Source organism: Nonomuraea sp. NPDC002799 (assembly GCF_053592075.1).
The window spans coordinates 53950-150829 of sequence record NZ_JBSFVA010000023.1; the positions used below are offsets into that span (position 1 = coordinate 53950).

Below are 96880 nucleotides of genomic sequence, written 5' to 3' on the forward strand. Positions count from 1 at the left end.
TGACGTCGCGACGCTCGGCCCTCAGGCCGCCGTCCGGGGCGACGTCCTGCACGTCACCTCGTCGTCCGCCCTGCGTTACTTCCTGCAGAAGAGCCGCATCGACCTGGTCCTCGACGTGCCGGAGGACACGGGCGTCTTCATCAAGGTGTTCGGCGCCGACATCGTCGTCAACGGCGGCACCGGGCCGCTGGAGGTGCGCGGCGTCGCCGGCGCGATCGAAGGCACGACGCACTCCACGGACGTGAAGGTGAGCTTCGTCGTCGGCGGCAACGACCTCGTCCAGGCGGCGGTGGGCGACCCCTCCTGAGTCAGCGGGCGGGGATCCCGCTGACTCGACTTCGTACGGGGCGTGGTCTACACCGGGCAGGGCACGCTGGCGCCGGTGCGGATCGAATAGAGCACCGCCTGCCGGAAGGCGGCCGGGACCACGGCGCGGCCCGCGCAGAGCACGTAGTCGCCGCTCAGCGCGTGCAGGACCACCTGGCAGCCGGGCAGCGGGCTGTTGTCGAACGAGCCGGTGCGCAGGCCGGGGATCCTGCCGATGAAGGCGTCGCAGGCCGGATAGGTGACGGAGTTGGTCGGCCGGGAGAAGGCGGTGTCGGAGTAGAGCGTGAGCCGGGCCACCGGGGGCGCGGCGGACGCCGCGCCGGCCGGAACGGCGATCACGGCGAGAGCGGCGGCGAATGCGGCGGTGGCCGCGCAGGCGCGGCGCGAAGGACGTGACATGCTGCTCCTCCAGAACGCGTGGCCTCATCATGAGCCTCCGGCCTGCGCCTGTAAAGCCGTCCCGGCCTGGGGACGGAAGCGGCGGGCAAGCGCTCACACCGTCTTGTCGCAGATGCCGTCCAGCCGGGCCGGACCGGCGCCGAAGGCGTCGGCGCACAGCTGGGCGAACCACCCCACTCCCGGCAGCAGGAGGAACCAGCCGAGGACCGCCCAGCCCAGGTGCAGGTGCTGGGCCAGGTGGGCGAAGGCCGCCACTCCCTGGGCCCGCAGCCCGTCGGCCCGCTCGTAGGTCATCCGGCGCAGACCGGCGGGATGGTTCTCGGCGGGCCTGATCCGCAGCGACACCGGGCGGCGCCGGCCCGCCCACCGGCCGAGGCGAGCACACCGCCCGCAGGTCGCGGCCACGTAGACGTCGGCGTACGGCATCCCGGGGTAGGGACGGGCGCGGGGCAGCCAGGGGCGTACGTGCGCGCGGTAGGTCGTCCAGCCGGCGCCGTACCGGGTGCGCAACTGGGTCCCCTCGTGCCAGGAGGCCAGCCCCGCGCCGTAGGCGGCGCAGACGACCGCGGCGGCGGCGAAGCGGACGTCGAGGACGGCGAGGACCAGGTAGGCGCCGCCCATCGCGGACTGCATGGGATTACGCAGATAGGCGTACGGCCCGCTCGTGACGAGGCGTTTCGGCGGGTCGTAGGGGACCGGCGTGCCCCGCCCCGAGACGGCGAACTCGCGGACGGCGGCGAGCCCGGCCACCAGCGGCACGGCGAGCACCTGGGCCAGCAGCCCGAGCACCCAGGCGGGCTGCCGCCACACGCCGGTCAGCACGATCGGGACGCCGAGCATGAGCCCGCCCGCGAGGACCACCTGCATCGCCACCCGCCACGGCAGCCGGCGGTCGGCGGCCGTCCACCGGGCGAGGAGCAGACCGGGCAGCAGGCCGGCCCCGATCGCGGCGGCCTCGCCGTACAACCATCCCGCTCCGAGCGTCACCACCGGCTCGGCCAGCGGCATCAGCGCCAGGTCCAGCCAGGCGAGCACGGCGGCGATCAGCGTGAGCGGCCGGGTCCGCGCGAGGCAGGCGGGCAGCGCGCCCCAGAGCAGCGCCCAGCCCAGCAGGAGGTCGGCGGGCACGCCGGCCACGAGGGCGCCCCGCGCGCCGAACGTCCACCATCCCGCCCGCACCGCGACGACGTTCACCACCGCGAGGGCGAGCAGGTTCCACGCCACGGCGACGATCATCGCGGCGATGTCCCGCTGCCCGGGGCGCCGGGCCGTGGCCGCGATCCAGACGGCGGCCGTCGGCACGAAGAGCGTGACGCCCCGGATCAGCGCCGGGTCGGTCATGAGACGAACGTCCCGGCCAGGTAACCGGCCGCCTCGGCGATCGCGTAGCGCTGCAGCGGGCCGAAGTACCAGCCGGGGTCGAAGGTGCGTCGGTAGGCGATGGTGACGGTCAGGCGGTCCGCACGCCAGTCGAAGCTCGCCTGGCGCAGGTCCATCCAGCGGGCGACGGTGGTGTCCTCGACCACGGCGAACACGACGTGCCCCGGGGCGCGCTCGCTCACCCGCAGGGTCATGGACCGGGCTTCCAGCGGGGCGCCGATCCCCAGGGAGCGGCGGGGGGTGAAGGTGATCGTACGGGTGTCGCCGACGGCCAGACCGGTGCCTGTGGACCGGAGCGGGCGGGGGAAGCCGAGGCGCAGGAAGGGCGACTCGACGGGCCCGAACCGCGGCTCCGCGGCCAGCGCCCGTTCGACGGCCACGCCCGCCGCGGGCACGGTGACGCTGACCTCGCCGGCCCGCGGCATCGAGGCCACGGTGCCCTCCAGCGTGGCGGCCAGGATGAGCGGCACGACGAGCAGGCTCAGCCGCCCGTTGCCCCGGCGGCGCCGCACCTCGTCGATCAGCACCGCGACCATCGCGCCGACCAGGTAGAACAGTGGCGCGGCCATCACCAGGCAGACGACCCCTTCTTGGAGCAGCGGCCCGGCGAGGGCCAGGGCGACGGTGACGGAGGCCATGACCATGCCGACGGTGCTGCGCGGCCGCGCGGTCAGGGCGACGGTGACGGCGATCACGGCCGGTATGCCGACGTAGAACAAAGCCGTCTGCTCCAGGTGGCCCGCGTGCAGGACCTGGTAGAGCAGCATCGCCGCGAACAGGGCGGCCAGCACGGCGGCCAGTAGCCGTCTCGCCCGCTGCTGCGGTTTTCGTTCGGGCTCCACGGCGCTCCTTAATCAGTCAGTTTAATCAACTGATTAAACTGTATGATGCAGGCATCGCCAGCTGTCAAGAGGGGGTGGGTGTGGCCGGAAAGCAGCAGCCAGGGGCGGAGACCCGGGACCGCCTGATCGAGGCCGCTGCCGAGACGGTGCGCGCCCATGGATACGCGGGCACGAGCGCGCGGGCCATCGCCACGGCCGCGGGGGTCAACTCAGCGCTGGTCTTCTACCACTTCGGCGGCGTCGACGCGCTGCTCCTCGCCGCGCTGGACCGGTCGATACAGCAGCGCATGGTGACCTACCGGCAGGCGGTGGACGGCTGCCGGACCCTGGAGGCACTCGTCCAGAAAGCGAATGAGATCTACCAGGCCGACCTGGAAGGCGGGCACATCACGCTCTTCGCCGAGATGGTCGGCGCGAGCATCGCCCGGCCGGAGCTGCGCAAGGAGATCAGCGCGCGGGCCGAGCCGGGGTTCGCCTTCGTCGAAGAGGCTCTTGAGCGGGTCATCGGCGGATCGCCGCTGGCCAGGCTGCTGCCGCCACGCGATCTCGCCTATGCGGCGATCACCTTCTACTTCGGGCTCAACCTCTTCACCCACCTCGACCCCGACCAGACCCGCACCCAGGCGCTGTTCGGCCTGGCCGAGCGGGTGGCGCCGCGCGCGCGGCTGCTCACCATGCGCTTCCCCCGCCGCCGCGGCAAAGCCCCCGAAACGGACGGGCCCTGATACGACGGGCCCGTCCGTTCACCAGCGCTGATGGACCTGCGGGCGGATCAGGTCGTCGTAGACGGCCCGGACCGTTTCCAGGGTGGCGGCGTCGAGCGGGGGCAGCGCGGCGGCACTGGCGTTGGCCGTGGCCTGGGCCGGGTTGCGGGCGCCGGGGATGACCACCGAGACGCCCTCCTGGTCCAGGATCCAGCGCAGCGCGAACTGGGCCATGCTCTGCCCCTCGGGCACCAGCGGCGCCAGCCGGCGGACGGCTTCGAGGCCCGTGGCGAACTCGACGCCCGAGAACGTCTCGCCGACGTCGAACGCCTCGCCGTGCCGGTTGTAGGTCCGGTGGTCGTCGGGGGCGAAGGTGGTGTGCTCGTCGTACCGGCCTGACAGGAGGCCGCTGGCCAGCGGCACCCGCGCGATGATGCCCACGCCGGCGGCGCGGGCGGCGGGCAGCACCTCCTCCAGCGGCTTGAGCCGGAACGCGTTGAAGATGATCTGCACGCTCGCCACGCCCGGCCTGGCGATCGCGGTCAACGCCTCGTCGCAGGTCTCCACGCTGACCCCGTACGCGGCGATCTTCTCCTCGGCCACCAGCGTGTCCAGGGCGTCGAACACCGCGTCCGCCGAGTAGACCGGGGTGGGCGGGCAGTGGAGCTGGACCAGGTCGATGGTGTCCACGCCGAGGTTCTGGCGGGAGCGCTCGTTCCAGGCGCGGAAGTTGCTCAGCACGTAGTTGGCGGGGACCTGCTCCAGGCGGCGGCCCATCTTGGTGGCCACGGTGAGCTCGGGGCGGCCCTTGGCGAAGCTGCCGACGATCTGCTCGCTGCGGCCGTCACCGTACACGTCGGCGGTGTCGATGAAGGTGACGCCCGCGTCCACGGCGGCGTTCAGCGTGGCGAAGGCCTCGTCCTCGGCGACGTCGCCCCAGTCGGCGCCGAGCTGCCAGGCGCCGAGGCCCACGGCGCCGACCTGCCGTCCGGTACGTCCCAACGTGCGGTGTTCCATCGCTGACCCGCTCTCCTGTCCATCACTGCCTGCTGCTATTCCACCATGAGGGGGTTCGCCCCGGGCATGGCGGGACGGCCCCGCCGGATGACGGCGGGGCCGTCCCGCCCCCCGATCTGGCAGCGGCGTTCCAGGCTCTGTCCGGAGCGGCTATGCGGCGGTGCGGCGCGCCAGGCGATGGTCGTGGAGTGTTCTGGTCATGGCGTGCAGCGCCCTGCGGAGGGTGACGGCGTCCGGGTGGCCGTAGGTGAAGACGATGCCGTTCGCCGGGCCGTTCGCCGGGCCGTTCGCCGGGCCGCCCTGCTGGTAGGAGCGCAGGTCGGCCACGTGGACCTGCCGCCGGCGCAGCAGCCTGATCACCGACTCGGCCGGGACGGACGACGGGAGCAGCAGCGCGGCGGTCGCGCCGGTGTCCGCGCCGAGCAGCCGGGTGTCCGGATAGGCCCGCAGCGCCTGGCGCACGAGCGACCGCTTGACCGTGTAGATGGCCGCCAGCCGCTCCGCGCGGCGGGCCACGGAGCCGGACGCGAGCAGGTCCGTCACCGCGAGCTGGCAGGTGAAGGACGGCTGGCCGTGCCCCGAGGACATGACCTGCTCGATCCCGGCCGCCAGGTGCCGGGGCACCACCGCGAACGACAACCGCAGCGTCGGCGTCAGGATGTCGCAGAAGGACCCCACCATGGCCGTGGACCGGGCCTCGCCCAGGGCCAGCAGGCTGGGCCTGGGGCTGAGGGCGACGTTGAACAGGCCGTCGAAGGCCGGTTCGAGCACCAGGCCGCCGCTCTCGCGTGCCCACGCGGTCAGGGCCTCGCGCCGCTCGGTCGTCATCCGGGCGCCGAGCGCGCCCCGTTCCGGCATGACCGCGACGACGTCGCAGCCGGCCGGGATGAGGTCGGGCCGCGCGCCGGAGGCGTCCGCCCGCAAAGGCAGCACCGTGCCGAACCGGGTCAGCGCGGCACGCAGGTGCGGCGGCGCGGGGTCCTCCAGCGCGATGACCGGGGACCGCCTGCCGTGCGCGCGCAGGATGAGCTCCAGCGCGTCGCCGTACCCCGCCGTGACCACCACGTCGTGGCCGTCGAGCACCAGGCCGCGCGTCTCGCGCAGATGGGCGCCGATCGCCGCGCGCAGCGCCGTCAGGCCGGACGCCGGCGGCTCGTGGACGGGCGGCGCCTGGTGGCCGGCCCGCCGCCAGGCGGCCCGCCACGCCGCCAGGGGGAACCCCTCCGCGCTCGGCCGGTCGAACCGCAGGTCGATGAGCGCCGCCACGCCGGTGGCCGACCCGATCGTCCGGGGCGCCGGAGCGGCGGCGGGCCGCCCCGCCCCGACGGCCACGTGCCGGGAGTCCGGCGGACGCGGCTGCCCCTGGCTCGGCCGGCTCGGCTCGGCCCGGCCCGCCACGGGCCGTCCGGTCCGGACGGACACGTACGTGCCCGAGCCGTGCTGCCCGGAGATGTAGCCGCCGGCCTGCAACCGCTCGTAGGCCGCCAGCGCGACCCCGCGCGAGATGCCCAGCACCCCGGCCAGGGTGCGGGTGGACGGCATCCGCGTCCGCCCCGCGAGCTGCCCCCGGACGATGGCCCGCCGGAGCTGGGCGGCGAGCTGGTCCTGCAGCGGCTCGGGCAGGTCGCGCTCCAGATGGATGGGCACACTGAGTCGTTGTGCGCTGCGCATGAGATGTCTCCCAGGTGAACGGTGCTGTGGGCTCCCCTCCACCTAGGGCGTGACATCCCGTTCCACTTCCGTGCCATGTGCTTACGTAGGCCGGTAGGACGTGCGCCTACGTAGGCCGGTAGGAACAGCGCAGTCCGGTGTGCACGGTGGCGCGCAACTCCGCGCCGATCGCCGGGTCCACGGCCGAGATGCGTGACAGCGCCCGCCTGATCGCCTTGCCGACGGCGATCCGGGCGCGTTCCTCGCTGCCGGTGAACGGCCGGGCCCGCCCGCCGATGCCGGTCGCCGCAGCCAGCTCGGCCATCAGCCACTCGCGCTCCAGCCGCAACGTCGCCGCCCGTTCCAGGTCGTACATCGACTCCAGCTCGTCGATCTCGTCCTCCAGCTGCGCCAGCCGCCGCCGGTAGGTGTCCCTGGCCACGTCGTCGAGCACCGGCTGGGCCGAGGTGCCCTCGCCCTCCTCCGCCCACGTGCCCGCCGCCAGGTCGGCGGCCAGGATGTCGCGGCCGGGATTGGCGATCAGCGTGGCCAGATGCCCCATGCCGACGCTGTGGTCGACCAGCGCGAACCGCCCGCCGAGCTCGATCTGCCACTGCCGCCCGTGCCTGCCCAGGCGGCAGTGGCCGGGCGACCTGGCCGCCCGCCGCACCACGGCGGGCAGCGTCATGCCGAGCTCGCGGGCCTCCTGCGCGGCGGCGCTCAGCTCCCTGCGCGCCGCCTTGTCCTGGGGCCCGTCGCGCAGCGCCAGCGTCTGCCCCAGCCGGCAGCGCGAGAGCGCCGCCGCCGGCCAGTGCCCGAGCGCCAGGTTCGCGTGCACGGCGGCCCGCAGGTGCTCGGCGGCGCTCGTCAGGTCGCCGGTGGTGAGCGCGGCCATGCCCAGGGAGTGCTGGACGGAGCCGAGACAGGTCACGCCCAGGCTGGCGATCACCGGCGACCGCGCGAACGGGCTCAGCAGCGCGTACGCCTCGGCCGCCGTCTCCGCGTCCTGCAGCAGGTGGGCGGTCTCCACGACGCAGTACATCGCGGTCAGCCACGTGCTGGACCTGGGCAGGCCGGCCAGGTCGTGGCCGCGCAGCCGGGCGAGATGGCCGGCCGCCGGCCGGTGGTCGCCCGCGGTCGCCGTGGCCAGCGCCAGGGCCGCCAGGTAGGAGTTGTCGATCGGGCTCAGGGTCGGCGAGTTGACCATGTCCGACAACACGGGCACCAGTTCGGCGGTGCGGCCCTGGTACCAGCGGATGGCGGCGATGTGGCCGCCGTACCAGCCGGTCGCGTCCATGTCGCCGGCCGTGACGCCGAGCTCGTAACATGCGGCCGCGAGCTTCTCCGCCTCGGCGAACCGTCCGGCGCGGATGGTCAGCATGACGTCGATGGAGTTGACCACGTAGCCGACCGCGAGGTGGTCATGGTCGTCCAGCAGGCCGCGCAGCTCCTCCAGGCAGCGCTCCGCGTGCGGATCGGCCGCCAGGTAGAGATCGACCGTCCGCCACAACAGGCCCATGAGCAGGTCGCCCCTGCGCTCGGTGACGGCCGCCTGGCCGATCAGCTCCCTGGCCAGCTCCAGCCTGATCGCCCCGTGCTCGGGGCCGAGCAGGCAGTGGTGGGCCAGGCTCAGCGCCTCCGCCAGCGCCGTCGCGTCACCCGAGCCTCTGGCCTGCGTCAGCAGGCCCAGAGCCGCGCGGTGCTCGCCCGCGCGGTAGTCCTCCTCGCCGCGCATCCGCACACGCAACCGCAGGGCCAAGGACGAGCCCGGGTCGACCAGCGCCAGCGCGTGCCGCTGGCGCGCCCGCACCATCTCCGTCTCGGCGCACGTCCGGTGCTCGTGCATCCACACGCCGCCGAGTCCGAGCGCGGCCAGTGCCAGCGCCGGCGGATCGCCGCAGAGCTCGGCCTGCCGGTAGGCCGTGTCGTACCAGCGCCGTGCGGTCTGCAGGTCACCGTTCACGAACAGCGCGCGCTCGCCCAGCACGAGGGCCAGCTTGAGATCCGGGCACGAGGGCAAGAGCACCCTCAATTGCTGTGCAACGCCCACTTTCCGCTCCCCTGTCGGTCATCTGGGCTGAGGCTGGCAACGGTTCCCCGAATACCGTTCTAGGAGTAGGACGTTTTACACATACGCCGGGGTTCAATCCGGGACGTCATTGTGCCGTGCGAAATCACTCTTACTCATTGTGTGATTCCCCTAACGCGCCGCACATGGGGTGGCTACCGTGACCGGCATGGGCCACCGTGCACACTACGTGATCGTCCAGGACGGGTCCTGGGACCTCTTCTACTCCCATTGGGGAGCCAGCGAGCTGGACCTCGATCTGCTGCCCGGACCGGACTTCGCGCTCCGGTTCATCCGGAGCCAGCATCACCTCACCGGCAGGGACCGGGTGTGGACGAACGAGCTCATGTGCGAGGCGGCGGCGATCGTGGCGCCCGACGAGCGGCGCCTGGGCTTCTACACGATCGCCCACGGCGGCCTGGCCGTCCGGGCGGCCGTGCTGGAGGTGCTCGGGCTCACCTGGCCGGGGTGGCAGGTCGACTGGCTCTACCAGGGCCTGCCCGACATCATCCTGGCGCTCGGCGAGGATCTGTCACAGGTGCACGCCGACCTCCACCCCTGCCGGCAGGCGTTGCAGCCGGTCGGTGACTACCGGAGCTGCCTCGTCACCGTGGCGCAGGGCGGCGGATGCCAGGCGTACGCGCTGGCGAACGTGCCCTTCGAGGTCATCGGCCGGGGCGAGAGCCTGCTGGCGGAGCTGCCCGAGGCGGCCAGGACCGGCGAGGTCGCGCTGACCCCCGACTCCGGCGTGCACTTCGACCTCGACAAGCGCGCGGCGGTGGCGTGGAGCATCGACCCGCTCTACCGCGTCTTCGACTGGCCGACCACGAGCTGGCCGGGCTGGACGTGGCGGTTCCTGGCCGACGACCACACGGTGCAACTCGATCTGGCCGGGGACGCGGTGGCGGTCCCCGCCCTCGACCGGAGCGCCGCGCTCATCAAGCTCCAGGACCGGCTCGGCCGGCACACGCGCGACAACCCGGCGGGCGAGGCGTTCAGGACGCTGCCCAGCCCATACGCTGAATGTCATGATTCGCCCAGCTACGCCCGATGATGTGCCCGCGATCCTCGGCATGATCCAGGAGCTCGCCACGTACGAGAAGGCCGCGCACGAGGTGTCCGCGACCGAGGAGCACCTCCGTACCGCGCTCTTCGGCACGGCCCCCGCCGCCTTCGTGCACATCGCCGAGCACGACGGAGAGGCCGTCGGGTTCACCCTGTGGTTCCTGACCTTCTCCACCTGGAAGGGCGTGCACGGCATCTACCTGGAGGACCTCTACGTACGCCCCGAGCACCGGGGCGGCGGCCACGGGCTGGCTCTGATGGGCGAGCTGGCCGCGATCTGCGCCGAGCGCGGATACCGGCGCCTGGAATGGGTGGTCCTCGACTGGAACGAGCCGAGCATCGCCTTCTACGACAAGCTCGGCGCGGTGCGCCAGAACGAGTGGCTGAAATACCGGCTGACCGACGAGCCGCTCCAGCGCCTGGCCGATCGGCGCCGCTGATCACCCGCCACCGGGACCACGCAGGTCACGTACCGTGACGCGACCTGCGTGACATCCCCGTTAAACGCCGGCGTGCGAGCGCGACCGCGTGGCCCCGGCCTCGTCGTATCTCCCCATCCCCTCCTCTTCGAGGTCGCGATGGGTCTCCTCCATGCGGAGCGCCACCCCGACGGCGAAGAACGTGGGTGCCCACTCGCCGATGAAGATGCCCCAGCGGTCGGCCCGGTCGAGCCCTGCCTTCTCGGCGCTCCTGGACAGGAGCCAGGTCCCGAACGACAGGATGATCGACGCCGCCCCCGCGGTGTACATGTGACTGGACTTGACGCCCATGTCGTGCAGTTTTTTGATCATGTTCCCCCCTCTTACTGTGAATGCAGGTACCCGAGGGGCAGGCAGGTAACCGACCATTACCGGCATGTTTCCACCGTGACACTTGTGCGTGGCTTGTTACGAAGGTGCGTCACCCGTAACCAGCGCACAGCCACGGAACGTCAAAGTGCGTAACGAGCCCTTCCTACCTTGGACATTCCCGGATGCCGAGCGTAGGAGAGGTCGATGGCCCGCTGGATCGCCGAATGGCACCCCGATGAGCCAGCCTTCTGGGAGAACTCAGGCAAGCGTGTGGCACGCCGCAACCTGATCTTCTCGATCGTTGCCGAACACCTCGGCTTCACCGTGTGGACGTTGTGGAGCATCGTGGCGACCAAGATGGGGTCGTACGAGTTCACCACCGACCAGCTCTTCTGGCTGGTCGCGCTGCCGAACCTGATCGGCGCGGTGTTGCGGGTGCCCTACACCTTCGGCCCCGCCCGATTCGGCGGGCGCAACTTCACCGTGGTCAGCGCGTTGTTGTTGCTGATCCCCGCCGTGCTCCTCGGCATCACGGTGAACAACCCTGAGACGCCCTACTGGTTGTTCCTGCTGATCGCGGCGCTGGCCGGGGTCGGCGGCGGGAACTTCGCCTCCAGCATGGCCAACATCACCTACTTCTTCCCCCGCCACAAGCAGGGCGTCGCGCTGGGACTGAACGCCGCCGGCGGCAACGTCGGCGTCAGCTCGGTCCAGCTCGTGATGCCGCTGGTGATCGGCTCGCTGGGGCTGGCCGCCGCGGGCTGGTTCTGGATCCCGTTCATCGTCGTGGCCGCCGGTTGCGCCTGGTTCTTCATGGACAACCTGACCAGCGCCAAGGCCGACCCGCGCGAGCAGCTCGCGGTGGCGGGCAAGGCCCAGACCTGGATCATGTCGTTCCTGTACATCGGCACGTTCGGCTCGTTCATCGGCTACTCCACCGCCTTCCCGCTGCTGAGCAAGAGCCTGTTCCCGGCGGCCCCGTTCGCCGTGGTGGCCTTCGTCGGGCCGCTGGTCGGGTCGCTGATCAGGCCGGTGGGCGGCTGGCTGGCCGACAAGCTCGGCGGCGCCCCCGTCACGCTGTGGAACTTCGCCGCGATGGGCGGCGGCGTGGTGCTGGTCTGGGCGGCCAGCGGCTCGGGCAACTTCTGGCTCTTCTTCCTGTCCTTCCAGGTGCTCTTCCTGACCGCCGGCATCGGCAACGGCTCGACGTACCGGATGATCCCCGCCATCTTCCAGGCCAAGGCCGTGGCGGAGCGCGGCGAGAGCGAGGAGGCCCTGATGTACGGCAAGCGCCAGGCGTCGGCGGCCATCGGCATCATCTCGGCCGTCGGAGCACTCGGCGGCTTCCTCATCAACCGGGCGTTCGGCATGTCGTTCGCCGCGGCCGGCACCCCCGCTCCCGCCTTCCTCACCTTCGCGGTGTTCTACGTGGCCTGCTGCGGGCTCACGTGGGCGTGCTACACGCGCAAGGTCGGCGTCTCCGTCGTGGCGAGCCTCGCCCATGCCCGGGTCTGACGTGACGACGAAGACGCACTGCCCCTACTGCGCCCTGCAGTGCGGCATGACGATCGGTCCCGGGCCGGCCATCAGCCCCAGGACCGACATCCCCGCCAACGCTTCGGGCGCTCTGTGCCAGAAGGGCTGGACGGCGGGCGAGCTGCTCACCAACGGCGCGCGCCTGACCGCTCCGCTCCTGCACGGGGAGCCCGTGGAGTGGGACGTGGCACTCGACTACGTGGCCTACCGGCTGTCCGCCATCCGCGCCGAGCACGGCCCCGACGCCGTGGCCGTGTTCGGCGGGGGCGGGCTGACCAACGAGAAGGCGTACTCCCTGGGCAAGTTCGCCAGGGTCGCGCTCGGGACCAGCCAGATCGACTACAACGGCCGGTTCTGCATGTCCTCGGCCGCCGCCGCCGCCATCAGGGCGTTCGGCATGGACCGGGGCATGCCGTTCCCGATCACCGACCTGGACGACGCCGACGTCGTCCTGCTCGCCGGCGGGAACGTGGCCGAGACCATGCCGCCGTTCGTGCGGCACCTGTCGGGGCCGCGCCTGATCGTCATCGACCCCCGGCGCACCCCGACGGCCAAGCTGGCCTGGCTGCACCTGCAGCCCGCGCCCGGCACCGACCTGGCGCTCGCGCTCGGGATGTTGCACCTGGCGGTCGCGGACGAGCTCGTGGACGAGGCGTACGTCGCGGCCCGCACCACCGGGTTCGAGGACGTGCGCACCTCGTTGTCGGCCTGGTGGCCCGAACGGGTCGAGCGGATCACCGGGGTGCCCGTCTACCGGATGCGGCAGGCGGTCAGAGCCCTGGCCGCGGCCGGCAACGCCTACATCCTGACCGGGCGCGGCGCCGAGCAGCACGCCAAGGGCACCGACACCGTCACCGCCTTCGTCAACCTGGCGCTGGCGCTCGGCCTGCCCGGCACGTACGGCTCCGGCTACGGCTGCGTGACCGGGCAGGGCAACGGGCAGGGTGGCCGCGAGCACGGCCAGAAGGCCGACCAGCTGCCCGGCTACCGCAAGATCGACGATCCGGCGGCCCGCGAGCACGTGGCGGCCGTGTGGGGGGTGCCCGCCGACTCGCTGCCGGGTCCTGGGCGGTCGGCGTACGAGCTGCTCGACGCCCTCGGCACCCCGGACGGGCCGAAGGCGCTGCTGGTGTTCGGCTCCAACCCGGTCATCTCGGCGCCCGCCGCCGAGCACGTCGCCGAGCGCATCGGCGCCCTCGACCTGCTGGTCACCTGCGACTTCGTGATGTCCGAGACCGCCGCGCTGGCCGACGTGGTGTTCCCGGTGACGCAGTGGGCCGAGGAGCGCGGCACCATGACGAACCTCGAAGGCCGCGTCCTGCTCCGCGACCGGGCCGTCGCGCCGCCCGACGGCGTCAGGAGCGACCTCGACGTCATCGCCGGGCTCGCCGAGCGGCTCGGGCACGGCTTCGCCACCGAGCCCGCCGAGGTCTTCGACGAGCTGCGCCGCGCCAGCGCGGGCGGCCCGGCCGACTACTCCGGCATCACCTACGAGCGCATCGTGAACGAGACCGGCGTCTTCTGGCCCTGCCCCGAGCCGGGGCACCCCGGGACGCCGCGGCCGTTCCTCGACGCCTTCGCCACCCCGGACGGCCGCGCCAGATTCGTGCCCGTCCAGCACCGGCCGCCGGCGGAGGAGATCGACGAGGACTACCCCGTCCACCTGAGCACCGGCCGGGTGCTCGCCCACTACCAGAGCGGCGCTCAGACCCGCAGGATCGCGGCGCTGGTCCAGGCCGCCCCCGAGCCGTTCGTCGAGCTGCATCCCGATCTGGCCGAGCAGCTCGGCATCGTCGCGGGAGACATGGTGCGCGTCAGCAGCAGGCGGGGGGAGAGCAAGGCCGTCGCCAGGATCAGTGACGCCATCAGGCGCGACACCGTGTTCATGCCCTTCCACTGGGAGGGCGCCAACCGGCTCACCAACCCGGCTCTCGACCCGACGTCGAAGATGCCGGAGTTCAAGGTCTGCGCGGTCAGGGTGGAGAGGGATTCATGAGGCTCGTCGTCGTGGGCAACGGGATGGCCGGGTCGCGGCTGGTCAGCGAGATACGCGCCAGGGACCCGCACATGAGGATCACCGTGTTCGGCGCGGAGTCCCGCCATCCCTACAACCGGGTGCTGCTGTCGAACGTGCTGGCCGGCAGCTCCCGTCCCGAGCAGGCGCGGCTGGTCGACCCGGCCTGGTACGCCGCGCACAACGTCGAGGCCGTCTTCGGCAGCCCGGTGGCGCACATCGACAGGGAGACCCGGCACGTGGTCACCGAGGACGGCCGGCGCGAGCCGTACGACCTGCTGGTCCTGGCCACCGGCAGCGACGCCATCGTGCCGCCGATCCCGGGGGTGGAGCTGGCCATCCCGTTCCGCACGCTCGACGACTGCGAGGCCATCAGCGCGGCCGCCGGCCAGGCCCGCAGGGCCGTCGTCGTCGGCGGCGGCCTGCTCGGCATCGAGGCGGCCCGCGGCCTGGCCGGGCGCGGCCTGCCCGTCACGCTGCTGCACCTGGCCGGGCACCTGATGGAGCGTCAGCTCGACGTCGAGGCCGGCGAGGTGCTGGGGGAGACGCTGACCGGGCTCGGCGTCGAGATCCGCACCGGCGTGAGCGCCGGGTCCGTCGGCGCCGACGGCGTCCGGCTGGCCGGCGGCGAGCTCGTCGAGGCCGACCTGGTCGTGCTGGCCTGCGGCGTCCGCCCGGTCACCGGGCTCGCCGCCGACGCGGGCCTGGAGGTGCGGCGCGGCGTCGTCGTGGACGACGAGCTGCGCACCGACGACCCGTCGATCTTCGCCATCGGCGAGTGCGCCGAGCACGACGGCACCGTCTACGGCCTGGTCGCCCCCGCCTGGGAGCAGGCCTCCGTGGCCGCCGACGTGATCACCGGCGGCAAGGCCCGCTACCGCGGCTCCAGGCTCGTCACCAGGCTCAAGGCCAAGAGCGTCGAGCTGGCCGCGATGGGCGAGACCCAGCTCTCGGAGGAGCACGCCGAGGTGGTGCGCTTCAGCCACCGGGCCCGGGGCACCTACCGCAAGCTCGTCATCCGCGACGGCCGGCTGGTCGGCGCGATCCTGCTGGGCGAGAGCGACGCCGTCGGCACGCTCACCCAGCTCTTCGACCGGGGCGGGCCGGTGCCGGGAGACCGGGCCGGGCTGCTGTTCCCCGGGCTGTCGTCGGCTCCCGTGGCCGACAGCCCGGTGCTGATGCCCGACGCGGCCAAGGTCTGCCAGTGCAACAACGTGACCAAGGGCCAGATCAGGGCGTGCTGGGAGGCAGGGGCGCGGGACGTGGCCGGAGTGGCGGCCGCGACCAGGGCCACGACCGGATGCGGGACCTGCCACGACGCCGTGGAGGGCATCGTCGGCTGGCTGTGCGAGCAGGAAGGGATCTCCGTATGAACAGGATCGTCGTCGTAGGGTATGGGCCGACGGCCCACCGGCTCGTCGAGACCCTGGCCGGCCAGGGTTTCGAGGGCCGGATCACGGTGATCGGCGAGGAGCCGCGCCCGGCCTACGACCGGGTGGCGCTGACCTCCTATCTGTCGGGCACCACCATCGAGGACCTCACCTACCCGGTGCCCTCGGGGGTCGTGACGAGGCTCAACAGCCGGGTCACCGGCATCGACAGGGACGCGCGCACCGTCACCACCGCCGACGGCCGGCACGAGCCCTATGACGTGCTCGTGCTGGCCACCGGGTCCGCGCCGTTCGTGCCGCCGGTGCCGGGGGCCGAGCACGCCTACGTCTACCGGACCATCGACGACCTGGACGCCATCAGGGTGGCCGCCAAGGACGCCGCCGAGGGCGTCGTCGTCGGCGGCGGGCTGCTCGGCCTGGAGGCCGCCGACGCGCTGCGGGCGCTCGGGCTGAAGGCGCACATCGTCGAGATGAGCCCCTGGCTGATGCCGCGGCAGGTCGACGAGGGCGGCGGCTCGGTGCTGAAATCCCACATCGAGAGCCTCGGGCTGCGCGTGCACGCGGGCTCGGGCGTCCAGGAGATCGTCACCGACTCCGCCGGTCAGGTCACCGGGCTGCTCAAGCCCGACGGGACGCTGCTGGACGCGCAGGTCGTGGTGTTCTCGGCGGGCATCAGGCCGCGCGACGAGCTGGCCAGGTCGTCCGGGCTGGAGGTGGGCCCGCGCGGCGGCATCGTGGTGGACTCCGCGATGCGCACCTCCGATCCCGCCATCTACGCCGTCGGCGAGTGCGCCCTGGCCGGGAACATGGTCTACGGGCTCGTCGGGCCGTGCAACACGATGGCCGAGGTGGCCGCCGACCGCATCATGGGCGGCTCGTCGGTGTTCGAGGGCGCCGACATGTCCACCAAGCTCAAGCTGCTCGGGGTCGAGGTGGCCCAGTTCGGGGCGATGGAGGGGGCGCTCGACGTCACCTACATGGACCCGGTGAGCGGCGTCTACAAGCGGCTGTTCATCAGCGACGACGCGCGGACCCTGCTCGGCGGCATCTGCGTGGGCGACGCCTCGCCGTACACGTCGCTCCGGCCCTTCGTGGGCAAGGAGCTGCCCGCCTCGCCGTCGGACCTGCTCTTCAGCGGGGCCGGGGCCAGTCTCGACCTGCCGGACGACGCGCAGGTGTGCTCGTGCAACAACGTGTGCGCCGGTGACATCCGCACGGCCGTCGCCGACAAGGGCGTCACCGACGTGCCGGGGATCAAGGCGTGCACCCGGGCCGGGACGACCTGCGGAAGCTGCGTGCCGATGCTCAAGCAGCTTCTGGAGAAGTCGGGGGTCGAGGTCAGCAAGGCGCTGTGCGAGCACTTCACGTACTCGCGGGCCGAGTTGTTCGACATCGTCCGCGTCCGCGAGATCAGCACGTTCTCCCAGCTCATCACCGAGCACGGGCAGGGCAGGGGCTGCGACATCTGCAAGCCGGTGGTGGCCTCGATCCTGGCCTCGCTGCACAACGGGCACGTGCTCGAAGGCGAGCGGGCGACGCTGCAGGACACCAACGACGCCTTTCTGGCCAACATCCAGAAGAACGGCACCTACTCGGTCGTCCCGCGCATCCCCGGCGGCGAGATCACGCCGGACAAGCTCATCGTGATCGGCGAGGTGGCCCGCGACTTCGGGTTGTACACGAAGATCACCGGTGGGCAGCGGATCGACCTGTTCGGGGCGCGCGTCGACCAGCTGCCCGAGATCTGGCGGCGGCTGGTGGAGGCCGGGTTCGAGTCCGGGCACGCCTACGGCAAGTCGCTGCGCACGGTGAAGTCGTGCGTGGGCTCGACCTGGTGCCGCTACGGCGTACAGGACTCGGTCGGCATGGCCATCGAGCTGGAGCTGCGCTACCGCGGCCTGCGCTCGCCGCACAAGCTCAAGTCGGCCGTCTCCGGCTGCGCCCGCGAGTGCGCCGAGGCCAGGTCGAAGGACTTCGGCATCATCGCCACCGAGCAGGGCTGGAACCTCTACGTCGGCGGCAACGGCGGCTTCAAGCCCCGCCACGCCGACCTGCTGGCGAAGGACCTGAGCACCGATGAGCTGATCCGGACCATCGACAGGTTCCTCATGTTCTACATCCGCACGGCGGACCGCCTGCAGCGCACCGCCGCCTGGCTCGAGTCGCTCGACGGCGGCCTCGACTACCTCCGCGAGGTGATCATGGAAGACTCGCTCGGCATCTGCGCCGACCTGGACGAGCAGATGCGGCAGCACACCAGCACGTACGCCGACGAGTGGCAGGCCACGCTGGACGACCCGGCGAAGCTGAGCCGTTTCGTCAGCTTCGTCAACGCGCCCGGCGTGCCCGACCCGTCCATCGTGTTCGGCACCGAGCGCGGCCAGATCAAGCCGGTGATGGCGTGATGGCCTGGACCCGGATCTGCGACTTCGACGCCCTGCCGCCGGAGCGCGGCGTCTGCGCCCTGGTGCGGGACGTGCAGGTGGCCGTGTTCCGCACCTACGACGGCACCCTGCACGCGCTGGGCAACCTCGACCCGTTCAGCGGGGCGTACGTGCTCTCGCGCGGCATCGTCGGCACCAGGAGGGGCGAGCCGACCGTGGCCTCGCCGCTGCACAAGCAGGTGTTCTCGCTGGTGTCCGGGCTGTGCCTGGACGAGGACGGGGTCCGGGTGCCGATCTTTCCGGTGCGGGTGGCCGACGGGGGCGTGGAGGTCAGCGTCGTCTAGCGGGGTTCATCGCCGGGCGCTACCTGACGATCTCCGCCGGTGGATAGACGTGTGGGCTCCGATGGGCCGCTGGCAGCACGCACCGCCGTCCGGAATCGAGATCGTCGCAGCGCTCGGCGTCGTCACGCTGGGGGAGGGGTTCGGGATTCGCCAGGATTCGCGGCACTGGACGGACGCTATCCGCGAGTACGTGAATCCTGGTCTCGATGCGGCAACGATCGCGGCACTGAACGGTCTCCCTCATTTCTGTTAAGCGTTACCGTGAGTAATACCGGCACTAATGCCGAAAGCAGGTAAAGGCGTCGTCCGGACTGTATAAACCAGGCATTCGCCCATGTCCGGCGCGGGCATCACAGCGGTCATGAGCAAGATTTCTCAGTGCAGGGCACTCCTGCTGGCCGCGATCGTTCCCGCCGTCCTCATCGCGGGCTGCTCCTCCGGGAGCGACAACACCCAAGCGATGAAGGGGGCGGCGAGCCCGGCCACCCCCACGGACGTCGAGTCCATGTCGCCAGAGGAGACGGGCACGGACACCATGTCGCCGTCCCCGTCCGACACGGGAACGGGCGGGGCCGGCGGCCAGGCGCAGGCGGTCGTCCAGAGCTACTTCAACGCCCTGAAGTCGGGCAACGTGGACCAGGTCGCCAGCTTGTTCACGCCCGACGCCGTGGTCGCGATGGACGGGGAGGCCACGGCGGAGGGCGCCGCGCCGATCAAGACCCTGTTCCAGGAGCAGCTCAAGGGCTCCAACGAGCAGGCGCAGGCCACGCACACCGTCGACGACTCGCAGACGCTCGGCAGCGACAGCTCCATCGTCCGCACGACCAGCAAGATGGGCGAGGACACCTACCGTGAGCTGTTCGTGCTCGCGCGGGAGGGCGGCGAGTGGAAGATCTCGCAGTTCATGAACAACCAGGCGGGCTGACGGCTTTCTCTGGTGAAATACGGTAGGGGGGTATAATGTTGCCGTCGGTGTGGCGAGTGGAAGGACCACGGAGATGGCCGGATACACCGACGACAAACAGGAGCACCTCCGGCGGTTGCGCCGGGTCGAGGGTCAGGCGCGCGGGCTCCAGCGCATGGTCGAGGACGATCAATACTGCATCGACATCCTGACCCAGGTGTCGGCGGCGACGAGCGCGCTGCAGTCGTTCGCGCTCGGCCTGCTGGAGGAGCACATGGCGCACTGCGTGGCGGATGCGGCGCGCAAGGGCGGAGACGAGGCCGACGCCAAGATCAAGGAGGCGGCCGACGCCATCGCCCGGCTCGTCCGATCGTGACGCGTGGTGTCTAGTGCTGCGTGGTGTCGCCGGGGATGCGGGGCGTGATGCGGCGCTGATCGACCAGCGCCAGGTAGACGGCGAAGGCGCCCTGCGTCCACATCTCGGCCTGCGGGGCGGTCAGCCTGATCTCCTCGCCCTCGTGCGAGACGATCAGGTATCCGCTGGGCAACTGTCGCCACGCGATCAATACGTTCTCGTAGACGAGCACGTCCAGCATCGCGGTCAGATATTCGCGTCCGGCGGCGGACACGGCGTCAGCCTCCTCCTTTCGCCCCGAATGGCTCGCCCGGTGCGCGCTTTCCCGGTGCGCGCCTCCATTGTGCGCGCCCTATCGGGAAATGTCGCACTCCGTTCCGGGGAGTGGCCGGCCGGCCGATCCGGTGCGGTCAGAGGTCGCGTTCCTGCTGGTCGAGGATGGCGACCGAGACCGCCACCGCCCCGGCCACGTCCCCCGCCTCGATCGCCCGCATCAGGTCCTCGTGGGAGCTGTCCGGATCCAGGGCCGCCTGCTCCTGATCCCTGACGCTGTCGCGCAGCGCGTCGCTCATGCTGCGGTAGAGGTCGCCGAGCAGCACGTTGTGCGCCGCGTCCGCCACGTGCAGGTGGAAGTCGACGTCCGCGTCGGCGAACCGGTCGAGGTCGCCCGCGCGCCCGGCGGCGTTCCTGCGGGCCAGCGTCTCGCGCATCGCCGCCAGGTCCTCCTCCGTGCGCCGGCCCGCCGCCAGTCTGGCCGCCACGAGGTCGAGCCCGCGGCGTACGTCGATGATGTCCATGGCGGCCGCCGTGTCGAGGCGGCGGCGCAGCGCGACCTTGGACTCGTCCGTGGCGGTGACGTAGGTGCCGTCACCCTGCCGGGTGTGCAGCAGCCCGGCATGGGCCAGGACGCGCACCGCCTCGCGCACGGACAACCGGCTCATGCCCAGGCTCTGGGCGAGCTGGCTCTCGGACGGGATCTTCGTGCCGACCGGCCACACGCCGTCGGCGATCTCCCGGCGGAGTTCGTCGATGGCGGCGTCCACGAGCGAGGTCCGAGCGACGTTTCGCATGCACCCTCTTCTCATCCGGCTGGAGAAGGCAAGCCTAGACGCTGGCGGGACGCCGACCGGAGGTCATGCGGGCAAGCCCGCGGGTAACAATTGCGGCGCTGCCGGTTCTGTGGCCGGACGTCACGATCGCGCCCGGGTCAGCGGGTCGGGTCGGGTCGGGGCGGGGGTCAGGACAGTTCGGCGGCGACGCGTTCGATCGTGGCGCGGCCCTCCAGCGGGCGCAGCCAGGCGGTGGGCAGGGCGGCGGCGCCGTGGAGGGTGCCCAGCAGGTTGCCGCACACCGAGCCGGTCGAGTCGCTGTCGCCCGAGTGGTTGACCGAGAGCAGCAGGGCGCGGTCCACCAAGGGCTCGGCCAGGGCGCAGTACACGCCGATGGCCAGGGCCTCCTCGGCCACCCAGGCGCCGCCCAGCGTCTCCACCCGCTCCGGCGAGGGGTCGCCTTCCGCCGCCAGTGCCACGGCGGCGCGCAGGGCGGCGGTGGTCTCGTCGTGCGCCGGACAGCCGGCCAGCAGGCCCAGGGTGTGGTGGACGGCGGGCTCCAGCGACTGGCCCGCCATCAGGTACGCGGTGATCGCCGCGAACGCGCCGGCGGCCAGGTAGCCGGTCGGGTGACCGTGAGTGATCTGCGCGCACACCGCCGCCAGCTCGAACGCCGCCCGGGGATCGGCCGGCCCGCTCCAGGTCCCGGCGTCCAGGGCGGCTCCGTTCCCGGGCGGTGTTCCGGGGGCGGCGGCCAGGCCGAACGGGGCCGAGCGCATGACCGTGCCGCAGCCCTTCGAGTGCGCGTTCACCGGTCCCGGCTCGCCCAGCGCGGACGGCCCGGGGAACGGCCGGTGCAAACCCGACAGGCAGGTGTTGCCGGGGGCGCGCCGCGCGTACAGCCAGCCCTCCTGCCGCAGCCACCCCGTGCGGTGCGGGAGGTCCTCGGCCGGGGGAGTGTGGTAATTCTGCGTGTCGAACCAGCGCAGGTACGCCGCCCGCACCGACCGGTACGTCGCCGGCCCCGCCTCGCCGGAACGGGCCTCCCGCGCGCCACCCGCATCCTCGCCGAGCCGTCCGCTACCGTGATCGGCGCGGGCGTGGATCAGGCCCTCGGCGGTGAAGAGGGTCATCTGGGTGTCGTCGGTGATAAGGCCGGTTTTACCTTGCCAAGTCGCGACATATCCAGTGATGCCAGCCGCCCCGTGCTCCCTGCGGATCTCCCGCAGCGACTGGAACTCGATGGGCGCTCCCAGCGCGTCACCGATCGCGCCCCCGAGGAGGCAACCCAGAACCCGATCCCGAACATCCATACGCAGGATCTTGCCAGCTTCGGAGCGGTCTGGGAGATTGCGCATTATTTCGCTATAAGTCTCGGAGGACACGCGTGTCACCCTTACGCCCAGCCCTCTTCGCCGTCGCCCTCACCCTGGCGATCGCCACCCCGGCCCAGGCCACGGCCGAACCCAGGGTCAGCATCCAGAACGGCCGCACACAGCCGGTCTTCTCCTACGCGGACGCCGTCCGCGAACACGTCTACGTCGAGTCCACCGTGGACAGCGACCTCGACGGCACGCTCGACAAGGTACGGGTCGACATCATCAGGCCCAAGGAGTCCGGCCCCGGGCTCAAGGTCCCGGTGATCATCGACGAGAGCCCGTACTACGACAATTCGGGCCGCGGCAACGAGGCCGAGCGGAAGGTGTACGACGCCGCCGGAAATGTCACGAAATTTCCGCTCTTCTACGACAACTACTTCGTCCCCCGAGGCTACGCCGTCCTCAACGTCGACATGCTCGGCACCACCCGCTCGGACGGCTGCCCCGACATCGGCGGCAAGGCCGACGTGCTGGGCGGCAAAGCCGTCATCGACTGGCTGAACGGCCGGGCCAAGGCGGTCAAGGCCGACGGCACCCCGGCGGTGGCCGACTGGACGACCGGCAAGTCCGCGATGATCGGCAAGTCGTACGACGGCACCCTGGCCAACGCCGTCGCCGCCACCGGCGTCGAGGGCCTCAAGACCATCGTGCCGATCTCGGCCATCAGCTCCTGGTACAAGTACCAGCGCTCCAACGGCGTGATCTACAACTACGACTACGCCTCCTGGCTGGCCAACTACGTCGACACCGACCCCGAGGCCAAGTGCCAGCCCGTACGGGACAAGATGGACGCCGAGGACGGCGACGACACGGGTAACCACAACCCGTTCTGGGCCGAACGCGACTACATCAAGGGCCTGCTCGGCGACGCCTCCAAGGTCAAGGCCAGCGTGTTCGTCGTGCACACGGTCAACGACCTCAATGTCCGGCCCGACAACTTCTCCGCCTGGTGGAAGGCCCTGGCCGACCGGAACGTGGCGCGGAAGATCTGGGTCGGCCAGACCCAGCACGTGGACCCGTTCGACTTCGAGGGCCGCCGTGACCTGTGGGTCGACACCCTGCACCGCTGGTTCGACCACTACCTGCACGGCGTGCGGAACGGGATCACGCAGGAGCCCCGCGCCGACGTCGAGATCGGCCCGGCCCGCTGGATCACCCAGCGCGACTGGCCGGCCCCGTTCGCGCTCAAGGCGGCGCTGCGCCCGGCGGCCGACGGCTCGCTCGGCCTCAAGCCCGCCGCCAGGAACGCCACCGCGACGTTCACCGACGTCGCCCTGTCGGAGACCGACATGACGGCGGACGTCGGCACGGCCAACCCGGGACGGGTGGCGTTCACCACGGGCGCCCTCCCGCTCGACCTGCGGCTGTCCGGCACGCCCACCGCGGACCTGCGGGTCAAGCTGGACAAGCCCACCGCCAACCTGACCGCCCTGCTCGTCGACTTCGGCGACGACACCCGCGTCGACTGGCGGCGCGGCCAGGGCATCACCACGCTCGCCGAGGAGGACTGCCACGGCGAGAGCACCGCGGCCGACGACGCCTGCTACCGCAAGGTGGTCACCAACACGGCCACCCGCCCGCTGGAGATCGTCGCCCGCGGCTGGATCGACGTGCAGAACCGCGACTCGCTCAGCCAGGCCAAGCCGCTGCCCGCCGGCACGTACGGCACGGTGAAGTGGCTGACGCTGCCGCAGGACTACACGTTCAAGAAGGGCCACCGGATCGGTCTCGTGGTCGCGGGCACCGACACCACCTACACCGGCGAGACCGGCACCGGCGCGAACGTCACCATAGACCTGGCCAGGAGCAGCATCGTCGTCCCGTTCGTCCTGGGCACGCCGCTGACCGAGGTGCCGCAGGACACCGCGCGGTTCAACGGACCGGCGGAGGTGACCCTGCCGCAGCCCGAGCCCGAGTTCACCTTCTTCTAGCCGGATGACCGCCTTGGGCCCGGTCCGGGCCCAAGGCCCTCACTCGCAGACGCGGCGCGCGTCCCGGTCGTCCGCGACCGTCGTCCAGGCCACGGCCAGGGTCAGGGTGCCCGTCCCGGCGGTGCTGCCGCCGGTGCGGGTGCCGTCGCCGGTGGTCCGGCCGGCCCACCGCACGGTGATCCGGCCGCGCTCCACGCCTTCCCGCTCCGAACAGCCGGACCGCGTGACCGGCGCCCGCACCCTGAAGGACGTGCCGGACACCGCGATGCCGTCCGTGCCGGTGGCCGAGGTGACCTCGCAGCTCCCCGTGCACGACAACGCGAACGATCCGGTACGCCCCGAGCCCAGCCACACCGACGACGGCGACAACCTGGCCACCGGCGCCGCCGGCCTGGGCAGCTCGGCCTTCCTGGCCACGCTCGTCAGCCGCGATTCGGCGGACGCGGTCGGCACGGTGGCCGCGGCCACCCGGCGGGCCGGCTCCTCCAGCAGCACGCTCGTCTGCGCGGCGGCCTTGGTGAGCGTGGCGGGGTGCTGGCGGGCGTTCAGGACGGCCCAGACCAGCCCGGCCGCCAGCAGCCCCACCCCGAGGATCAGCGCGAGCCTGGACACGGCCCTGATCGGCGCGCCGGCCTCGGGATCGTCGTCCTCGTCCGGCCGGTCCCGCCAGAACTCCTGCAACTGCGGCCCGGCACCGCGCAGCTCGGCCAGCTCGCCGTTGAGGGTGATGCCGCCGTAGCGGACGATCGCCCCGCTGTTGTGCGTCCCGTTGCTCTCGCCCTTGGTGACGGCGCTGAAGACCAGCTTGTCGCCGTACGCGCCGCCGCGGAAGGCCCGCGTACGGCTGGGCGGCGTGAACGGATGCCGCCCGCGAGCCGCGGCGGCGGGCGGATGGGCCGGCGGGGGCTCCTGGTCGGCGGCAGCCGCGCCCGCCGCCGACCAGGGCTTTCCCGGGGTCGCCGTCGTGGGGCCGGCGACCGGGGGGGAGGGCGTGGCGTCGGCGTCCGGCGAAGGCGGGGAAGAGCCCGCCTCCACCAGTGTGCGGGCCTGCACAGGAAAGCCGTCCGCCCGCCAGAGTGGTCCTTCGCCGGGCAGCGGCTGCGCAGACGCCAGCCGGCCCGGCAGTGTGCCGGGCAGGGTGGTGATCGGCAGGCGGCGCAGCAGCGCGCCCGCCGTCATGGTCCTGGGCGCGGCCCGGCAGGTCGCACAGGACTGGATGTGCCGGCCGATCCTGGCCCTGGCCCGGCGGCCGGGGGCGGTGACCCACTCCGCCATCTTGGCCGTCAGTTCGGAGCACCCGTCGCGGCCGCGCGCGGCGATGATCGCGGCGAACCACTCCTCCAGGCCGGCGGCGGCCTCGGTGACGAGGACGCGGACCTCGTCCTCGCCCAGCTCGAAGAGCGCGGCCAGCTCCGGGTCGGCGAGCCCGTGGCGGACGGACAGGTCGAGCAGCTCCCGCTGCGGGCGCTGCAGGGACAGCAGGGCCTCGGGCAGCAGCTCCGACATGCGTCCTGGGCGGGACCAGGAGCCGATGCTCGCGGGCTTGGCGACGACCGCGCGGTGCGCGCGGGCCACGGCGTACAACCAGGGCCGGCGCAGGGCCGGGTCCACGACCCGGTCACCGTACAGGTGCGCCGTCAGCACGGCGCCGGCCACCGCCTGCTCGGCGTCGCCGGCGGCGAGCTCGGTGCGGCAATAGTCGTAGAGGCGGGCTCCGTGCTTGTCGCACAGGTCACGAATGGCTTGGCGAGCGTCGTCGGACAGGGTTCGCCACATCCGTCTCACCTCCTCGATCGACTACGGATCTGTCAGCCCTTGCCAGGAACGGTGTCCAGCAGGGACGCCTGCGCCAGGTAGGCGCGGGTCGCCTCGGGATCCCCGGCGATGGCCCGCAGACCGGCCATGGCCGCCGCGAGCCGGGCGTTGTCACGTTCGCGGACGCCCGCCAGCCGGGTCTCACCGCGCGGGATCACCCGGTGCAGCAGCACCGAACGCCGCCGCCAGGCCCACGCCTCCAGCGCCGCGGGCGGGGCGAAGCCGCCGAGCACGGCCGCGAGCACCTGGCCGGCCTCGGCCGCGTCGTGGATGCCCGCGTTCATGTTGAGCCCGCCGACCGTCGAGGTCAGATGCGCCGCGTCGCCCACGAACAGCACCCGGCCGCACCGGTAGGACGTCAGCACGCCCCTGGACAACCCGAACCGGTCGGCGCCCGTCACGTGGATCGGCTCGCTGGCCCCCGGCAGGGTCCGGCGGATCAGCAGGGACAGGTTCGACGGGGACAGCGGCTCGTTCGCGTCGCAGGGGATCTTGAAGATGATCCGCCAGTGGTCGGGCAGCCCGAGCAGCGTGCACGACTGCTGCACATCCCGTACGTACGTCAGCGGCGCCATGCTCGGCAGCAGCCGGTCGAGCGGCGAGTCGGTGAACACCCGCAGCGCCTGTGTCGGATAGGCCGACCGGGGGAACGGCAGCCCCAGCGAGCCCCGTACCGTGCTGTGCGCGCCGTCGGCGGCGATCATGTACCGGGCCCGCGTCCAGGTGTGGCCGACGCGGACCCGGATCCCTGTGCCGCCTTCCGCCACGCCGTCCACGTGCGTGCCGAACCGTACGTCGACGTCCGGGTAGACGTTCAAGGCCGACAGGAGCAGCGGGGTGAGCGCGGTCTGGTCCGCGTGGATCCTGAACGGATGCTTGGTCAGGCCGTCCAGCCGGTTCATGCCCATCTCGGCCAGCACGATCCCCGACCGGTCGCGCCACTGCACCCGGTCCACCACGCGGCCCTCGGCGACGAGCCGGGAGGCCACGCCGAGGTCGTCGAGCAGGTCGAGCGTGGCCGGATGGAACGTGCAGGCCCGCGACTGGCGGTTGAGCTCGCTGTCGCGCTCCAGCACCGTGACGGGGACCCCCGCCCTGGCGAGCGAGAGCGCCGCGGTCAGCCCGGCGGGTCCCGCTCCGACGACGATGACGCCGTTCATGCCGGGCGCCTCCCTTGGGCGGCCATGGGGCGGCGGTAGGGCACGCGGCTGAGCGTCACGTGCTCCCCGACGGCCCGCGACAGGGCCCACCAGGCCGTGCAGAGGTTCGAGGTCAGCAACATCCGGTCGGTGCCGGTGCTGAGAGGGCCGAGCACGGGGAGGGTGGCCATGCCGGTGCCGGTGAACAGCAGCACCGCGTCGTCGGGCGGCTCCGCCAGCTCGACCTGGTGGATCAGCTCGGCCGGGGTGACCTGGTAGGACGAGTAGCCCTCCTTGGCCCTGACCTGCACCACCTGGGTGACGTTCAGGCCGGCCGTCTTCCAGAACCGCTCGGCCAGCTCCGTCAGCCACGGCTGGTACGGCGAGATGAGCACGAGATCGCCCACGCCCACGTGCTCCAGCGCCTCGCGGGTGGCCTGGGTGGCCGAGGCGAACGGCACCCCGGTCGCGGAGGTCAGCTCGGCGCACTGGCCGCGGTCCTCGTCGGGGCCGAGCAGGTAGCGGGGCTCACTGCAGGCCATGACCATCGCGCGCAACGGCAGGCCGTCGAACGCGCGGAGCATCGCGGGCAGCGCCCTGTTGTAGCTCTCCAGCCGTTCGGACAGGGGGAGCCCATGGGGTACGGGGAAACGGGTGACGTGCATGTCGGCGCGTGAGCCGAACAGCCGGGTCAGTTCGGGCTCCGCCGACGGGTTCGCGGGGGCCACGATCACGCCCACCCTGCCGCGGCTCATGGCGCACCCCCGTGACGAGCGGGTGCGGTGACGGTGCGCATGGGTCTCCTCCAGCGAGGGAAGGCGGGGTTCACGAGGCGGGATGCCGCAGCGCCTGGTCGATGTCGGGGATGGCCCGCACGGACACCTGCCTGATCCGGCGCAACCGGTGCACGGTCCGCGCCGGCTCTGCCACCGGTGGCGGCACGTCGTCCCGGTCCTCGCCCCAGGACGGCGCCGGCGCACCGGGCCGCACGCCGCGCGTGGGCACTTCGTGCGGGTCGGACCTGCGCACTTCGTCGGTCAGCATGATCACTCCTCTTCATCACAGGCCGGCGACTCGGAAGCCGGGCCGGTCAAGTCGGGCGAAACGGCCCGCGGCATCAAGGCGGGCGAAACGGCCCGCGGCATCAAGGCGGGCGAAACGGCCCGCGGCATGGAGGCGGGCTCGGACGCCGGCTCAGCGGGCATCCGTGGAAGTCCGCTACGTCGCCGGACCGGCGGAACGCTCGCGCGACGCGGACGTGAGATCGCGAGCGATCCCGTCAGCGCCACGGCGAACGCGGCCGCGCGGCCCGGCGAACGCGAGTTGAGCCGACCCCAGACGCAACCCCTTGAGATGGCCAGCACGCCAGCCGCTACCGCGCTGGCCAGCAGCACCGAGCCGACTATGTCGGGCACGTGCCGAACGGTGCCGGGGGGGTTGGGAAGCGCCGGGGCCAGCGCCAACAGCGCCGCCACCAGTCCCGCGCAGGGGACGGACAGGCCGCGCCGGCCGTACTCGGCCGGCCGCCGCCCGCCATCTGATGGCAACGCCGGCATGAGGGCCTGCCAGGACGCGGTCGTGATGACCGTCGCCGCGCCCAGGCAGGCGAAGGCAAGCCCGAGCGTGCGCCCGCTCGGCCTGCCGGGTGGATCCGCCCCGATCACGCGCACCACCACCGCGCCGCCGCCGGCGACGGGCCGTGGCCCGGCCGCCGGGGCCGGTGCGGCCCGGTGTTCGCGAAGGGGCGTCAGGGTCATCGCGAAGTCCCCGCGCTCATCGCCATGTTGGGGACGCTGACGCAGACCATGCGCTCCGTCAGCCCGGTCCCCTGCGCGGAGACCCGCGTCCCTGACACGCGTGCATCGGCCGGCACCGCACCACCGGCCACCGTACGCGCGACTTTGGAGGCGAGTGCGAGGTGCTCGCCGCAGCGACGGCTCACCTTGGCCTCGAGCCCGGCCACCTGGGCCAGTCTGAGCCGCAGTGGCTCCAGCGACGACCTGCGTTCGAAGCCGTCGAGATCGGCCAGCCGGGCGGGCCAGCGCAGCGCGTCGCCGCAGCGAGCTTCCACCTCGGCCGGAAGTTCCTCGTCCGGGAACCCCTCGTGACACAACCGGGTGGCGATCATGACGGCCATGAACGCCGTCCTGTCGACGTCGGCCAGCCGTCCCGCCAGGGCCGCGCTCAGCATCCTGGCACGGTGGCTCAGGCAGACCGCACTCCACCCGAGCAACAGCAGCCGATCAGGTCCCGTCTCCGTGTGCCAGCCGGCCAGCCGCAACTCGCGGGCCATCCGGTGGTGGAAACGCCAGCGGTGACGAGGGGTGTCGAGCCAGACCTGGAGACCGCCGAGCGGCAGGCCCGCGACGTGCACGCCGGCGCCGGCGATCGGCCCGGCGACCCGTGCGCAGATGCGCTGGACCACCTGCTCCTGCCCGCAGGAAGCGGGCTCGTCGGAGAACCAGGAACTGCCCGAGGAATCCATGGTCACGTCCGGCCACCTCCTTGCGGGAACTCTCCAGAACCGGAAGCGCGGAGCGCGCCCCTGTGGCGGGACCGCCGGCTGCGGCCACATCATCCGGCTGTTAAGCCTCAGTTACCACACACGTCGATAGTCCGCTTATGGAGAGGGCTATGTCAACTGACAGTTTGCGCATAAGTTGTTACCTGCCTGCGCGGCAGAGGTTGCCCGCATGGCAGGGACAGTGCGGGCTCGCGTCCCTTACGCTGGAAACGTTCATGGTCCGTAGGAGGTGTGCCGTGGCGAACTTCGCCGAACGGCTCGATCTCGCGCTCAGCAAGCGCGGCTTCACCGGCGCGCAGGTCGCCTCCGCGCTGACGGAGGCCGGCATCCCGATCACCCGTGCCTACGTCAGCCAGTTGCGCACCGGCAAGCAGACCAACCCGACGCTCCAGGTGCTCCGCGCGCTGGCCTCCTGCCTGCAGGTGAGCGTCGGCTGGCTGGTCGGCGACGACTTCCTGGAGTCGGGCGCGGTCGAGGACCTCCAGTTGCGGGCGGCCACGATCGGCCTGTCCGCCTCGGGCCTGTCCGAGGGCTCGCTGGCCGTCCTGCGCGGCGTGATGGAGCTCGCCCGCCGGGCCGAGGGCCTGCCCGACGAGCCCGAGCCCACCTCCGGCATCCCGGACGCGGCCACGCCGCTGAGCGGCCCGCAGCGCAGGGCGCTCGGCAAGCGGCTGCACGGCCTGCGGCTGGGCGCCCAGTTCTCCGTCGAGCAGGTGGAGACGGCGGTCGGCAAGGGGGCCGCCGCGATCCCCGCCATCGAGGAGGGCCGCCTGGCGCCCGCGCCCATCACCGTCGAGCGGCTGCTCACCGTCTACGGCGTCGCCGCCCCGCCCATCCGCGAATACGTGTTGTCGCTGGCCAGGGGCGAGCGCGAGGCCGCCTGGTACGACGCGAGCTCGGTGCCCGTCTGGCTGGCCACCGCCTACGCGCTCGAACAGCGGGCCACCGTGATCCGCACCTTCCACACCCAGTTCGTCCCGCCGCTGCTGCAGACCGAGGAATACGCCAGGGCCGCCCTCACCGTGGCCGGGCCCGCGATCCTCGGCCAGCAGACGGTCGACGAGGCGCTCGCCCTCGTCCTGGCCCGCCAGGAGGCCGTGGCCGGCGACGGCGGGGTCGTGGTGTGGGCGGTGATCGACGAGAGCGTGCTGACCCGCTCGATCGTGGGCGCGCACGTCCAGCTCCGCCAGCTCGACCGGCTCCTTGAGCACGCCAAGCGGCCCAACGTCTCGCTGCACGTGCTGCCGATGGACGACCCCGCCTACGTGCCGCGCACCGGCCCCTTCACCCTCTGGCGCTTCGCCGAGGCGTTCGAGCCCGACATCGCCTGCGCCCACGGCATCGAGTCCGACGAGCTGGTCACCGACTCGGCCGCGGTGGAGGTCTACCACCAGGCGTTCACGAAGTTGTCGGTGACGACGTCCACCCGCGAAGAGACCTTCGAGGTGTTGAATTCCCATCGCGAAAGGCTTTCGCGTTCCCTCGGAAAATGATCTCTTTCCCCTATGGGATGATCGTTATTCCTATCGGGCGGTTACCCACATATACCTAAAACTGATGGCTTTTCGTGTTGTCATCCCCTGCCCAGCGAGGATCATAAGGTCTGGGTCATCGAGTGGGGTCCGAAAGGACAGCTTTTCCCGAGATAGTGGGCGAGGGGAAAGGGGTAACACTCAATGCGTCAGCGTGCCATCCGAAACTTGGCGAAGCTGGACATGACCCAAGCGAGGATCACCCGTGTTCTCGATGCCGCCGCGGGTGGGAAGAACAACTTCGTGGCGGACAGAGATGTCGTGCGCCGCTATGACCTGACCGCTCCCTTGGCGACGACGGCCGCGCGGGCCGTGCTCCATTATTTGTGCCGTGTGGTCCGTCATCTGGCGGCCGAGGGCGTGGACCAGTTCGTGATCGTCGGGAGTGGTGTGCCCAGCGGCCTGCCGGCCGGCAGGCAGTTGCACGACATCGCCCGCGACGCCCTGGCCTCGGCTCCCCGTGTGGTGTACGTGGAGAACGACCCGATGGTGCTCGCCGGTGCGCGGGCGACCATCGAGCCCGTCAACGACCTCGTACGCGTCGTAGAGGGCGACGTACGCGAGATCGACGACCTCCTCGACGGCCGGGTGCTGCAGACGTTCCTGGACTGGGACCGGCCCATGGCCGTGCTGCTGCTGTCCACCCACAGCCTGAACGACGACGAGTACTTCCACTACGTGATCAAACGCATCCGGCAGGCGGTGCCAGAACGCAGCTACCTGTCGCTGCTGCAGACCACGTTCGACGCGATCCCCCCGGAGTTGTCGCCGGCCGTTCACGACCTGCTGGCGATGACGCTGCCGGGGCACGCGATTCGCACCCGGGAGGAGGTTGAGGCGTTGCTCGACGGCCTGGTGCTGGTGGAGCCGGGGCTGGTGTGGGTTCCGGACTGGCAGCCGAACGGCCATGACATCGCCTGCAGCGATCTGCCCAGCTCATCGGGCAATTACGGCGCCGTGGCCTGCATCCCTTGAAACGGTCACGCCCCGGCGCGAGCGCGGGTCCGGCCGGTCCGCCGGCCGGGTCCCCTGCGGGCCCTAGTCCCACCAGAACGACCAGGCGTGCCCGCCGATGATCTGCTCGGCGTAGGCCTGGAGGTCACCGGGCCCCTGGACGACGTTGTCCGGGCAGAACGCCCAGTGCTCGGCCGCCACGTGCAACGCGTGCTCGGGATCGACCGGCGGCGCCGCCACGCTCAGGTCCAGCGTGTTGAAGCCGACGCTCACCACCCTGACCCCGAACCGGTCCTCCCAGCTGCGCACCACGGCCGCCATGGGCACCATCCAGTCGTTGTGGTGCAGCGCGCCCTGCCAGCCCATGACCGCCAGCGCGTCCGCGCCCCGGGCGGCGGCGACCAGGCCCAGCGGCATCCCTTTGCCGGCCAGCTCGCCCGCGAGCCAGTCGGCGACGGCCTCAGGCGCGGCCTTGAGCGCTCCGGGCGCGGCCGGCCCCGGGCAGATCGCCCCGTACGGCTCCAGCTCGTCCAGCGCCTCCTGGGGCATCTGCCCCACCCACTCCTGCCACACCTCGGTCATGAACCCCTCGGCCGAGAAGTGATCGATCTGGCGGGGTTCGTCCGGAATCACCTGCCCGATCGCCCAGGGCTGCGCCGACTCGTCCAGCAACACCGGCCACAGGCCGCTGCGCGGATGGCAGGCGCGCAGCACCGCCCAGTCCGCGCCGGAGACCGGCTCGTCGCTCATCCAGAAGGCCGGCCTGACCGCCTCGCCCTGCTGGGTGTAGCTGGGATCAGGCCAGATCACCTCGCCCGCGGGCAGGCTCACGGGCAGCGTGCGCCCCCGGCCGCCATCGGCGAACAGCCGAGACAGCGCGGGTGGCAGCCGGTCCTCGTTCATGCCCTACCGTTCCGATGCCGAATCCTGTCTCGGAGATGGTAGTGCCGCCACCTGCCCCCGCACCTGGAGCGGCCCGGGAAAACCGGCAGTGCTGCGACAATGAGGGGCTGTGATCCCCTTTGACGCGGTTCTGACGGACCTCGACGGTGTGCTCCGGCACTTCGACCACGCCGCCCAGGCCGAGATCGAGGCCCGCTTCGGCCTGCCTCTGATGAAGACGGCCCTCGACCCCGGCCTGATCATGCCGCCCACGCTCGGCCACGTCACCGAGGCGCAGTGGGCGGAGTCGATCATCGCCGCCCTGGGCGGGAGCGAGCGCGCGAGCCAGGCCGTCGCTGAGTTCATGCGCATCGAATTCTGGGTGGACGAGGACGTCAGAGCGCTGCTGGCCCGGGCGCAGCAGCACGTTCCGGTGATCATCGTGACGAACGCCATGGACACCCTGGAAGAGCACCTCGACCGGCTTGGGCTGACCTACTTCGCCGACGACGTGGTCAGCAGCGCCCGGGTGGGCGTGGCCAAGCCGGACCGGCGCATCTACGAGATCGCCGCCGAACGCGCCGGGGCCGCGCCCGAGCGCTGCCTGTTCGTCGACGATCGGCTGCAGAACGTGGAGGCCGCCAGGGAGCTCGGCATGACCGGCGTCCACTACCGGACCTATGACGATCTGGCGGCCGTGCTCGGATAGCCGACGGAGCGGGCCCGGCGGTCGTGCTCGGATAGCCGACCGGACTGGGCCCGGCGGTCGTGCCCGTCAGCCGGCCGGAGTGGGCCCGGTGGTCATGCTCGTCAGTCGACCGGGGTGGGGGCCGCGGTGGCCGACGCGCCCGCGGCCATGTCGAAGAAGGCCAGCTCCAGCTCGATCGCCCGGCGGAAGACGGCCAGCACCTGGAGCCGCCGCCCCTCGTCGAGCTCCGCGCCCAGCCGGTCGAGCTCACCTCGCAGGAACGCCACCCAGGCCCGGAACTCCGGGCCCTCGTGCAGCTCGATCCACTCCCGGTGCACGAACCCGGCCGGCAGCGGCTCGGTGGCGCGCGAGGCCCAGCCCAGGTAGCACCACTCGGCCGCGCAGAGCACAGTGGCGATCGGCAGGTAGTCCTGTGCCGTGCGGACCTCGTCCATGAGCTGCTTGAACGCCGCGGTCACCGGCTCCGGCGCCACCTCGGTGCGCCCGCCCAGCTCGGCGAGCGCCCGGTGGAAGTAGGTCTTCTCCTCGGTGGTGGCCGTCTGCCCGAGGAACCTCCCGTACGGCACCCGCGCCTCGAAGGTGTCGGCACTCGCCACGGCCGCCCCGAGCAGCGCCGTGAAGGAGTCGACGAACTGGAAGTCCTGCTCCAGGTAGCGCCGCATGTCGTCGCCGGCCACCGTGCCCGTCGTGACGGCCATGGCGAACGGGTGGGTCACCACGGCCGTCCACTGCGGTTCGGACTGCTCTCTGAGCCATTCGCTGAAAGATTGTGCACTCACCGTCCGACCGTACCGGTGCCGGGCGAACGGGATGTTTCCGGCGCGACTCGCGCCAGCCGCGCCGGAAACGTCACATGACCGCCGCCCCCCTCGCCTACGGTCGGCGAGCTGCGCTTCTCGCCCGGGCCAAGAGGACGGCGGCGAGAGGGCGCCCTGGCTAATACCCGCCGTAGGGGTTCTTCGTGGCGGGGGCGCTGCTGCTTGACGGCTGGTGCGTCTGGTGGCCGGACGGGTGGTTCGTCGACGGTGCGGCGGACGACGTCGGTTTCGTACCCTGCGGGGCGATCACACCGATGAGGCCGTGTTTGGTGCCGTCGATGCCCGCGGAGAACCACAGCGCGTTCTCGCCGCCGGTGGCGGCGGTCCCGGGCTCCAGGTCCCAGAGTCCGGGCAGGACCACGGGCCTGCCGTTGGCCGTCCGCAGGGAGCCGAGGTGCCGGCCGTTCCGGTAGGCGTGCACGGTGCCGTCGCCGAAGTTGCCGACCAGCAGGGCGCCGGCGTACTGCTGCCAGCCCTTGGGCGCTGCGGTCAGCCCCCACGGGGCGTTGAGCCCGGTCCTGGAGATGCGGCCGGTGAGACGGCCCTCGCCGTTGAAACGGCTCACGAAACCCTTGCCGGCGCCGAAGACGGGCTTGCCGGTGGCCTTGTCACGCAGGGCGTAGGCCACCCAGACGTTGCCGTTGGCGACCGCGACGTTGTAGGCGTTGTAGCCGTCGGGGAGCGCGGTGTCCCGGAACTGCCAGCGTGCCAGGCGGATCCGCCGGAAGTCGTCGTCGAAGGCGTGGATGCGCCCGCTCGCGAAGTCCGCGGCGAGCAGGAATTCACCGTCCTCGGTCTCGGCCAGTTCGAGCCCCTTGTAGTCGGCGCCGCGGGTGAACGCTCCGATGATCGCGTTGGCCGGATCGACCTCCGCGTTCCATCCGGAGATGGCGCCGCTCGGGCTGGAGAAGATGAACGTGGCGGGCTTGCCCTTCACGGTGAAGCCGTCGCCGCCGTTGAACACCTGCCCGGTCGGGGCTCCGCCCGGGATGGCGACCTCGGTCTGCTCCTTCTTGCCCGTGCCGGAGTAGACGGTGGCGCTGCCGGTGCCCGTGTTCGAGACCCACAGTGTCTTGCCCATGGCCAGGCCCCACGGGTTGACGACCTTGGGGTCGGTGACCGGGGCTTTGCCCCTGATATCCGACACAAGGTTGATGACGTCGAAACGAGTCCTGGTGGTGGCGTGTGCGGGAGTGGTGAGAGTCGCTCCCAGAACAACCGCAACAGCGCAGAGTGTGATGATGCGTGGCCGCATCCGTTGCCTCCTAGTTAGCGCTTGTGACGCGAGATACGCGGAGGGTCGGGAACGGGTTCAGTCGGGTCCGGAAATATCCGGAACGGGCTTCTGGCCGGGACGTCGGCCCGCGCCGCCTCCAGCTACCGCCCGACCAGCGCCTGCCTGGTCACGAACGCCCCGCGCCGGCGCCGGGATCGCCGGGGATATTAGGATGCGGGGAAGCGACGCGGTCAGGCAGCATGGACCGTTGGCTCCGGGGACGCGGAGCTCAAATATCCTGAAAGCAGTATGGGAACGCCTTCGTTGTCCTCTCCACTGGCCGAGCTCCACTCACGCCTGCCCGAGCTCATGCCGCGCGACCAGCGGCGGCTGCAGCGCAGGCTCGACGGCATGCGCCGGGTCCGCTCCCGCGATGCCCGAGACAAGATCGTCGCCGAGCTGCTCGCCGACGTGGAACGTGCCGAGCAGCGCCTGACACGCCGCCGCGAAGCCGTGCCGCAGATCGCCTATCCGGAAAACCTGCCGGTCGCCCAGCGGAAGGACGACATCCTCGCCGCCATCCGCGACCACCAGGTCGTGATCATCGCGGGTGAGACGGGCTCCGGCAAGACCACCCAGATCCCCAAGATCTGCCTGGAGCTGGGGCGCGGGGTGCGCGGGCTGATCGGCCACACCCAGCCCCGCCGGATCGCCGCCCGCACCGTCGCCGAGCGCATCGCCGAGGAGCTCGGCACCGACCTCGGCGAGACGGTGGGCTACAAGGTCCGCTTCACCGACCAGGGCAGCGACCGCACCCTGGTCAAGCTGATGACCGACGGCATCCTGCTGGCCGAGCTGCAGAACGACCGCATGCTCGACCAGTACGACACGCTGATCATCGACGAGGCCCACGAGCGCAGCCTCAACATCGACTTCATCCTGGGCTATCTGAAACAGCTTCTGCCTCAGCGTCCCGACCTCAAGCTCATCATCACCAGCGCCACCATCGACCCCGAGCGGTTCTCGCGCCACTTCGACGACGCGCCGATCATCGAGGTCTCCGGCCGCACCTACCCCGTGGAGGTGCGCTACCGGCCGCTGGACGAGGACGACGACCAGACGCAGGGCATCGTCGACGCCTGCCGGGAGTTGCTCGGCGAGGGGCCCGGCGACATCCTGGTCTTCCTGTCGGGCGAGCGGGAGATCCGCGACGCCGCCGACGCCCTGGCCAAGGCCGAGTTCCGGGGCACCGAGATTCTGCCGCTCTACGCCCGGCTGAGCGCCGCCGAGCAGCACCGCGTCTTCCAGCGCCACACCGGCCGCCGCGTCGTGCTGGCCACCAACGTGGCCGAGACCTCGCTCACCGTTCCCGGCATCAAATACGTCGTCGACCCCGGTTTCGCCCGCATCTCCCGCTACAGTCACCGCACCAAGGTGCAGCGCCTGCCGATCGAGCCCGTCTCGCAGGCCAGCGCCAACCAGCGCAAGGGCCGCTCGGGGCGCACCTCCGACGGCATCTGCGTCCGGCTCTACGAAGAGGACGACTTCCTCACCAGGCCGGAGTTCACCGACCCCGAGATCCTGCGCACCAACCTGGCCTCCGTCATCCTGCAGATGACCTCGATCGGGCTGGGCGACATCGAGGCGTTCCCGTTCGTGGAGCCACCGGACCGCCGCCAGGTCAAGGACGGCGTGAGCCTGCTGCACGAGCTGGGCGCCTTCGACGGCCAGAGCAGGCTGACCGCCGTCGGCCGCAAGCTGGCCTCCCTGCCCGTCGACCCGCGCCTGGGCCGCATGGTGCTGGAGGCCGAGAAGAACGGCTGCCTGCGAGAGGTCATGGTGATCGCCGCCGCCCTGTCCATCCAGGACCCGCGCGAGCGGCCGTCGGAGAAACAGCAGCAGGCCGACGAGAAACACCGCCGCTTCGCCGACCCCGAGTCCGACTTCATGGCCTACCTCAACCTGTGGGACTACCTGCGCGACAAGCAGAAGGAGTTGTCCTCCAGCGCCTTCAGGCGGTTGTGCAAGACGGAGTTCCTCAACTACCTGCGCGTACGCGAGTGGCAGGACATCTACAGCCAGCTACGCCAGTCGCTGGGCGTCCAGCCCAACAGCCAGACGGCGCAGCCGTACAGCGTGCATGTGTCGCTGCTCGTCGGCCTCCTGTCGCACATCGGCGTCAAGGACGTCGTGGAGAAGCGCGGCCAGGACGGCCGCAGGCCGATGCAGGAGTACATCGGCGCCCGCAACGCCCGCTTCGCCGTCTTCCCCGGCTCCACGCTGGCCAAGAAGCAGCCGCAGTGGGTCATGTCGGCCGAGCTGGTCGAGACCTCCCGCCTCTGGGCGCGGGTCAACGCCAAGATCGAGCCCGACTGGGTCGAGCCGCTGGCCCAGCACCTAGTCAAGCGCACCTACTCCGAGCCGCACTGGGAGAAGAACCAGGGCGCCGTGATCGCCCTGGAGAAGGTCACCCTGTACGGCGTGCCGCTCGTGGTCGGCCGTAAGGTCAACTACGGCCGCGTCGATCCCGACCTGTCGCGCGAGCTGTTCATCCGGCACGCGCTGGTCGAGGGTGACTGGGAAACCCATCACCGCTTCCTCAAGGACAACCGCAAGCTGCTCGAAGAGGTCGAGGAGCTGGAGAACCGCGCCAGGCGCCGCGACATCATGGTGGACGACGAGGCGCTGTTCGACTTCTACGACCAGCGGGTGCCCGCCGACGTGGTCTCGGCCCGCCACTTCGACTCCTGGTGGAAGCAGATCAGGCAGGAGCAGCCCGAGCTGCTCACGTTCTCGCCGGAGATGCTGGTCAACGAGGGCGCCGACGTCAGCACCCGCGACTACCCCGACGCCTGGAAGCAGCTCGGCCAGCGGATGAAGCTGACCTACCAGTTCGAGCCGGGCGCGGACGCCGACGGGGTGACCGTGCACGTGCCGCTCCAGGTGCTCAACCAGGTCAACTCCGACGGCTTCGACTGGCAGATCCCCGGCCTGCGCGAGGACCTGATCACCGCGCTGATCAGGTCGTTGCCGAAGCACGTGCGCCGCAACTTCGTCCCCGCGCCCAACTACGCCAAGCAGGTGCTGGCCGGGGTCAAGCAGGGCGGCGAGCCGCTGCTGGAGGCCGTGGAGCGGGAGTTGCTGCGGCTCACCGGCATCCGGGTGCCGCGTGACGCCTGGCAGCTCGACCAGGTGCCCGACCACCTGCGCATCACCTACCGGGTGATCGACGAGCGCCGGCGCACGGTGGCCGAGGACAAGGACCTCGACGCGCTCAAGCGCCGCCTGGCCCCGCGCCTGCGCCAGACGCTCTCCCAGGCCGGCGACGACCTCGAACGCACCGGGCTGCACACCTGGAGCTTCGCCACCCTGCCCAAGGTCTTCGAGCAGGGCCGCATGAAGGGCTACCCGGCGCTGGTCGACGCCAAGGACTCGGTCTCCATCAAGATCTTCGAGACGGAGGCCGAGCAGCGCCGCTCCCACTGGCCCGGCGTGCGCCGCCTGCTGCTGCTCAACGTCACCAACCCGGCAAAGTCGCTGCTCGGCGGCCTGTCCAACCAGGCCAAGCTGGCGCTCTCACGCAGCCCGCACGGCGGGGCGGTGGCGCTCTTCGACGACGTGGTGAACGCGGCCATCGACAAGCTCATGCTCGACGCCGGCGGCCCGGTCTGGGACCCGGTCGGGTTCGACCGCCTCTACCAGCACGTACGCGCTCACCTCCACGACACGTCGGCCGACGTGCTGGCGAGGGTGGAGCAGATCCTGAGCGTGTGGCACGAGGCCGGGGCCCGGCTCGACGCGCTGCGTCCCAGCGCCTCGGCCGATGACATCCGCGACCAGCTCGGCAAGCTGATCTACCCGGGTTTCGTCACGGCCGGCGGCTACCGGCGCCTGTCCGACATCTTGCGCTACATCCGGGCAATCGACCGCCGCCTCGCCAAGCTCCCCGAGGAGCCCTGGCGGGATCAGGAGTGGATGGACCGGGTGCACGCGATCGAGGACGCCTATCACGACCTGCTGGAGAAGCTGCATCCGGCGCGGCGCGGAGATCCCGACGTGGGGGACATCCGGTGGATGATCGAGGAGCTGCGGGTGAGCTTCTTCGCGCAGACGCTGGGGACGCCCACGCCGGTGTCGGAGAAGCGGATCACGAAGGCGATGGAGAAGCTCGCCCCCTGAGAAGCTCGCCTCTTGAAGGCGATGGAGCAGCTCACCGTCCCTGGCGGCGCCCGCTGAGCGCAGGGCAAAATTCCCTTTGCGGCTTGCTGAGCGTTTGATCTGGTACGGCGTGAAACGAATGGTTCGACTAGGGGTATTGATGATCAAAGCTGTGGTGTTCGATGTGGGCGAGACGCTCATCGACGAGACGCGCATCTGGGGCCGCTGGGCCGACCGGCTCGGGGTGACCAGGTTCGTGCTGATGGGCGCGCTCGGCGGCATGGCCGCGCTCGACCGGCCCCACGGCGACGCCTTCCAGCTCGTACGGCCCGGCTTCGACCTGCGGTCGGAGACGGCCGCCTGGGAGCGCGACGAGCCCGGCAGCCTGCGCAACCACTTCGACGCCGACGACCTCTACCCCGACGTGCGCCCGGCCCTGGCCGCGCTACGCGAGGCCGGCTACCAGGTCATCATCGCCGGCAACCAGCCGGAGCGGGCCTACGGCGCGCTCGTCGCCATGGACCTGCCCGCCGACTCCGTGCACACCTCCGACGGGTGGGGCGTGTCCAAGCCGGACCCGGCGTTCTTCGCCAAGGTCGCCGCGGTCGCCGGGCGGGAGCCCGCCGAGATCCTCTACGTGGGCGACCGGCTCGACAACGACGTGCTTCCCGCGGCCGCGGCGGGCATGCGCACCGCGCTGGTGCGCCGCGGCCCGTGGGGCTACCTGCACGCCGAGCGCCCGCAAGCAGAGGTCGCCGACGCTGTCGTCGACGACCTGGGTGCTCTGTTGCCCGCCCTGCGGCGGCTTACGTGACATTCTCGTCGGGATCGATGCGGACGGCCCGCTCCTCTGCGGGCAGATCGTCCGCCTCGCCCCAGTCTTCCCCGATCTCCTCGCCTTCCGTGTCGGGCTGCAGCCCTTCGTCCGGTTGAGTCAACTGATGCGCGGGACGTGACTGGTGAAGCCGTTCCGGGGCCTCCTGTCGTAGCCGTTCGTCGAGGCTGTCCCTGTGCTGGGGGTCGTCCTCGGTGACCTCATGACGCATGCCGAGATCGTCGGTCCACTCTCTGACCTCGATCTCCTGCTCATCGCTGAAGCCGTGCCGGTTCGGAGGTTGTTCGGTCATACGCGCTCCCTACCCAGGCTACGGCCCGGAATCCTCCTACTTGGCGCGCCTTAGGGCGTTCACCAACTGCTTCTTGTCCATTGAGGACCGGCCCGGGATGTCGGCCTTCTGCGCGCGCTCGTACAGCTCCGCCTTGGTGGCGTCCATGAGCGAAGCCTTCGCGGAGCTGGACATCTTCGCCGAGGTCCCGGTCGAACGCTTCGCCGCGCCGGTGGTCGAGCGCCTTGTGGCGGTGGTGCTGGTCTTCGGGCGTTTCGTGGCGGTGGCGCTGGTGGTCGAGCGCCTTGTGGCGGTGGTGCTGGTCTTCGGGCGTTTCGTGGCGGTGGCGCTGGTGGTTGAGCGCTTGGTGGCGGTGGTGCTGGTCTTCGGGCGTTTCGTGGCGGTGGCGCTGGTGGTCGAGCGCTTGGTGGTGCTCGCGCTGGTCTTCGGGCGTTTCGTGGCGGTGGCGCTCGTGGTTGAGCGCTTGGTGGCGGTGGTGCTGGTCTTCGGCCGTTTCGTAGCGCTCGCGCTGGTGGTCGAGCGCTTGGTGGCGCTCGCGCTGGTCGTCGAGCGCTTCGTGGTGCCGGCGGCCGTGCGCTTCGTCGTCGAGCTGGACGGACGCTTCGTGGCGCTCGTGCTGCTGGACGGGCGCTTCTTGGCGGTGCTCGTGCTGCTGGACGGGCGTTTCGTGGCGGTGGCGCTGGTCGTCGAGCGCCTGCCGCTGCCGGCCGCCGCGCGCGTCGTGCTGGTCCCGGTGGAGCGCTTCATGGTGCCGGTGGTCCCGGTGGAGCGCTTCATGGTGCCGGTGGTGCCGGTCGACCGCTTCATGGTGCCGGTGGACCGCTTCGCCGAGCTGCTGACGCCGGTCGAGCGCTTCGCCGAACTGGTGGCGCCGATCGCGCGCTTCGTGGTGCTGGTGGAACGCTTCATGATGGTGGCTCCGTTCGTGCGCTTCGTAGCGGTGGCGGTGGTGGCGGCCGGACGCGTCATGGCGCCGGTGGCCGTGCGGGTTGCGGACATGGCGGACGGCCGCTTCGCGGCGGTGGCGGTGGTGGCCGGGCGCCTCACGGCGGTGGTGGCGGCCGGACGCCTGGCGGTGGGTGTGGTGGTGGCCGGGCGCCGCGCGGTGGGCTTGGCGGTGGCCGGGCGTCTCGCGGCCATGGACGGAGTCGTGGCCAGGCGCTTCGCGAGGCCGTTGGGCGAGGCCAACGGAGACCTGAGCGCGACCATCTCGGCGTCCCGGCGCTCCTTGAACGCCTGCCCCAGCTCCATCAGCCCTTTGTCGCCGACCTTCTGGGCCAGCGCAGGAAGGAGCTGCGTCTCCTCTTCGCGCACGTGCTCGTTGACCGACTTGATGAGCCTGGCCAGCGTCCTGGTGAACATCAGCGTGCCGGGCTGCGCCCGGACGAGTGAGTCCAGCAGGATCTCGGCCTCTTTGTGCTCCTCGACCGAGTGGTGCGCGTCGAGACGCGGATATACGCGGTCCTCCTCGGCGCGCGCGTGCGCGACCAGGAGGACGCGGAGCTCCTTCACGGTGGCCGTCGGATCGCCCCGCTGCTGTTTCAGCCGCTCGAACAGAGCCTCGACGGCCCGGTGGTCACGGGTGATAAGAGTTATGACGTCAGTTGCCATAGTGGCCACCGCTACCCCGCAGGTCAGAGTCCAATCGCGGCCCCAACGGCGGAGCGCGGATCGGCCGCTCCGGCGAGCATTCCGCCGGCGCGCACATCGATGAGATGCGCGTGCCCGAACGAGCTCCCGTACGGCAGCGCCGCCACCCGGTGCCCGAGCGCCGCCAGTCCGTCGGCCCAGCCCGCGCCCTCCTCCAGATCGACGACCGCGTCGTCGGGCGCCTCCCAGGTGTCGAAACCGGTGCCGCCGGAGCCCAGCCGCCAGCGTGGCGCCGAGATGGCCTCTCCCGGCTCCTGCCCGTACTTGAGCAGCCGGGTGATGACCTGCAGCAGGATCTGCGGCTGCGCGTCGCCGCCCATGGTGCCGACCACGGACCTGAGCGTGCCGTCGGGCCGGGTGATGAGCGCCGGCGTGAGCGTGTGCGGCGGCCTGCGGCCCGGCCCGTACTCGGCGGGGTGGCCGGGCTTGAGGGAGAAGCCGATGCCCCGGTTGTGGAGGTTGATCCCGGTACGCGGCTCGAACAGCATGCTGCCGAACCCGGACGCGTTCGACTGGATGAGCGAGACGCCCATGCCGTCGCCGTCGACCGCGCACAGGTACGTCGTGTCGCCCTGCTCGGTCAGGCCGCGCAACCGCAGCCGGGACTGGGGATCGACCAGCGCCCGCCGCCGCGCGATCTCGGCCGGGTCGAGCAGGTCCTTGGCGTCCTCGTGCAGCACGTCCAGCCGGTCGTACCCGGCGACCCTGGCGGCCTCGGCGAGCAGGTGGGCCCAGGCCGAATGGTTCGGCGAGGCGGGCAGGGTGAGGCCGTCCACGATGCCGAGGGACATCAGCAGCAGGTAACCCTGGGAGTTGGGCGGCATCGACCAGACGTCGTGGCCGAACGCGCGCACCTTGAGCGGCTCGGCCCAGTCGGCGCCGGGCGTGGCCAGGTCGGCCTCGGTGTATTCGCCGGCGCCCAGCTCGATCAGGCCCTGGCCGAACTCTCCCCGGTAGAAGGCGTCCCTGCCGCCCGCGGCCACGGACTGGAGCGCGCGGGCCACACCGGGCCTGGTCATGCGGTCGCCGGCGGCGTTCACCCCCGCGAAGTCACCGCCGCCGGGCCGCCGGGCCGCGACCCGCGCGCCGGCCACCATGAGCGGCGAGGCGGGGAACCCGTCGCGGGCCAGCCTGATCGCGGGCGCGAGCAGGTCCTCCATGGGCAGGCGGCCGTGCCTGGCGTGCAGCGCGTGCCAGCCGTCCACGCAGCCCGGCACCGGCACGGACCTGATGTCGTGCAGGTGCGGCATGCGGGTGTGGCCCTCCCCGCGCAGCCTGGCGGGGTCGGCGCCGGATCCGGCCCGGCCCGAGGCGTTCAGCGCGGTGACCGTGCCGTCGTGGACCAGGGCGAACAGGTCGCCGCCCAGACCGCACAGGTGAGGGGCGACGACGGAGAGCACGGCGTTGGTGGCGATGGCCGCGTCCGCGGCGGATCCGCCTTGGTGCAGCATCGCCAGCCCGGCGGCGGAGGCCAGGTGATCGACGCTGCACACCATGCCGGAGGGAGCGTATCTCGTGTTGTGCACGTGCCAGAGCGTACGCGGCCCGGCGGTCAGACCAGTTCGAGAGGCTCGTCGCGGCTGGCGAGCATGGCGTAGTGGCCCCCGCGGGCCATCAGCTCGTCGTGGGTGCCGCGCTCGACGATCCTGCCGTGGTCCAGCACGACGATCTGGTCCGCGTCGCGGACGGTGGACAGGCGATGGGCGATCGTGATCGTCGTACGGCCCCGCGCCAGCGTGTCGAGCGCCTCCTGCACGGCCCGTTCCGTCTGGGTGTCCAGGGAACTGGTGGCCTCGTCGAGGATCAGCACCGGCGGGTCGCGCAGCAGCGTGCGCGCGATGGCCAGGCGCTGCTTCTCGCCGCCGGAGAAGCGGTAGCCGCGCTCGCCCACGAGGGTCTCGTAGCCGTCGGTCAGCCCGGCGATGTGGTCGTGGATGCGCGCGGCCCGCGCCGCCTCCCGCAGTTCCTCGTCCGTGGCCGACGGCTTGGCGAAGCGCAGGTTGTCGGCGATCGTGGCGTGGAACAGGTAGGTCTCCTGCGACACCACGCCGACCGTGTCGCTCAGTGTCTCGAACGTCAGCTCCCGCACGTCGACCCCGTCGATCGTCACCCGGCCGCCGCTGACGTCGTAGAGCCGGGGCGGCAGGTAGCTGAGCGTGGTCTTGCCCGACCCCGTCTCGCCGACGACGGCCAGGCTTCCGCCCGGGGGCACGGTGACGTCGACGCCGGTGAGCGTGGGGGCCTCGCCGTAGGAGAAGTCGACGTTCTCGAAGCGCACCTCGCCGCGTACGCGGTCGAGCGTGCGCGTGCCGGGATGGATGTCCACCGGCAGGTCCAGATATTCGAAGATACGGCCGAACAGCGCCAGCGAGACCTGCGCCTCCACGCCGAGGCGCAGCAGCGAGACCGCGGGCCTGAACAGACTGGTCTGCAACGTCGTGAACGCCACCAGCGTCCCGACGGAGATCGAGCCGGTGTGGCCGACGGACCAGTAGATCAGCGCGGGCATCGCCGCCATGACGATCTGGATCGACGACTGCCGCCAGCGCCCGGCCATGCTCGTCCGCACGCCGAGGTCGGCCAGCTCGTCGGAGGCCTTGCCGAAGCGCTGCGTCAGCTCGGTGGAGCGGCCCATGGTGCGGCCCAGCAGGATGCCGCTGATCGACAACGACTCCTGGACCATCGCGGAGATCGTCGCCAGCTTGCGCTGCCGCTCGGAGGTGATGCGCTTGCGCTCGGTGCCGACCTTGCGGCTGATCCAGACGAACAGCGGCAGCGACACGAGCGAGATCGCGGTCAGCCGCCAGTCGAGTGCGGCCATGGCCACGATCGTGGCGATCACGGTGGTGAGGTTGGAGACGAAGGAGGAGGCCGTCGAGGTCAGGACCGACTGCATGCCGCCGATGTCGTTGGCGATGCGCGACTGGACCTCGCCGGTCTTGGTGCGGGTGAAGAAGGCCAGCGACATGCGCTGCAGATGGCTGTAGACGGTGACGCGCAGATCGTGCATGACCCGCTGGCCCATCGTGGTCGAGACCAGGGTCTGGAGCACGTCGAACACGCTGGTGGTGACGGCCACCAGGATCATGCCCAGCGCCAGTAAGGTCAGCAGCCCGGCGTCCCTGGCCGGGATCGCCACGTCCAGCACCTCGCGCAGCAGGAACGGCGAGGCCAGCGAGACCAGCGACGACAACAGGATGAACACCGCCACCAGCGCCAGCCGGCCGCGGTAGGGGGTGAACAGGGTGAGGATGCGCCGGAGCGGCGCGCGTGGTTCGTCTTCCAAGTGGGGTCTCCTTTGAGATGTTCGCTCAAACAGAGGTTAGCTCATATTTGTTCCGGTAAGCTATGCCGTATGGACGACAAGGAGCTCGCCGAGCTCTTGCACCTGGTCGGCAAGCGTTACCGGCATGGTTACGTCCGGCGGCTGGGGCCGCTCGGGCTGAACCCCGGGCAGGCGCGGGCGCTGCGCGCGCTCGCCGACGCCGGGCAGCCGCTGCGGATGGTGCAGCTCGCCGACGAGCTGCGGATCGTGCCGCGCTCCCTCACCCCCGTCGTGGACGCGCTGGAGGCGGCCGGGCTCGCGCGCAGGGAGGTCGATCCGGCCAACCGCCGCTCCACGCTGGTCGTGATCACCCCTGACGGGCGTGCGCTGCTGGACCAGGTGCGGGGGGCGCGCAGGGAGGCGGGCGAGCAACTGTTCGCGGTGTTGTCGGAGGAGCAGCGCGAGCAGCTCAGAGATCTGCTGAAGCTGGTGGACGGCCAGTTCCGCTGACCGCTCCAGGGGTGGGCTCAGTGGTGGCCCGGGTGGTCACCGTGGGTCCGCTGAGCACCCCGCCGACGACCGTGGCGACGCAGGGCGGCCGGGCCAGCAGCGCCGCGTACGGATAGCGCCCCCGCGCGTCGAAGACCGCGAAGTCGGCGCGGCTCCCGCGAGCCAGCATCCCGATCCGGCCCGGGCCCCGGTCCATGCCCAGCGCCCGTGCCCCGCCCAGCGTCGCCGCCCGCACCAGCCGCCCGTCGAGCCCCCGGATGCGCAGCCCCAGCTCGCGCGCGCTCCGCCTGATCGCCGCGGCCACGTCGAGCAGACCACCAAAACCCGCGCCACCGGCCCAGGGCAGACCACCAGGACCCGCGCCACCGGCCCAGGGCGGGCCAGAACCCGCGCCACCGGTCCCGGGTGGGACGCCGGTGCCGAGGGCGATGAGGTTGCCCTCCTCCAGCAGCGCCAGCACCTCGGCCGCGGGTGAGCCCCCGGACGGGCAGACGGCCACCGCGGTCGCGCGCAGCCGGAGCAGCTTGCGCTCGCCCGGGTCCAGCGGCCGGGCGCAGGCCACGTGACACAGCCGCCCCAGCACCCCGGCCTCGTCCAGCGCCGCGGGCGAGTGCCTGTCCAGATCCACCAGCAGCCGCAGGCCGAACGTCCTGGCCAGCATCGCCACGTCCTCCAGCACCAGCGGATCCCGGGCGTGCGCCGCGATCCCGACCGCGCACGGCCGATCGACCTCGCGAATCGCCGTGATCACCGCGTCGCGCTCGCGTTCCTCCCAGTCCGCCTCAGTGGCGCCGGTCACCTCGACGTACGAGATGCCGGGCCCCGCGGCGGGCTCGGTGAGGTCGGTGACGACGCCGGCCCGCGCGGTCACCCCGGGGGAGGGGGCGGCGGCGCGGGCGTCGACCAGGCCGGCCACGATCATCCCCGTCCACCGCAGCTCCCGCGCGCCGCCGCAGGACGCGAGCACCTCGGCCCGCGGCCCCACGTCGAGCACCCGCTCGCCCCTGGTCGCCACGGCCCCGTCGCGGATCGGCTCGGCGCAGACGGGCAGCACGAGCGGAGCGGAGTGGATCACGACGGGCGGCACGAGCGGGGCGGGCCGGAGCATGACGAGCGGGCTCGCCTTCGGCCCGGCACGCTTCGCAGACGGCATCGGCGGAACTCCCGTCGGATCTTCCCTTCCCGGCATTAAACGTGAGCCGGGACAAGTCCGCAATCAGGACGAACTATGCGAATCCCTAGGTAAATACCGGCCGGACAGCCGGGCCAGCTTCAGGCTCAGATGCAGGGCGAGCCGCTCGCCGCCGTCCTTCAGGTCGGTACGCGCGAGCTCCTCCACCCGCTGGAGCCGGTAGTACAGCGAGGTCCTGTGCAGCCGCAGCGCCCGCGACGTGGCCACCGCGCTGCCCGCCAGGTCCAGGTACGTCTCCAGCGTCTCCAGCAGCGGCAGATACTGCGGGTCCGCCAGCAGCCCGTCGAGCCCGGGATGCAGCTCCTGGTCGGGCAGGTGGGTGAGCATCCGGTAGACGCCGAGGCGCGCCCACTCCGCCGTCCGCCCGAGCCCCGGCACCCGCACGGCCACCTCGGCGGCGTGCCTGGCCTCGCGGTAGGAGTCCGCCGCCTCCGCCAGCGCCGGCCTGGTCCCCCCGATCCCCACCGCCACCGGCACCGGCATGGCCGCGTGCAGCTCGTCGGGGGAGATCGGCGGGCCGGCGGTGAGCAGCACGGCGTGGTCGTAGCGGATCAGGTGCAGCGGATGGTGCCCGCTCAGCCTCCGCCGTACCGCCAGCAGGCCCTGCTCCAGCGCCAGCCGGAGCGGCTCGTCGGGCTCGGCGGCCGACGGCCGGGCCACCAGGACGGTCACCGGCTGCGCCTGCGGGTACGCGCCCGCCTCGATGAGCTGCCTGGCCGCGTCCCGCTCGCCGAGCAGCAGCCCGGTGACCGCCTCCAGCTCCCGGTGCGAGGCGAGACCGCTGGCCAGGCTCTCGTGGAACAGGGCCAGCGCGAGCGCCGGAGCGGCGGCCACGGCGTCGGCGACCTGCGTCTCGGCCATGGCCGGGTCGGCGTCGATGAACCACAGGAAGCCCAGCAGCCCGTCGGAGTGGCGCACGGGGACGCACACGCGCGGCAGCAGACCCAGGTGCGGAGCGCCCGGAATGCGCAGCGGGCCCGGCGCGTCGTGCACGCCGGAGCCGCGCAGCCACTGGCGTACCTCGGGGGTGGTGCGCCGGCGCAGGATGGAGTCGCGGCGGATGTCGTCCATGGCGCCGCTCTGCTCGCTGTAGGCCACGACGCGTTGCACGCGGTCCTCAAGCAGAAGGGGGCGGCCGAGACGGGCGGCGAGCTCGTCAACGGTCCGCTGGAGATCCACCACAGATGCACCTTTAACTGGAATTTTCGACAAATGTCGGAAAGCTAGCTATACGTCTTCCCTACAACTGATCGGTGATCTCCGTCAATAACGTCTATACCGTCAATTCGTGATAGACCCGAAGAAGCTGCTGAAGGGTTTGCTGGCGGCCATCGTGCTGATCCCGGTGAGCCTGATGGCGACCCCTGCTTCCGCAGCACCCCCCGATGATCCCGAGTATCCCTGGCGGCAGAACCACTGGCCGCAGACGCAGCCCTGGCAGCTCGACGCACCCGCCGACGCCCAGGCTCTGCGTACCCCCCGCCCAGCCGGCGGCATCGCGCCCCTCGATCCGCAGAACTGGGAGAACCCCGACAACATGACGTGGGCGGACTACAAGAAGCCGCCCGGCACCCGGTGGAACGACCCGGCCGTCAAGGGTTCGCAGCGCACCTTCAAGGGCGCGCTCGTGCTGCTCGACTATCCCAACCAGGCGTTCGTGGTCACCCAGCCCAAGGGCTCGACGATCTACGCGAACCCGAGCGCCGAGGCCCACGACATTCCGCGTGACCAGGTGGCGACGTTCTACCAGGACTTCCTCAACACGCCGAACGACCTCAACAAGGGCCACACCATCCACGAGTACTGGATGGAGGACTCGGGCGGCCGGCTCGGCGTGGACCTCACCGGCTTCGGGCCTTACACGGTGCCGGGCAAGGACCACGAGTACGCCATGGAGTACCAGCGGGAGGCCTGCCCGGCGGGCGACACCTGCACGAAGAACCTGCGTACCGACGGCAACGCGGCCTGGATCGCCGCCGTCGGCGAGGAGACGGCGGCCCAGTACGACTTCGTCTTCTACCTGAGCGCCGGCCAGGACGAATCGTCCACCTGGCAGGAGTTCGGGATGATGAAGTTCCCGACGAAGGAGGACGTGACCGACGAGTGGGGCCCGCCCGACCCCGCGCTGCCCAACTGGTCCAGGACCCGCTACGTCGAATGGAGCTCCTGGCAGGCCGGCTCCAACTTCTGGCCGAACGCCCGCTTCGGCGTCGACTCGGTGCAGGCCGAGAGCTCGGGCATGGCGGTCTACGCCCACGAGCTGAGTCACATCATGGGCATCGCCGACAACTACAACAACCCGTACGCGGTGCCGGTGCGCCGGGCGTACACCGGCATCTGGGAGATGCTCAGCCGCGGCAGCTTCAACGGCCCGGGCGGCCCGCACTCGCGCTGGCTGATCCCGCCCACCTCCGGCGCGTCCATGGGCGCCCAGCACATGCTCCGCAACAAGCTCAAGCTCCAGATGGTCGACGAGCAGAACGTGTTGCGCCTGTCCCGCGAGGCGCTCGACGAGTCCGGCCTGGTGACCGCCAAGGTCCTGGCCCGGGTGGCCCAGCCCGGCAAGAACGAGCTCTCCGGCGTCAACATCGCCTTCGACACCGGCGACAAGAGCCCGGCCTGCGACACGACCGCCGACCCGCTCTGCGACGGCGGCGGCTACGAGAACTACACGGTCGAGGTCGTGGACCGCATGGGCAGCGACTCCTTCACCCCCGACTCCGGCGTGCTGCTGGCCAAGACCAAGAACGAGGACCGGGCCCCGTTCGAGTGGGTGATCGACGCCAACCCGCAGGACATCGGCATGACCGACTACGTTCTGCCCGACGGCACCAAGGTCCCGATCACGATCGGCGACTACCGCCAGCTCTCCGATGCCCTCTTCCACGCCGGCACCGACTCCGGCAGCGAGTACGAGTTCGCCGACCAGGCCAACCGCCTGCACTTCTACGTCACCGACGTCAAGCGGGATCGCGACGGTGAGCTGTCCTACACGGTCTCGATCCGCTCGCTCGACGGCGCGGGCCCGCAGAAGCGCGGCGTCAAGGTGCTCCCCGCGGCCGGCATCCCGACCGGCAAGGGCACGTCCACCTGCAAGTTCCCGCTGTTCAACACCGGCAGGGCGGCCCCGGCCCAGGGGCAGCACCCGGAGGACGTCAGCGCCTACCTCAACTCCGACGTCTACCGCCTCCGGGCGGAGGTCCAGGGCAAGGGCTGGACCGCCCAGCTCCCGAACGCGCTGGCCTCCGTCGCGTTCGGCAAGCAGGAGCTCGTGAGCGTCAACGCGGTCCGCGCGTCCGGCGGCGACCGGCTGGCCAGGGTGAAGCTCACCGCCACCTCGGAGAGCGATCCGAGCAAGACGGTGACGGCCACCTGTCACGTGATCGGCCTGTAAGCAAACGATGGGGTACGGCTGGCGCAGGCCGTACCCCATCCGTTTGAATCACCCCGAAGGGGGTGTTCGTTGACAGGGGATCTGCCCGACAAACAGCGACAAAGACGGAGAAGGGTGTCCTGGGCCGCGCCCCTCTCAGCGGGCCTGGCCGCCGCGGCGGCGAGCGTGCTGACGGCCTCCATGGAGTGGGAGATCCCGCCCATCGCCAAGGTCGGCGTGACCATGGCGGCGGCCGCCCTCGTCGGCCTGACCACCTGGGCCACCACCGAGACGACGCGCCCCAAGCGCCTGGCGGCGGCCGATCCCGGCACGATCGCGCCCGACCAGTGGCCGCCCGTCCCCGAGCACTTCACCGGGCGCGCCGAGGCGCTCGCCGAACTCCGCGAGGTCTTCTCGGCCCGCCGGAAGTCCGCCGACCTCTCGCCGCCGCTCGTCGTCTCCACCTACGGCCGGGGCGGCGTCGGCAAGTCGGCGCTGATGGCCAGGTTCGGGCAGGAGGTCGCCGAGTGGTTCCCCGACGGCCGGCTCTACGCCGACCTGCGCGGCGGCGTCGACGCCCCCGTCCGCCCTGAAGAGGTGCTCACCGGGTTCCTGCGCGCGCTCGACGTCCGCCTGACCACCGACCCCGGCGGGCTGGAGGAGTTGCGCAAGCTCTGGCTGACCTGGACCAAGGGCCGGCGCATCCTCATCGGCCTCGACAACGCCCACGACGCCGCCCAGGTCAAACCGCTGATCCCGGCCGAGCAGGGCTGCGCGGTGCTGGTCACCTCGCGCGCGCCGCTGTTCCTGGACGGCCGGCACGACACGCGGCTCGGCGTGTTCACCGCGGCGCACGGCGTGGAGCTGCTGGCCAGGCTGGCCGGCGGCGCCCGGGTCGTCGACGACCTGGAGGCCGCCAAGGAGATCGTCCGGCTCTGCGACTACCTGCCGCTGGCGATCAACATCTGCGGCGGCCGGCTCGCCACCCGCGAGCAGTGGACGCTGCGCGAGATGGCCGGGCGGCTGGCCGACACCCGCCGCCGCCTCGACCAGCTCGAAGTGGCCCCGACCGTCGACAAGAGCGTGCGCGCCTCCGTGCAGCTCAGCTACGACGACTGCACCGGCATGCAGCGGCGCCTGTTGCGCCTGCTCAGCGCGCTGCCCTCGCCCGACGTGCCCGGCTGGGTGGCCGGCGAGCTGCTGGACATCTCCGGCCTCGACGGGGCCGACCAGCTCGAAGCCCTCATCGACGCCCAGCTCGCCGAGTGCTCGGGCACCGACCAGACCGGCACGATGCGCTACCGCCTGCACGACCTGGTCAGGGTGTTCGCCACGGAGCTGGCCGAGCACGACGAGGCCGGGCGCCGCCGGGCCGCCATCGAGCGCGTGCTGCACGGCTATCGCCGCCGCGCCGAGGACGCGGCCCAGAACCGCTGGCCGCAGGACTGGAGCAGGGGCGGGCGCCGCTCCAGCGCCGACGGGCAGCTCAGGGCCGGCGACTGGCTCAACGCGGAACGGCTCTCCCTGATCGCCATGATCCACCTGGCCCGTCAGCTCCGGTTGTGGGAGCTGACATGGGGGCTGGCCAGGGCGTTCTGCTCGTTGTGCCACTCACTGCGCGCCTACTGGTCCGACTGGGTGGCCGTCGCCGAGATCGGCCGCGAGGCCGCCGAGCGCAGCGGCGACCGGCGGGCCCTGGCCATCGCGCTGCTCGACTGCGCCTCCGTGCACGGCGGTCTGGGGCTGCGCGCGCGGGCGCTGACGGAGGCCGAGCAGGCGCTGGAGATCTTCACCGAGCTGGGCGAGTCGTGGTGGGCGGCCAAGGCCATGCGCACGATCGGGATGACGCTGTTCAGCGACGGCAACCTCGACCGGGCGCAGGATTTCCTGATCGGGGCCATCACCGCGTTCAAGGGCGAGGACGACCTGTGGTGGATGGCCCGCACCCAGCGCAACCTGGGGGAGATGCGCATGGCGGAGCGGCGTCCCGAGGAGGCCAGGGAGCTGCTGGAGACCGCGCTGGAGGTCTTCAAGCGCGACGGCAACCGCTATTCCGAGGCCCAGACCCTGCGCGTCTACGGGGAGGTGCTGGCGGCGCAGGCCAGAGGCGAGCACCGGGCGGGCGACCACCGGCTCGCCGCGAACCTCTTCACCAGGGCGGGCTTCAGCCTCGACCGGGCCTCGGAGATGTTCAAGCAGCGGGGGGAGTTGTGGGAGGAGGCGCGCTGCCTGCGGGCCGCCGGAGAGGTCGGCGATCCCGACAACGGGCTGCGCGAGCTGGACTTCGTCCGGCGGGCCGAGGAGATCCTGGTGGCGCTGGGGGACTCCTGGGGGGTGGCCCGCACCGCCGTGTCGGCCGGTCGGGCGCTGGCGCGGCTGGGACGGACCGAGGAGTCGGAGCGGGCGCTGCGGCGGGCGGTGGCGGCGTTCGAGGAGCTGGAGGACCGGTGGTGGATGGCGCTGAGCCTGCGCTACCTCGGGGAGGCGCACCTGGAGGGGGGTGGGCGCGGAGCCGCGGTGGAGCCGCTGGAGCAGGCCAGGGAGATCTATCGCAGCCTCGGCAACGAGGCCGGCATGCGCAGGACCCTGGAGCTCCTCAGACGGGCGGCGTCCTGACCGGGGGCGGGCTCACGTCAGCGGGGTCCTGATCAGCTCTCCGGCCGCCTTCCTGGCCTGCAGGATGCTCTCCTCGAACAACTTGCGCACGTGCGCCGCCTGGTCGGCCAGCTCTCTCATGCGCTGGTGGGCCAGCTCGTCCCGGACGGTCTCGGCGAGCAACTGCTGATACTCGGGCGTCTTGGCGGCCAGCGCCTCCAGCCGTTGGTGCGCGTGGTAGACCTTGTCCGCCTTGAGCACCTGCTTGGCGTACTTCTCCAGGTGCCGCACCCGCTGCGACAACGACATCCAGGCCGTGTCCAGCGCGCTCGTGTACGGCTTGAACGCGTCCTCCAGACCGGCCGGCAGCTCCCGGGGGATGAGCTTGCCGTGCTCCGCGTGCATGCCCGACAGCCGCCGCAACCGCTGGGCGATCTGCCAGACCTCCTCGGGCAGGGAGACCTGGTTCTCGATGGTGTCGATCAGCCCGGCCCGGTGGACGGCGGAGCCCAGGATGGCCTGGACCGCGTTCTGGCTCCGGCGCAACAACATCTGGCAGGGATGGTCCAGGTCCTCGGGAAGGACGTAGCGGTCGGCGTGTGCGGTGGCCAGGCGGAGTCGTCGTCTGACCGTCCGATATGAGCTGTCCAGCGCCATCCAGCGGAGCAAGATGATCATGCCGATCATCACGCTCACCACCAGCAGGCTTCCGGCGTCGGTCAGCCAGGCGAGCACCGCGGGGAACAGCGGGAGAAGGAAGAGCAGGGATGGGTTGCGCGTGGTGTCCATGCGCCGACCGGATCGAGCCATCCGGAGAATGTGCGGATTCGACCGCAGCTCGACCGAGACTTCCGGGGGCAGCGATGGATCGATCACCAGCCGTGGAGGCAGAGCTCGTGGATCCATACGTTCATGCTGCGTTATGAAACTCGCATTCGCTCATCTTTGGCGGACATATAGGGTCGAGATAATGAAAGAGATGACGAGGTGGATCGATCTGGAAGGCGCGGTCAACGCGCGTGACCTGGGCGGACTGCCCACCCGTGACGGCGGGCGCACCCGTCACGGACGTGTCTTCCGCGCCGACAATCTGCAGGGTCTCACCCCTGCGGACGTGGATCTGCTGGTCGGTCGGCTGAACCTGCGGCACGTCGTGGACCTGCGCTCGCACGCCGAGGTGACGCTGGAGGGTCCGGGGCCGCTGAGCCACGCGCCCGAGGTGCGGCATCACCACCTGACGTTGTTCGCCGAAGGGGGCCGGCACACCGACGTCGAGGCCGACACCATCGACGGGGACCGGGTGCTGCCCTGGGCGGAGCGGGTGCTGGACGAGGAGCTCCGGGTGACCGGCTTCTACTTCGGCTACCTGCGCGACCGGCCCGACGCGGTGGTGGCGGCGCTGCGGGTGATGGCGCTGGACGACGGGGCCTCGCTGGTGCACTGCGCGGCGGGCAAGGACCGCACCGGGGTGTTGTCGGCGCTGACGCTGGAGCTGGCCGGGGTGACCCGGGAGGCGATCGTCGAGGACTACGTGGCCACGGGGGAGCGGCTGGAGCTGATTCTCAAGAGGCTGCGGGAGAGCCGGACGTACCGGGGCGACCTGGACGCGCGGCCCGCCGACGATCACCGGCCGCAAGCGCGTTACATCGAGCAGTTCCTCGGCGTCCTGGACGAGCGCTTCGGCGGGCCGCTGGGCTGGCTCGTCCAGCACGGCTGGACGGACGCGGACACCGCCGCCGTGCACGCCCGCCTGCGCGACTGAACCCAAGCCGCGACCGGCCTGCCCGCCTGGGACCGGGCGGCTGGGCCGGGGTCAGGCGAGGTGGACGACGATGCGCTGGGTCGCCGACAGGTGGGCGGCCTCGATGACGGCCAGCACGTCGATCGCGCTCTCCGGATCCACGGGCGGCGGCGCGCCCTCCCGCAGCGCCGCCACCACGCCCCGGTAGAAGTCCAGGTAGGCGCCGGGCTCGGTCGGCACGAGGCGTCGCACGTCCCCCGTGCCGAGCACCCCCCAGCGCTCCTCCTCATCGTCCCCGAACCCGGGCGCGTCCGGCGTCATCCCGGCCCGCAGCCGCTCCTCCTGCACGTCCATCCCGTCCTTCACGTAGGCGGCCGACGACCCCAGGACCCGGAACCTCGGCCCCGGCAGGGCGGCCATCGAGCCGGCCCACAGGTGTGAGCGCGCCCCGCCGGCATGGGTCAGCGCGATGAACGTGTCATCGTCCGAGATCACCCCCGCCCGCCGGACGTCGCTCTCGCAGAAGACCTCGCGCACCGGCCCCAGCAGTTGCAGAGCCTGGTCGACCAGGTGGCTGCCGAGGTCGTAGAGCAGGCCGCCGACCTCCTCGGCGCCTCCGGTCTCCCGCCAGCCGCCCTTGGGCACCGGCCGCCACCGCTCGAAGCGCGACTCCAGCCGCAGGACGTCACCGAGCAGCCCGTCGCCGGTCAGCCGCCGCAGGGTGCGGAAGTCGCCGTCCCAGCGCCGGTTGTGGAAGACGGTGAGCATGAGCCCCCGCTCCTTGGCCAGCCGCGCCAGCTCGCGGCCCTCATCGGCGGTCCTGGCCAAGGGTTTGTCCACGACGACGGGCAGCCCCTGGGTGAGGGCCGCGGCGGCCGTGCTGACGTGCGTCTTGTTCGGCGTGGCGATGATCACGAGGTCGCAGCGGTCCCAGAGCTCCCGCACGTCGGACAGGCCGGCCGCGCCGTATTTCGCGGCCACCTCGGCCTGCCGCCCGGCATCGCGGGTGACGACGGCGGTCAGCGTCAGGCCCGGGGTGGCGTGGACGAGTGGGGCGTGGAAGTAGGCCCCGGCGGTGCCGTAGCCGACCAGGCCAACCCGGATGTCGCTCATCCGCCCAGGTTATCCCGGCCGGGTCTAGCGGGCCGGGAAGGCGAGGTGTCGCGGGCCGGGAAGGCGCCCACGCCATCCCGGCCCGAGCCGTACCGGGATGGGTGGTCGCCGGCGGGTGATCGCCTACTCGTCGTCGCGTTCGGCGAGGAAGCGTTCGAACTGGGCGGCCAGTTCGTCGCCGGTGGGCATCTGGGTGGTCTCCGCCATCAGGTTCTCGCGGTCGGCGCCGCCCGCGAACGCGTCGTACTGCTGCTCCAGCCCGCTGATCGCGGTGGACAGCTCGGTCGAGGCCTGGATCTGCTCCTCGATCTCCGTGGTCGTGCGCCGGGCGGCGTCACGCAGCGCGTCCATCGGGAAGACCAGCCCCGTCTCCCTCGTCACGGCCTCCAAGGCGGTCACGGCGGCCGTCGGGTACTCGGCCTGCGAGAGGTAGTGCGGCACGTGCACCGCGTACCCCAGCGCGTCGTGCCCCGTGGCGCCGAGCCGGAGCTCCAGCAGCGCGGCCACACTCCCCGGCACCTGGACGCGCCCGAACGCACTCGTCTGCGAATTGATCAACTCTGGCCTGCTGGCGTGCATCGTCATGCCGAGCGGGCGGGTGTGCGGGACCGCCATCGGGATGCCGTGCAACGTCACCAGCTTGCTCACCCGCAGCCGTTCCACCAGCGCCTCCACCGCCTTGGTGAACAACTCCCACTCCCGGTCGGGCTCGGGCCCGCTCAGCATCAGGAACTGTGTGCCCGTGGAGTCCTTGGCGGCGTAAACGGCCAGCTCGGGGCTCTCGCACTCCACCCATCGGTCAGTGTCGAAGGTCATGATGGGCCGCCGCGACCGGTAGTCGAGCAGCCGGTCCACGTCGAACGTCGCCACGACCCGGTGCTCCAGCTCGGCCAGCAGATGGCCCAGCGCGAGGCGTCCGGCGCCGCCCGCGTCGACGAAACCGTCGAAGTGGTACAGCAGCACCGGATCGGTCAGCTCGGACGCGTCGTCCGCGAGCTTGTAGAGATCCTTCGGGTCGATCACGGTTGGACAGCCTTTCCCTAGGTACTCTTCACCAGAACCTACGGCGGGTCGGAACGATTCCGTGCAGGGCACCCTATCGAGGCACAACGCACCACATGGACGCGGACCCTGGACCGGCGGCGTCGGCCACGAGGATGTTCGGCCTGGCCAGGGCGGGCGGCGTCGAGGCGCTGGGGGCGGGCGCCGAGGCTGGGCGCGGGCCGGCCCGGCCAACGGCAAAGGTGACACTTTGCTCATGCCGACGGCTTATTACGGTCACGCTGGGACTCTAAGCATGCTTGTAACAAGGGGCGCCGGCCCCCACCGGGCCAACGGCCGCGGGCAGACGCCGCCGCTTTTCGGGCGTCATCTTCAGAAGGGGATCCCCCGTGGTCAGGGCATCGCCGCACGGCGGCGCCGATCCGGGCTCCGGGACACTCTCCGCACCGGACACAGCGCGAATGTTCGTGAATGACCAGTTTATCCAATGGTTTACGCAAAATGCTTCATAATATGAAATAAGCGCTTAAGGGCTCGAAGTTGTCGAGTGTGGCCTTTCGGACGGTCCATTGTCATGCTGGATGAGTGGCTACTTCTGCGCACTCCTTCAGTAGGCGACCACTTCGTATCCCCCCGCTGCCCTGCCCGTTCCCGAATGAGATCAACGTGCACGCCGCGGAGATCGACACGGAGAGCCACGCATGGCTGGCCGCCTCGAACATGCTCAACGGCGCCGGAACGATCGACCACTTCCGGCGCTCAAAGATCGGCCTGCTCGCGGCACGCACCAACCCCAGCGTGCCACGTGACAGCCTCCGGCTGATCAACGACTGGTACAACTGGCTCTTCGCGTTCGACGACGCGTTCTGCGAGGGCGAGCTCATGGCGCACCGGGCCTCGGCACTGGCCCGCGCCCTGCCGCCGCTCCTTGAGATCCTCGACGGCCGCAGGGTGCCGGCGGATGCCGACGACCCGTTCGGGCTCGCCCTCAACGAGCTCCTGCACCGGATCTCCGAGGCCGCCACCCCCGCACAGGTGGACCGGTGGCGGATCACGGTGAAGGAGTACCTGTTCGCCCAGATCTGGGAGGCCGCGAACCGGGAGGTGGACCTGATCCCCACCCCCGACGACTACGTCCTGATGCGCCGCATCACCGGCGCCACCTATACCTGCTTCGCGCTCATCGACGCCTGCGGAGGCTACCGGCTAGAGGCGGAGGAATGGCATCACCCCGATGTCCGTGCGCTCTCCGATCTGGCGTGCGACCTCATCGGCTGGGACAACGACCTCTTCTCCTACGCCAAGGAGCGCGGCAACGACAAAGCCCGGCACAACCTCGTCACGGTGCTGGCCACCCACAAGGGCCTCTCCCTGCAAAGAGTCCTGCACGAGGTCGCGCAGATGCACAACGCGGCGATCGACGCGTTCCTCGACCGGCGCGCCTCGCTCGACCGCTGGGCCACCCTGCCGGTCCGCAGATATGTCCGCGGACTCGAACACTGGGTGCGCGGGCACATCGAGTTCTCCCTGGGCAGCGCGCGCTACGTGGGCGCGTGGCCCGACGACACCCGCTGGCCGCAGGCGGTCTGAGGTCAGCTCTCACCAGGGGCGTCCAGCTCGCCGAGCGCGAGCGCGGACGCCTCGTCGAGGTCGAGCCGGGCACCCTCCTCGAACGCGCTCTTGTAGGCCAGCTCACCCATCTGGCGCTTGCAGTCGCGCACGCACGCGTCGTGATCCTCGGTCATCCACGGCGCGCCCAACTGCGGCAGGCCGGCCGTCCGCCAGTTCTGCTGCAGCGCCCCGAGCAGCCGGGTGGCCAGCGGCAACTCACCCATCGCGGCGAAGATCCGCGCCAACGTCTCCAGCACCAGCAGCGTGCCCAGCGTGTCGTGGAAGTGCCGCTTGATCCGCAGCCCCTCCCGGGCGCTCTGCAGCGCGTCGTCGGCCCGGCCGGTCGCCAGCTTGGTCAGCGACATCGCCCACTGCGCGTACGAGCTGACCCACAACTCGCCGCGCTCCCTGCACACCTGCAGGCAGTCCTGCAGCAGCGACTCCGCCTCATAGAGCTCGCCCTGCGCCGAGAGCACCAGCGACAACTCGACGATGGCGGGCAGCAGGCCGGGGTTGAGCTCCTTGTTGTCGGTGTTGAACTCGATCGCCACGCCCAGCAGCGCGCTGGCCTTCTGCAGGTCGCCCTGGAGCAGCGCCGCCGTGCCCTGCATCTTGGAGGCCAGGATCACCGCCCGCGAGTCGCCCACCTTGATCGCCTCGGCGCTGCACGTCTCGGCCATCACCTGCGCTCCGCCGCTGTCGCCCTGGGCGCTGCGCACGTAGGAGAGCACCCACAGCGCCTTGCACCGTTCCTTGCTCTGGTGCGGGTTGGCGTCCAGCGCGCGTTCGAGATAGAGGCGGCCCTCACGGACGAACCCGCAGCACACCCACATGAACCACAACGACGACAACAACGTCAGCGCCAGCACTTCCTTGCCCGGCGACTTGAGCGCGTGCTCCAGCGCGACGCGCACGTTGTCGTGCTCCTGGCGCATGCGCACGAACCAGTAGATCTGGCGGGGTCCCGACCAGGCGTCCTCGCTGCGCTGGGCGAGGCTCAGGTAGTACTCCAGATGGCGCTGGCGCATCTGCGCCGACTGCCCCAGCTTGTCCAGCCACTCCTCGCCGTACTCCGCGAGGGTGTCGATCAGCTTGTAGCGGACGCCGGCGTGGTCGCTCCTGATCAGCAGGATGGACTTCTCCACCAGCCCGGTCACCAGGTCGGTGATGTCCTCCGACGGCAGCCGCCCGTCCGAGCAGACGAACCTGGCCGCGTCCAGCTCGAAGTCCCTGGCGAAGACCGACAACCTGGCCCACAACAACCGCTCGGCGGGCTCGCACAGCTCGTGGCTCCAGCCAATGGCCGCCCGCAGCGTCTGGTGCCGCGGCAGCGCCGTACGGCTGGCGCCGGCCAGCAGGCTGAACCGGTCGGCCAGCAGCCCGAGGATCTGCTCCACCGACAGGGCCCGCAGCCGCACCGCCGCCAGCTCGATCGCCAGCGGGATGCCGTCGAGCCGGCGGCACAACTCGGCGACGGGCGCGATGTTCTGCTCGTCGAGCACGAAGTCGGGCAGGCTGGCCCCGGCGCGGGCCGCGAAGAGCTGCACGGACTCGTTGGTGAACAGGTTCTCCGCCGGGTCGTCGCCCGGGATCTGCAGCGGCGGCACCGGGATGACGTGCTCGTACGGCAGGTGCAGCGACTGCCGTGAGGTGGCGAGCACCTTCAGGTTGGGCGCCGCCTCCAGCAGCTCGTGCACCAGCTCGGCGCAGCCCTGCACCAGGTGCTCGCACGTGTCGATGATGAGCAGCATGTCGCGCTCGCCCACCCACTCCGACAACGACTCGGACTCGGCGCGCGAGGACTGGTCGGCGATGCCGAGCGCGGAGGCGATGGTGTGCTTGACCATGCCCGCGTCCTGCAACCGGGCCAGGTCGGCGAACCAGACCCCGTCGGGATACTGCGAACGCACCTGATGCGCCAGCCGCAGCACGGTGCGGGACTTGCCCACGCCGCCGATCCCGGTGACGGTCACCAGGCGGGACTCGCTGAGGTGCCGTTTGAGGTTGGCGAGCAGCCGGGTCCTGCCGACGAAGCTGGTCAGCTCCGCCGGCAGATTGCCTTCTCGCCGCCAGCCTGTCGGGGTGGCCATGCGCAGCCTCACGGGGGATAGGCGACACCTGCTCGGACATCGTACCGCCGAGCATCATGCCTGTCCTTGGACCTGCGGAGAGGCTGGGTAGGGGTTTCTATGCCCGGGTAGCATGTTGAGCGTGAAAGATTTCTCCTCCGAGCAGACGTCGGACGACACGGACCAGGGCTGGGGCGACTGGCGTGAAGACGACCAGGACGCCTTCTATCTGGAGAACAAGCCGCCGCACTGGGCCTGACGTTTTTTACCCGGCCCGGCGCGCCGCGCACGGGCCCCATGACGACGTCTCGCCGGCCGGAGCGTTCTTCGCATGACCCACACCCTGCGCACCGCCATGCCCGCCGACTACGACCCCATAGCCGAGGTGGTCGACGACTGGTGGGGCCGGGCGGTGCTGCCGTCCCTGCCCAGGCTCTTCCTGGACCACTTCCACCACACCAGCCTCATCGCCGAAGACCCCGCCGGGGCGATGGCCGGTTTTCTGATCGGCTTCCTGTCACCCTCCGCGCCCGGTGAGGTCTACGTGCACTTCGCCGGCGTCGCACCGGAGGCCAGGGCGGCGGGTCTGGGGCGCACCATGTACGAGCACTTCTTCGACCTGGCCCGCCGGCATGAGCGGACGATCGTGAAGGCCGTCACCTCCTCGCTCAACACACCGTCGATGGCCTTCCACCGCCGCATGGGCTTCGAGGTGAGCGATCCCGTCCCCGGCTACAACGGCCCGGGGACGAGCCTGGTCACCTTCACCCGCGAGCTCTAGCATCCGGCGTTCACCCGCGAGCTCTAGCACCCGGCGTTCACCCGCGAGCTCCAGCATCCGGCGTTCACCCGCGAGCTCCGGCACCGGCGTGCGGCCGGAGCTCCAGGACCCGGCCGTGCGGCCGGGTCCTCAGACGGCGGCGGCGTTCTGGCGGGACGTCCTGGCTTCGGCGAGGGCGGCGCGTTCGGCCTCCACCAGGCTCCGGCAGCACGCGATCTCCCGCTCCATCCGCCGCTCGTCCCACCCGAGCAGGTCGGCCATGAGCCCCGCGATCAGCGGCGCCGCCTGGTCGGCGAGGTCGCTGGACTCGATGAGCATCCGGGTCCTGCGCGAGACGATGTCCTCGGCGTGCAGCGCGCCCTCGTGGGTGACGGCGTAGCAGACCTCGGCCTTCAGCCAGGGGCCGGTCTCGACCAGGGGCTCGCCGAGTGACGGGTCCTGGCGGACGAGGTCGAGGACCTCCAGCGCGAGGCTGCCGTAGCGCCTGATGAGATAGTCCACGGTGTCGTGGTCGAGGTCGTGGTCCTCGGCGATGCGGCCGACGGAGAGCTGGAGCGCCGGGAGCCCGTCGGCGCCGATCAGGGGCAGCCGGTCGGTGACGGAGTCGGGCACGTCATAACCTTCGAGCGCGGCGTCGATCACGTCCTTGGCCATGATCCGGTAGGTCGTGTACTTCCCGCCCGCGATGGTGGCCATCCCGGAGATGGGCACGTCCACCACGTGCTCGCGGGAGAGCTTGGTCGTGGGCGAGGTCCTGTCGGCGGCCACCAGCGGGCGCAGCCCGACGAACAGCCCGACGACGTCATCGCGGGTGAGCGGCCTGGCCAGCACCGAGTTGGCGTGTTCCAGCAGGTAGTCGACGTCCTCGCCGGTGGCCCTGGGCTCGGCGCGGTCGCCGTCCCAGTCGGTGTCGGTGGTGCCGATGATCCACCGGCGAGCGGTCCACGGGATGATGAAGAGCACGCTCTTCTCCGTACGGATGATCATGCCGGTCCGCGAGTCGACGGCCTCGCCCGGCACCACGATGTGCACGCCCTTCGACATCCTGACCTTGAAACTCGGCTCCACCGCGCCGGGCAGCTCGGTCACCGGGTCGGTCCACACGCCCGCGCACACCACCACCGTGTCGGCCCTGACGTCGACCTCGCGGCCGGTCTCCTCGTCACGGACCCGGGCTCCGGCGATCCGCTCGCCGCGCTCGTCGCGCAACATCGCCACGGCACTGGCCCTGGTCACGATCGCGGCGCCGTGCGCGGCGGCCGTGCGGGCCAGGGCGAGGGTGAAGCGGGCGTCGTCGACCTGGGCGTCGTAGTAGATCATGCCGCCGGACAACACGTCGGTACGGAGGCCCGGCACGAGGCGGCGGGCCTCCTTGAGCGACAGGTTCCGGTGCCGGGGCATCGGGCGGCGCATGCCCTCCAGCGCGTCGTACAGCGTGAGCCCCGCCGCCACGTACGGCTGCTCGACGACCTTGCGGCGCAGCGGGTACAGGAAGGTGACCGGTTTGACCAGGTGCGGGGCCAGGCGGGAGACGAGCAGGTCACGCTCCTTGAGCGCCTCGCGGACCAGCTTGAAGTCGAACTGCTCCAGATAGCGCAGCCCGCCGTGGATCAGCTTGCTGGACCGGCTCGACGTACCGGACGCCAGATCGCGGCTCTCCACGAGCGCGACGCGCAGCCCGCGCGAGGCGGCGTCCAGCGCGGCGCCCGCGCCCGTCACGCCCCCGCCGATGGCCAGCACGTCGAAGCTCTGCTCCTGGAGCCGGTCGATGCTCTCCTGCCGGTTCCTCGCGTCGAGCGCACCGGTCATCCCCATGGCCTGCTTCTCGCTTTCGGTAACCATTTGACTACGGATCGTATGCATTCCCTCGTTCGGGGAATGGCACACAACACTCAGGTGCGAGCGGAGGGGGTGGGCGGTGCGTCTCAACCGGATGGGGCTGACCGGAGAGCTGATCGCCGAGTTCGCCGGGACGATGGTGCTCATCTTGTTCGGCGCGGGCGTGGTCGCGCAGGTGGTCGCCGCCGAGCTCGGCGACCACGACAGCATCGCGTGGGCGTGGGGCATCGGCGTCGCGCTCGGCGTCTACGTCGCGGGCCGCACCACAGGGGCGCACCTCAATCCGGCGGTGACGCTGGGGTTCGCCGTCTTCCGCGGGTTCGAGTGGAACAAGGTCCTCCCGTACGTCCTGGCGCAGACGGCCGGCGCCTTCGTGGGCGCGCTGATCGTCCGCTGGAACTACACCGAGATCCTGGCCATGGCCGACCCCGGGCACACGCTGAAGACCCAGATCGTCTTCTCGACGCTGCCCGGCAACGGCACCCTGCCGGTGGGTCTGTGGGGCGGGCTGCGCGACCAGATCATCGGCACCGCCGTCCTGCTCTTCGTCATCTTCGCCCTGTCCGACACCAGGAACATGGCCCCCAGCGCGAACATGGGGCCCGTCGTCATCGGCCTGCTCATCGTCGCGATCGGCATGTCCTTCGGCGCCGACGCAGGCTACGCGATCAACCCCGCGCGCGACTTCGGGCCGCGCCTGGCGAGCTTCCTCACCGGCTACCGCGGCGCGTGGCGGGACCAGTACGGCGACCTCTACTTCTGGGTGCCGATCGTCGGCCCGCTGATCGGCGGGTTCATCGGCGCGGGCCTCTACCAGGCGTGCATCGCCCGCTACCTGCCGCAGGACGAGAACCGCGACGCCGTGAAGCCGTCCGACTGAGGAGAACGTCATGCCTGACTTCGTGGGCGCCGTCGACCAGGGCACCACGAGCACCCGCTTCATGATCTTCGATCACGAGGGTGCCGAGGTCGCCAAGTTCCAGCTCGAACACGAGCAGATCCTGCCGCGCGCGGGCTGGGTGGAGCACAACCCGATCGAGATCTGGACCAGGACCGCCGCCGTGATCCAGACCACGCTCCAGCGCGCCGGGCTGCACGACAGCGACCTGGCCGCCCTGGGCGTCACCAACCAGCGCGAGACCACGGTCGTGTGGGACCCGCGCACCGGGCGCCCCTACTACAACGCGATCGTGTGGCAGGACACCCGCACCGACCGGATCGCCGCCGCGCTGGAACGGGACGGCCGGGGGCAGGTCATCCGCGACAGGACCGGGCTGCGGCCGGAGGCGTACTTCTCCGGCGGCAAGATCCAGTGGATCCTGGAGAACGTGGACGGCGTCCGCGAGGCGGCCGAAAAAGGCGAGGCCGTCTTCGGCAACACCGACACCTGGACCGTGTGGAACCTCACCGGCGGCACCAGGGGCGGGGTGCACGTCACCGACGTGACCAACGCCAGCCGGACGATGCTGATGGACCTGGACACACTCGACTGGGACGACGAGCTGCTGTCCTTCTTCGGCATCCCGCGCCAGATGCTGCCCGAGATCCGGCCGTCGTCCGAGCCCGCCGGATACGGCCCCACGGTCCGCTACGGGCCGGTCGGCGGTGAGGTGCCGATCACCGGCATCCTCGGCGACCAGCAGGCGGCCACCGTCGGCCAGGTCTGCTTCTCGCCCGGCGAGGCCAAGAACACCTACGGCACCGGCAACTTCCTGCTGCTCAACACCGGCACCGACCGCGTTCGCTCGGAGAGCGGGCTGCTCACCACGGTCGCCTACAAGTTCGGCGACCAGCCGGCGGTGTTCGCGCTCGAAGGCTCGATCGCGGTGACCGGGTCGGCCGTGCAGTGGCTGCGCGACCAGCTCCACATCATCACCTCCGCGGCCCAGAGCGAGACGCTGGCGCGGCAGGTGAGCGACAACGGCGGCATGTACTTCGTGCCCGCCTTCTCCGGCCTGTTCGCGCCGTACTGGCGGGCCGACGCCCGGGGCGCCATCGTGGGCCTGTCGCGCTACAACACCGACGCCCACCTCGCCCGCGCCACGCTGGAGGCCATCTGCTACCAGAGCCGCGACGTCGTCGAGGCCATGCAGCAGGACTCCGGGGTGATCCTGGACGTGCTGCGGGTGGACGGCGGTGTCACCACGAACAACCTGTGCATGCAACTCCAGTCCGACATCCTCGGGGTGCCGGTCAGCCGGCCGGTCGTCTCCGAGACCACCGCGCTCGGCGCCGCGTACGCCGCCGGGCTGGCCGTGGGCTACTGGCGGGACGTCGATGAGCTGCGGGCCCACTGGGCGGAGGACCGGCGGTGGCAGCCGGAGTGGAGCGTGGAGCAGCGGGAAGAGGGGTACGCGGGCTGGAAGAAGGCGGTGACCAAGTCGCTGGACTGGGGCGCGACCGACTGACCCGCCGACGCCACCCCGGGCCCTTGTCCGCCACCCCGGGCCCTTACGCGTCACCCTGGGCCCTCGTCCCAGGCGCCGGCCAGTATCCGGGTCACGGTGGTGCTCAGCACCCGCACCCCCCGGGTGGAGCCCGGATCGATCCCGACCAGTTCCCGTACCCTGCGCAGGCGGTAGTCCAGGGTGCGCGGATGGATGTGCAGCGTGGCCGACGTGTTCAGCCGGTTCATGTCGTGGCGGTAGTACGCGTCGAGCGTGATGACGAGGTCCGGCCCGTCGGACAACCGCCGCGCCAGCTCGCGCAACCACTCGTCCACCTGCGGAAGCTGCGCCGCCCCCAGCTCGGCGAACACATCGGCCACACTGTACGGCCGCACCGGCGCCCGCTCCACGGGCGCCACCCGGCTGACCTTCCGCGCCAGCACGGCCGCCTCGCTCAGGGCGCCGACGCGGCCCAGGGCCGTCCCCACGGAGCACGGCCTGCCGATCGCCTCGGTGAAGTCACTGAGCCGCCGCTCCGCGGCGTCCCCATGATCGACGCCCCCGTTCGGCGCCAGGGCGTTCGCGATCAGCGCCTTCGACGCCGGGACGTCCGGCATCAGCGGGTACGGCACCAGCGCCACGAACTCCTCCGGCTCCCACCAGGCGAGCGGCATCCGGTGCAGCTCCAGCAGCGCCTTGACGACCTCCTCCCGGTACGCCTTCGACATCCGGCCCTTCGGGGACGCGGGCCGGATCACCGTCACCAGGTAGTGTCCCGTCTCCGGCATCCCCAGGCTCCGGGCCAGCTCCGGCCCCATCGGGTCGTCCCGGAGCAGCATGGCCGCGAGCTGCCGGACGCGGCCCACCATGGACAGGAACCGTTCCTGCCCTCTGAGGTAGCCGCGGGTGTGCGCCGCCTGGGCCGCCGCACCGTGCCTGGCCAGCCAGTCGAGCATGCGCATCGTGTCGTCGAGGTCGTCCGGCCCGGCCGCCTCGGAGATCTCGCGCAGCGTGAGGCTCGCGTGCAGGGCGAGCGCGCTGCGCTGACCGGCCGCCGACACGCCCTGCGCGCCGCGCTGCTCGCCGACCGTCTCGATGTAGGTCAGATCCGCCGCCTGAAGCGGCTCGTCGGCGGCGACCAGGTCGGCGGTGCGGCGCCGTATGATCACGGCGAAGTCCAGCATCGAGGTCCGCGCCTGCGATGCGATCACCTGGTAATCAGAAATTTCCGCTTCGCACGCCTCCACGACCCGTTTCGCGTTGACGTCGCTCCTGCGTTTCAGCGTGCCGAAAAGATCCCCCATGCTGAGCCCCCATACGGCCGATGTCCGCGCCCCGTCACATCACGCGCACCCGCCTATTCGTCGCGGCCAGCACTATGGATCAGTAGAACATGTGTCCGCCACCGCCACGTCCCCGGCACCCACGAGAGAACCCCTCCACCACCTTGAGCCGCGCGACCCCGGATCCTTCCTGTCGATGTGCGCAGGCTCGCCCCCAGCCCGATGCGGAAGTCACCCTCAGCAGTTTTTCTTTCCCGCGCGGACGGGGTGTGGTCGATTACCTACCAGCTCATGGAGCCAGCAAGGTCGCCGATCAGAGTCTGCTTAAACGCTTTTGCGTTTTAAAGCGATGTCCTAGCATGACACCGTTTAAGGCTCCGCAGGGGAGTGTGTGGGCAGTTCTCGTCGCCACAGCGAACGTGATCTCCTGGCAGACTGCTGCGATCACTCTGGTGGCCTTGGTTGTTCCTAGCGTGCTGCGGCTGTTCGCGGAGTGGCAACGGCGCCAAACTTTCGTGGAGCTCACCAAGGACGCGCCGGCAGGCACCGTGGTAGTGCAGCAGGACGGTCCGGGAGGGCAGTCGATGAGCGTGACCGTGGGTCCGGCATCATCCCGACAGCCGACTGCGAAGACGTGACATGCGTAGTCGAATTTCTCCGCAGACGGCCGAAGCAGTGGCCGAGTTTTTCCAAGCGGAAGCGTCAGGGTTATTCGGCTACGCCCTTACTTTTCCGCATATTGGCCGGGCCGATGCTGAGGATCTCATCCAAGTAGCTTTCCAAGCTGCGGCCATGGAGTGGGGCAGGCAGCTCTGTCAACTCGATCAGGAGAACAAGAGGAAGTGGCTCTACCGGGTCCTGCGAAACAAGGCGGTAGACCAGTGGCGGAGTCAGCTATCCATGCGATTGCCCTCTCATCCGATCGAGGCCGATCCGAGGTCGATACAGGAGCCGGCTCACAGCGCCCTGTCCTCGATCGCTATCCAGCGATGCTGGGAAGTAATCAAGAAAATGCCCGCGGCCCGGCAGCGCGTGGCTATCCTCAAATGGTTTGAGGAATGGTCCTCTGCAGAGATCGCCAGTCAACTGGGGATCAGCCAGGCCACAGTGCGGGCACACTTGAAGCTAGCCCGCGACGAACTTCTCACCTCCGTGGGTCCGCAGGTCACGTTCATTGACTTCGAAGACGAAAAGGAGGGTGGAAACGATGACCAGTGAACCTGAGAAGACCGACCAGCCGGATGTGAGTAAGCCAAGCATCCGTGATGTCGCCGCGCTGGCTGGGGTGCCCGAACTGCTTGTGCCGCTGGTCATGCGTAGAGCGCCGAACGTCAGCGAGCGTCATAGGCATGCCGTGCTGAAAGCAGCTCGTGAACTTGGGTACCAGCCCCGCGAGCTTAGCCAGCACCCTGCCGAGGACCGTACGACAGACACGGCCGCTGCGGCCGAGCTCCATCAACGAGCACAAGATCAGTCGGCAGCTCAAGCTGACTATGACCTTGAAGCCGGCTTGAATCGGCTCAGGCAATGGATGTCAGAAGAGGTCGATCAACCAGACGCCGGCGAGGGGGTAACGAGAAGATCGGAACAGTATCAGGCCGCCGACGGGATCGGACCGTCAGCGCCACTGGACGGGCGGCGAGTCCTGCTGGGATCGCGACTCGTCGCCGAACGCGCTGTCCTGGAAAGAGTGTTTCCCGATTTCCAATTCCATGGCCCGCTTGACCAGACTTATGTGGCAGGTGCCTGGACGAGCCATGGAGGCAACGCCTATACGATCCGAGTCGATATACCTCCTGGGTATCCGGACGAGTGTCCGAACACCTACATCACGCAGCCCAGCCCGCTTCAGAGTTATTCTCGGAAGTCGCTGGAGTCGTACGGCACCAGCGATGGGATGCGTACCTTCCAAACCGATCGCCCCGGGTGGGTGAAGATCGACATCCATCGGCCGGCATGGTCCGCAAACATATCTCTGGTGAAGGTTATTCACGGGGCGATGTTGTGGCTGACTGCCTATGAGGCGCATCTGCAGGAGGGTAGCTCGATTTCCCGATTCCTCATGCAAGGATGAAGATGGCTGGCGCCACACCCGGCCCCCTTTGAGTGCAGAGTCGACTGTTCTTGCCGGCATGATGGAGCCGGCAGGTAGCCGAACTCGTAAAACGCTTCGTGCTCGTCGCTTCTCTGGAGCAGAATGTGCAAGTGAGGAACACCCTGCCCGACAACTGGTCCCCAGCTGATAACCCCTATGCGATCGCCGTCTCTGAGGCGCAGTGGTGGATGCACACGGTGGACCTGGCCATCCTGCGGATGCGGGAGGGCGATGGACGCTGGACCTCTCCTTTCACCTCCGAGCAGATCGATTCACGACAGCTTGTCGCCCTGCGCCAGATCCTCACGGCGGCGGAGCTCGAGCAAGCCGCGCTGGCTGACCTTGGTATGAACCAGTCGGTTGCTGCCGCACTTGCGCAGGTTGAACTGCGTGCGTACGAATGGTGCGTCAACCCCGCCGGCACCTCGAAGTGATGAGCGTCTGGCGTGACAGCGGCTTGTTCAGCGAGGCGCACATCGATGAACAAGCGTGGGGTCGGTCGCAGGAGTTCTGGTAGACACGCGTTCATGAACTCACCTACGGCTCAACGCCTGCGCATCGTTTCCCCAGTGTTCGTCGTCGAGCAACTGCCGCGTGCGGCGTCGCCCGGAGACGACTGGGTCGTGCTTGTCCGCGGGCCGGAAGGGCTGACCGTCGTCCGTGCGGCCCGGCCGCTGGACTCAGGGGAACGGTGGATCGGTTTCTACGGTGGCGCCACGGCCCATGATCTGGACGTTCCCGGAATGCTGGCGGCGATTGTCAAGCCGCTGGCCGAGGCGGCCATACCGGTGTTCGTCGCCTCGACTTTCCACGCCGACCTGGTTCTGGTTCCCCAGCAGAGAGAGCAGCAGGCCGTCATCGTCCTGAAGGAAGCGGGACACCAGGTGGAAAGCGGGGACGGTGCACCTTTCTACTCATAGCAGTGGCAGTACTGGGTGAACCAGCCGGAGGCGGACGCCTCCGCCTCCGGCTCTTCTCCCAGGCCCGTTCTTGATCGCCACAAACCGTCGGCCGCTTGGCTCTCCCATCGCGCACCTGCCAGCGAGGTGAGACACCAGCTCAGCTCCGGTATGCGATCACGATCGGTCAGTGAAGCGGACTAACTCACCACGTCCTTGCGGCGGAACCGGCGGAAGGCCACGGCGATCAGGATGGCCGCATACGTGATCGACACCGAGGCGCCCTTGGCCATGCCACTCCAGTCCAGCTCAGGCGCCAGGGCATCCAGCCAGGCGTTGTTCCAGAACGTGGGCAGGAACTCGCGCAGCACGCCCAGAGCCTCCACGGCCTGCAGGATGTTGCAGACGATCCAGAGGCCGACCGCTCCGCCCACCGCGCCCAGCGGGGAGTCGGTCATGGTGGAGACGAGGAACGCCAGCGCGGCGACGACGAGCTGGCTGACCATGGCGTACACGATCACGATGCCGAAGCGTGGGAGCACGTCCAGGGCCGGGATCGTCTCGCCCGTGCCGGGCACCTGGATGTCGTCCCACCCGAACGCCAGCGTGCCGGCCAGCAGCGCCATCAGCGGCAGGCAGATCACGGCCGCCGCGGAGTAGCCGAGCGCCACGATCAGCTTCTGCCGAAGCAGCCGGTCGCGGGGGACCGGCGCCGCCAGCAGGTAGCGCAGCGACGACCAGTTGGCCTCGCTGGCCACGGTGTCGCCGCAGAACAGGGCGACCGCCACCACCAGCAGGAAGCTGGCGGAGACCGACAGGGCGAAGGCGGCGAAGTTGAGGCCGCTCGCGGTCGCCAGGTCGGAGATGCGCAGCGCCTGCCCCTGATTGCTGGACTGCGGCCCGAACTGGAACGCGATCACCAGGATCCACGGCAGCGCCAGCAGCAGCCCGAACATGACCAGCGTCCGCCGGCGCTTGAACTGCCTGACGATCTCCACGCGCAGCGGCAGCGTACGGCGGGGCGCATAGCCCGGCGCGGCGGTCATGACTTGTCTCCGATGAGGTCGAGGAACACGTCTTCCAGCCGGGCCCCGTGCCCGTTGCCGGCGGCGGCCGAGCTGAGCAACTGTGACACCGGACCGGCCGAGACCAGACGTCCCCGGTGCATGACCACGACGTGGCTGCACGTCTGCTCCACCTCGGCCAGCATGTGACTGGAGACGATCACGGTACGGCCGTCGCGCGCGTAGCGCTTGAGCACTTCGCGCATCTCCCTGATCTGGGGTGGGTCGAGACCGTTCGTGGGCTCGTCCAGCACGAGCAGGTCCGGCAGCCCGAGCATGGCCTGCGCGATGGCGAGTCGCTGGCGCATGCCCTGGGAGTATGTGCGAACGGCACGTTCCAGCGCCTTGCCCAGGCCCGCGATCTCCAGCGCCTCGTCGAAGTGGGCGTCCTCGGCCGGTCGGCCGGTGGCGGCCCAGTAGAGCTGGATGTTGTCCCGCCCGGACAGGTGCGGCAGGAAGCCGGGCCCTTCGACGAACGACCCGAGCCGGGACAGCACGGGTGCTCCCGGGGTCACCCGGTCGCCGAAGATACGGATCTCCCCGCCGTCCGGCTGGATGAGGCCCATCATCATCCGCATCGTGGTCGTCTTGCCGGCGCCGTTCGGCCCCAGCAGACCCAGCACCTGGCCCTGATCCACGCGGAACGACAGCCCGTCGACGGCCGGCTCCCCGTTCCGGTAAGCCTTCGTCAGCCCGCTGATGTCCAACGGCACCTGCTGGGCGCCTTCCCCCGCCGCGGCCCGCTCGACCGAGGCAGCGGCGAAGGTGTCGTGTGGCTTGTTGTTCGGCTCCGAGACGGGTACGGCTCTGCTGCGGAGTTTCGTGCCCGCCAGGGCGCGGGCCGGGGTACGGCCCGTGGCCACGATGCCGGCGGCGAGCAGGATGGCGGCCAACGGCATCGCCCACACCCACCAGACGATCCCGGTCGGCGGCGCGGCCAGCGTCCGGACCGTCGGGACGGAGAGCGCGGAGGAGGCCAGGGAGACCTGATACGTGGCGGGCTCGGCGGGAGTCGCGAAGCCCATGTCGGTCGTGGCCAGCACCAGGCGCAGCCGGTGGCCCGCGGCGAAGTTGTGGTCGACGGCCGGCAGCGTGATCGTGGCCTCGGCGCTGCTCGCGCCCTCAGGGATCGTCACCCGGAACGGCGACACGAGGCCGGCGGGCAAGGCAGGCGGCTGCACGGTGTCGCCCACGTCGTACAGCTTCGCGAACAGCGTCGCCTCGCCCTTGCCCGAGACCTTCACCTTGACGGTGGAGCTGCCGGTGAGCTGGAGCGGGGTGGTGAGCGGCCGGGACTCGAACGCGGCAGCCTGGCCCGGCATGTCGATCGACACGCCGGCGGTGCTCTGGCCGCCCAGCAGGCCGCCGATGCCGGGCACCGTCGAGATCGAGGCGGGCGCGCCGCCGGGCGGGTTGACGATGTTCTGCTCGGGGCCGCTCAACTCCACCGTGGTGGTGCCGGTGCCCTGGAGACCAGGGTATGACGCGGCCTCCGGGTGGAGGCGGATGCGCTGGCGGGTGCCAGGGTCGCGACCGCCGTCGCGTGTCACGGTGAACGCGCTGACCGGCGGCGCCGTCTGAGCCGTCCCGTCACCCTTCAGGTAGCGGGCGAACCAGGCCGAGGACTGCTCGAACACCCAGTCGGCCTCGCCGTTGCCGCCATCGTGACCGCCGTCGAACCACGAGAGGCTGACCGGAGTGCCCGTGGCGGCGATCGCCTTGGCGTTGGCGTCGGCGTGGCTGAGCGGGAACAGTGAGTCGCGCTGGCCCTGGATGAGCAGCGTGGGGGCCTTGATCTGGCCGGCGACGGTGATCGGGCTCGACTTGCGCAGCAGCGCGATGGTCTCCGGCGTGGCCCTGCCGTCCTTGGCGGACTGCTGGTAGAGCTCGCAGATCGCGGGCAGGAACCTGCCGCACCGCGCCTGCTCGGCGCTCAGCGGAGCGGCGGACTGCCGCTGTCCGCCCTGCATCGCGAAGCTGTCCAGTGAGACGCCCTGGCCGAAGAAGATGCCTGCCCACATGCGCTTGAAGACGCCGCCGGCACCGGCGCTGCTGCCAGTGCTGTCGGTGCTGGCGCTCGCGCTGCTGTCGGTACTTGTGTCGGCCGTGCTCTTGCCCGTGGGGGTGGAACTGCTCGGCGGCTGCGTGCTCTGGGTGGCCGTGTTGGGGAAGAGCGCGTCGGCGAGGTCGGACCAGGTGATCTGGGGAACGATGGCGTCGACCCGCTGGTCATGGGCGGCCGTCATCAGCGCGATGGCGCCGCCGTACGAGCCGCCCGCGATGCCGACGCGTGGGTCGCCTGAGGCGTCGAGCTGGACCTCTGGCCGCTTGGCGAGCCAGTCGATCAGCTGCTTGACGTCCTTGACCTCGTAGTCGGGCGAGTTGAGCGCGATCTGGCCGGTCGAGCGGCCGAAACCGCGCGCGGACCAGGTCAGCACGGCGTAGCCGTCCTGGGCGATGCGCATCGCCTGCTCCCGCATACTCTGCTTGCTGCCGCCGAAACCATGAGCGAGCAGGACGACCGGCGCCTTCCCGCCATCCGGCGGTGGGAAGAACGTCGCATCGAGATCGACCCGTTGGTCGTCGGCGGGTCCGTCGACGACGGTTATTCTCTGGTCCTGGCCTCGCACCTCGGGAGCCGACGGCCACACCAGCCACGTCGTTGCCCCGATGAGGGCGAGGGCCGCTACCAGCGCGGCCACACGCTTCATGACGGTGAGCCTACTTTCCACACCTGAGAGATCCCTGAGACGGCGTTCACGCCCAGGTCGCTCGTATGGTGCTCGGTGTTCGATCGGCAGAATCGCCCGTCCGGCGTCATCGCGCGCGCGGCCGGAAGTGCTGAACGGCAGGCAGGCAGGCTGGGATGGTGGTGGGCCGGGGTCAGGCCAGGATGGCGTAGACCGTCGTGGCCTGGGCTGCGATCTCGTTGCTGCCCTCGGCGGTGAGGGCGATCTCGGAGAAGGCCAGCGTCCGCCCCAGCTTGGTGATCCGTACGTCGATCAGCACGTCCTTGCCGCTCACCGGGCGCTGGAACGTCGTGGACTGCTGCACCGTGGTCATCGGCACGAACCCGCCGCGCGCCGAGGAGATGGCGACGACCGTGGCCGTGTCGGCGGCGGCCATCATCGCCTGGCCCGACAGGCCGCCGCCGTCTCTGGCCAGGGCGTCGGACCAGGGCAGCCGGACGATGGCGTGACGCTCACCCACCTCCTCCACCCGAAGGCCCAGCTCTTGGATCCAGGGGGCGAAGTATTCCTGGAGAATCGCCTCTGCGTCTTCTGGAGTCACGCGCTCATCATGCACGCTGGACTGCGTGGGTGAGGCGGTGAGCGAGGGTGCTGTGGATAAGGAGACACAGTGGGGTCTGCCTGTGGATGACGCGACGTCGAGCCTCGGACGCGCGCGGGACGAGAAGGGCGGCACGCGGGTGATGGCAGGCGACGGCACGGAGCGCTTCGGTGACGGTCCCGGGCGTCCGGATGGCGGGCACGGTGGTCCGGGGCGGGCGGTGGTGGAGGTGTTCCTGCCGTCCACCTATGAGAGAGACGTGCCGTACGACCTGTTCGCCGACCTCAGGGCCGAATCTCCCGTCTGGTGGGTTCCGGAGCCACCCGTCGGGCCGTGGCGGGAGGGTCCCGGCTACTGGGCGGTGTTCGCGTACCGTGACGTGAAACGGGTCCTGCGCAGCCCCGAGGACTTCTCCTCGCACCTCGGCGCCACTCAGATCCGCGACCCCGACACCCCGTCCGACCTCGCCTTCGTGCAGGTCCAGATGCTGAACATGGACCCGCCCGACCATTCCAGGCTGCGCAGGATCGTGGCGGCGGCGTTCACGCCGCGTGCGGTGCGTGCCCTGGAGCGGACGATCGCCGGGCGGGCGGCGGCGCTGTTCGCCGAGGGGGAGTGCGACTTCGTGGAGGTGGCCGCCGAGCTGCCCGTATGGACGCTCGCCCACGTCATGGGCGTGCCGGCGCGGGACAAGCGGCTGCTGTACGACTGGGCCTCGCGCGTCATCGGCTACCAGGACGCCGACTACGCGGGCTTGTCCACGGCCGACGTCGAGTCCCTGAGCCCCATGGGACGTCTCGCCCTTGAGTCGAAGCCCGAGCTCAAGCCCGGTACGAATCCGCGATCAAGGGCGGCGCTGAGCGACATGTTCGCGTACGCGCATGCGCTCGCCGAGACCCCCGTGGACGGCGAGTCGGTCATGTCCGCCATGCGGAAGGGCGGGTTGACGGAGGCGGAGTTCGAGAACATGTTCTTTCTCTTCGCCGTCGCCGGCAACGAGACCCTGCGCAACGGCATCCCCGGCGGTCTGCTCACCCTGCTCCAGCACCCCGGCGAGCTGGCCCGCCTGCGCGCCGACCCCTCACTCCTCGACTCCGCCGTCGAGGAGATGCTCCGCTTCTGGCCGCCCGTCATGCACTTCCGCCGTACGGCCACGCGCGACCTCACCCTCGGCGGCCGGCGCATCCACGCGGGTGACAAGGTCGTCGTCTACCACGCCTCCGCGAACCGGGACCCGTCCGTCTTTCCCGATCCCGACCGCTTCGACATCACCCGCGCCCCGAACGACCACGTCAGCTTCGGTTTCGGCCCGCACTTCTGCTTGGGCGCCCACTTGGCCCGCGCGCAGTTCCGCTCGCTCTTCAAGGAGCTGCTGTCCTGGGACGTGGAGCTCGCGGGACGGCCTCAGCGGCTCACGTCCAACTTCCAGAACGGCCTCAAACACCTCCCCATCCACCTCACACCGGCCAGGGCCGCATAAAACGCCGAGACCCATGGGCCGCACGGCGAGCCCTCGCGCGTGACGCCGCGCCGAGCCCCTGCCCGTGACGCCGGACCGCTGCCGAGCGGCCCGTTAATGGAAGGCGCCGGGACAAGGGTCTCGCCTAGGCTCCGACGCCATGGACTACCTGCAGGTCAACAAGGCCAACTGGAACGCGCGGGTCCCCATCCACGTCAGCAGCGCCTTCTACGACGTCGAAGGCTTCAAGGCCGGCCGGATCCCGCTGCGGCCGTTCGAGCGTGCGGAGGTCGGCGACGTGACCGGCCGCAGGCTGGTGCACCTGCAGTGCCACTTCGGCCTCGACACCCTCTCCTGGGCCAGGCTCGGAGCCGAGGTGACCGGCCTCGACTTCTCGGACGCCGCCGTCGACCAGGCAGGCGCCATCGCCCGCGCGTGCGGCATCCCGGCCAGGTTCGTCACCGCCGACGTCTACGACGCGCCCCAGGCGCTCGGTGAGACGTACGACATCGTCTACACCGGCCTCGGCGCACTGGTCTGGCTGCCGGACCTGACCCGCTGGGCCGAAACGGCCGCCGCACTGCTCAAGCCCGGCGGCTTCCTCTATGTCGCCGAATTTCATCCGTTCGCCGACCTCCTGGATGACGAGACAGGCACCACCATCTCCCACGACTACTTCCACCAAGGCCCCCAGGTCTGGGAATATCCGCACACCTACACCGGCAATGAGGTCCTGGAGCACCAGACCTCGGTGCAGTTCCAGCACGGCCTCGGCGAGGTCGTCAGCGCGGTGGCGGCGGCGGGCCTGCGGGTGGAGTTCGTGCGCGAGCACGACCACACCCTCTTCCCGCGCTTCGCCACGCTGGTCTCCGACGGCGCGGCGTACCGCCTGCCGGAAGGTGCACCCAGGATCCCGCTCATGTACTCGCTGCGCGCCTCAGCCGGCGGCGAACCTGCTCCGGCGCCGGAGCGGCCGGCACGAGCAGACGCCGAACGGCATGGACGGAATTCTCGCGGTACGTATCCACCCCGATCGTAGGAATCGACGCGAAAGGCCGGTCAAGCGGAGCCGTGTCGCGGAGGACCGTAAGATTCACTTTCGTGAAGTCTCCAGCATCGATAAAGAAGGCCGCCGAGTGGGCCTTGCCGCACTGGACCAGAGGCCAGGCGGGGCGCGAGACGCCGCAAGACCTGTTCAGGGTGCTCTACTTCGGCTGGCTGCTGGCGTTCACGCTCAAGGTGCTCGGCTCGGCGTGGGACGTTTCGTGGCACTTCAAGTGGTTGCGCGATGATCTCGCCCCACCCCACCTGCTCAACTCCGCCGGCACGGCCCTCGCCCTCGCCCTGACCATCATCCACGGCTACACCGGCTACGGCGTCGACAAGATGGCGCTCAGGCTGATCCAGTGGGGCACCGGGATCTTCCTCGTCGCGGTGCCGCTCGACCTGATCAACCACCGCGTCAACGGGCTCGACATCACCTCGTGGAGCCCGTCGCACATCATGCTCTACCTCGGGACGTTCTTCATGATCGCGGGCGTGATCCGCGGCTGGTTCATGGGCGCGCCGCCTGGCAGGGAGCGGACGGTGGTGCTGGGCGCGTTCTTCGTGTTCTTCCTGGAGAACGTGCACTTCCCCGAGCAGCACCAGGAGTACGGCATCCTGTCCCTCGGCGCCTGGGACAACGGGACCGCCTACGCCGAGCCGATTCTGCTGCGCTTCGCGGCCGACCAGATGGGGCGGCCGATCGACCGGGCGATGATCACCGCGTTCTCGCTGCCGGTGCCGGACTACCTCTATCCGGTGTACGCGGCCATCGCCGGGCTGGCGGTGCTGGTGGTGGCGCGGCTGCTGATCGGCAGGTTCGGCGCCGCCACGCTCGTGGCCGCCGTCTACGTGGCCTTCAGGACGCTGATCTGGCCGCTGCTGACCCTCACCGGGTTCCCGCCGTCGGCGGTGCCGTTCTTCCTGGTGGTCGCCGGGCTCGCGGTGGACGCGGCGTTCCTGCTGCGGACGCCCGTGGCACGCGCCGTGCTGGGGTCGGTGGCCGGTACGGCCGTCGTCTACGGGGCACTGGTGGCGCAGAGCGCGATCATGGGGTCGGTGTACGGCGCGCTCAGGGGCCAGGAGGGCCTGGTCGGCGCGCCTCCGCTGGTCACGTCGTCGGCGGTCTGGGCCGGGCTGGGACTGATGGCCGCCTGGCTGGCGGTGGAGTGGATCGCGACCAAGCGCAGGCCGCAGCCGATCGAAGCCCCGGTGATCGTCGCCGCGACGCCATGACGGTAGCCCCTTAGCCGATCGAAGCCCCCGTGATCGTCGCCGCGCCGCCATGACCGCAGGCTCTTAGCCGATCGAAGCCCCGGTGATGTCACCGGGGCTTCTTGGTCGGGTGGCGAAGGCGGCCGATCAGGCGATCGTGGCCCTGGTGATGGCCACCGCCACGCCGTAGGCCAGGCCCATCACGCAGAGCTCGGCCATCGCCCAGCCCACCAGGGTGGTGGCCCGGCCCTGGCGTACGGCGGGCAGCAGGCGCCAGCGGATGTGCGCGGCCAGCGGCACCAGCGCCGCCACCAGCACCGTCTTGACCACCACCAGCAGCCCGTAATGGCTGGTCACGATCGCGTCGGGCAGCGTCACGCCCGGCGTGAGCGCCATCGTGCCGAGCCCCGTGATCAGGCCGGACAGCGCGACCATGAGCAGGCACACCGTGGCGATCCTGGAGAACCTGGGCAGCACCACGGCCAGCAGACCTCGGTGCGGCGCCACGAACACGACCGTCGCCACCAGCCCGCCCGCCCACGCCGCCGCGCCCATCACGTGGATCTCCATCGAGATCATGATGGGGTCGTGCCAGACCGAGTTCACGGCGTGGCCGGTGACCGGGATGGGCAGCAGCCCGAACAGGGCCACGATCACCCGCAGCTCGGCCGGCACCTTCTCGCCGAAGCGCACCGCCATCAGCCCGATGCCCGCCGCGGCCAGCGCGCACGCGGCGCTGAACAGCAGGCCCTGGCCGGTGCCGACGTTTCCCACATATTCGGCGATCATGCTGAACGTCGGCACGCTGCCGGGGTTCAGCTCGGCCGTCTGGAACACGATGGTGAGCAGCGCGCAGATCGCCCACACCCAGGCGGCGAGCACGGCCACGGGCCGCACCCGGAGCAGCACGGGCTCGGTACGCTCGGGGTCGTCGAAGCCGAGCAGCTTGGGCACCAGGCTGAGCCCGACGACCGCCACGGCGGCCAGGTCGAGCAGCACCCGCACGAGGGGCAGGCCGTAGGAGACCAGCGGGCCCGGCATGGGGATGCCGGGCACGGACGGCTGCGCGGTGAACGAGCTGGCGGCCACGGCGGAGACGATCGCGCACACCACGAACGCGCCGGCCACGAGCCGTCCGCCGACGCGCTGCCGGGGGAGCGGAGGGGCGGGGGGAGCGGTGAGGGTCACGCGCGCGTCCCCTCAGCCCGAGCCGCCCCGTCCCCCGAAGCGCCGGCACCCTCGCCAGAGGCCGACGCGGCGGGAGCGCCTGAGCGGCGCAGGGCGACGGCCGTGCCCGCGGCCAGCAGGAGCAGCGCGCCCACGATCCACACCACGGCCATCCCGGCCCCGCCGTTCGCCGCAGCCTCCGCGGCCCCGGCGGTGTCAGCGGCGGTGTCAGCGGCGGTGCCGGTGTCAGCGGTGTCAACCGTGGCAGCGGAGCCGGACGTGGCCCCGGCGGCCAGGCTGAAGCTGATCCGGCCGGTGACCGGGTGCCCGTCGGCCGACAGGATCCGGTAGCCCACCACGTACGAGCCGCCGGCCGGCAACGGCTTGACCTTCACCGACACCCGCTCCGCCGCCACCACGGCCGCCCCGTCGGCCCACGCGGCCCCGTCCGCCCCGGTCACGCCCACCTGCGCGTACCCCTGCCGCACCGCCTGGTCGAACAGCAGCGTCACCCGCGCGGGCGAGGCCGTCAGGGTGGCCCCGTCCTTCGGGTCGCTGCCGATCAGCACGTTGTGCGCCTGAGCCGGCAACGGGGCGATCACCACCGTGGCGCAGGCGAGCAGCAGGAGCGTGAGTAGCCGCCTCAAGGATCAGAACCTTCCGTGGAACCGGTGTCGAACTTGTATATGGTCCCATCCATGAGAGACCTGTTCGGCGGCGCGGCGCCCTACTACGCGAAATACCGCGCCGATCATGGAGACGCGGCGATCGAGCATCTGGCGAGCACGTTCGGCCGTGACAGCAGCGTTCTCGACCTGGGCAGCGGCCCGGGCACGGTGGCGATTCCGCTGGCCCGCCGGGTGCGCGAGGTGACGGCCGTCGATCCGGACGAGGAGATGCTGGCCGAGGGCGGGCGGCTGGCGGCCGGGCTGCCGAACCTGCGATGGGTGCGCGGCGACTCCACGACGCTGCGCGAGCTTCCGCCGTTCGATCACATCGTCATGGGCCGCTCGTTCCACTGGATGGACCGCCGTACGGTGCTGGCCGAGCTCGATGAGCTGCTGCCCCCCGGCGGCGTCGTCGCGCTCATCGGCCCCACCCGCGACGACGTGCAGCAGCCCTGGGAGCCGGCCATGCGGCGGGTGCGCGACGAGTTCGGCGTCAACACCTTCACCGCCTCCAACTCCTACCAGGCCACCGGCGAGCACCACCACGACGTCCTGATCACCTCGCCGTTCAGCGCCCTGGACTCGGCCAGGTACGAGCACCGGATGACCTACGACCTGACCGCCGTGCTCGGCCTGCAGCTCTCCTACTCCTACACCGCCCCGGCCCGCCTGGGCGACCGGGTGCCGGCCTTCATCGAGGCGGCCAGGAAGGCGCTGCTCGCGCTCAACCCCACAGGCAGGTGGGTGCAGGTCACGGTGACCGAGGTGCTGATCGGCCGCCGGCCGGGGGACTGACCGGGACGTCAGCCGTCCCAGATGCCGAAGAATCTCCAGATCCGCCGGGTCAGCGCGTTGATCAGCCCGATCTCGGCGCAGAGCTCCCGCGTCCTGCTCACCGAGTCCTTGATCTCCTGATGGGCGGCGGGGTTGCGCAGGTAGACCTCGGCGACCACGTTCGCGGGGATCCGGAAGCGCCTGATCATCGCCCCCGGGGGCGCCAGCATGATGCGGGCCATCACCCCGAGGACGATCGGCGAGGCGACGCCGAGCAGCAGCCGCCGGTGGGCCGGCATCCTCGGCACCCGGTTACGCAGATAGTGCCGGGCGAACGAGATGTGCCGCGCCTCCTCGGCGATGTGGATCCGCATGATGGCCGCTTCGAGCGGATGGTGCGCCCGGCCTTCCTTGAGCACCTTGCGCTGCACGTGGTCGATCGGATCCTCGCCGCCCAGCACGAACACGAAGAACAGCTCGGTCGAGATCAGCGGGATCCACGGCGCCACCTGCGCCATGGCCGACAGCGGTCCGGGCATGCCGCGGATGGGGAGCTTCGTGCGGTTCACGAACTCCTGGAACATCATCCCGTGATGTCCCTCTTCGATGGTCTCGTGGTAGACGTAACGGAACTCGGGCGATCCGTTCGGCAGCCGGTAGGCGTAGTTGAGCAGGCCGCGCTTGAGCAGGTTCTCGAACTGCAGCCCGATCTTCATCGCGGTGGCCACCCGCCACAACCCGATCGCCGCGCGCACCTCGGGAGAGCGGCTGCGATACCACGGATGACTGCCCAGCTTGTCGAAGCCGGGCAGTTCCCAGCGCGGATCCGTCTGCTCCACCAGGAACTCCGGGTCCTCCCACGGGATGTCGCGGTACGGCTCCCAGTGCTTGTCCACCGACGCCTTCGACAGGCGTTCGATGACCGCCTCGTAGGCGCTCCTGCTCGCCACCCGCTCGTCGTGTTCCCTGGCGGCGCTAGAGCTTGGTGCGGCTGTCATGGCATGCGCCCCTCTCCTCATCGATGAGTCGATAAGCCGAGCCCCGCCAGTATTGTACGAAGAATCCAATAGCGAGGAAAGGGTCAGGGTCGCAGGTTTTCGACGGCCACTCCGAGCTCGGTGGCGGCGGCCGTGCGGATGAGAGCGTTGACCCGGCGCCGTGACAACACCCGGGGATGCACGTGCATCTGGATCGCGAGCCCGTCGATGAGCCCCAGGATCCGCCACGTCGCCGCGTCGGGGTCGCCGCACTCGAAGTCGCCCGCCGTCACCCCGGCCTCGATGATCCCGCGCAGCAGCTCCCGGCCCTGCAGGTCGATCCTGCGGGAGATCTCCTCCAGCTCCGAGCTGCGCATCGCCTCCGACCACGCGTCGATCCACAGGCGCCAGCCCTCGGAGGTGATGGCCGGCGAGCAGAGCCTGAGCAGGGTACGCAGCCGGTCGAGCGGGTTGGCGGAGGACTGCTCGATCTCGTTGAGCGCGTTGAGATGCAGGCGGGCCGCGTAACTGAAGGCCTGGGCGAACAGGCGTTCCTTGGTCTCGAAGTGGTAGAAGAGCAGCGCCTGGCTGACGCCGGCGGCTCGGGCGATGTCAACCGTCCTGGTATGCCCGAATCCCTGCTCCGCGATCACCTCGCAGGCCGTCTTCAGGAGATCCTGGCGCCGTAATTCGCGGAAACCTGTTGTCACAGCGGGCAGCTCTAACTTCTCATTAAACGTTTTTGTCGGATAAATCGGGCGGGCCATTCTGTTATGAGGACGGAACGGATACGGACTGGCTGGTTCGTTGACGGTCTGTCATGTTGATCATGGTAACCACAGGGCCTTCCACGCTCGCCGAGGGGGGTCGAAAAGGTTTCAGTACCCCGTCTCAGCGCTCGCGTACCGGGATTCGCACCACGAAGCGCGCACCGGTCTCGGAGTCCTCGACGGTGAGCGTGCCGCCCATGGCGCGGGCGAGCGCGCGCGACGACCGGCCCGGCAGTGCGAACGCAGTGATCAGATGACTACGTGACGTGCTCGCACTCCGCATCATGGGAGTTTCCTTGGCAAAACCACTGGAAAGACCCCCAGAGCAATGCTCTATGCGTCCTGGGGCGCCCTGACTAGAGTAAGTGGGCACTGATGCCAAGGAGACGACGTGAACCTTGCTGAGTATCGGAGTGCCGCCGCGGCCTGGCTGCGGGAGAACACCGCGGCGGACGACGGCCCGGAGACCGACCCGGTCGTCCGCGCCAAGGAATTCATGGCCAAGCTCTACGACGCCGGATACTCCGGCATCACCTGGCCGAAACAGTGGGGCGGTCAGGGGCTGACGCAGGCGGAGGAGCGCGAGTTCGCCGCCGCGGCCCGCGACCACTCCCTGCCCACCTACGTCTTCTCGATCGGCCTCGGCATGACCGGGCCGACGCTCGTCGACCGCGGCACCGACGAGCAGCGCGAGCGGTTCGTCAGGCCGCTGCTGCGCGGCGAGGAGATCTGGTGCCAGCTCTTCTCCGAGCCCGGCGCCGGCAGCGACGTGGCCAGCCTGCAGACCAAGGCCGAACGCGACGGTGACCACTGGATCGTCAACGGGCAGAAGGTGTGGACCTCGGTCGCCCACCACGCCGACTGGGGCCTGCTGCTGACCCGCACCGACGTGGACGTGCCCAAGCACAAGGGGCTGACCATGTTCGTGGTGGACATGCGCCATCCCGGGGTGACGGTCAGACCGCTGCGGGACATGTCCGGCAGGGCCAACTTCAACGAGATCTTCTTCGACAACGTCCCCATTCCCGACGAGCACCGCGTGGGCGAGGTCAACGACGGCTGGGGCGTGGCCGTCACGACGCTCCTGCACGAGCGGTTGTCGATCTCGGCGGGCGTCGGCATGGGCGGCCAGCGCGACAACCCCACCTCGATCGAGGCGCTGCGCAAGGTCGTCGACACCGGCGACCCGCTGGTCCGTGACCAGCTCGTCGAGCTGCACATCCGCACCCGCGCGCTGGCGCTGTTCAACCAGCGCCTGGCCCAGGAGACCAAGGCCGGGATCTTCCCCGGCGCCCGGGGCAGCGCCGCCAAGCTGCTGCTGGCCGAGCTGACGCTGTTCCAGGCCGACCTGGCCACGCAGCTCGTCGGCCCCGAGGCGGCGCTGGCCGATCATCCCCTGGCCCAGTCGATCTCGCTGGCCCCCGGCATGGCGCTGGGCGGCGGCACCAACGAGATCATGCGCAACATCGTCGGCGACCGCGTGCTCGGCCTGCCGCCGGAACCGCGCGTGGACAAGACCGTGCCGTTCAAGGACCTGAAAGTGGGGACGCAGGCGTGAAGCTCGTACTCAGCGAGGAGCAGCAGCAGTTGCGCGCGGCCGCGCGGGCGTTCCTGCGCACGGCCTCGCCCCTGCCCAAGGTCCGCGACGGATACGACCCACAGGTGTACGCCCGGCTGAACGGCGAGCTCGGCCTCTCGGGGCTGATCGTCCCCGAGGAGTACGCCGGAGCCGGCGCCGGCCTGGCCGAGCTGGCGGTCGCGCTGGAGGAGACGGGCGCGGCCCTGCTCCCTGGGCCGTTCCTGGCCACCGCGTTCGCCGCCATCGCGCTCACCAAGGCCCCCGACAAGGAACTGCTCACCGGCATCGCCGAAGGCAGGATCACGGCCACGCTGGCCCGCTCCCCCCTCGACCTCGACGGCACGACCGTGAGCGGCACCCTCGCCCAGGTGCTCAACGGCATGGAGGCCGACGTCTTGGTGGCGCCCGCCAGGAGCGGCGACGGCGAGGTCCTCGTCGCCGTCGAGCTGGCCGCGCCCGGCGTCACCAGGACGGCGCTGGAGACGCTCGACCTCACCCGCGGCCAGGCGAAGGTCGTCGTGGCGGGCGCGCCCTGCCGGGCGCTGGGGACGTGGCCCGAGATCGACGACCTGCTGTCCGTGGCGCTGGCGGCCGAGCAGCTCGGCGTCATGCGGGCCGCTCTGGACGCCATCGTCGCCTACGCCAAGATCCGGGTGGCCTTCGGCCGCTACATCGGCTCCTACCAGGGCGTCAAGCACAAGCTGGCCGACATGCACGGCAAGCTCGAACAGGCCGAGTCCATCGTGAGATACGCCGCCTGGGCCGCCGACGAGGCCCCGGACGAGCTCCCCGGGGCCGCCGCGCTCGCCCAGGCGTACGTCGGCCGCGTCTGCTTCGAGGTGGCCCGCGACCACCTGCTGCTGCACGGCGGCATCGGCTTCACCTGGGAGCACGACGCGCACCTGTACTACAAGAGGGCCAAGGCGGACGAGGTGCTGCTGGGCCCGCCCCGTATCCACCGTGCCCGCCTCGCACACCTGCTGGAGCTGTAAATGGACGTCAGCCAGCTACCCGGCTTCTACGCCATCGCCGCCGCGGACCCGGACCGCCTCGCGGTCATCGACACCGACGGCACGCACACGACCTACGGCGACCTGCTCGCCCGGGTCAACCAGGTCTCGCACGGGCTGCGGGCCCGTGGGCTCGGCACCGGCGACGTGGTGGCGGGCGTGCTGCCCAACGGCATCGACGCGGTCGTCATGCTCATGGCGACCGGCCAGATCGGGCTCTACTACGTGCCGATCAACTGGCATCTGACCGCGGCCGAGGTGGCCTACATCCTGACGGACTGCGACGCCAAGGTCGTCGTCACCGGGCCCGGCTTCGCCGTACCCGGGGCCGAGATCGGGACGGACGGGCTGGCCGGCGGGCAGCCCGCCGACGCGCCCGGCGACCGGACGTCCGGAGCGGTCATGTGGTACACCTCCGGCACCACCGGCTTCCCCAAGGGCGTGCAGCGGCCCTTGCCCGGCGCCCCGCCCGAGGACATCGCGCCGCTGTACCGGTGGTTCTTCGGCGAGGTCGTGGACCTGACGCCGGGCGACGCGGTGCACCTGGTGACCTCGCCGATGTACCACTCCGCCCCGTGCGCGCACACGCAGTTCGCGCTGCACTTCGGGCACACCGTGGTGATCACGCCCCGGTTCGACCCGGTCGACATCCTGGAGCTCGTCGAACGCCACCGGGTGTCCAACGCGATGATGGTGCCGACCATGTTCCACCGGATGCTCCAGCTTCCCGAGGACGTCCGGAGCAAGTACGACGTGTCGAGCCTGCGCCAGGTCATCCACACCGCCGCCGCCTGCCCCGTCGCGGTCAAGCAGCAGATCATGGAGTGGTGGGGGCCGGTGCTGTACGAGTACTACGGCTCGACCGAGTCCACCATCGCCTTCGCCGTCAAGCCGCACGACTGGCTGGCCAGGCCGGGCACGGTGGGCCGGCCGGCGCCGACGTTCGAGGCCAAGATCGTCGATGAGAGCGGCGCGGAGCTGCCCCCCGGCGAGCCCGGCCTGATCTACGTCAAGTCGAGCATGGGCACGTTCGAGTACCGCAAGGATCCGGCGAAGACCGCGGCCAGCATGCTGGGCGAGTGGTACACGCCGGGGGACATCGGTTACCTGGACGAGGACGGGTTCCTGTTCCTGTGCGACCGCCGTACCGACCTGATCGTCTCCGGCGGCGTGAACATCTACCCCGCCGAGATCGAGGCCGCCCTGCTGGAGCATCCCGCCGTGGCCGACGTGGCGGTCATCGGGGTGCCCGACGAGGAGTGGGGGCACAACGTCGTCGCCCTCGTCCAGCCCGTGGAGGGCGTCGAGCCGGGGCCCGCCCTGACCGCCGAGCTGATCGAGCACTGCGGGCCCCGCATCGCCAGGTTCAAGCAGCCGAAGGTGATCGAATACCGGGCCAAGCTGCCGCGTACCCCCACGGGCAAGTTGTCGCGCTCGAAGGTACGCGCCGACTACCTGGAGGCGTGAAAGACCAGCTCTTCGGTGTACCGCCGGCCGTCGCCCAGGTAGAAGCGGGTGGACAGGGTGCGGTCGGCGGTGTCGAAGACGGTGCTCCACAACGTGCGGAACGGCACGTCCGCGTCCTCGGCCTGCTGGACCGCCAGCAGGCTGTCGCGCACGTCCTGCGCGGACATGGTGGCGCCCTTGCTGCGCTCGTGCAGCGTGCGCAGCCGCCCGAAGCTGCCGAAACTGTGCGGGCCGTCCTGGGGCAGGCTCATCGGGTCGGGGTTGCGGTGCAGCAAGTGGTTGGTGACGCAGAGCGGTCCGTCGCCGAGGTCGACGATGTGCTCGCTGCCGTTCCGGCCGCGCTCCCACACGAACGCCTGCCCGTACGCGTCCGCCACCAGGTAGTGCAGCGCCGTCCCGTAGTCGTAGTGCTTGGCGCCCAGCAGCGCCTGCTTGGCCTGGGCCACGTTCTCGCAGGTGTCGACGAGGAACCGGGGCAGTTGCACGCCGGCCAGGCCGACCTGCGGCGTGAGGTCGCCCTCCGGCGGCGCGGCGTTCTCGAAGTCGGCCACCAGCAGCATGACCGCCAGTCCCGCGGAGTTGATGGCGTCCATGCCGCCGTCGAGGTCGTTCATGGTGATCACGGTCGTCGACAGCCCCTCGTCGGGCACCGTGGTGATCACGTACGGGCGGGAGGCCATCGGCAGCTCGCCAGGCCGGGGGACGCCGCCCATGATCTCGCTGGTGGTCGTGGGGAAGAAGTCGTAGGTGCGGCCTGCGCGGCCGTGGCCGTCCGTGGCCGCCGACGGCGGGATCCACATGGCCGAGCAGCCGGAGCCCTCGGGGATGAACTGCAGGCTGTCGAGGGCCACCGCGTCCTGGTCCGGGTCGAGGCCGAGGGCCGTCGCCGCGCCGTCCATGCGGGCGTGGTGTTGCGGCCAGTGGCGTTCGAACCAGGTGCGGCGGGCCCGGTTCACGATCGGGTCGGCCTGGGCGGGGGACCAGCCGAGCCGGCGGGCCTCCTCGGCGACGGCCTGGCCGATCTCGAACTGGCTGCCGGTGAGGGTGAGGTGGGTGACGAGCTGGAAGTCGTCCTTGCCGCCTGCGACGTGCGTCATCTCTGTCATGACTCCCAGGGTGCCGGTGCCCGCTGACCGGGCCCTGACCGGCGGCTGACCGCCCGCCGGTAGCGCTCCGACAACCGCAGGATCTCCGCGCTCAGCTCCGGCGAGTCCAGCACCTCGAAGTCCACCCCGATGAACCCGATCCACACCGCCATGGCCGCCAGGTCGTCGCCGCCCGCCTTGAGCAGGCAGGTGTCCTCGTCCACCGGCTCGACCTCCAGGCCCATCGGCAGCGCGCGCACCCGCTCGGCGGCCGCGCGCAGCAGCACCGTGGCCTGGAAGCGCCACATCGCCGTGGAGACGCCCCTCTCGACGTACGCCGCCACGTCGCCGCCCTCCGGCAGCTCGCGCGTGGTGAACCGGGGGCCGGCCGGCGTGCGCGGCCGCACCCGGTCCACCCGGAACGTGCGCCAGTCCTGCCGCTCGACGTCGAAGGCCACCAGATACCAGCGGCCACGCCGGTGCACGAGGCGGTGCGGCTCCACGTCGCGCACGGTCGTCCCGCCCTCGTGGCCGGTGTAGTCGAAGCGGAGCCGCTCGTGGTCGCGGGCCGCGTTCGCGATCGTGGTGAGCACCTCCGGGGCCACCATGGCGGGCACGGCGCCCGGGATCTGCACGGTGTAGGTGTTGAGCGTGTTCACCCTCCTGCGCAGCCGGGACGGAAGCACCTGCTCCAGCTTGGCCAGGGCGCGTACCGAGGACTCCTCTATGCCCGCGACGCCGCCGCCGGCCGCCCTGCCGAGCCCGACTGCGACCGCCACGGCCTCCTCGTCGTCGAGCAGCAGCGGCGGCAGCGCGGCTCCCGCGCCGAGCCGGTAGCCGCCCGCGACGCCCGGCGTGGCGTGCACCGGGTAGCCGAGCGAGCGCAGCCGTTCGACGTCGTTGCGGATCGTCCTGGTCGAGACGCCCAGCCGGGCGGACAACTCGGGGCCCGACCACTCCTTGTGCGCCTGGAGCAGGGAGAGCAGCTTGAGCAGGCGGGTGGAGGTTTCCAGCATGCGCCCAGTCTGCCGGTCAATGCGGCAAGAACGCTTCCGCGTCAACCCCCGAAGAGCTTCTGCGCCTGCGTGATGATCACCAGCGCGGTCAGCGTGCCGAAGAAGAGCACCGACCACACCAGCGCGCCCAGCCGGTACGAGCGCACCTTGATGGCCTCGGGCAGTGACCGCCGGTTGAGGACGATCAGCAGGATCGAGTACACGAACATCATCACGGCCGCGAAGCACGCCGAGAACACCAGCAGGACGAGCGGCTGGTCGAGGCCCAGCAGCAGGATCCCGATCCCGACCAGCACCAGGGCCCAGACGGTGAAGAAGTAGACCCTGTTGACGGAGACCGGCTTGTCGCGCAGGTAGACCGTCTTGAGCGTGTCGGAGGCCAGCCGCGAGCTGTAGTCGACGATGCCCATCGCCGAGGCGAACAGCGCCAGCGCCCCGATCACCCAGAACAGCACGCCGAACCACGGCCCGACCGTGTTCTGCAGCACCTCTCCCTCGACCTTCAGGAAGCCGATGCTGTTCGCCAACCCCTCCCGGCCGAAGACGGTGGAATAGGCCAGCATCGACATCAGCGCGATCGTCACGAACGACACCAGCACGAACGTCCACGCCTGCTCGACGTTGGCGAAGCGCCACCATTGCCGCCACCGCGCGAGGTTCTCCTTGGTGGGCGCGAACTGGTAGCCGGTCGACGCGGCCGCCTCCTCGTGCCCGGTCACCGGGCTGACCAGACGCGGGACGTACTGGCCCATGCCGAAGCCCTTGTCGCGGATCCAGTTGCTCTGGCAGAGGTTCTGTCCGCCGCCCGCGCCGGCGTAGGCGATGGCGCCCATCAGCACGGCGAACTCCAGCGGCGGCACCGGGAACCTGGCCCCGACGCTCAGCCCCTTGCCCAGCTCGACCCAGCTCTCGGCGTTGATCGCGAACAGGATCGCCACCACGATCAGCGTCGCCACCAGGGCGATCTTCACGATGATGACCCGTTCGAGGAGCGTGTAGATCACCGGCGCCATCGTCAGCGCGATCGCGATCACGAGGAGCATCCCGATCGCGATCCACCGGACGCTGTCCTCGCCGGACCCGGTCAGGTACGTCACCATGGTCGCCGACGTGGTGACCCAGCCGGGCCACAGGTTGGAGCAGAGCGTCATCAGCACGAAGACCAGGCCCCAGTGTCTCCACATGCGGCTGAATCCGGTCAGCGCGGTCTCGCCGGTGGCCAGGGTGTAGCGCTCGATCTCCATGTTGAGGAACCACTGGGTGATGATGCCGATCGCCGCTCCCCAGATGAAGACGAGACCGACTTGGGAGGCGATGTACGGCCAGAGGATGAACTCGCCCGATGCCAGCCCCACTCCCGCGCCGACCAGGCCGGGGCCGATGACACGCCAGGTCGATCGGGGCGGCTCGGGCAGGTCGCGGATGGTGACGGGTGGCAGGACTCGCGCCGGAACGGTGGGGGTGAAGTCCGTCATGCGGATCTCCTTGTTCGGCTTGCTTGCCCGCCACATTACAGAGATCGCAAACTCCAGTGGAATACCTAGTTAAGCACCACCACATATTCGCCCTTATCCGTAAATCCCACTACTTGTCCACCCGTCTTCATGGCTCCGCCGAGTACCTCCCGCATCGCCCCGCGCCACGCCTTGGCCGCCGCCGGATCCTCCCGCCGCAACCTCTCGACGTCGGCCGGCGTGCCCGCCAGCAGCACGTTCCCATGGACCGTCCGGGTCACGGGCCGTCCGTCCGTCCCCGCGCTGAGTGCGGGTCCCGCCTCCATGGAGAGCGCGCCCGCGCCGGGGGAGCCCGCGCCGGGGGAGCCCGCGCCGGGGGAGCCCGCGCCTATTTCCCACAGTGCCAGCAGGCGGTCGGAGGTGTCTCCCTCGTTGATCGCGTCGGCCATCACCCCGTAGAAGTTCTCCAGGTACTCCTGCGGCAGGGCGCCCAGTTTGACCAGGTTGAAGCGGGCGTTCCTGCGGACGAGGGGGTCGAACGTCCACGTGACGCGCTCCAGCCCCCGCTCCAGGCACCAGGCCCGCTGGTGCGACTTGATCGCGTAGCCGATGCCGCGGCCGGTGCGGGCTCCTGTCACGTGCGAGTGCAAAGCCCCGCCGGCGGCCCGGAAGCCCACCGAGGCGCCCACCAGCGTGTCGCCCGCGTACGCCCCCACCACGTAGTTGCCCGTGTGCGCGAAAGCGATCAGCAGCTCCATGGTCACGGGCACGTTGCTCGGATCCGGGTGCCAGATGTCGTCGAAGAGCCGGGAGACCTGCTTGAACTCGTCGATCTCGTGCAGCTCCCGGATCATCACATCAGTGCTCATCTCCCCATTTACCCATGCCGCAACTGGCGCCGCGAAGCCCTTCCTCACCAGTGGAGATAGCACTGTGTAACTTTTTGATCACGTACTGCTCACCATGCTGCCGGTGGTCGCCGGTCCGTCACTCCGTGTAGTCATGTGGAGGTGCCGTCCTGGACCCGGGAGGGCCGCTGACCTGGGAGGTTCGCATGACGTTCATGATCACCACTGCTCGCCGGATGGCCGCGATCGGACTGTGCGCGGCCGTGACCCTGACCCTCGCGGCCCTCCCGGCGGCCGCGGACGTGGGTGCCGACTCCTACATAACCGTCACGCCGCGTGACGGCGGCGCGTACTCGATGCGCCTCATCTGCGACCCCGACGGCGGTTACCATCCGCATCCTGGGGCGGCCTGTCACGAGCTGCGCCGCGTCGACGGCTACTACCGGGCCCTCGACGTCGATCCCGGGCCGTGCCCCCGGATCTGGGATCCGGTCGAGATCACGGTGCACGGTCACTGGTACGGCCGGCCGAACCCGTACCACGAGGTGTTCCCCAACCGCTGCGAGATGGAGCGGAAGCTGGGCCCGGTCGTCTAGCCCGCGTCCGCGCTGCCCGCCCGCGCTCCGCGTGCGGGCAGCGTCATGCCAGGCGCTCGCCGAGGAAGCGGTGCACGTTGCCGCCGATGATCTTCATGACGTCCTTCTCCGGCAGCCCGCGCGCGAGCAACCCCTCGGTCACCAGGGGCAGCCCCGACGGTCCCGCCAGCCCGGGGACGGCGGATTTCGGGTTCACGCCCCTGGAGTGAACGCCCTCGCAGCACGGCGGCGTCAGGTCGTCCATGACCTCGCGGATGAAGTCGGGGCCGAGCCCGACGTGGTCGATGCCGGCGACGGCGACGACGTGCTCGATGTGGTCGAGCAGACGGTCGAGGGTCATGTCCGCCTCGCGGTCGGCGAGGAACGGGGCGAAGAAGTTGACGCAGATCACGCCCCCGGCGGCGGCCACCCCGCGAAGCTGGTCGTCGGTGAGGTTGCGGTGGTGGTCGCGCAGCGCGCGGGCGGCGGAGTGGGTCGCGATGACCGGCTGGGTGGCCAGCTCCAGCACGTGCGCGACGCCGGACGCGCCGAGGTGGGAGACGTCGAAGACGATGCCGAGGCGCTCCATCTCCGCCAGCGCGGCGACGCCGTCGGAGGTCAGCCCGCTGCCCGTGGCGTCCTGGCCGCTGCCGTCGGCCAGCGGCGTGCGGCCGAAGTGGGCGATGGAGGCCACGCGGACGCCCAGGCGGTGCATGGTCGCGATCAGCTCGACGCTCGCGTCGATGCCCGGCATGCTCTCCAGCGCGAGCACCAGCGCGATCTTGCCCTCGTCGAGCGCGCGGTCGATCGCCGTGGCGTCGAGGCAGAGCCGGACCGCGTCGGAGTTGCCCTCGGCCAGCACGTGCGCGCACTCGATCATGCGCAGCGTCTGCCGCAACGCGCCCTCCGGCCGGTACTGGTCGTCGATGAAGACCGGCAGCACCTGCAGATCGACCCCGCCCGCGACGAGCTGCGGCAGCCACTGCTCACGGAAGAACGCGGCCCACTGCGCCGGCGGCCTGGCGGAGACGGCCATGAGCAGGTCGTTGTGGGTGTCGGCCACGACGGCGCGTTGGTGGAGGGGACGCATCATGCGCAGGAGGTTACCGCGTTCCCTCTCCGGCATCGTTCCAGGCCCCCGCCGGTTTCAGCCGGTGATCCCCCGGTAGGCCGGCATCGGCGGCCTGGCCGTGAGGCGGCGGTAGAGCGTCGTCGGGCCCGGCCAGTTGTTGGTGACCCGGCCCTCCGCCGTCTTGTACCAGCTCTCGCATCCGCCGCCCCACACCATGCGCGACATCGCGGCGTCGAGCTGCCTGCGCCACGCCGCCATCGCCTCGGGCCGCACCTCGATCGGGCCGTGGCCCGACAGGTGCGGCAGGCAGGACATGATGTGGTTCACCTGGCATTCGATCATGAAGATGATCGAGTTGTGGCCGAGGTTCGTGTTGGGGCCGTACAGCAGGAACAGGTTCGGGAAGTTCGGCACCGAGATGCCGAGGTACGCCTCCGCGCCGCCCTTCCACTGCTCCTCCAGCGACCGGCCGTCGCGCCCCGTGACGCCCATCGGCGCCAGGAACTCGGTGCTCGCGAAGCCGGTGGCGTAGACGATCGCGTCGACCTCGCGCAGGCCCTCGGTGGTCTCGACGCCCTTCGGCGTGATCCGGACGATCCGGTCGGTCACCACGTCCACGTTGGGCCTGGTCAGCGCCGGATAGAAGGAGCTGTCGATGACGACCCGCTTGCATCCGGGCGGATAGTCCGGCGTGAGCTTGGCCCGCAGCGCCGGATCGGGGACCTGGTCCTCCAAGTGCCGCAGCGCCCGCTTCTTCAGCAGGCCGGTGCTCCAGCCCTGGGCGAGCGCCGGGTAGAGGGTCGCCTCCGCGTACCGGTAGATCCATTCGCGGTAGGCCCGCTGGAGGCCGGGGACGAAGTGGAACGCGAGCCTGGTCAGCGAGCCGAACGCGGCGTCCGGCTTGGGGATCACCCAGTTGGGGGTGCGCTGGAAGACGTGCAGGCGCTCGGCGCGCTCCGCGACACGCGGGATGAACTGGGCGGCCGACGAGCCGTTCCCGATCACCGCGACACGCCGGCCGGTGAGATCGTGGCCGTGGTTCCAGCGGGCGGAGTGGAAGGAGATGCCTTCGAACTCCGACATGCCTGGAATGTCGGGTAGGTGGGGGCGGTTGAGCTGGCCCACGCTCATCACCACCACATCGAACTCCTCGGTGTTGAACTCCTCGGTCTCGAACTCCTCGGGGTGCTCCCCGGAAGGGCCGCCCGTGGTGGTGAGCTGCCACTTCGACCCGTCGAAGGTGGCTCGCCGCACCTCGCTGTTGAAGCGGATTTTTCGCCTGACGTCGTATTTATCAGCGCAGTGCGCTAGATAGCCGAGGATTTCGGGTTGTTCGGGGTAGCGGCGCGTCCAGCTCGCGTACTTCTCGAAGGAGTATGAGTACAGATGGGAGGGGATGTCGCAGCCCGCGCCCGGATAGGTGTTGTCGCGCCAGGTGCCGCCGACGTCGCCGGCCTTCTCGAAGACCGTGTAGGAGTGGATCCCGGCCCGTTCGAGCTGGATCGCCATGCACAATCCGCCGAATCCCGCTCCGATGATCGCGACGCTTGGTGCCATGCCGACCTCCGCGTGTCAGGATCCACTTACAGTACGCCGAACCACGTTCTGACAACACCCCCGCCACGCTCTCGCACCGGTAGTCTGCGCAGGTGGCTGCTGTGACGTTGACGGACGTGATCGAGGTGCTCGAGGCGGCCTACCCGCCCGCCCGAGCCGAGTCGTGGGACGCGGTGGGCCTGGTCAGCGGAGACCCCGCCCAGGAGGTGCGGCGGGTGCTGTTCGCGGTCGATCCCGTCGCGGCCGTGGTCGAGGAGGCGCTGGACTGGCACGCCGACCTGATCGTCACCCACCACCCCCTCTACCTGCGCGGCACGTCGAGCGTGGCCGCGACCACGCCCAAGGGCCGCCTCGTCCACACCCTGATCAAGAACGACATCGCCCTCTACACCGCGCACACGAACGCCGACGTCGCCAACCCCGGCGTGTCCGACGCCCTCGCCAGAGCCGTCGGCCTGACCGGCGACCTGGTGCCGCTCCGCCCCTTCCCCGACGACCCGTGGCGTGGCCTCGGCCGCATCGGCGAGCTGCCGGAGCCCACCTCGCTCGGTGAGTTCGCGGCGCGGGCGGCCAAGGGCCTGCCCCGCACCTCCGGCGGCATCCGGGTGGCGGGCGACCTGTCCCGCCCGGTCACGCGGGTGGCGGTCAGCGGCGGCGCGGGCGACTCGCTCCTCGGCGCGGCTGCGGCCGCGGGGGTCGACGTGTTCCTCACGGCCGACCTGCGGCATCATCCCTCCAGCGAGTTCGTCGAGGCGGGCGGGCCCGCGCTGATCGACGCCGCTCACTGGGCGACCGAGTGGCCCTGGCTCGACAGTGCGGCGTCCATCCTGCGCGCCAGTGGCGTTACCGTTGAAACACGTGTCTCCGCCACGGTCACCGATGCTTGGACAAGAGGATATTGATCATGAAAGCAGCCCCTGAGACCCAGAAGCGACTACTCGACCTGGCGCAGCTCGACTCCGTGATCGATCGGCTGGCCCACCGCCGCCGCACCCTGCCCGAGCTGGCCGAGATCGACGAGCGGTCCAAGCAGTACGCCAGGCTCGCCACTCAGGTGATCGAGGTCGAGACCGAGGCCGGTGACCTGGCGCGCGAGCAGCGCAAGGCCGAGAACGACGTCGACGCCGTCCGCACCCGATCCGACCGCGACCAGAAGCGGCTCGACTCCGGCGCCGTGACCTCCCCGCGCGACCTGGCCGGCCTCCAGTCGGAGATCGGCTCGCTGCAGAAGCGCCAGGGCGACCTGGAGGAGATCGTGCTGGAGATCATGGAGCGCCGCGAGGCCGCCGACACCAAGGCCACCGATCTGGGGCGGCAGCGCGACGAGATCGCCATCTCCCTGCGGACCGCCGAGGACCGCCGCGACGCGGAGCTCACGGTGATCGACAAGGACGCGTCCGAGGCGCAGGGCCGCCGGGCCGGCATCTCCGGCGAGATCCCCGCCGACCTGCTCGCTCTCTACGAGAAGCTCAAGGGCCAGTACGGCGTGGGCGCCGCCATGCTGCACGGCGGCCGGTGCCAGGGCTGCAAGGTGGCCCTGTCCATCGCCGAGATGAACCGCATCAAGGCCGCCCCCCACGACGAGGTGATCCGGTGTGACGAGTGCCGCCGCATCCTCGTCCGCACCGCAGAGTCGGGCCTGTGACGTCCTACGTCATCGAGGCGGACGGCGGCTCGCGCGGTAACCCGGGCCCCGCCGGCTACGGTGCGGTCGTCATGGACGCCTCCGACGGCCAGGTGCTGGCGGAGGCGGCCGAGGCGATCGGCGTCACCACCAACAACGTGGCCGAGTACCGCGGGCTGATCGCGGGCCTCACGGCCGTGCTCGACCTCGCCGGCGAGGGCGTCCCCGTGGCCGTCCGGATGGACTCCAAGCTGGTCGTCGAGCAGATGGCCGGCCGCTGGAAGATCAAGCACGAAAACCTCCGGCCGCTGGCGCTGGAGGCGCAGGGGCTGGTCAGGCGGCTGCGGGTGACGGAGTGGACCTGGATCCCGCGCGAGCGCAACAAGCACGCCGACCGCCTGGCCAACGAGGCCATGGACGCCGCCGCCAAGGGCCTGACCTGGAAGGCGGGCGGCACGACCGCCCCCGGCGCCCCGGCATCCTCGCCCCCCTCACCGCAGCCGGCCCGGGCGGCCCGGCAGACGGACCTCCTGGACGCCGGCGACAACATCTCCGGGCTGTCCGCCCCGACCGCCTCCCTGGTCACCGCCCAGCAGGGCGGCAAGGGCACCGGCTGGGGGCCGCCCACCCGGGTCGCCACCTCGCTGCTCCTCCTGCGGCACGGCGAGACGGAGTTGTCCCTGGAGCGCCGGTTCTCGGGCCTCGGTGACGCCGAGCTCACGCCCAACGGCCTGGCGCAGGCATCGGCGGCGGCCGAGCGGCTGTCGCGCGAGCCGTACCGGCTGGATGTGATCGTCACCTCGCCGCTCAAGCGCGCCCGGCAGACGGCGGAAGCGGTCGCCCAGCGGACCGGCCTGGACGTCGAAGTGGACGAAGACCTCAGGGAAGCTGATTTCGGCGCCTGGGAGGGCCACACCTTCACGGAGGTGCAGCGCCGCTGGCCCGCCGAGCTCGCCGCCTGGCTCGCCGACCCCGAGACCGCGCCGCCGGGCGGGGAGAGCTTCGCCACCACGGCGCGCCGCGTCCAGGCGGCGGGGGAGCGGCTGGTGGAGCGCTACGAGGGCAAGACCGTCGTGGCGGTGTCGCACGTGACGCCCATCAAGATGTTGCTCAGGATCGCCTTGCTGGCCCCGCTGGAGGCCCTCTACCGCATGCACCTAGACCTGGCGTGCCTGTCCCTGATCGAGTACTACGCGGACGGCCCCTCCGTGGTGAAGTCGTTCAACGACATCTCCCACCTGTCACGCTGAGGCAGCACGTGCGGGGCCGGCGGCGCAGACCTCGGCGCGCGGCAGGTTCATGATCACGGAAGCGGCGGAGAGCACCGCCGTCTGGATCATGACGAGGTAGGTGAG

Annotated in this window: 85 protein-coding genes and 1 pseudogene (1 of these 86 cut by a window edge); 41 read left to right on the forward strand and 45 right to left on the reverse strand. The window is 70.7% G+C overall.

Annotated elements, in window-relative coordinates; all coding sequences use genetic code 11:
- On the forward strand, positions 1-307 hold the 3' portion of the coding sequence (locus ACWD0F_RS33690; RefSeq protein WP_449882852.1) for a hypothetical protein. Its footprint begins 137 nt before the window's first position; the window shows 307 of its 444 coding nt (coding positions 138-444); the start codon falls outside the window, past its left edge; the stop codon is at positions 305-307.
- A gap of 47 nt (positions 308-354) precedes the next feature.
- Here ACWD0F_RS33690 and ACWD0F_RS33695 read toward each other — a convergent pair whose 3' ends face one another.
- The 3 genes from ACWD0F_RS33695 to ACWD0F_RS33705 all read right to left on the reverse strand — a co-directional run bounded on the left by ACWD0F_RS33695 (position 355) and on the right by ACWD0F_RS33705 (position 2948).
- Positions 355-726 (reverse strand): hypothetical protein, encoded by a 372-nt coding sequence (locus tag ACWD0F_RS33695; RefSeq protein WP_449882855.1) that lies wholly within the window; start codon positions 724-726, stop codon positions 355-357.
- A 93-nt stretch (positions 727-819) separates the two neighbouring features.
- Entirely contained in the window at positions 820-2067 is a 1248-nt protein-coding gene (locus tag ACWD0F_RS33700; RefSeq protein ID WP_449882857.1) for a methyltransferase family protein, read from the reverse strand.
- The gene (locus ACWD0F_RS33705) at positions 2064-2948 is read right to left on the reverse strand and encodes a hypothetical protein (protein ID WP_449882860.1); all 885 of its coding nucleotides are present in this window, start codon (positions 2946-2948) and stop codon (positions 2064-2066) included. The genes ACWD0F_RS33700 and ACWD0F_RS33705 overlap by 4 nt, the downstream gene beginning before the upstream one ends.
- Before the next feature lie 80 nt (positions 2949-3028).
- On the opposite strand from ACWD0F_RS33705, the gene ACWD0F_RS33710 reads away from it, so the two are divergent.
- On the forward strand, positions 3029-3673 hold the full coding sequence (locus ACWD0F_RS33710; RefSeq protein ID WP_449882863.1) for a TetR/AcrR family transcriptional regulator: 645 nt from the start codon (positions 3029-3031) through the stop codon (positions 3671-3673).
- 18 nt (positions 3674-3691) lie between these two features.
- Here ACWD0F_RS33710 and ACWD0F_RS33715 read toward each other — a convergent pair whose 3' ends face one another.
- From ACWD0F_RS33715 to ACWD0F_RS33725, 3 genes are all read right to left on the reverse strand, one after another.
- Positions 3692-4669 carry an aldo/keto reductase gene (locus tag ACWD0F_RS33715; protein ID WP_449882866.1) on the reverse strand — a complete coding sequence of 326 codons (978 nt, stop codon included), beginning with the start codon at positions 4667-4669 and terminating at the stop codon, positions 3692-3694.
- Positions 4670-4819: 150 nt separating this feature from the next.
- Positions 4820-6340, reverse strand: a complete 1521-nt coding sequence (locus ACWD0F_RS33720; protein ID WP_449882868.1) for an aminotransferase-like domain-containing protein — start codon at positions 6338-6340, stop codon at positions 4820-4822.
- A 106-nt stretch (positions 6341-6446) separates the two neighbouring features.
- Positions 6447-8345 carry a hypothetical protein gene (locus tag ACWD0F_RS33725; protein ID WP_449882870.1) on the reverse strand — a complete coding sequence of 633 codons (1899 nt, stop codon included), beginning with the start codon at positions 8343-8345 and terminating at the stop codon, positions 6447-6449.
- Between the two features lie 211 nt (positions 8346-8556).
- On the opposite strand from ACWD0F_RS33725, the gene ACWD0F_RS33730 reads away from it, so the two are divergent.
- Positions 8557-9441 carry a hypothetical protein gene (locus tag ACWD0F_RS33730; protein WP_449882873.1) on the forward strand — a complete coding sequence of 295 codons (885 nt, stop codon included), beginning with the start codon at positions 8557-8559 and terminating at the stop codon, positions 9439-9441.
- A complete protein-coding gene (locus ACWD0F_RS33735; protein ID WP_449883059.1) occupies positions 9407-9892 on the forward strand; it encodes an N-acetyltransferase family protein in 486 nt (161 codons plus the stop codon). Before ACWD0F_RS33730 ends, ACWD0F_RS33735 begins: the two co-directional genes overlap by 35 nt.
- A gap of 60 nt (positions 9893-9952) precedes the next feature.
- On the opposite strand, the gene ACWD0F_RS33740 is transcribed toward ACWD0F_RS33735, so the two are convergent.
- The gene (locus ACWD0F_RS33740) at positions 9953-10243 is read right to left on the reverse strand and encodes a hypothetical protein (protein WP_449882875.1); all 291 of its coding nucleotides are present in this window, start codon (positions 10241-10243) and stop codon (positions 9953-9955) included.
- A 204-nt stretch (positions 10244-10447) separates the two neighbouring features.
- Between ACWD0F_RS33740 and ACWD0F_RS33745 the strand changes: the two genes are divergently transcribed.
- The 8 genes from ACWD0F_RS33745 to ACWD0F_RS33780 all read left to right on the forward strand — a co-directional run bounded on the left by ACWD0F_RS33745 (position 10448) and on the right by ACWD0F_RS33780 (position 19192).
- Positions 10448-11758, forward strand: coding sequence for an MFS transporter (locus ACWD0F_RS33745; protein ID WP_449882877.1), 1311 nt, complete (start codon positions 10448-10450; stop codon positions 11756-11758).
- On the forward strand, positions 11745-13775 hold the full coding sequence (locus tag ACWD0F_RS33750) for a molybdopterin oxidoreductase family protein (protein ID WP_449882880.1): 2031 nt from the start codon (positions 11745-11747) through the stop codon (positions 13773-13775). The genes ACWD0F_RS33745 and ACWD0F_RS33750 overlap by 14 nt, the downstream gene beginning before the upstream one ends.
- Positions 13772-15166, forward strand: coding sequence for an FAD-dependent oxidoreductase (locus ACWD0F_RS33755; protein ID WP_449882883.1), 1395 nt, complete (start codon positions 13772-13774; stop codon positions 15164-15166). The genes ACWD0F_RS33750 and ACWD0F_RS33755 overlap by 4 nt, the downstream gene beginning before the upstream one ends.
- Positions 15163-17589: a nitrite reductase large subunit NirB gene (gene nirB / locus ACWD0F_RS33760; RefSeq protein WP_449882885.1), complete on the forward strand. Its 2427-nt coding sequence runs from the start codon at positions 15163-15165 to the stop codon at positions 17587-17589. The genes ACWD0F_RS33755 and nirB overlap by 4 nt, the downstream gene beginning before the upstream one ends.
- Positions 17589-17912, forward strand: a complete 324-nt coding sequence (gene nirD, locus ACWD0F_RS33765; protein WP_449883062.1) for a nitrite reductase small subunit NirD — start codon at positions 17589-17591, stop codon at positions 17910-17912. The genes nirB and nirD overlap by 1 nt, the downstream gene beginning before the upstream one ends.
- A gap of 61 nt (positions 17913-17973) precedes the next feature.
- Positions 17974-18165, forward strand: a complete 192-nt coding sequence (locus ACWD0F_RS33770) for a hypothetical protein (protein WP_449882887.1) — start codon at positions 17974-17976, stop codon at positions 18163-18165.
- A gap of 108 nt (positions 18166-18273) precedes the next feature.
- Positions 18274-18837, forward strand: a complete 564-nt coding sequence (locus ACWD0F_RS33775) for a YybH family protein (RefSeq protein WP_449882889.1) — start codon at positions 18274-18276, stop codon at positions 18835-18837.
- Positions 18838-18910: 73 nt separating this feature from the next.
- Entirely contained in the window at positions 18911-19192 is a 282-nt protein-coding gene (locus tag ACWD0F_RS33780) for a metal-sensitive transcriptional regulator (RefSeq protein ID WP_449882892.1), read from the forward strand.
- A 10-nt stretch (positions 19193-19202) separates the two neighbouring features.
- On the opposite strand, the gene ACWD0F_RS33785 is transcribed toward ACWD0F_RS33780, so the two are convergent.
- The 3 genes from ACWD0F_RS33785 to ACWD0F_RS33795 all read right to left on the reverse strand — a co-directional run bounded on the left by ACWD0F_RS33785 (position 19203) and on the right by ACWD0F_RS33795 (position 21533).
- Positions 19203-19445: a hypothetical protein gene (locus tag ACWD0F_RS33785; protein WP_449882895.1), complete on the reverse strand. Its 243-nt coding sequence runs from the start codon at positions 19443-19445 to the stop codon at positions 19203-19205.
- Positions 19446-19581: 136 nt separating this feature from the next.
- Entirely contained in the window at positions 19582-20241 is a 660-nt protein-coding gene (locus tag ACWD0F_RS33790) for a FadR/GntR family transcriptional regulator (protein WP_449882897.1), read from the reverse strand.
- Positions 20242-20408: 167 nt separating this feature from the next.
- Positions 20409-21533, reverse strand: a complete 1125-nt coding sequence (locus ACWD0F_RS33795) for an ADP-ribosylglycohydrolase family protein (RefSeq protein WP_449882900.1) — start codon at positions 21531-21533, stop codon at positions 20409-20411.
- Positions 21534-21607: 74 nt separating this feature from the next.
- Between ACWD0F_RS33795 and ACWD0F_RS33800 the strand changes: the two genes are divergently transcribed.
- Positions 21608-23530 carry a Xaa-Pro dipeptidyl-peptidase gene (locus ACWD0F_RS33800; RefSeq protein WP_449882902.1) on the forward strand — a complete coding sequence of 641 codons (1923 nt, stop codon included), beginning with the start codon at positions 21608-21610 and terminating at the stop codon, positions 23528-23530.
- Between the two features lie 39 nt (positions 23531-23569).
- On the opposite strand, the gene ACWD0F_RS33805 is transcribed toward ACWD0F_RS33800, so the two are convergent.
- From ACWD0F_RS33805 to ACWD0F_RS33830, 6 genes are all read right to left on the reverse strand, one after another.
- Positions 23570-25306: an RNA polymerase sigma factor gene (locus ACWD0F_RS33805; protein WP_449882904.1), complete on the reverse strand. Its 1737-nt coding sequence runs from the start codon at positions 25304-25306 to the stop codon at positions 23570-23572.
- A gap of 32 nt (positions 25307-25338) precedes the next feature.
- Positions 25339-26505, reverse strand: coding sequence for an FAD-dependent oxidoreductase (locus ACWD0F_RS33810; protein WP_449882906.1), 1167 nt, complete (start codon positions 26503-26505; stop codon positions 25339-25341).
- Positions 26502-27239 (reverse strand): maleate cis-trans isomerase family protein, encoded by a 738-nt coding sequence (locus ACWD0F_RS33815; RefSeq protein ID WP_449882909.1) that lies wholly within the window; start codon positions 27237-27239, stop codon positions 26502-26504. The genes ACWD0F_RS33810 and ACWD0F_RS33815 overlap by 4 nt, the downstream gene beginning before the upstream one ends.
- Positions 27240-27309: 70 nt before the next feature.
- Positions 27310-27528, reverse strand: a complete 219-nt coding sequence (locus ACWD0F_RS33820) for a hypothetical protein (RefSeq protein WP_449882911.1) — start codon at positions 27526-27528, stop codon at positions 27310-27312.
- A gap of 2 nt (positions 27529-27530) precedes the next feature.
- Positions 27531-28241, reverse strand: coding sequence for a hypothetical protein (locus ACWD0F_RS33825; RefSeq protein WP_449882912.1), 711 nt, complete (start codon positions 28239-28241; stop codon positions 27531-27533).
- Complete coding sequence (locus ACWD0F_RS33830) at positions 28238-28975, reverse strand: hypothetical protein (protein ID WP_449882914.1); 738 nt, start codon at positions 28973-28975, stop codon at positions 28238-28240. The genes ACWD0F_RS33825 and ACWD0F_RS33830 overlap by 4 nt, the downstream gene beginning before the upstream one ends.
- Before the next feature lie 269 nt (positions 28976-29244).
- Here ACWD0F_RS33830 and ACWD0F_RS33835 point away from each other — a divergent pair, with 269 nt between their 5' ends.
- Positions 29245-30501 (forward strand): Scr1 family TA system antitoxin-like transcriptional regulator, encoded by a 1257-nt coding sequence (locus ACWD0F_RS33835; RefSeq protein WP_449882917.1) that lies wholly within the window; start codon positions 29245-29247, stop codon positions 30499-30501.
- A 222-nt stretch (positions 30502-30723) separates the two neighbouring features.
- Complete coding sequence (locus ACWD0F_RS33840; RefSeq protein WP_449882918.1) at positions 30724-31515, forward strand: SAM-dependent methyltransferase; 792 nt, start codon at positions 30724-30726, stop codon at positions 31513-31515.
- A gap of 63 nt (positions 31516-31578) precedes the next feature.
- On the opposite strand, the gene ACWD0F_RS33845 is transcribed toward ACWD0F_RS33840, so the two are convergent.
- On the reverse strand, positions 31579-32397 hold the full coding sequence (locus ACWD0F_RS33845; RefSeq protein ID WP_449882920.1) for a DUF4253 domain-containing protein: 819 nt from the start codon (positions 32395-32397) through the stop codon (positions 31579-31581).
- Between the two features lie 109 nt (positions 32398-32506).
- On the opposite strand from ACWD0F_RS33845, the gene ACWD0F_RS33850 reads away from it, so the two are divergent.
- Positions 32507-33085 carry an HAD family hydrolase gene (locus tag ACWD0F_RS33850; protein WP_449882922.1) on the forward strand — a complete coding sequence of 193 codons (579 nt, stop codon included), beginning with the start codon at positions 32507-32509 and terminating at the stop codon, positions 33083-33085.
- 101 nt (positions 33086-33186) lie between these two features.
- Here ACWD0F_RS33850 and ACWD0F_RS33855 read toward each other — a convergent pair whose 3' ends face one another.
- Both ACWD0F_RS33855 and ACWD0F_RS33860 read right to left on the reverse strand, forming a co-directional pair.
- Entirely contained in the window at positions 33187-33864 is a 678-nt protein-coding gene (locus ACWD0F_RS33855) for a TenA family protein (RefSeq protein WP_449882925.1), read from the reverse strand.
- 157 nt (positions 33865-34021) lie between these two features.
- Positions 34022-35050: a TIGR03118 family protein gene (locus tag ACWD0F_RS33860; protein ID WP_449882928.1), complete on the reverse strand. Its 1029-nt coding sequence runs from the start codon at positions 35048-35050 to the stop codon at positions 34022-34024.
- A 378-nt stretch (positions 35051-35428) separates the two neighbouring features.
- Between ACWD0F_RS33860 and hrpA the strand changes: the two genes are divergently transcribed.
- Together hrpA and ACWD0F_RS33870 are read left to right on the forward strand one after the other, a co-directional pair.
- Positions 35429-39298, forward strand: coding sequence for an ATP-dependent RNA helicase HrpA (hrpA, locus tag ACWD0F_RS33865; RefSeq protein WP_449882931.1), 3870 nt, complete (start codon positions 35429-35431; stop codon positions 39296-39298).
- Between the two features lie 139 nt (positions 39299-39437).
- Positions 39438-40091 (forward strand): HAD family hydrolase, encoded by a 654-nt coding sequence (locus tag ACWD0F_RS33870; protein WP_449882934.1) that lies wholly within the window; start codon positions 39438-39440, stop codon positions 40089-40091.
- Here ACWD0F_RS33870 and ACWD0F_RS33875 read toward each other — a convergent pair.
- The 4 genes and pseudogenes from ACWD0F_RS33875 to ACWD0F_RS33890 all read right to left on the reverse strand — a co-directional run bounded on the left by ACWD0F_RS33875 (position 40084) and on the right by ACWD0F_RS33890 (position 45340).
- On the reverse strand, positions 40084-40404 hold the full coding sequence (locus ACWD0F_RS33875) for a DUF5709 domain-containing protein (protein ID WP_449882937.1): 321 nt from the start codon (positions 40402-40404) through the stop codon (positions 40084-40086). The two genes, ACWD0F_RS33870 and ACWD0F_RS33875, sit on opposite strands and share 8 nt — an antisense overlap.
- A gap of 1338 nt (positions 40405-41742) precedes the next feature.
- Positions 41743-42015 (reverse strand): annotated as a pseudogene (locus ACWD0F_RS33880) (hemerythrin domain-containing protein); the annotation flags it as partial.
- 23 nt (positions 42016-42038) lie between these two features.
- The gene (locus ACWD0F_RS33885) at positions 42039-43580 is read right to left on the reverse strand and encodes a gamma-glutamyltransferase family protein (RefSeq protein WP_449882939.1); all 1542 of its coding nucleotides are present in this window, start codon (positions 43578-43580) and stop codon (positions 42039-42041) included.
- Positions 43581-43606: 26 nt separating this feature from the next.
- The gene (locus tag ACWD0F_RS33890) at positions 43607-45340 is read right to left on the reverse strand and encodes an ABC transporter ATP-binding protein (RefSeq protein ID WP_449882942.1); all 1734 of its coding nucleotides are present in this window, start codon (positions 45338-45340) and stop codon (positions 43607-43609) included.
- A gap of 69 nt (positions 45341-45409) precedes the next feature.
- Between ACWD0F_RS33890 and ACWD0F_RS33895 the strand changes: the two genes are divergently transcribed.
- A complete protein-coding gene (locus ACWD0F_RS33895; protein WP_449882944.1) occupies positions 45410-45829 on the forward strand; it encodes a MarR family winged helix-turn-helix transcriptional regulator in 420 nt (139 codons plus the stop codon).
- Here ACWD0F_RS33895 and ACWD0F_RS33900 read toward each other — a convergent pair.
- A complete protein-coding gene (locus ACWD0F_RS33900) occupies positions 45789-46982 on the reverse strand; it encodes an amidohydrolase family protein (protein ID WP_449882946.1) in 1194 nt (397 codons plus the stop codon). The two genes, ACWD0F_RS33895 and ACWD0F_RS33900, sit on opposite strands and share 41 nt — an antisense overlap.
- A 63-nt stretch (positions 46983-47045) precedes the next feature.
- Complete coding sequence (locus tag ACWD0F_RS33905; protein WP_449882948.1) at positions 47046-48203, reverse strand: PucR family transcriptional regulator; 1158 nt, start codon at positions 48201-48203, stop codon at positions 47046-47048.
- Between the two features lie 106 nt (positions 48204-48309).
- Here ACWD0F_RS33905 and ACWD0F_RS33910 point away from each other — a divergent pair, with 106 nt between their 5' ends.
- Both ACWD0F_RS33910 and ACWD0F_RS33915 read left to right on the forward strand, forming a co-directional pair.
- The gene (locus ACWD0F_RS33910) at positions 48310-50415 is read left to right on the forward strand and encodes a M6 family metalloprotease domain-containing protein (protein ID WP_449882951.1); all 2106 of its coding nucleotides are present in this window, start codon (positions 48310-48312) and stop codon (positions 50413-50415) included.
- Between the two features lie 114 nt (positions 50416-50529).
- Positions 50530-53010, forward strand: coding sequence for an ATP-binding protein (locus ACWD0F_RS33915; protein ID WP_449882953.1), 2481 nt, complete (start codon positions 50530-50532; stop codon positions 53008-53010).
- Positions 53011-53022: 12 nt separating this feature from the next.
- Here ACWD0F_RS33915 and ACWD0F_RS33920 read toward each other — a convergent pair whose 3' ends face one another.
- The gene (locus tag ACWD0F_RS33920) at positions 53023-53799 is read right to left on the reverse strand and encodes a hypothetical protein (protein WP_449882955.1); all 777 of its coding nucleotides are present in this window, start codon (positions 53797-53799) and stop codon (positions 53023-53025) included.
- A 169-nt stretch (positions 53800-53968) separates the two neighbouring features.
- Here ACWD0F_RS33920 and ACWD0F_RS33925 point away from each other — a divergent pair, with 169 nt between their 5' ends.
- A complete protein-coding gene (locus tag ACWD0F_RS33925; RefSeq protein ID WP_449882957.1) occupies positions 53969-54751 on the forward strand; it encodes a tyrosine-protein phosphatase in 783 nt (260 codons plus the stop codon).
- Between the two features lie 51 nt (positions 54752-54802).
- Here the strand turns inward: ACWD0F_RS33925 and ACWD0F_RS33930 are convergent, their stop codons facing one another.
- Both ACWD0F_RS33930 and ACWD0F_RS33935 read right to left on the reverse strand, forming a co-directional pair.
- On the reverse strand, positions 54803-55843 hold the full coding sequence (locus ACWD0F_RS33930; protein ID WP_449882960.1) for a Gfo/Idh/MocA family oxidoreductase: 1041 nt from the start codon (positions 55841-55843) through the stop codon (positions 54803-54805).
- A 123-nt stretch (positions 55844-55966) separates the two neighbouring features.
- Positions 55967-56866: a proteasome assembly chaperone family protein gene (locus ACWD0F_RS33935; RefSeq protein WP_449882962.1), complete on the reverse strand. Its 900-nt coding sequence runs from the start codon at positions 56864-56866 to the stop codon at positions 55967-55969.
- A 645-nt stretch (positions 56867-57511) separates the two neighbouring features.
- Between ACWD0F_RS33935 and ACWD0F_RS33940 the strand changes: the two genes are divergently transcribed.
- Entirely contained in the window at positions 57512-58435 is a 924-nt protein-coding gene (locus ACWD0F_RS33940; RefSeq protein WP_449882964.1) for a terpene synthase family protein, read from the forward strand.
- A 2-nt stretch (positions 58436-58437) separates the two neighbouring features.
- Here the strand turns inward: ACWD0F_RS33940 and ACWD0F_RS33945 are convergent, their stop codons facing one another.
- Positions 58438-60558 (reverse strand): ATP-binding protein, encoded by a 2121-nt coding sequence (locus ACWD0F_RS33945; RefSeq protein WP_449882966.1) that lies wholly within the window; start codon positions 60556-60558, stop codon positions 58438-58440.
- Between the two features lie 298 nt (positions 60559-60856).
- On the opposite strand from ACWD0F_RS33945, the gene ACWD0F_RS33950 reads away from it, so the two are divergent.
- Complete coding sequence (locus ACWD0F_RS33950; protein WP_449882969.1) at positions 60857-61306, forward strand: N-acetyltransferase family protein; 450 nt, start codon at positions 60857-60859, stop codon at positions 61304-61306.
- Positions 61307-61435: 129 nt separating this feature from the next.
- Here ACWD0F_RS33950 and ACWD0F_RS33955 read toward each other — a convergent pair whose 3' ends face one another.
- Entirely contained in the window at positions 61436-63148 is a 1713-nt protein-coding gene (locus tag ACWD0F_RS33955) for a glycerol-3-phosphate dehydrogenase/oxidase (protein ID WP_449882972.1), read from the reverse strand.
- 76 nt (positions 63149-63224) lie between these two features.
- On the opposite strand from ACWD0F_RS33955, the gene ACWD0F_RS33960 reads away from it, so the two are divergent.
- The gene (locus ACWD0F_RS33960) at positions 63225-64025 is read left to right on the forward strand and encodes an MIP/aquaporin family protein (protein ID WP_449882974.1); all 801 of its coding nucleotides are present in this window, start codon (positions 63225-63227) and stop codon (positions 64023-64025) included.
- 10 nt (positions 64026-64035) lie between these two features.
- Positions 64036-65553 (forward strand): glycerol kinase GlpK, encoded by a 1518-nt coding sequence (gene glpK, locus ACWD0F_RS33965; protein ID WP_449882977.1) that lies wholly within the window; start codon positions 64036-64038, stop codon positions 65551-65553.
- A 50-nt stretch (positions 65554-65603) separates the two neighbouring features.
- Here the strand turns inward: glpK and ACWD0F_RS33970 are convergent, their stop codons facing one another.
- The gene (locus ACWD0F_RS33970) at positions 65604-66836 is read right to left on the reverse strand and encodes a PucR family transcriptional regulator (RefSeq protein WP_449882980.1); all 1233 of its coding nucleotides are present in this window, start codon (positions 66834-66836) and stop codon (positions 65604-65606) included.
- Positions 66837-67454: 618 nt separating this feature from the next.
- Between ACWD0F_RS33970 and ACWD0F_RS33975 the strand changes: the two genes are divergently transcribed.
- The 4 genes from ACWD0F_RS33975 (at position 67455) to ACWD0F_RS33990 (ending at position 69830) form a co-directional block, all read left to right on the forward strand.
- Positions 67455-68033 (forward strand): RNA polymerase sigma factor, encoded by a 579-nt coding sequence (locus tag ACWD0F_RS33975; protein WP_449882983.1) that lies wholly within the window; start codon positions 67455-67457, stop codon positions 68031-68033.
- Positions 68023-68889, forward strand: coding sequence for a LacI family DNA-binding transcriptional regulator (locus ACWD0F_RS33980; protein WP_449882986.1), 867 nt, complete (start codon positions 68023-68025; stop codon positions 68887-68889). The genes ACWD0F_RS33975 and ACWD0F_RS33980 overlap by 11 nt, the downstream gene beginning before the upstream one ends.
- Positions 68890-69020: 131 nt before the next feature.
- On the forward strand, positions 69021-69344 hold the full coding sequence (locus ACWD0F_RS33985) for a hypothetical protein (RefSeq protein ID WP_449882988.1): 324 nt from the start codon (positions 69021-69023) through the stop codon (positions 69342-69344).
- Positions 69345-69479: 135 nt separating this feature from the next.
- Positions 69480-69830, forward strand: coding sequence for an ACT domain-containing protein (locus ACWD0F_RS33990; protein ID WP_449882991.1), 351 nt, complete (start codon positions 69480-69482; stop codon positions 69828-69830).
- 179 nt (positions 69831-70009) lie between these two features.
- Here ACWD0F_RS33990 and ACWD0F_RS33995 read toward each other — a convergent pair whose 3' ends face one another.
- From ACWD0F_RS33995 to ACWD0F_RS34005, 3 genes are all read right to left on the reverse strand, one after another.
- Complete coding sequence (locus tag ACWD0F_RS33995; RefSeq protein WP_449882994.1) at positions 70010-70855, reverse strand: ABC transporter permease; 846 nt, start codon at positions 70853-70855, stop codon at positions 70010-70012.
- Complete coding sequence (locus ACWD0F_RS34000; RefSeq protein ID WP_449882996.1) at positions 70852-73584, reverse strand: CocE/NonD family hydrolase; 2733 nt, start codon at positions 73582-73584, stop codon at positions 70852-70854. The genes ACWD0F_RS33995 and ACWD0F_RS34000 overlap by 4 nt, the downstream gene beginning before the upstream one ends.
- Before the next feature lie 172 nt (positions 73585-73756).
- Positions 73757-74164 carry a PaaI family thioesterase gene (locus ACWD0F_RS34005; protein WP_449882998.1) on the reverse strand — a complete coding sequence of 136 codons (408 nt, stop codon included), beginning with the start codon at positions 74162-74164 and terminating at the stop codon, positions 73757-73759.
- Between the two features lie 82 nt (positions 74165-74246).
- Between ACWD0F_RS34005 and ACWD0F_RS34010 the strand changes: the two genes are divergently transcribed.
- From ACWD0F_RS34010 to ACWD0F_RS34020, 3 genes are all read left to right on the forward strand, one after another.
- Entirely contained in the window at positions 74247-75644 is a 1398-nt protein-coding gene (locus tag ACWD0F_RS34010) for a cytochrome P450 (protein WP_449883001.1), read from the forward strand.
- 139 nt (positions 75645-75783) lie between these two features.
- A complete protein-coding gene (locus ACWD0F_RS34015) occupies positions 75784-76662 on the forward strand; it encodes a class I SAM-dependent methyltransferase (RefSeq protein ID WP_449883003.1) in 879 nt (292 codons plus the stop codon).
- Between the two features lie 62 nt (positions 76663-76724).
- A complete protein-coding gene (locus tag ACWD0F_RS34020) occupies positions 76725-77903 on the forward strand; it encodes a hypothetical protein (RefSeq protein WP_449883005.1) in 1179 nt (392 codons plus the stop codon).
- Between the two features lie 126 nt (positions 77904-78029).
- On the opposite strand, the gene ACWD0F_RS34025 is transcribed toward ACWD0F_RS34020, so the two are convergent.
- Both ACWD0F_RS34025 and ACWD0F_RS34030 read right to left on the reverse strand, forming a co-directional pair.
- Complete coding sequence (locus tag ACWD0F_RS34025) at positions 78030-79070, reverse strand: copper resistance D family protein (protein WP_449883008.1); 1041 nt, start codon at positions 79068-79070, stop codon at positions 78030-78032.
- Positions 79067-79696 (reverse strand): copper resistance CopC family protein, encoded by a 630-nt coding sequence (locus ACWD0F_RS34030; RefSeq protein ID WP_449883010.1) that lies wholly within the window; start codon positions 79694-79696, stop codon positions 79067-79069. The genes ACWD0F_RS34025 and ACWD0F_RS34030 overlap by 4 nt, the downstream gene beginning before the upstream one ends.
- Positions 79697-79747: 51 nt before the next feature.
- Between ACWD0F_RS34030 and ACWD0F_RS34035 the strand changes: the two genes are divergently transcribed.
- On the forward strand, positions 79748-80512 hold the full coding sequence (locus ACWD0F_RS34035; RefSeq protein ID WP_449883013.1) for a class I SAM-dependent methyltransferase: 765 nt from the start codon (positions 79748-79750) through the stop codon (positions 80510-80512).
- 8 nt (positions 80513-80520) lie between these two features.
- On the opposite strand, the gene ACWD0F_RS34040 is transcribed toward ACWD0F_RS34035, so the two are convergent.
- The 3 genes from ACWD0F_RS34040 to ACWD0F_RS34050 all read right to left on the reverse strand — a co-directional run bounded on the left by ACWD0F_RS34040 (position 80521) and on the right by ACWD0F_RS34050 (position 82524).
- On the reverse strand, positions 80521-81489 hold the full coding sequence (locus ACWD0F_RS34040; RefSeq protein WP_449883016.1) for an AurF N-oxygenase family protein: 969 nt from the start codon (positions 81487-81489) through the stop codon (positions 80521-80523).
- An 83-nt stretch (positions 81490-81572) separates the two neighbouring features.
- Positions 81573-82178, reverse strand: coding sequence for a TetR/AcrR family transcriptional regulator (locus ACWD0F_RS34045; RefSeq protein ID WP_449883019.1), 606 nt, complete (start codon positions 82176-82178; stop codon positions 81573-81575).
- 181 nt (positions 82179-82359) lie between these two features.
- Complete coding sequence (locus ACWD0F_RS34050) at positions 82360-82524, reverse strand: hypothetical protein (RefSeq protein ID WP_449883022.1); 165 nt, start codon at positions 82522-82524, stop codon at positions 82360-82362.
- Between the two features lie 105 nt (positions 82525-82629).
- On the opposite strand from ACWD0F_RS34050, the gene ACWD0F_RS34055 reads away from it, so the two are divergent.
- From ACWD0F_RS34055 to ACWD0F_RS34065, 3 genes are read left to right on the forward strand one after another with little or no spacing between them, the layout of a single operon-like run.
- Positions 82630-83796 carry an acyl-CoA dehydrogenase family protein gene (locus ACWD0F_RS34055; protein WP_449883024.1) on the forward strand — a complete coding sequence of 389 codons (1167 nt, stop codon included), beginning with the start codon at positions 82630-82632 and terminating at the stop codon, positions 83794-83796.
- Positions 83793-84809: an acyl-CoA dehydrogenase family protein gene (locus ACWD0F_RS34060; RefSeq protein ID WP_449883027.1), complete on the forward strand. Its 1017-nt coding sequence runs from the start codon at positions 83793-83795 to the stop codon at positions 84807-84809. The genes ACWD0F_RS34055 and ACWD0F_RS34060 overlap by 4 nt, the downstream gene beginning before the upstream one ends.
- Entirely contained in the window at positions 84810-86294 is a 1485-nt protein-coding gene (locus ACWD0F_RS34065) for an AMP-binding protein (RefSeq protein WP_449883029.1), read from the forward strand. It begins immediately after the preceding gene.
- On the opposite strand, the gene ACWD0F_RS34070 is transcribed toward ACWD0F_RS34065, so the two are convergent.
- From ACWD0F_RS34070 to ACWD0F_RS34085, 4 genes are all read right to left on the reverse strand, one after another.
- The gene (locus ACWD0F_RS34070) at positions 86279-87400 is read right to left on the reverse strand and encodes a C45 family autoproteolytic acyltransferase/hydolase (RefSeq protein WP_449883031.1); all 1122 of its coding nucleotides are present in this window, start codon (positions 87398-87400) and stop codon (positions 86279-86281) included. The genes ACWD0F_RS34065 and ACWD0F_RS34070 overlap by 16 nt on opposite strands.
- A complete protein-coding gene (locus ACWD0F_RS34075) occupies positions 87397-88395 on the reverse strand; it encodes a helix-turn-helix transcriptional regulator (RefSeq protein WP_449883034.1) in 999 nt (332 codons plus the stop codon). The genes ACWD0F_RS34070 and ACWD0F_RS34075 overlap by 4 nt, the downstream gene beginning before the upstream one ends.
- 41 nt (positions 88396-88436) lie before the next feature.
- A complete protein-coding gene (locus ACWD0F_RS34080) occupies positions 88437-89870 on the reverse strand; it encodes an Nramp family divalent metal transporter (protein ID WP_449883036.1) in 1434 nt (477 codons plus the stop codon).
- A 65-nt stretch (positions 89871-89935) separates the two neighbouring features.
- Entirely contained in the window at positions 89936-90718 is a 783-nt protein-coding gene (locus tag ACWD0F_RS34085; RefSeq protein WP_449883039.1) for a GNAT family N-acetyltransferase, read from the reverse strand.
- Between the two features lie 185 nt (positions 90719-90903).
- Here ACWD0F_RS34085 and ACWD0F_RS34090 point away from each other — a divergent pair, with 185 nt between their 5' ends.
- Positions 90904-91293 (forward strand): SSI family serine proteinase inhibitor, encoded by a 390-nt coding sequence (locus ACWD0F_RS34090; protein ID WP_449883042.1) that lies wholly within the window; start codon positions 90904-90906, stop codon positions 91291-91293.
- 43 nt (positions 91294-91336) lie between these two features.
- Here ACWD0F_RS34090 and ACWD0F_RS34095 read toward each other — a convergent pair whose 3' ends face one another.
- Both ACWD0F_RS34095 and ACWD0F_RS34100 read right to left on the reverse strand, forming a co-directional pair.
- Positions 91337-92365: a dipeptidase gene (locus tag ACWD0F_RS34095; RefSeq protein WP_449883044.1), complete on the reverse strand. Its 1029-nt coding sequence runs from the start codon at positions 92363-92365 to the stop codon at positions 91337-91339.
- A 54-nt stretch (positions 92366-92419) separates the two neighbouring features.
- On the reverse strand, positions 92420-93901 hold the full coding sequence (locus ACWD0F_RS34100) for a flavin-containing monooxygenase (protein ID WP_449883047.1): 1482 nt from the start codon (positions 93899-93901) through the stop codon (positions 92420-92422).
- Between the two features lie 101 nt (positions 93902-94002).
- Between ACWD0F_RS34100 and ACWD0F_RS34105 the strand changes: the two genes are divergently transcribed.
- The 3 genes from ACWD0F_RS34105 to ACWD0F_RS34115 are packed head-to-tail and all read left to right on the forward strand — an operon-like array spanning position 94003 to position 96775.
- Complete coding sequence (locus tag ACWD0F_RS34105) at positions 94003-94803, forward strand: Nif3-like dinuclear metal center hexameric protein (protein WP_449883050.1); 801 nt, start codon at positions 94003-94005, stop codon at positions 94801-94803.
- A 2-nt stretch (positions 94804-94805) separates the two neighbouring features.
- The gene (locus tag ACWD0F_RS34110; RefSeq protein WP_449883052.1) at positions 94806-95546 is read left to right on the forward strand and encodes a zinc ribbon domain-containing protein; all 741 of its coding nucleotides are present in this window, start codon (positions 94806-94808) and stop codon (positions 95544-95546) included.
- Entirely contained in the window at positions 95543-96775 is a 1233-nt protein-coding gene (locus ACWD0F_RS34115) for a bifunctional RNase H/acid phosphatase (RefSeq protein WP_449883055.1), read from the forward strand. The genes ACWD0F_RS34110 and ACWD0F_RS34115 overlap by 4 nt, the downstream gene beginning before the upstream one ends.
- Positions 96776-96880: the final 105 nt, after the last annotated feature.

Bases quoted from the DNA above. Each gene is read 5' to 3' on its own strand.
- ACWD0F_RS33795 (WP_449882900.1), bottom strand. From the start codon at position 21,533: ATGGATGTTCGGGATCGGGTTCTGGGTTGCCTCCTCGGGGGCGCGATC.
- ACWD0F_RS33820 (WP_449882911.1), bottom strand. From the start codon at position 27,528: ATGCTGACCGACGAAGTGCGCAGGTCCGACCCGCACGAAGTGCCCACG.
- ACWD0F_RS33930 (WP_449882960.1), bottom strand. From the start codon at position 55,843: ATGAGCGACATCCGGGTTGGCCTGGTCGGCTACGGCACCGCCGGGGCC.
- ACWD0F_RS33900 (WP_449882946.1), bottom strand. From the start codon at position 46,982: ATGCCGTCTGCGAAGCGTGCCGGGCCGAAGGCGAGCCCGCTCGTCATG.
- ACWD0F_RS33955 (WP_449882972.1), bottom strand. From the start codon at position 63,148: ATGGTTACCGAAAGCGAGAAGCAGGCCATGGGGATGACCGGTGCGCTC.
- ACWD0F_RS33975 (WP_449882983.1), top strand. From the start codon at position 67,455: ATGCGTAGTCGAATTTCTCCGCAGACGGCCGAAGCAGTGGCCGAGTTT.
- ACWD0F_RS33805 (WP_449882904.1), bottom strand. From the start codon at position 25,306: ATGTGGCGAACCCTGTCCGACGACGCTCGCCAAGCCATTCGTGACCTG.
- ACWD0F_RS33825 (WP_449882912.1), bottom strand. From the start codon at position 28,241: ATGACCCTGACGCCCCTTCGCGAACACCGGGCCGCACCGGCCCCGGCG.
- ACWD0F_RS34080 (WP_449883036.1), bottom strand. From the start codon at position 89,870: ATGACGGACTTCACCCCCACCGTTCCGGCGCGAGTCCTGCCACCCGTC.
- ACWD0F_RS33755 (WP_449882883.1), top strand. From the start codon at position 13,772: ATGAGGCTCGTCGTCGTGGGCAACGGGATGGCCGGGTCGCGGCTGGTC.
- ACWD0F_RS34090 (WP_449883042.1), top strand. From the start codon at position 90,904: ATGACGTTCATGATCACCACTGCTCGCCGGATGGCCGCGATCGGACTG.
- ACWD0F_RS34000 (WP_449882996.1), bottom strand. From the start codon at position 73,584: ATGAAGCGTGTGGCCGCGCTGGTAGCGGCCCTCGCCCTCATCGGGGCA.
- ACWD0F_RS33775 (WP_449882889.1), top strand. From the start codon at position 18,274: ATGAGCAAGATTTCTCAGTGCAGGGCACTCCTGCTGGCCGCGATCGTT.
- ACWD0F_RS33840 (WP_449882918.1), top strand. From the start codon at position 30,724: ATGACCCAAGCGAGGATCACCCGTGTTCTCGATGCCGCCGCGGGTGGG.
- nirB (WP_449882885.1), top strand. From the start codon at position 15,163: ATGAACAGGATCGTCGTCGTAGGGTATGGGCCGACGGCCCACCGGCTC.
- ACWD0F_RS33950 (WP_449882969.1), top strand. From the start codon at position 60,857: ATGACCCACACCCTGCGCACCGCCATGCCCGCCGACTACGACCCCATA.
- ACWD0F_RS33740 (WP_449882875.1), bottom strand. From the start codon at position 10,243: ATGATCAAAAAACTGCACGACATGGGCGTCAAGTCCAGTCACATGTAC.
- ACWD0F_RS34085 (WP_449883039.1), bottom strand. From the start codon at position 90,718: ATGAGCACTGATGTGATGATCCGGGAGCTGCACGAGATCGACGAGTTC.
- nirD (WP_449883062.1), top strand. From the start codon at position 17,589: ATGGCCTGGACCCGGATCTGCGACTTCGACGCCCTGCCGCCGGAGCGC.
- ACWD0F_RS33870 (WP_449882934.1), top strand. From the start codon at position 39,438: ATGATCAAAGCTGTGGTGTTCGATGTGGGCGAGACGCTCATCGACGAG.
- ACWD0F_RS34110 (WP_449883052.1), top strand. From the start codon at position 94,806: ATGAAAGCAGCCCCTGAGACCCAGAAGCGACTACTCGACCTGGCGCAG.
- ACWD0F_RS34015 (WP_449883003.1), top strand. From the start codon at position 75,784: ATGGACTACCTGCAGGTCAACAAGGCCAACTGGAACGCGCGGGTCCCC.
- ACWD0F_RS33730 (WP_449882873.1), top strand. From the start codon at position 8,557: ATGGGCCACCGTGCACACTACGTGATCGTCCAGGACGGGTCCTGGGAC.
- ACWD0F_RS33715 (WP_449882866.1), bottom strand. From the start codon at position 4,669: ATGGAACACCGCACGTTGGGACGTACCGGACGGCAGGTCGGCGCCGTG.
- ACWD0F_RS34040 (WP_449883016.1), bottom strand. From the start codon at position 81,489: ATGACAGCCGCACCAAGCTCTAGCGCCGCCAGGGAACACGACGAGCGG.
- ACWD0F_RS33970 (WP_449882980.1), bottom strand. From the start codon at position 66,836: ATGGGGGATCTTTTCGGCACGCTGAAACGCAGGAGCGACGTCAACGCG.
- ACWD0F_RS34065 (WP_449883029.1), top strand. From the start codon at position 84,810: ATGGACGTCAGCCAGCTACCCGGCTTCTACGCCATCGCCGCCGCGGAC.
- ACWD0F_RS33780 (WP_449882892.1), top strand. From the start codon at position 18,911: ATGGCCGGATACACCGACGACAAACAGGAGCACCTCCGGCGGTTGCGC.
- glpK (WP_449882977.1), top strand. From the start codon at position 64,036: ATGCCTGACTTCGTGGGCGCCGTCGACCAGGGCACCACGAGCACCCGC.
- ACWD0F_RS34050 (WP_449883022.1), bottom strand. From the start codon at position 82,524: ATGATGCGGAGTGCGAGCACGTCACGTAGTCATCTGATCACTGCGTTC.
- hrpA (WP_449882931.1), top strand. From the start codon at position 35,429: ATGGGAACGCCTTCGTTGTCCTCTCCACTGGCCGAGCTCCACTCACGC.
- ACWD0F_RS33700 (WP_449882857.1), bottom strand. From the start codon at position 2,067: ATGACCGACCCGGCGCTGATCCGGGGCGTCACGCTCTTCGTGCCGACG.
- ACWD0F_RS34035 (WP_449883013.1), top strand. From the start codon at position 79,748: ATGAGAGACCTGTTCGGCGGCGCGGCGCCCTACTACGCGAAATACCGC.
- ACWD0F_RS33745 (WP_449882877.1), top strand. From the start codon at position 10,448: ATGGCCCGCTGGATCGCCGAATGGCACCCCGATGAGCCAGCCTTCTGG.
- ACWD0F_RS33810 (WP_449882906.1), bottom strand. From the start codon at position 26,505: ATGAACGGCGTCATCGTCGTCGGAGCGGGACCCGCCGGGCTGACCGCG.
- ACWD0F_RS33845 (WP_449882920.1), bottom strand. From the start codon at position 32,397: ATGAACGAGGACCGGCTGCCACCCGCGCTGTCTCGGCTGTTCGCCGAT.
- ACWD0F_RS34095 (WP_449883044.1), bottom strand. From the start codon at position 92,365: ATGATGCGTCCCCTCCACCAACGCGCCGTCGTGGCCGACACCCACAAC.
- ACWD0F_RS33980 (WP_449882986.1), top strand. From the start codon at position 68,023: ATGACCAGTGAACCTGAGAAGACCGACCAGCCGGATGTGAGTAAGCCA.
- ACWD0F_RS34100 (WP_449883047.1), bottom strand. From the start codon at position 93,901: ATGGCACCAAGCGTCGCGATCATCGGAGCGGGATTCGGCGGATTGTGC.
- ACWD0F_RS33920 (WP_449882955.1), bottom strand. From the start codon at position 53,799: ATGGCTCGATCCGGTCGGCGCATGGACACCACGCGCAACCCATCCCTG.
- ACWD0F_RS33750 (WP_449882880.1), top strand. From the start codon at position 11,745: ATGCCCGGGTCTGACGTGACGACGAAGACGCACTGCCCCTACTGCGCC.
- ACWD0F_RS33875 (WP_449882937.1), bottom strand. From the start codon at position 40,404: ATGACCGAACAACCTCCGAACCGGCACGGCTTCAGCGATGAGCAGGAG.
- ACWD0F_RS33815 (WP_449882909.1), bottom strand. From the start codon at position 27,239: ATGAGCCGCGGCAGGGTGGGCGTGATCGTGGCCCCCGCGAACCCGTCG.
- ACWD0F_RS33790 (WP_449882897.1), bottom strand. From the start codon at position 20,241: ATGCGAAACGTCGCTCGGACCTCGCTCGTGGACGCCGCCATCGACGAA.
- ACWD0F_RS33770 (WP_449882887.1), top strand. From the start codon at position 17,974: ATGGGCCGCTGGCAGCACGCACCGCCGTCCGGAATCGAGATCGTCGCA.
- ACWD0F_RS33695 (WP_449882855.1), bottom strand. From the start codon at position 726: ATGTCACGTCCTTCGCGCCGCGCCTGCGCGGCCACCGCCGCATTCGCC.
- ACWD0F_RS33925 (WP_449882957.1), top strand. From the start codon at position 53,969: ATGACGAGGTGGATCGATCTGGAAGGCGCGGTCAACGCGCGTGACCTG.
- ACWD0F_RS33995 (WP_449882994.1), bottom strand. From the start codon at position 70,855: ATGACCGCCGCGCCGGGCTATGCGCCCCGCCGTACGCTGCCGCTGCGC.
- ACWD0F_RS34075 (WP_449883034.1), bottom strand. From the start codon at position 88,395: ATGCTGGAAACCTCCACCCGCCTGCTCAAGCTGCTCTCCCTGCTCCAG.
- ACWD0F_RS34070 (WP_449883031.1), bottom strand. From the start codon at position 87,400: ATGACAGAGATGACGCACGTCGCAGGCGGCAAGGACGACTTCCAGCTC.
- ACWD0F_RS33895 (WP_449882944.1), top strand. From the start codon at position 45,410: ATGGACGACAAGGAGCTCGCCGAGCTCTTGCACCTGGTCGGCAAGCGT.
- ACWD0F_RS33720 (WP_449882868.1), bottom strand. From the start codon at position 6,340: ATGCGCAGCGCACAACGACTCAGTGTGCCCATCCATCTGGAGCGCGAC.